Origin of the sequence: Cryobacterium gelidum, from assembly GCF_004403985.1 — a bacterium.
Classification (GTDB): domain Bacteria; phylum Actinomycetota; class Actinomycetes; order Actinomycetales; family Microbacteriaceae; genus Cryobacterium; species Cryobacterium gelidum.
Genome location: NZ_SOHL01000013.1, coordinates 57,672 through 172,117, shown reverse-complemented (window position 1 = coordinate 172,117; position 114,446 = coordinate 57,672). Strand labels below are relative to the sequence as shown.

Genomic DNA, 114,446 nt, shown 5'->3' with positions numbered 1-114,446 from the left:
TGAACATTCTCGCCGACACCGTCAAGGTCACCCTCGGCCCGCGCGGCCGCAACGTCGTTCTGGAGAAGAAGTGGGGCGCCCCCACGATCACCAATGACGGTGTGTCCATCGCCAAGGAGATCGAGCTCGACGACCCGTACGAGAAGATCGGTGCGGAACTCGTCAAAGAGGTCGCCAAGAAGACGGATGACGTAGCCGGCGACGGCACGACCACCGCAACCGTCCTCGCCCAGGCTCTGGTTCGCGAAGGCCTGCGCAACGTCGCAGCCGGCGCCGACCCGATCAGCCTCAAGCGCGGCATCGAGAAGGCCACGGCAGCTGTCATCGCCGAGCTCATCGCCAGCGCCAAGGAGATCGAAACCAAGGAAGAGATCGCCGCTACCGCGTCCATCTCCGCCGGAGACACCGAAATTGGCGCGATCATCGCCGAGGCCATCGACAAGGTCGGCAAGGAAGGTGTCGTCACCGTTGAGGAGTCGAACACCTTCGGAACCGAGCTCGAGCTCACCGAAGGTATGCGCTTCGACAAGGGCTTCTTGTCGGCGTACTTCGTCACGGACCCCGACCGTCAGGAAGCGGTCTTCGAAGACCCCTACATCCTGATCGTCAACTCCAAGGTCTCCAACATCAAGGACCTGCTCCCCATCGTGGACAAGGTCATCCAGACCGGCAAGCAGCTCCTCATCATTGCGGAAGACGTCGACGGTGAGGCCCTGGCCACGCTCGTCGTGAACAAGATCCGTGGCATCTTCAAGTCCGTCGCCGTCAAGGCCCCGGGCTTCGGAGACCGTCGCAAGGCTCAGCTGCAGGACATCGCCATCCTCACCGGTGGACAGGTCATCTCGGAAGAGGTCGGCCTCAAGCTCGAAAACGTCACGCTCGACCTGCTTGGTAACGCCCGCAAGGTCGTCATCACCAAGGATGAGACCACGATCGTTGAGGGTGCCGGCGACGTCGAAGCCATCGCGGGTCGCGTCTCGCAGATCCGTGCCGAAATCGAGAACACCGACAGCGACTACGACCGCGAGAAGCTCCAAGAGCGCCTCGCCAAGCTTGCTGGCGGCGTCGCTGTCATCAAGGCCGGAGCCGCTACGGAGGTTGAGCTCAAGGAGCGCAAGCACCGCATCGAAGACGCCGTGCGTAACGCCAAGGCTGCCGTCGAAGAGGGCATCGTCGCCGGTGGTGGCGTTGCGCTCATCCAGGCCGGCAAGACCGCATTCGAGAGCAAGGCAGTCCTTGACCTCGTCGGCGACGAGGCAACGGGCGCGAACATCGTGCGCGTCGCCATCGACGCTCCGCTCAAGCAGATCGCGCTCAACGCGGGCATGGAGCCCGGCGTTGTCGCCGACAAGGTGCGCAACCTGCCCGTCGGATGGGGCCTCAACGCCGCCACCGGCGAGTACGTCGACATGATCGCCGCCGGAATCAATGACCCGGTGAAGGTCACCCGCTCCGCGCTGCTCAACGCCGCGTCGATTGCCGGACTATTCCTCACCACCGAGGCCGTCGTTGCCGACAAGCCCGAGAAGAACTCGGCTCCGGCCGGCGACCCCTCGGGTGGCATGGACTTCTAAGTCCCGCCGCTAGCGACACCATAAAAGTGGGCGTCTCCCTTCGGGAGGCGCCCACTTTTATGCGTTTCCCACCGCTGATCGGTAAGCCGTGAGGCACTTCTCACGGCAAAGACGGCTCAGTGCTCCCGGCCTCGGTGTTCCCGGCCTCGTGCTCACGGCGCGGTAATTGACTCGCCCGCCCTAGCGCGCGAACAGGCGCGTGTTGGCCTGCTCGGTCTCCGCATACTGCTGTCCGGCCATGCTCAAGGCTTGGTTGAGCAAGGTCAGGCTCTCCTCCAGCTGCTGGTGCATGGCCCGCCACTCGGCGAACGCCCCCTGAAAAGCCGTGGAGGCTTGGCCGGTCCAGAAGCCTTCCAGACTCGTGAGCTGAGCATTGAGATCGCCGACATCTGCCTGGACCCGCGCAATGGTGCCGCGTGCAGTACTTGCAGTGCTTTGCACCGCATCGCTGTCGACCTGGAAGCTCGTCATGGTGTGCCCTTCTCCTACATAACAGTGTGGTTACTGACTGTGAGTGTAGAAGACGGGCGGGCGGCAGCCATTCGCCGAGCACGATCTGTGAGCGGATGCCGGCGTCCCCGGCCGGGGGAGGAAGCGCCGTGAAGCCGCTACGGGATGACGGGCGCGACGTGCTGCGGCGCGCTCGGACTGCCGGCCAGGGGGAGCGAGACGCGGAAAGTGGCTCCGCCGCCCGGGGTGTCGACGACGTCGACGGTACCGTTATGGCTCGCGACGATCGCGGCGACGATGGCCAGTCCCAGGCCGCTGCCCCCGGTTTCGCGAGCGCGGGAGGAGTCGGCACGCCAGAAGCGCTGAAAGATGTTCTCTCTGATTTGCGGCGGGATGCCCTCACCGTGGTCGATCACGGCGATGGACGCCCGCTGGGTGTGTGAGTCGACAGTGACTTCGAGTTCGATCGGGCTGTCCGGGGCAGTGAATCGCATCGCATTGCCCATCAGGTTGGTGATGACCTGGCGGATTTTGTTCTCTTCGGCCATGACGATGGGCGGCGGGTGCGACTCGCCCCGCAGCTCGGTCGTGCTGTTGACCTCGGGCAGTACCACGACGCCCCGACGCGGCCTGCGGGTGCGCAGCCGGGCCAGGGTGGCCCCGGCGAAGGCGATGGCCCCAGTCGGCGGGCCGGTTCCCGACGGCCTGGTGATCGTCCCCGTGGTGACGCTCTCCGACGCGTCGAATGCGGCAACCTCACCGGAGTCGCCGTCGAGGTTCACGTCATGATCGGGATCGCTATCCAGCGGATCCAGCACCGTAGACGGGGCCAGTACCGAGACCTGGCGGCCGGGCGAGCTCGCCATAGCGTCGAGCGCGGCGTCGCGGGCCAGCGGAACCAGGTCGACCGGGGTCAGGGCCAGCGGCTTGGTCTCGTCGAGACGGGCCAGTTCGAGCAGGTCTTCAACTAGCCCACCCATGCGAATGGCCTCCTTTTCGATGCGTTCCATGGCCTGAGCGACATCGTCGGGAGTCTGGAGAGCGCCCATGCGGTAGAGCTCGGCGTAGCCGCGCACCGAGACGAGGGGCGTGCGCAACTCGTGGCTCGCATCGCCCACGAAGCGACGCATCTGGTCGATGGTGCGTGCCCGATCTTTGAAGGCCCGGTCGATGCGGCTGAGCATGATGTTGAGGGAACGATTGAGGCGACCGACCTCGGTGTTCGGAGTAGCGCCGCCCAGGCGCTGGCTGAAGTCGCCGTCGGCGATCGCTGCGGCAGTCTGCTCCGCCTCGCGCAACGGTACGAAGGTTGTCGTGACGAGCACGCGGGTGAGCAAGGCTCCGATCAGCACGACCCCGGCGCCGAAACCCAGAAAAATCGTGAGGTACGTGGCCATGGTGTTCTCGGTCGGTCGCAACGACACCGCCATGACCAGGGTTCCGTAGGTGCCGGTCGGGCTGATCACCACGGGAACCATGATGGAGTGAAACTCGGTGTCGTGGGCGGCGTTCCACAGGGTCTGAATCTGCCCGTCGAGTTGCGTCACCCGGCTCAGATCGAGCGGCATGCCCACCACCGGCAGTTCCGCGTGGCCGCGTTCCTGCCAGGTGCGGGTAATCAGGTCACCATCCTGGTCGTACAACGCCACGAAGTAGTCCGAGGCGACGCCCTCGGTGTCTCCCTGCGAAAACACGGTCGACGAGTAACCGCTGAGCGCCGTCTGCGTGTCCACCTGCAGCTGCGTATCGACCTGGGTCACCACGTACTGCTTGAGCATTGCCATGGTGCCCATGCCGGAAACGAGCAGGCCGAGCGTAAGCATCAGTACCGTGACGCCGGTAATCTTTGAACGGAGGGAGATGCTGCTCCACCGCTTGGACAGGTTTTCATGCATGAGGGCTTTAGTCTACGAAAGCTCTCTGTGACTACGCCTTGGCGGCCTTGAGCATGTAGCCGAAGCCACGCTTGGTCTGGATGAGTGGTTCGCTCGAGTGCACATCGACCTTGCGGCGGAGGTAGGAGATGTAGCTCTCCACGATGCCGGCGTCGCCGTTGAAGTCGTACTCCCAGACGTGGTCGAGAATCTGTGCCTTTGACAGCACCCGGTTGGGATTGAGCATGAGGTAGCGCAGCAGTTTGAACTCGGTGGGGCTCAGTTCGATGGCCTCGGTGCCCACCAGAACCTCGTGGGTGTCCTGGTCCATGGTGAGTTCGCCGGCACGGATCACGGCGTCTTCGTCGGCGTGCATGGTGCGACGCAGGATGGCCTTGATCCGCGCGACGATCTCGTCGAGGCTGAACGGCTTGGTCACATAGTCGTCTCCGCCGACCGTAAGGCCGGTGATCTTGTCCTCTGTGTCGTCTTTTGCGGTGAGGAAAAGAATCGGTGCGGTGTAGCCGGCCGAACGCAGGCGCTTGGTCACCCCGAAGCCGTTCATGTCGGGCAACATGACGTCGAGGATGATGAGATCGGGTTCCTCCTCGAGTACGGCAGAGATAGCCTGTGCACCATTGCCTACGGCGCGCACGGCGAAGCCGGCGAAGCGGAGGCTGGTGGTGAGGAGGTCGCGGATATTGGGTTCGTCATCGACGATAAGGATGCGGGGGCCATCGGTCATTCCCCCAGTATCTGCGCGTTAGCTGGAGCTTTGCTGAGAGTAAACCCGCGTGCTCCGATCGGTGGCGCCCGATCCCGTGCGCGATCCGAATTAGCGCCATGATAGAAGGGAACAGTCGACGTGTTTCGATGGTGAGGACCGCTATGACCCGCACGAGAATCAGCTTCGGCCCGACACTGACGCTGCCCGAAATGGATGCCCCGCGCCGGCTGATCGGCGGCCGCACGTTCGACTTCGATCGCGAGGTGGCCGTGATGGCCATTATCAATCGCACCCCGGACTCGTTCTATGACCGGGGCGCAACGTTCGCGCTTGACGCATCCGTCGCGGCAGCTCATCAGGCCATTGCCGAGGGAGCCGACTGGATCGATATTGGCGGGGCTAAGTTCGCGCCCGGGCCGGTGGTGCCGATCGAGCAGGAGATTGATCGGGTGGTGCCGGTGGTCGAAGCGCTGCGCGGCTCGGGCGTCGTCATCTCGGTCGACACCTTCCACCCCGCTGTGGCGGCCGCGAGCCTCGCTGCCGGCGCGCACGTCATCAACGACACGACGGGGGTGCACGATCCGGCGATGGCCGACGTCGTCGCCGACAGCGACGCCACCCTCGTGATCACGCACAGCCTGGCCGCGCCGCGGATGCCCTACCCGGCTCCACACTACGACGACGTCGTTGCCGAGGTGATCGCCTTTCTGCTAGCCAGGGTCGACCGCGCTGTTGCGCGTGGGGTGCCCCGGGAGAGGATCCTCATCGACCCGGGTCACGACCTCAACAAAACCACCCGGCACTCGCTCGAACTGACCAGGCGGCTCGGCGAGATTACCGGGCTCGGCCTGCCGACCCTGGCCGCCGTCTCCAATAAGGACTTCATCGGGGAGAGCCTCGACCGGCCGCGCGGCGAACGCGTCGAGGGGTCCCTGGCCGCCGCGGTGGTGTGCATCCTGCAGGGCGCCCGCATCGTGCGCATGCACAACGTGCGGGCGGCCGTTGATGCCGTGCGCATGACCGAGGCCATCCTCGGGTTTCGTGAGCCCGCGTACGAGCGTCACAACCTCACCTGATGCACGCCGAACTGCCCCCACGGGCCCAACTGATCGAACGCTACCGGGTGTCCGATCGGTTGACGCCGCGGGTGCGCGTCAACTTCATCGCGAGCCTGGACGGTGCGGCGACGCACGAGGGGCTCAGCGGCGGCCTGAACAATGCCGACGACAAGATCGTCTTTGACACCCTGCGGTTGCTCACCGATGTGATTCTGGTCGGGGCCGGCACGGTGCGAGCCGAGGGCTACGGGGGGATTCGTTTGTCCGCGGAGGACGACGCCTGGCGGGTGGCACGGGGGCTCGCTGCTCAGCCCTCGCTGGCGATTGTGTCGGGGCGGCTGGATCTTGACCCTGGACATCCGGTTTTCACCAATGCGGCGACCCGGCCGATCGTGCTGACCCACGCTGCGGCGCCGGCCGACCGGCGGGCCGCGCTCGCCGAAGTGGCCGACCTGATCGACTGCGGCAAGGACGCCATCGACCCGCGCCTCATGGTGTCGGGGCTCGCCGCACGCGGCCTGCCCCAAATCCTCTGTGAGGGCGGGCCGCACCTGTTCGGCGACCTGATCGAGGCCGACTGTGTGCACGAACTCTGCCTGAGCCTGAGCCCGGTGCTCGAGGGCGGCTCCGCCGGGCGTATCAGTGTGGGAGCAACGGCGGCGACGCGCACCATGGAACTGCTGCACGTGCTGCGCGCCGGCGACATGCTGTTTTTGCGCTATGCCCGCCGTTAGGCCGCCCGACCTCGATCATCGAGTCAAACGGCCAGGGGGGCATTCAGGCTGTGCGTGTCGAGAATCGTGTAGCTGTAGCCCTGTTCGGCAAGAAAACGCTGGCGGTTCAGTGCGAAGTCCTGGTCGACGGTGTCGCGGGCGACGAGCGTGTAGAAGTTCGCTGACAGACCCGACTCCTTCGGGCGCAGCAGCCGGCCGAGACGTTGGGCCTCCTCCTGGCGTGAGCCGAACGAGCCAGACACCTGGATGGCCACGGTCGCCTCGGGCAGGTCGACCGAGAAGTTCGCGACCTTCGACACGACGAGCACCTTCACGTCACCCACGCGGAACGCCTGGTACAGCCGTTCGCGTTCGTCGATCGGCGTGGCGCCGGTGAGCTGCGGTGCGTTCAAGACCTCGGCGAGCTCGTCGATCTGGTCGAGGTACTGGCCGATCACGAGGATGCGTTCGCCCTCGTGCTTCTTGATCAGAGCCTGCACCACCCCGAGCTTGGCCGGTGCGGTCGCGGCGAGGCGGTAGCGCTCGTCGTCGGCCGCCGCGGCATAGCTGAGACGCTCCGACTGCGGCAGGTCGATGCGCACCTCGTAGCAGTTAGCCGGGGAGATGAAGCCCTGGGCTTCGATCTCCTTCCACGGGGCGTCGAACCGTTTCGGGCCGATCAGGCTAAACACGTCGCCCTCACGGCCGTCCTCGCGCACGAGGGTAGCGGTGAGACCGAGGCGGCGGCGGGCCTGCAGCTCAGCAGTGAGCTTGAACACGGGCGCGGGCAACAGGTGTACCTCGTCATAGATCACCAGTCCCCAGTCCATGGCGTCGAGCAATTCGAGGTGCGCATACTCGCCCTTGCGCTTCGCGGTGAGAATCTGGTACGTGGCAATCGTGACCGGCCTGACCTCTTTCACCTGGCCGGAGTACTCGCCGATCTCCTCCGGTGTCAGCGTGGTGCGCTTGAGCAGCTCGTCGCGCCATTGCCGCGCTGACACGGTGTTGGTCACCAGAATGAGCGTGTTGGTCTTCGCGGTGGCCATGGCGCCGGCACCGACGAGGGTCTTGCCGGCGCCGCAGGGCAGCACCACAACGCCGCTGCCGCCGTCGAAGAAGCTTGCGACGGCCTTGTTCTGATAGTCACGCAGCGCCCAGCCGTCTTCTTTCAGGGCGATCTCGTGGGGGGTGCCGGGGGTGTACCCGGCGAGGTCTTCGGCCGGCCAGCCAAGCTTGACGAGCTCCTGCTTGAGCTGACCACGCGCCCAGGGTTCAACCAGATACGATTCCGGTGACGGATGCCCGATCAACAGTGGCGCGATGCGCTTGGCTCCGGCGATTTCGGTGAGAACGGCCTGGTCGCTGCTGTGCAACACCAGAGTGCCCTCAGAGTCACGTTCGATGACGAGGCGGCCGTAGCGACCGACCGTCTCGGTGATGTCCACGCTGACAGTCTGCGGGATGGAGAATTTAGAATATTTCTCGAGCGTTGCGAGCATGTCGGACGCGTCGTGTCCGGCCGCACGGGCATTCCACAGGCCGAGCCGCGTGATGCGGTAGGTGTGGATATGCTCGGGAGCTCGTTCGAGTTCGGCGAAAACGGCGAGGTCGTGACGTGCATCCTCGGCAAGAGGGTGGGCGACTTCGAGCAACACCGTGCGGTCACTTTGGACGATCAGGGGGCCATCAGACATAGCAGTTAATCCTACGCCCGTTGGGAGGGACGACCTGCACCTGCCGCCTGCAACCGAACCGGTCAGGGAGTCGGGGTGATGCTGAGGATGCTCTTGAGCGGCAGGGTGCGCTCAATATCGGCGCGCCGGTCGCGGGCTCGAAAGCGTCCGTTGCTGACGCTGGCCGGTTCGAGGAGATAGTCCACGACCGCACCGCCGGGCATCGCGATGCTGACCAGGATGGTTTGCTTGGCTTTGATGGCGGTGTCGAGCTGGCGGGCGAGCCAGGCATCCGCTACCGAGACGCCGCTGTCCGCGGCGCGGCGTAGCTTCGTGACCAGGTTCAGGGCGGTGTCGACCGTTTGGGCGGGCATGACACGGGCGATCTGGTGTCGGCGCAGGTGCACGATCTCGCCGTGGTCGTCTTCGGCGGCGACCGGATACCGCGCGTCGCTGAGCGCCCAGAACACGGTGTCGCCGCTGAAGCGGCTGAGCAGGTGCTCGCCGTCGCCGGTGCGCACGAGCCCGATCGAGGCCAGGGTCTGGTCGACGGCGATGGTGCCGAGCAGCGCCGCATCAGCCGAGGAGACGTAGCTGAGAAAAACGGTGTTGTCGCCGATCGGGCCGGCTGGGGCGCTCGGCCGCCCCGTCAGACTACCCACCCGCACGCGGCCGTACCGTGACGCGGATTCATTGACGAGGTAGTCGACCGGCTGCGGAATGCCGGTGAGCGAGATTGAAGCGAGAAAAGCGAGCAGTGACGCGGCATTCTCGCCCGCGGCCAGGGCGCGATTGACGGATGCTGCGGTGATGCGATAACTCGATGCCAGCTCGCGACTCTCCACGTCGGCCATGCCGCGCAGGCGGGCGTCTAGCGAGGGTGCGAGCGGGCCGGGCGCGACGATTGACAGATCGTGCTGAAGGTACACGGCGCCGACTTCCGCCGGCAACGCGGTGGCCATGGTGGCGATAGCCGCCTCGGGGTCGCCGCGAAGCACGCTGGCCCCGGCGGTGCTGGTGGTGTCGTGGGCCATGACACCGAGCAGCTCGGCGTCGCGGGCAAACTCGATCAGCTGGGCCAGCATCCACTCGCCGCCGGCCGGGTAGAGCCAGGCGATGTACGCGGTGAGGCCTTCGCCCCAGAGCAAGCCGGCCTGCAGCGGCAGAATGTCGGCCACGATCGGCGGCAGCGCCGCCCGCCAGGCCGAGGCCAGGGCCGCCCAGCGGTCGGTCGTGCGCTCAAGTAGCCAGGCCTCACCGGCTTCGGTTTCCATCCAGTAGCCGTCGGAGCGGGCGAGCAGGTTGGCCCGTGCCGCCAGATCCACTATCGGAGCCACCAGGTCGAGCTCGACCGTCATGATAGCGGCCAGACGTTTGCTGTCGGGCAGGCCGAGTCCACCTCGGCTGAGCTGTCGGGCGGGCTCGCGGCTCAGTTCATTGACCAGCTCGGCGATCGACGACACGACCGCGAAGGCGCGTTCGGCGGCCAGCTGGTCGATGAAGGCGATCTCGGTGTCGGGTATGCCAGCCCGGGTGGCCGGTGGGAGTGTGGTGGCCAGATCTGCGGCACCGGGCAGACTCTGGGCTGGCCATGTCGCCAGGTGGGTGGCGACGGGGTCGTAGGGCAGGCAGCATCCGTTGTTGCCGTCGACAAGCAGGAGGGCGTGCAGGGTGTCGACCCGGCGCACCACATCGGTGAGCACGACCTCGGCCGAGCCCAGTTCGGACAGTCGACTGGTTAGTGCCGTCACGGAGGGCACGGAATTTTTGCTTGTGAGTTGACCGGCGACGGCCAGGACGGCGAGCGTGGAGCGGTCGAGGTGGCTGAGGGCCAGTTGGATATTGCTCGGATCGAGCAGCGCTTCGGCAAGGTCGAAAAAATCCTGGATGCCGTTCGCGCTCACGCCGCGCATCGTGATGACATGCCGCAGCTCGGCGTCGGACAGGGCCCGAAGTCGCGATGCGAGGCCGAGCATTACTCGCGGTCTCGTCGAGCTTCGCGACTGCGGCGAGCTCCCACGGAGACCATGAGAGCGATGATGAGCACGAACCCGGCGGGCAGGCCGTAGAGCGGCAGAATGAAGATCGGCGGCCAGATGCCGCGGCTGAACCCGTCGTTCTCACCCACGCCCAGTGCCGTCGCGATGATCACCGCGACGAACGCAAGAATCGACAGCCCCACCACGCTCGCCACCATGTAGGCGAGAACGCGTTCAAGCCGACTGACGGGCGGTGGAGATTGATTGGTCACACGCTAAGGATACGGGCACGCCGGCGCCGCAACCGAATATGCTTGGCTCACACCGCGCGCACTTTTGTGCGACCAAAACTCAGTGAGGTTCAGATGCCCACCGGCAAGGTCAAGTTCTACGACGAGGAGAAAGGCTTTGGCTTCATCACATCCGATGACGGCCAAGAGGTCTTCCTCCACGCTTCCGCCCTGCCCTCCGGCGTCACCGTCAAGGCCGGTGCGAAGCTCGAATTCGGTATCGCCGACGGCAAGCGCGGCGCCCAGGCGCTCTCGGTGCGCGTGATCGAGGCACCACCGAGCCTGAGTAAGTTCAACCGCAAGCCGGCCGACGATATGTCCATCATCGTCGAGGATCTGGTCAAGCTGCTCGACGGTATCGGCACCAACCTCAAGCGTGGGCGTTACCCCGAGAGCAGCCACAGCAAGAAGATCGCGGCGATGCTGCGCAAGGTTGCCGAGGAGCTGGATGCCTGAGGTACCGGCCACGCAGGCCACGGACGCGCAGACGACCGACACACAGCCCGGCACACCGACCGACGCCACCCTGCTTGCGGCCGTGGACCTGGCCAGGACGGCGCTGCTGGAGATCACGACCGACGACACCATCGGCGAGGTCATCGGGCACCTGGACGAGGGAGACCTCGTGGTGTCGCTGCTCTTTGACTGCCTGTTGACGGGGTACCCGGGCTGGCGCTGGACTGTCAGCCTTGCCCGGGTCGATGACTGCTCCGAGCCGTCGGTTCTCGAAACCGAACTCACGCCCGGCGACGATTCCCTCCTCGCACCCGAGTGGGTGCCGTGGTCGGACCGTCTCGTTGACGACGATATAGCAGCGGACGACGATGACGATGACGATGACGATGACGACGATGACGACGATGACGATGACGACGATGACGACGAGTCCGAATTGTCCGACGACGATGATGAACCGGACGAAGACTCCGCCGACCCTGAGGCGGCGGACGACGACGCGGATGACTCGCTCGACGCCCTGGACGGCATCGACTTCGACGAGGCGCTAGCGGCGGCGGAGCTGAACCCAGGTGAGGCCGCCGAGGCCGAGGCCGACGCCGATCAGAGTGCACCACAGCCCCCAACCCGCTCCCGGCGCGCTCGCCGCCCCTGACGCAGGCGGCGCCGTCCAGTGCGCGATGAGGGCGGCGCCGAGGGCGACCAGCCACAGCAGGGTGCCCACGAACAGTGCCTTACGGGCATCCGTTCTCGCGGGCAGCGGATCGGGCCGACGTTCGCTGTCTTTCAACCAGAGACGCATGATCCGTGCCTCGCTTTCGCTGCTAGTTGCCGAGGTTTTCGACGACGTGCTCGATTGATGCCACGAGCTTTTTGACGTCTTCGGGGTCGATCGCGGTGAAGGTCGCGACACGCAGCTGGTTGCGTCCGAGCTTGCGATACGGCTCGGTGTCGACGATGCCGTTGGCGCGCAGCGTCTTGCTGATGGCGGAGGCATCGATGGCGTCATCGAAGTCGATCGTGACGACGACCTGTGAGCGGTGCGCCGGGTCGGCCACAAACGGGGTCGCATAGTCGACGCTGGCCGCCCAGTCATACAGAACGGATGACGACGCCTGCGTTCGCGCGGACGCCCACGCCAGACCGCCGCTCTGGTTGATCCAGTCGATCTGGTTCTCCATCAGCAGCAGCGTGCTGAGGGCAGGCGTGTTCAGTGTCTGGTTCAGTCGCGAGTTGTCGACGGCGTTTTTGAGGCTGAGGAATTCCGGAATGTACCGGCCGCTCGCATTGATGCGTTCGACCCGCTCGAGGGCAGCGGGGGAGAACAATGCGATCCACAGGCCACCGTCGGAGGCGAGATTTTTCTGCGGGGCGAAATAGTAGACATCCGCTTGGCTCGCATCGAAGTCGATGCCGGCGGCCGCACTCGTGGCGTCGATGACGGTGAGGGCGCCCGTGTCGCCGGCGACCCGGGAAACCGGAGCCATGACGCCGGTCGAGGTCTCGTTCTGGGGCCACGCGTAGACGTCGATACCGTCGCGCACGACGAAGTCGCTGCGTGAACCGGTATCGGCCTTGATCACGTCGGGGGCCTCGAGCCAGGGGGCCGCCGCTGCCTTGGCGAACTTGCCGCCGAACTCGCCGAAGACCAGGTTCTGGGCGCGCTTCTCGATGAGGGAGAAAGCGGCGGCGTCCCAGAAGGCGGTCGAACCACCGTTGCCGAGCACAACTTCATAGCCGTCGGGAATGCGGAAAAGCTCGCCCAGCCCAGCGCGCACGCGAGCGACGAGGTCTTTCACCGGCGCCTGGCGGTGCGAGGTCCCGAGCACTCCGGTTCCGAATCCGAGCAGGTGGTCGAGTTGCTCGCGCCGGATTTTCGAGGGGCCGCAGCCGAATCGTCCGTCGAGGGGGAGCAGATCGGTGGGTATCAGTAGGTCGGCCATACGGCGATTCTAGTTGCCTCGCCCCGGGCGGGTAGGCTTGAGACGCTGTGCGGGCCATTGCCGAGGCCGCCGACGAAGTACCATTCAGTCACGTGATGAACGGTGCGCGCACGAGCCGAACGAAGGGTTGCGGATGAGCGATCTGATCGACACCACCGAAATGTATCTCCGCACCATCCTCGACCTCGAGGAAGAACAGATCGTTCCCCTGCGGGCACGTATCTCCGAACGACTCGGTCACTCCGGCCCGACAGTCTCGCAGACCGTCGCGCGCATGGAACGAGACGGCCTCGTCGTCGTGTCGGGCGATCGGCACCTGGAACTGACCCCGGTCGGCCGCAGCAAAGCCGTGCACGTGATGCGCAAGCATCGCCTGGCGGAACGCCTGCTGAGCGACGTGATTGGACTCGAATGGGAGTTCGTGCACGACGAAGCCTGTCGCTGGGAACACGTGATGAGCGAACAGGTTGAGCGCAAGATTTTGGAGATGCTCGGGCACCCGACCGAATCTCCCTACGGCAACCCGATTCCGGGCTTGGACGAACTGGGCGATTCTCCGGCGGTCGCGTTCATGGCGGGCGTGACCAACGTGCTGTTGGTGGTCACGAGGTCGACCGTGCCGGTGACCGCGGTCATTCGTCGTCTCGGGGAACCCGTGCAGTTCGACCCCGAGTTGTTGCTGCAGCTCAAGCAGAGCGGCGTGATGCCGGGTGCGACGGGGGTGTTCTCGGCCACCGGATCGTACGTTCTAGTACAGGTCGAGGGTTTTGGTGCCGGTTTGGAGCTGCCCAATGAGGTGGCGAGCCACATCTTCGTGGCCACGCCCACCGAGGACATCCCGGTCGCTCACTGACCAGAGGCCAGCAGTGCTGCTCAAAGGGATGGAATCAGTCGTCACGATCTTCCAACAGCTTCGTTACCAATCCGTTAGAAATGTGCCGTCTTAAGGTGACAAATGGGCATGGTTCTTGTAACCTCGGGGATGTCCCACAGACCAGAAACGGTCGAAGGACCCTGATCAAGACGCCTGCTTGCCCGTCTCTTGGTTTAGGCACACACCCGCGATTAGCGAAGTGGACGGGACAACAACCTAGTGTTGTCGAGGCGCCGGAGGCTAAAACTTTGGCTGCATTAGGACTGAGAACGGCGCGTCGCGGGCTGAAGGGCGCAGGCGATTCGCTGGAATCGTCGATTCCCTCCCACCGGCCGCGCCCCGCTCCAAAGAAGCGCCGTAGCGGCATCGCCAACATCGTCGTCATGACCCTCGCCACCGGACTGGTCGCTACCATGGCCCTCCCGGCCTATGCATTCGCCCCCGGTTCGAGAGATGCATCGTTCACGGCGAGCGAGTCCACGAAGTTGTCCAAGGCGCAGGCGCAAGGCGTTGAAGTTGATGCGCAGGCGGCAACCGTGAGCGTCGCCCGCGAAGGATTCACCGCTACCACCCCCGAAGAACTGGCCGCCGCTGCCGCGGTCGCGGCTGCAGCCGTCGCCGCGGAAACCCGCCGCGTTGAGGTTGCCGCGCAGATGACTTCCTATGCCGCGAGCTACTCCGGGCCGAGCGCTGCCGACTACCTGAAGAGCCCGGCGTACCCGAATTTTGATCTCGCCTCCGTGTTCAGCGTGGCTTCGCAGTATCAGGGCACACCGTATGTCTATGGCGGTGCCACTCCGGCGGGCTTCGACTGCTCTGGTTTCATCATGTACGTGTATGCGCAATTCGGCATCAGCCTCCCGCACTCCTCGGTGGGCCAGGGAGCGGCCGGAACCAGGATTGCGATCGAGGATGCCGTACCAGGGGACCTCGTGATCATGGACGGCCACGATGGCTTCTACGCTGGCAACGGCAACATTCTGCACGCGCCGTACACCGGCCAGTCCGTGCGGATTCAGCCGATCTGGACCAGCGACTACTACATCGTACGAATCGGCATCTGAATCATCGGGGCGGTGGCCACGAGGTAACAGCTCACGCATATGGCGCATACAGGTTCACCTGTTGCGCCATTTGTGGGTTAACCTAGTGCCCTGATGTAGTTGTAGGTCCTGAGGAGAGCCCATGCATGAGCGACGCACTATCCACACCATGGATGTGCGCGGTCGCGAGTGCTTTCGGCATAGTTGTCAGAGTGAGAAGAGCTGCCTGAGCAGACAGAAGGCGTTGTCATGATGACAGCGCCTTTTTTTGTGCTCTTTTGCGCCCGGTCACGCTCCTGTTCTTTACGCATCGGACGTAGTTCGAATGGCTGGAAGCCGTCCAGCCTCTTTCGAAAGGGAGCGCATGCGCACACTGGTACTCAACGCGGGCTATGAGCCCCTCGCCGTCGTCTCGTTCAAACGAGCGCTCATCCTGGTGATGAATCAGAAGGCGACGATCGTGCAGTCCGATCAGAATCACCCCGTTTATGCGGCCTCGGGCTCGTGGGATCGCCCGAGCGTCATCCTGCTCACGCGGTACGTGCGCATTCCCATGTCACGCCTCGTCCCGGTGAGCCGGCGGGGCGTGTTGCGCCGTGACGACCACCGCTGCTGCTACTGCGGCAAGTCGGCGGCCACGATTGACCACGTGCTGCCGCGCTCTCGCGGTGGCCGCGACACCTGGGACAACCTCGCCGCCTGCTGTTTGCGCTGCAACAACCTCAAGAGCGACCACACCCCGGCTGAAATGGGCTGGAAGTTGCGTTTTACCCCACGGATGCCGCAGGGTACGACCTGGATCGTACGCGGCGTCGAGCGGCCGGAACAGGAATGGGACGCCTACCTGGCGCCGGCCGCCTGACAGGTTCTGCAGCGCGAGCTTTCGCATCAGCGGCTTCGCGCAGGCTAAACTTGCCCGGCTAGCCTCTGTAGCTCAGTGGAAGAGCAATTCCGTCCTAAGGAAATGGCCGGGGGTTCGAATCCCTCCAGGGGCACCACGCTATGGGGCCCTACACCCCCGATAAACACTGGGATGTAGGGTTCTCGCCATTCTCAGGAATGGCTGTTTGCCCACATTTTGCCCACACTTCAAAAAAGTTCGATGCAATCCGAGGTCGGTGAAACGGCTCAAATCTGGCATTTCGACGCGCAACGGCGACACCACGCCAGAGGTTTTTTAAGGCCGCTCCTCGAGATCACGAATCGGGCAGGCGGCTGGTATAACGGCGACTCCCTGCGGGCATCGGAATGTACACCCCGTTCAACGTTCACCACGGTCGCGCACCCGCCATTCAGCACGCCCGTGGCCGCGTTCTGACAACCGCATCCACCGCCCACCCAACACTTCGTCGTGCAGGAGCCGCAGTCGCTCACGTTGCCCACGGCATCCTGGATTAACAAACCGGAGAAGGAAAGAACGAACTCAATGACCGCCTAAAACAGCTGACTCATAAAGGTTGACATCTTCCGCAAGCTCGCTGCCAGAACCCTCCGCGGAGTGTTGCCGAAAGTTTCGGCGACCACGTGGGCAGCGTCGTGCCTGGCTCGGACGACCTGCACGATGAGCCAGCCGTCCGACTTCAGGAAGAGGAGCGGAGCCGCCGTCAGCCTCTTCCTCCTGTTGCTCGCCGGCACACCCGGCTCACCTCACCGGTTGGCCGCTCGCGGCGCACCGATACCGGGATTGATCTGGAACGGCCCGGCGGCTGACGGCTGCACATCGAAATCGAAGATTGATGTGGGGATGTATACCGTCGAGCAGGAGTTCGGAATGTCGACCACGCCCGACAACCGGCCCTCAATGGGTGCGGCACCGAGCAGTAGGTAGACCTGTTCTGGCGAGTACCCGAACTTGGTGAGGTAGTCGATGGCGTGCAGGCAGGCCCGCTGGTAGGACAGGTGCGAGTCCAGATAGCGCTGTTCGCCGTCAAGCGTCACCGAGGTTCCGGAGAAGGCCAGCCACTGGCTGAACTGGGGTTCCACGTTGCCGGGCATGAAGATGGCGTTCTCGCTCACCCCGTAGGTCTCCATACCGCCCTTGATGATGTCCACGCGCAGCTCGATGAAACCGCCCATCTCGATGGCCCCGCAGAATGTGATCTCACCGTCGCCTTGGGAGAAGTGCAGGTCGCCGAGCGAGAGGTTGGCGCCGTCTATGAACACCGGGTAGAAGATCCGGCTGCCCTTTGACAGGTTCTTGATGTCCTGGTTGCCCCCGTTTTCGCGTGGTGGTGCGGTGCGGGCGGCCTCTCCGGCTACCCGTGCGAATTCCGAGGGAGCGAGGGACCCCAGAACGGCGTGCTCGGCCTCCGGCGGAAGCGCAAGGGGCGGCACGCGGTGCGGGTTGGTGGCGATCAGGTCACCTTCTCGCTTGTTCCAGGTGGCCAGCAGCTTCGCTGACGGTGCCGTACCCATCAGCCCGGGATGAATGAGTCCGGTGAACGACACATTTGGGATGTGTCGTGAGGTTGCGGTTTGGCCGGTGAAATCCCAAATGGCCTTGTACGCGTCGGGAAACTGGTCGGTGAGAAAACCGCCGCCGTTGTTCCGCGCGAAGATTCCGGTATATCCCCAGCCCTGCCCTGCGAGCGGTCCGGTGTCTTCCATGGGGATGGGTCCCACATCGAGAATATCTACCACAAGCAGGTCTCCCGGTTGGGCGCCTTCCACGGCGAACGGGCCGCTGAGCTTGTGCACGGTCAGCAGGGGTGCGTTGAGAATGTCGTCGGCCGAGTCATCGTTCACGATGGCACCGTCGAACCATTCGCGGCAATCCACCCGAAACGACGTGCCGGGCTTCACTGTGGCGACCGGCGGGATTTCGGGGTGCCAGCGGTTGTGCCCTACCTTCTCTTGGTCCTCAAATTTTTTCGAAGAATCTAGCGGAAACAGCAGCTCGGGCATCTTATTCTCCTTCTTCGGGTGCGTGCGAACGTGCGATTACGGTCGGGGAAGCTTTTTATGCAGCGGGTTGAACGTGTATTTCTGCGCGGGACCAGAACGCCGCCCGGGGGCGGAAGAGTTCACGACCGCGGGCTCGTGCGCGCTGCGCTTGGTGTCGTCTATTAGTCGAAATGCAGCCGAACTGGCCGTGGACAGCCGGGGCGCGCTCATGCGGCGCCGGGCGGTGCAGGCGCACGTCGGGCAGCTCACCAAGTCGGGTACAGAACGCATCTCAAAGACGAGGTCGAAGTCCGCGCAGTTGGGGCACCGGTACTCGTAGGTGGGCATGGTTCCCTTTCAGGTCACGATCAATGCGGTAGCAGATGCCGCAGGCGCCGCCGCGACTCTCGCCCGCCGTCCCATGACCATCGCCATCACGAAAGCGATCCCGCCCAGGGCTGCCATGCCGAGGGCCAGGGCAGCGTTCGACTCGTAGCGGCCCAGCAGCAGAAAAAAGGCCGGAATGGTGGCCGTGAGGTGGCTGATCAGAATCGCGAACCACCCAGTCGTGCGGGCCAAGGACTCTTTTCCCAGACCGAGCAGCAGGAAAAAGAAGAACCACAACACGGCCCAGATCCACCAGATCACGCCGAAAACCGCGTCGCCGAGCGTGAACTGAATGATGCCGATCACGAGCGCGCACGCCGACACGAACAAGGAGAACCAACCGAGGCCTTCTCCGCTCACGCCGGTCACCTGCAGAATGCCGACGTAAAGATACGTGAACCCAAAGAGATAGAGACCCGCAGCCCCGAGGATGATCGCCGGATCGTTGTTCGCTTGGATCAGAATGATCGTTGGCAGCACCACCTGCATTCCACCCACAAAGAAGTTGAGAATGGCGGCCGACTTGCCAGGGATCACGCCGATCAGCATAAGCCCGTTGATAAATAGGATGACCCCTACATACAGCAAACCAACATTGCTCATAATCGGCGGCCTCCAACTTCGGTGTCATTCACGGCAGCAAGGTCCGTGGCCCGAATGTAGCGGAACGGACAGGATGGTGTCAACGATCTTGGTGATGCACCCTGCGGTGGCTGCGCACTGAATGCAGGCGGCTAACCGTGTTCGTAGAGCGCCAAAGAAATCCTGACAGTAGGGACAAATCGGGATGACGTATCGCTTAAGGTCGCATTCGTTACCTTGGTGCGTGCACGGTAAGCGATACACGCTCTTCCGCGTGGATTAGGGGTCAGAAGCAGCTCGTTGGAAATGTCTTGCGAACGATCGTTAGCGAACGCTGTAGTCCACAAAACTTAGCGTCGGATATTCGACAAATTCACAAGCCATCCCTGATTGCCGCCGGCAGTACTGCGATGCTCGTCGTTGAGGCGGGGTGGCGGTCCGGTTCGCTGAACGTCGCCGGCCACGCGGCTGCGCTGGGTTGCCCGTTCGGCGCCGTCCCCGGGCCGGTCATTTCCCCGAGCAGTGACGGATGCTACCGCCTGATCAAAGAATTCAAAGCACGCATCATCACCGACGCGACTGACGCCGCCGCCGCACTGTAGCCGCGTGGGCCGGCCAGCCTTTGGGCTGGCCGGCGAAGGGTGTCCCCTCGCGCTCCCCACCAAGACACCCCCGCAACAGCCAAGCAACGACACGGAACGGCGGCGCGGCCGCCCTGCAGTTCTGCCAGGGCGGAGCCGCTGGGCGGTACTGTCTTGTGATGTCTTTTTGACCATTTACGATCCGCTCCCTAAGGGAGAGTTTCCCATGCTTGCCGAGGGCGAGACGCTTGTCGACGGCTACCGCCGCCGCGACAACGTAACCGACGCAACGCTGATCAGGTACTGCGGCTTCTATGGGGATCCTGCCATCAACAAGGAAGACATCTTTTACTTCGTTTATGGCCTACTGCACAGCTCCACATATCGGGAGACCTATCAGGCCGACCTCATAAAGATGCTGCCGCGCATCCCGAAGGTCACCGATTTCTGGGGGTTCAGCTCAGCTGGCCGCGCATTGGCCGAACTTCACCTCAATTACGAGACGATTGCACCTCATCCACTGGTCGAGACGCGCAAAAGCGAGGCCCCCGCGACCGCGATTCTCAGTTCGACTTCTACCGAGTGAATAAGATGGGTTTCCTCGGCCGCAAAGACCGATCTGGCGTCTTCTACAACTCTCAGATCACCCTCACCGGCATTCCTGAGACGGCCTACGACTACCAGGTGAACGGCAAATCTGCGATCGAGTGGATTCTTGACCGTTACCAGGTGACCACCCACAAAGAGTCTCAGATTACCAATGACCCCAACGACTACAGCCGTGAGGTCGACGACCCCAGTTATATCATCGACCTGCTCGCGCGCATCGTCACCGTGAGCCTCGAGACGGTGCGCATCGTCGCAGCTCTGCCGCCCCTTGACAGCCTCGAGGAGAATCCATGATGAATCAGAGAAGCTGAAGCGGTTGCTCTGATTTCACCTTCTGAATAAGGTTGTTAAGTTTCGCCTCCGGCTCAGGCAGCAATCCAGGCCGGTCGAAGTCAAGCAGAGTTGCGAAGGTCGACGACACGAGGGCAGGGTTGAAGTTCACGCACTCGGAGGACGGCAAGATCTATTACAACAGCCATGGAACCTTGCCCAATATCTGAGCCGACTACGCTGTCCTGACCTCGCGGTGGCCATGAGTCATTCGGTCATTCGGTCATTCGGTCATTCGGCATGCCCTGCTTACACCTTCAGTTCGCTCGTCGCCGGGGGCAGGTTGCGTCCGCATCAGCGACGGGACGGTCGTCTCGTCTCGCCCCACCCGTGATGCACGCGCATTGGTCCGGTCGTACGGCTTCTACGGAGCACATTTTCGTATTTGTCAGGCACGGCTGAGTTCGGTGATCGTTGTTGTATGGGGTGTGAGGGCCGGTTCTGGGCCGAAATGCGCGAGTACTGTCCGTGCTCCGCGGCAGCGTGACCATGCGCTCCACCAAAACGCTGTGTTTTTGGGTCCGACCCGTTCACGCGAGGGAGTTGAGGTCGACACTTACACGTATGACGAGCATGTCCCGGACTGCCTTGGTGAGCGGCGCTTTTGTTGAATTAGCTCATGCTTTTGTCGGCGATTATGACGTGCTCGATGCCTTTCCATGGGCACTGCGACGTCAACGATGTGCGGGAGAAGTACGCAGAATTGATCGATTCTGTCGGGAAGTACTGGTCGCCTTCAACCAGGATGGTTTCATCCGACTCTGCCAGCACGACATCATTCCAGACTGCTTGATACATGGCCTGCTCCCTGCATGTTGTGTGCGGGACTGACCCGCAACTGCGCCCAGTGTAGGCGGCATTCCCGGCTCGGTTCTCTTACCGGGTACACATACAGCGATTACCCGAGAACGTGAACATGACCCTAGCGTCGGAAATATTCGGGGAATTTTCAAGCCAACCTTATTTGATGCCGCTGCGCGCGAAACCCTGCACGAAGAAGCGCTGGAATACCAGGAATAGCACCACCATGGGCACCACGTTGATGAGGGCGAACGCCATTGTCGCACCAAAATCTGACCCGAACTGGCCCTGCAGGTAGAGCAGGCCGATCGGCAGAGTGAATAGCTCGTTCTGCTTGAGGGCAATGAGTGGCCAGGCGAAATCATTCCACGACTGCAACAGCGTCACAAAAAATAGTACGGCGATCAGCGGTTTTGAGAGCGGCAAAACTATACTTCCGAATACTCTCAGGTGGCTGGCCCCGTCGATGCGGGCTGCCTCGATCAGGTCGCGCGGGATGGACAGAAAGAACTGGCGTGCGAGGAACAGCCCGAAAGCACTCGCGGCCGTGGGCAGGATGACCGCCCAGTAGCTGCCGTAAAGCCCGAGGTTTGTTACGAGCCGAAACAGCGGCACCATAATCACCTGCACGGGGATCATCAGCGTCGTCAGGGCGATGAGGAAGACGACGTTTGAACCGCGGAACTTAAGCTGCGACAGGGCGTACCCGCCTAACAGGTTGACGAGTACCGTGAGAACTGCGACCGTGGCCGAGATTGCCAGGGAGTTACTAAACCATGTGGCGATTGGGAACCCGGCGAGGACACGCTCGAAGTTTCCAACTGTGAGGGCACGCGGCCAGAGACGCAGTGTGCCACCCAGCAGCTCGGAACGCGATGAGAACGCGACTACAAGCATCCAATACAGCGGGAACAGCACAACGATACTGATGAGGATAGCCCCGGCGACGCGGGCTACGAGCCCCCGTCGTGAGCCTCTTCGCGAGCGAGGCGCACCTCGTCTTGTCGTCTTCTGCCTGCGGGTTGCTGGCGCTGGCGAGAGGATGGATGTTGTCACGATGGTGTCCTTATTCGGCCAGGTCCCGGCCGCGGCTGGTGCGCCACCGGACCGCTGTGAAGACAAAGGTTATGAGAAGTAGCACGACACCGATTGCGGCTGCGTAGCCCTGGTCGCGAGTCACGAAACCCGTTTCATAGGCGTAGGTGACGAGCACGGATGTGGCATTCTGCGGGCCGCCGCCGGTCATTACGAACACGATGTCGAAGACTTGGAAGGAGTAGATGACGTTCAGGATGAGCAGGAAGAATGACGACGGGCCGAGCAGGGGCACGGTCACATTCCGGAATCGGGCCCAGGAGCCCGCCCCATCCAGTTCGGCCGCTTCGTAAAGTTCGGGGCCGATACCTTGAAGGCCCGCCAGGTAGATGAGCATGTTGAATCCCACCCGCCACCACAACGTAACGAGAACAACGGATACGAAAGCGGCGGATCCACCGGACTGCCAGTTGACACTCGGGAGCCCGATGAACCGGATCAGAGTGTTGAGGATGCCGTTGTTCTCGTTGAAGACGAGTACACCGATCAGTGCGGTGGCTACGCCCGAAATAGCCATCGGGACGATGAGAATGGAACGGAACACGCCGCGGGCGGGAAGGATCGAGTTGAACAGCACGGCTGCGCCGAGGCCAAGACCCATCGACAGGGGCGTCACGATGATTGTGAACAGCAGGGTGTTCGCCGTGGCTCTCCAGAAAAGCGGGTCGCTGATAAGGCGCTCGTAATTGGCAACACCCACGAATTCACCGACCCCGAACCCGTTGGTCTTCTGAAAGCTGATCACCACGGCCCACACGAGCGGGACGAGTACGAATAGGCCAAGCAGCAGCATGTTCGGCGTCAGAAACAGCCACCCCGCAAGCGCCTCGCGCACGGTTTTCGTATCGCGACGCCCAAGGCGTTTCGGGAGTTGAGGTGGTGGTGCGACGCGGTCCTGCTCGGCAACGACCCGTGTCACGAACCGCCCGTGGGTTGGGCGATCCCGTCTGCGATTGATTTCAGGGTGTCTGCGGTGCTTGTCGAACCAGCGAAGGCCGATTCCAGGTTGTCTTGGAGGACAGTGATGATTCTCGACATGTCGGGGGAGGCTACCTGGCTTGAGTCCTCGGCGCGCACCGTAGAAGCCTGGCCGAGGAAGATGGGGGCGAGTTCGGGGCGTACGTCAAAATCGATGCCCGACTCGCTCAGATCCTTGCGGGTCGGCAAGAGTGAGGCGGTCTCGCAGAAGTCGCGCATTTGCATATCGCCCGTGACGAAATCAAGGAAGGCTGCGGCGAGCTCCGGGTTGGCAGTGTCCGCGGTGGCAACGAGCGCATTCCCTCCGAAGTCGCCCCCGCCGCGCTCACCACGCGGGGCGAAGGTCGCGCCCCACTCAAAGTCCAGTGTGTTTGTGGCATCCGGAATAGCGAACGCACCAGACCACACCATCGCCGAAGTCTGCGAGTACCACGTATCGCTCGCGAAGGTGGCCGACTTGATGGTGTTATTCGGCGGCACGAAATTCTTCGTGAAGAAACTGGACGAGAACTCGAGGGCAGCCGCTCCCGCGTCCGAGTCGATCGCCGGGTCGGTGAGGTTCGTGGCCAGGAACCGACCGTCCGCCTGAAAAAGCAGGCTGAGCCAGCGGGTAACGCCATTACCCTGCCAGTTATAGGCCATAGGGAATACATCTGCGGGTTGGGCGGCACGCAGAGTCGCCGCGACCTCGGACAGCTCATCCCACGTCCAGGCACTCTCGAGCGAGGTAGGAACCGACGTAATCCCGGCCGATTCCAAGGCTGCTTTGTTGTACAGGATCGCTGAGGTATCGGTGTGGTGAGGCACCCCGAACGGCTTGTCGTTGCCCTGCACAGCCGCCCAAGCCGCGTCGGTGAATCGATCGGAAAAACCGGACTCTAGGTATGGGCTCAAGTCCAGAAGCTGGTCGCGACCGGCGTAGCTGCCAAACGTGTAATACGGAACACGAAAAATGTCCGGCGGATTCCCCGCCTGCAGCTGGGCATCGATGTTAGTGAACATCTGTCCGTAGGGGACCGAGTTCAACTCGACCTTCGCTCCCGCGTTAGCCTCCTCAAACGCCGCGATGACGCGAGCGAAACTTGCCAGCTCCGCGTCTGTACCCCAAGTAGTGAATGTCAACGTTTTTGACCCCGTAGACGAAGAAGTCGACTGCTGCGGCGCGAAACCACATCCTGATAACAACACAGGTAACGTCACAGCACCGGATCCGATCAGGAAATGGCGTCTACTGAAATTCATGCAGGAATCCTCCAACTGAGTCTGAGATGGACGAACTTTTACGATTACTGCCGCTGGAATCATTCAACAGCAAGTTCAACGATGATCATGGCCCGGCAGACGCAAGACGGCAAACTAACCGACGTATGCCGGGCCACAGCGGGCGGGCGATTTAGCGCACGTCTTCGTCCACTCTGAAGGTCGCCTTCTTCCACGGCGATTCCGACGGGGTCTACGGATCCTCGCCGACCTGCACCCGAACGGGGAGATCATCTCCCGCAAAACGGTTGCCAGGACCATGAAACGCCTGGGTTTGGCGGGGATCTGCTCGAAGAAATGGAAGACGACAACCATAATCGACCACGCTGATGCCTACCCAGTGGATGCGGTGAAACGGCAGTGGGACCTCGGGGCACAGAATCAGGTCTGGGTCGGCGACATTACGTATTTGAGGACGCGGGAGGGCTGGGTGTATTTGGCGACCGTCATCGACGCCCACAGCCGCCGCGTCATCGGCTGGGCTATCGCTGACCACATGAGCACCGACCTCATCCAGGACGCCCTCACGATGGCCATAGTGCTCTGCGGGGACCGCCCAGCAACGGTGATTTCTCACAGCGACCGCGGCACCCATTACGCCTCTGGCCAGATCACCGCGTTCGCCGCCGCGAATGGCATCACCCGGTCGATGGGATTGACCGTTATTTGTTGGGACTGTGAGACGATCAACCCATCAACCCATCAAGCCAGGTCGCGGCTTGACCCGTGTTGGGATTGGCAGCCGGCCTCATCGCCGGCGTGTCCTTGCGTTGATCTGTCGGTCGCGACCGGGTCTGGTGCCTGAAGTTTCACCTGGCCAAGCCATGTCCCGATAGGGGCCTTCCCGCGGGCGTTCGCTGCCTGCGTGCCCACACTTTGCCCACACTTGAAAAAACTTTGGGTGAATCTGGACGCCTCATTGTGATCCAGAAACGTTGAATTCACGCGGTTCTTGACCCGACCGACGACGCTGACTGGTCGATTATTGGAGTTCGAATCCCCCCAAATGCACACGCAGTCACGGCCCTACATCCCATGCAAACACCGCGATGTAGGGTTTTGCCCGTCAAATCGGCGCCCGCTGCAAGACCTCTGCTTCCGCAGAGGTCTTGCAGGTACCCCCCATCCGGGTTACGCTAACGGCCAGTTCGCCGATTCACGTAAATACCGGCCCCGTGCCCGCACACGATCTCGTTGTCGAGGCGTGCCTTTCCCGCAAGACGGCCCCACCCCACGCACTGTGCGATAGCGCGTGGAGCCATGTCACTTTCGTTTGGAGTACAACGTGTCACGATCCGATTCATCCGTAAAAAAACGACTTCGTCCGAGTAAATCCGGGCTGGCAGCCGTCGCCGTGGTGGCGCTGCTCCTCGGCGCAACCAGCGTATTCAACGCGGCATCATCACCGACGTCCGCTGCGGCTGCAAATCAAAATGGCTCCGAGATGAAAGCTGATGCCGTCACCAGCCTGCCGGTCTCCTTCGAGGTTGAAAATGTCAATCGTTCCAAGGTGGCCTGCGCCAGTGACGGGGCAACGTACACCGTCCGCGGCCACATCGTCGGCCCCACGAAGGAGCTCCGGCGTGAAAGGGTGAAGGGCGCGACGGTCTACTTACACGGTCTGAGTTTTGGGGAGTTCTTCTGGGACTTCGCCCAGGCACAAAATTACGACTTCGCAACCAATCAGGCCAAGGCCGGCCAGGTGTCGGTTGTCATAGACCGACTCGGATACGTCAGCAGCGACAAACCCGAGGGAAACAGCGTCTGTGTGGGATCCCAAGCCGACATCGCCCACCAGATCGTGCTCGACCTGCGCGCGGGATCCTATAAGGTGACGCCATCGGGGCAGGCTCCGGAGTTTTCACGAGTTGTCCTCGCCGGTCACTCCTACGGTGGTCAGATCGCCCAGGTCGCGGCGTACTCGTTCGGCGACATCGACGGATTGATCGTCATCGGCTATGCCGATCGTGTGCAGTCACAGGTCCTCAAAGACAATGCCGCGTATGCCGCAAAGGTATGCGCGAGCGGCGGTCTGCGTGTCGGCGGCGCCGGCCCAGCCGGATACGCTCCCTTCGGAGCACCGGAAGGAGCTGCGGCCGCCCTATTCAATAGCGCCGATCCAGCCGTGCAGAGTGCAGCATTGCAGTTGCTGACCATTGATCCGTGTGGAGACACAGCATCGTTCGCTCCGGCCGTGGCCGTCGACTTGGTGAATGTTCCATCGATCGAGGTTCCGGTCCTGATTATCGCCGGAGGAAGCGACGCCTTGTTCCCGGTGCCGGCTGGTCCTGATCAAGCGTCTCTTTTCACCGGCGCTGCGAGTGTCGACCAGGTCACCCTGCCCAACTTTGCGCACGCGGTCACTCTGGAGCACGCCTATGAGCCTTCGGCACTGAGGCCGCTCAACGACTGGCTGCAAAAACGATTCCACAAATAAGCACGCAAGCGAGGGGAGCCCGCCTCACGAATAGTGGCGCGGACTTCCCTCGTCTCGTGGTCGTAGCCAGCGTCGGATGCCTAACCGACGTGTCTGCCCGGCACCAAGGACAAGATAAGGAAACGCGATCAAGAACTTATTCATGAGCTCACCCGGACGCATCCAGCCTCGTTGTCGGCGAGAGGTTGAACGTCACCGGCGATACGGGCACCATATGACCCCCACAAATCGATCCACTGTCAATCCTAAGAAGAGAGCAAACACATGAGTCAAGAAGTGAATATCGCCGCACAACAGAAGTTCGGTGACGCCGTGAACAGCGGAAAGCTCGACCTGCTCGACGACCTCGTGGCCGAAGACGCAGTGGACAATGACCCTGCCCCCGGTCAAGGCGCAGGCCCCGCCGGATACAAAGCGTTCTTCGGCGAGATGATTGCCGCTTTTCCCGACCTGCACATAAAAGTCGAGCGTCTCGTCGCCAACGACACCGATGTCGCATTCGCCTACACCCTCACCGGCACCCACCAAGGCCCCCTGATGGGCCACGCCGCTAGCGGTAAAACGATGTCCGTCCGTGGCATGCAAATCAGCCGGTTTGAGAACGGGAAGCTTGTCGAGCGGTGGGGTAGCAGCGACCAACAGGGCATGCTCGAACAACTCGGCCTCGCGCCCTGACCAGCGACAACCGGCGTCACTAATGAAAAGGACTAGGGCGAAAATGCCCGTTTGACCAATACTGACGTTGCGAGACGGGCGTGACCCGTGACCGCACATCGGGCACGCCGGCAGTGCTGGGTTCAGGACGTGGTTGGAGGTGCTGTGACTGGAGGGTCTGAGCATCAAAAAACGACGTCCTGGTCCGTGCACGTGGTGTGACCGATGCGCATCATCCTCAACCACGAACGGGAAGTTAGCCGAAGAGGGCAGCCCGGTTGCTCGGCATACTCCCCTCGAAGCCCCGACGTCCTTCATTCGTCAGATAAACGGTGAACGACAGCTACTTCCAGATGCGGCTGAGGCGCGCGACTCGGGCAAGCAGTTCACCCGCGCGTTACCCGCGAGATCTACACTGGTATTTTCGCGGCATTGCGGTTCTGCCACGACCTGAACGAGGAGTCGTGTGATCGAGCGAATGCAGATCCCAGTGGGCGATAGCGTGCACGCCCAGGATGTGCTCTCAGCGGGTCACCTGGCCACGCCGACCCGCACTCTCGCCGATATTTTAGTCCACACCGCGGTGCAGCATCCGGATGCTCTGGCCCTGGAAGACGCGGAAGGCACGATCAGCTATCGCGGCCTGCTGCGGCGCGTGCAGACTCAGGCGAGCGCTCTGAGCCTGGCCGGAGTGCGTCGCGGCGACACCGTGGGTATTCGCATTCCCTCGGGCACCCGCGACCTGTATGTGTCGATTCTGGCCACGGTATTCGCGGGGGCCGCCTACGTTCCGGTCGACGCCGACGATCCAGAGGAACGGGCCCGGCTGGTCTTCGCCGAGGCACACGTGGTCGGCGTCATCGGCGAGGACAGTGTGTTCGCACCGCGTGAGGCCCTCGACCTGCAGGTGCTCCAGGGGCGACCCGTGCCGCCGTACGACGACCCGGCACTGGTCTTTCCGAGCGGCAACATCCCGACGCCCGACGACGACGCCTGGGTCATCTTCACCTCCGGATCGACCGGCGTGCCCAAGGGCGTTGCGGTCACCCACCGCTCGGCGGCCGCCTTCGTCGACGCCGAGGCCGGATTGTTTCTGCGCGCCGAACCGATTGCTCCGGGCGACCGGGTACTCGCCGGCCTCTCGGTGGCATTCGACGCGAGCTGCGAGGAGATGTGGCTGGCCTGGCGCAACGGCGCCTGTCTGGTGCCGGCCCCGCGCTCCCTCGTGCGCAGCGGTGCCGACCTCGGTCCGTGGCTGATCGCCCAGGGCATCACCGTCGTCTCAACCGTGCCGACCCTCGCCGCCCTGTGGCCGGAAGAATCGCTCGAAAGCGTGCGCCTGCTGATCTTTGGCGGCGAGGCCTGCCCGCCCGAGCTGGTCGCCCGCATCGCCACTCGCGGCCGCGAGGTCTGGAACACGTATGGGCCGACCGAAGCCACCGTCGTCGCGTGCGGCGCCCTCGTCGACGGCGTCGGCGAGATGCGCATCGGCCTGCCGCTCGACGGCTGGGACCTGGCCGTTGTCGACGCCCAGGGCCAACGGGTGGGCGAGGGCGACACCGGCGAGCTCATCATCGGCGGCGTCGGCCTGGCCCGCTACCTCGACGCTGCCAAGGACGCCGAGAAGTATGCGCCGCACCCGCAGCTGGGCTGGCACCGTGCCTACCGCAGCGGCGACCTCGTACGATTCGACCGGGCCGGGCTGGTCTTCGCCGGCCGCGCCGACGACCAGGTCAAACTCGGCGGTCGACGCATCGAGCTCGGTGAAGTGGATGCTGCCCTGGGCGCTCTCGTCGGAGTGGCCGGCGGCGCAGCCGTGGTGCAGACCACCCCGGCCGGCAACCATGTTCTGGTCGGATACGTCGCCCCCACCGACGTGAGCGCGCCCTTTGACCGAAAGGCCGCCATTGCCCGGCTGCGTGAGGAACTCCCCGCAGCACTCGTGCCCTTGCTCGCCGTCGTCGACGCGCTGCCTACCCGCACCTCGGGCAAGGTCGACCGGGCAGCGCTGCCCTGGCCGCTCCCCGCTTCGCTGCTGGCCGACGAGGCCGAGGTGCTGTCGCCGACGGCGGCGTGGCTGGCTGACGCGTGGGCATCCATTTTGGGAATGCCCGTGACCGGGCCCGATGATGATTTCTTCGCTCAGGGCGGTGGCTCGCTCTCGGCCGCCCAATTCGTGTCGGCCGTGCGCGCCCGCTACCCGGAAACCACCGTGGCCGATCTTTACGATCACCCGCGCATCGGGTCGCTCGCCGAGGAGCTCGATGCACGCACCCCCGCCACGCCGGCCGTGGCGCGGCAGGTGCTTCCGACACCGGCCCGCAGCCAGCTCGCCCAGACCCTGCTCGGCATTCCCCTGCACGTGCTGAGCGGTATCCGCTGGCTGGTCTACCTCGCCATCGCCAACAACCTGCTCAGCCTGGCCGGCGCGACCTTCGCCCCGACCCTGTCGTGGTGGTGGGTGGCGCTCGGATTTGTGCTGTTTGTGACCCCGCCCGGCAAGATGCTCATCGCTGTCGTCGCCGCCCGGCTGCTGCTGCACGACGTGATGCCGGGCAACTATCCGCGGGGCGGGTCGGTGCACCTGCGGTTGTGGCTGGCCGAGCAGATCGCGCTGCTCGTCGACGCTGCGAGCCTCGCCGGCGCTCCCTGGATCAGTTACTACGCTCGGGCTCTCGGCGCGGAGATCGGCCCCGACGTCGACCTGCACTCGCTGCCGCCGGTGACCGGTTTGCTCGCCGTCGGAGCCCGGGCCGCGATCGAACCGGAGGTCGACCTGGCCGGCCACTGGATCGACGGCGACATTTTGCGCATCGGCTACCTCCATGTCGGTGCCGACGCTCGCATCGGATCCCGCAGCACCCTGCTCGGCGGCGCCCACGTGAGCCACGGCGCGGAGATCGAACCCGGCGCCGCCGTCTCGTCGCGTGTGCCGGCGGGGGAGCGGTGGGCCGGTTCCCCGGCTCGACGGGTCGGCTCGGCCCGCCGCCCCTGGCCGGCCGAACGCCCGCCGCGCGCCAGCCGCTGGCTCGGCGCCTTCGCGGCCGGCTCGGTCGCGATGACCGCTATTCCCACGATCGCCATCGTTCTCGGCGCGATCATCATCGGCGGCGTCGTCGGCGACTCGGACAGCCTCGGCGCAGCCGTGCTTCGTGCCGCCCTGATCATGCCGGTCGCTGTCCTGGCCGGCGGCCTCGCCTACGCGCTGCTCGTGATCGGATTCGTACGCGCGCTCGGCGTCGGCCTGCGCGAGGGCTACTACCCGGTGCGCAGCCGGATCGGCTGGCAGGTGTGGATGACCGAACGCATCCTCGACGGCGCCCGTACCGTGCTGTTCCCGCTCTACGCGAGCCTGCTCACGCCGACCTGGCTGCGATTGCTCGGTGCCAAGGTGGGCGCCGAGGTCGAGGCGTCGACCGTGCTCCTGCTGCCCTCGCTCACGACCATTGCGCCCGCCGCGTTTCTCGCCGACGACACGATGGTCGCCTGCTACGAACTCGGCGGCGGTTGGATGCACATCGGCCCGGCCAAGGTAGGCCGCCGGGCCTTTCTCGGCAACAGCGGTATGGCCGGTCCCGGTCGCACCGTGCCGCGCAACGGGCTCGTCGCCGTGCTCTCCTCGACCCCGCGCAAGGCCAAGCGCGGGTCGAGCTGGCTCGGCAACCCGCCGGCCCGACTGCGCCGGAGACCAACGGATGCCGACGAGTCCCGCACATTCCAGCCGCCCGTTCGACTGAAAGTAGCCCGATCGCTGTGGGAACTGCTGCGCATCCTGGCCGGCTTCACCAGCGCCTGGATCGCCCTGCTCGTGCTCGCGCTGCTCGACCTGCTCTGGCTGCGCCTCGGCCTTGGCGCGGCGATCGGCCTGTCGGGCGTGGTCATGCTCGCCGCTGGAGCGGTGGCCGCCGCGGTCACGACGGTGGTCAAATGGACGCTGGTCGGGCGCATCGACGCGTCGGAGCATCCGCTGTGGTCGTCGTTTATCTGGCGCAACGAGGTCTCGGACAGTTTCGTGGAGATGGTCGCCCGCCCCTGGTTCGCCGAGAAAGCTTCGGGCACACCGGCGCTCGCCGTGTGGCTGCGCACCCTCGGCGCCTCCGTCGGGCGCGGTGTCTGGTGTGAGACCTACTGGCTGCCCGAAGCGGATCTGGTGCGGCTCGGCGCCGGCAGCACCGTCAGCCGTGGCAGCGTCGTGCAGACCCACCTGTTTCACGATCGCATCATGCAGCTCGGCGCGGTCGTACTGGCCGAAGGCGCGACGCTCGGGCCGAACAGCGTCATCCTGCCGGCGGCGTCCATCGACGCCGGAGCAAGCGTTGGCCCCGGGTCGCTGGTCATGCGCGGCGAACAGGTGCCGGCCGGTTCGCTCTGGTCGGGTAACCCGATCACGCCGTGGCACCAGCCGCCGTGGACGCGTTGAGCGTGGGTAGTTAGGCGATGGCCCAGACTGTGCAGACGACTTACGGCTCGGCCAGCGCCGGTGACCCCTACACTCCCACCGGCGGTAACGGCGGCTACACCGCCGAGCACTACGACTTGACCCTGGACTACCGCGTAATCACCAACCGGTTGAACGCGACGGCGATCATCACCGCGCAGGCCCTCATGCGGCTCGACCGGTTCAGCCTCGACTTCGCCGGGCTGAGTGTGGAGAAGGTCACGGTGAACGGCGCGCGGCCGACGAAAATCACCCACAGCGCCCGCAAGCTGGTGATCAGCCTCGCTGCGACCATTGAAGCGGGGGCCGTGTTCGAGGTGGTGGTGCGCTATCGCGGGGCGCCGCATCCGGTGCACAGCGCCTGGGGCGATGTCGGCTGGGAAGAGCTCGACGACGGCGTGCTCGTCTCCGGGCAGCCGTGCGGGGCCGCGACCTGGTTTCCCTGCAACGACCACCCGGGTGACAAGGCCAGTTATCGCATCACGATCGCCTGCGAATCCAGCTACACCGTGGTGTCGAACGGGGTGTTGTCGGCCCGGTCGAGCCGCTCCGGTCGCACCAAATGGACCTTCGACGTGCGCGAGCCGATGGCGACCTACCTCGCCACGGTGCTGATCGGCCGCTACCGCCGCCGCGACCTGGCCGCCGCCCCGGTTGCCCACAGCCTGTATTTTCCGGCCCGTCTGGCGACCCGTGTCGGTACCGACTTCGCCCGACTCACCGAGATGATCGCGTTCTTCGCCGACCGGTTTGGACCCTACCCGTTCGCCTCGTTTTCGGTGGTCGTGACCGACGACGAACTGGAGATTCCACTCGAGGCGCACGGCCTGGCCGTGTTCGGCAGCAACCACGTCGACGGCGAGCACGGCAGCGACCGGCTGATCGCTCACGAACTGGCGCACCAGTGGTACGGCAACAGCCTCACTGTGGCCCGCTGGCAGGACATCTGGCTGCAGGAGGGCTTCGCCTGCTACGCCGAATGGCTTTGGGAGGAGCAGCGCGGCGGTCGCACTGCCGACGCGCTCGCCGCGCTGCACCGCGGCAGGGTCGCGGCGCTGCCCCGCGACATCGTCGTCGGCGACCCCGGCGCGCATGACATGTTCGACGACCGTGTCTACAAACGCGGAGCGCTCGCCCTGCATGCCATTCGCAAATCTCTCGGCGACGAGGCCTTCTTCGCGGCCTTACGCGCCTACACCGCGGCCCGGCGGTTCGGGCAGGTTTCCACCGACGACTTCGTGGAATTCTTCTCCGAACACACCGGCAGCCGGGCGATCGGCGGGTTCGTCGATCGGTGGGTGCTGGAACGCGCGCTGCCGAGCCTCTAGCCGAGTGTCCTATCGCACCGCGACGTGCGGGGCGTGTGCGCTGAGAACAGCGAGCGTGCCGACCAGCCCGGCGCCCGCGCTGAAGTTTGCCAGGTGCACCCGGGTCAAATCGAGGATGGCGGTCGGCCAGTGCAGCAGAACGGATGCTCCACCGCTGCTCCACCCCACAGTCACCTCCCGAGGATTCACCGTCAGCCCCTCGCCCGACAGTTTGAGCAGCGCCTCCTTCGTCGTCCAGAGCTGCGCGCGCGCCCGGTCGCGTTCGGCGAACGGCACCGCCGCAAGCGCGGTGCGCTCGAGAATGTTGAAAGCGACATCATCGAACCCGGCGCGGCCGACCGCGCTGACGCTCTCGATGTCGACACCGATCGGCCCGGCCAGTGACACGGCCACGACCGCGGTATCGCCGGCTCGGCTCAGGCTCACGTGCACCCCGCGCGGCGCCAGGACGCGCGGCCGGCCATGCGCTCCGCCGCAGAGCTCGCAGCGCTGCTCGATGGTGACGGGCCCCCGCTTCGGGCAGATCCGGGCCACGGCGGCGGTGAGCCGTGCGCGGTCGGCCTGGGGGAGCGTCGCGCGCGGAGCGAGGAACAGGGAGACATCCGTGTGCGGCACCCCTCCACGTTACCGGGAGGTGTCGGTGAGTGACACACTAGGAGATCGAACAAGGAGAGCCGATGGCGCTGGTTGATAACGCGGTCTACGTGGATGGGCACCGAGTCTCCACCCCGCACTCCCTCGATGAGACCTTCGAAGTCATGAAGGAGAACGAGGGTTTCGCTTGGATCGGGCTGTACCGGCCAAGCGAGAAGGAGGTGCGGGCCGTCGCCACCGAATTCAGCCTGCACCATTTGGCCGTGGAAGATGCGCTCGCCGGTCACCAGCGGTCGAAAATCGAGCGGTACGGGGACATCCTGTTCGTGGTGTTGCGCCCGGCCCGATATATGGACGACGAGGAACGCGTCGAATTCGGCGAGCTGCACGTGTTTGTCGGTCCGGATTTCGTCGTGACCATCCGCCACGCTGAATCGCCTGACCTCGCGCAGGTGCGGGAGCGCATGGAGCAGACACCACATTTGCTCGCCCTCGGCCCGGAAGCCGTGCTCTACGCCATTCTTGACCAGGTCGTCGACGAATACGGGCCGGTTGTCGCCGGCCTTGAAAACGACATCGACGAAATTGAAGACCAGCTGTTCGATGGCGACCCGGAGGTATCCCGCCGCATCTATGCCCTGTCGCGCGAGGTGATCGAGTTTCAGCGGGCCACCCAACCACTCGTGACCATGTTCGAGGCCATGCAGCGTGGCTTCGATAAATACAACGTCGATCTGGAACTCCACCGGCACCTGCGTGACGTGCTCGACCACACCCTGCGAGTCGTGGAGCGTGGCGACGCGTTCCGGCAGCTGCTGCAGAACGCGCTGACCGTGCACAGCACCCTGGTCGCCCAACGCCAGAACGACGAGATGCGGCACCTGTCGGAGACCAGCCTGGCCCAGAGCGAAGAGGTCAAGAAGATCTCCAGCTGGGCGGCGATCCTGTTCGCGCCGACGCTGGTCGGCACGGTCTACGGCATGAACTTCGACCATATGCCCGAGCTCCACTGGGCCCTGGGCTATCCCTTTGCCCTCAGCCTGATGCTCGCGATGGGTGTCAGCTTGTACGCCGTGTTTAAACGTCGCGACTGGCTGTGAGCCTGCAGATTGGAGCAGAAACCCGCGAAACCCCGGCCGCCTCGGGGCAAACCGGTGGTTTGCCAATTAGGGTAGCCCTGTGTGGCACCTCGATAAAAAACAAGATGACGACGACGTGCTTTCCAAGTACCTTGGCGTGGTTCCCGGCGACCCGCAAAACGTGACCCGTCCACACAACCTCAGTCTGGGCGACCCGGCCTTCACCGCCGGCAATATCGCCGAACCGATCTGGCAGCGGTGGCGCGACGAACTTGCCGCCCTTGGCGGACGCTCGCCGCTACTGCACTTCACCGATGAAGCCCGCACCCGCATCGAACTTAGCGCCACGCATCCCGGCGGTCTGCCGCAGTTCATCATCGGCAAGACCACCCTGCTGTCCAATCTCATTCGCGACGAGCTGGCCTTGCGCAACGCCCGCCTGGCCGCGAACGAGATCACCCAGAAGGGCATCGAACTGCGCTCCATGCGCGGCATTGAATCGGTCAACCTGGCCATCGGCCTCGCCGAGTGGCGTTACCAGGACGTCGATTACAGCGCCCCGGTGCTGTTGCGCCCCCTGGCCATTCGTCGGTACGGGCGCGACTACGAGCTCAAGCTCAAGGGCCAGCCTATTCTCAACCCCGAACTCGCCCGCGCCCTGAAGGACCAGTTTCAGATCGTGCTCGACGCCGACGCCTTCGTGGCGCTCGCCGTGACCAACGGCGCGTTTAAACCGCAGCCCGTCATTGACCGGCTGCGCGGACTGACCTCGCACCTGCCCTGGTTCAACGTCGTACCCCGCCTCGTCGTCTCGTCGTTCGCCGACGTCGGCCGGGCGCTCGCCGCCGACGCCGGCTCGCTCGAGCATCCGCTGCTCGACGCCGTCGCCGGCAACATGACGGCCAGGGGCAATATCGCGGCCGCATACAACCCGGTGGTGCCGATCGGCCAGGACGCCCGCCCACCGGCCACCGACACGCTGCTCGGCGACGCCGACTCCGAGCAGGAGAACGTCGTCGCGCAGATCGCGGCCGGCAACTCCCTCGTCGTGAAGACCCTGCCCGGCACCGGCGGTACCCAGACCATTGTCAACGCGATCGGCTCGCTCGTGGCCCAGCACAAGCGGGTACTCGTGGTGAGCGCGCGCCGCTCGAGTCTCGACGGCATCCACGGCCGCCTCGTGCAGGTGGGCCTGCCCGGCATGGCCGTGACCCCGCGCACGCTGCGCCGCGACCTGATCCAGTCGATCACCCGCAATGAAAAAGCCACCCAGCCGCGTGTCGGCGACGTCGACGACGCCCTCGTACGCCTGCGCAAGGTGCTGCTCGACTACCGGTCCGCCCTCACTCGGCGAGACTCCGCACTGGGCGTCTCGGTGCTCGACGCACTCGGCGAGCTCGCCCGCCTCGCCCAGCTGCCCGAGCCGCCATCGACGACGGCCCGTCTCGACCGACACGCTCTCGAGCTGCTAGCACACTCCCGGTCGGCCGCCGCCAACACCCTGATCAAGGCCGCCGTTCTTGGCGAGTTTCGGTACGGCCCCGGCGACTCGCCCTGGTACGGCGCCTCGTTCACCTCCACAGCGGATGCCTCCAACTCGCACCAGCTCGCCAAACGCGTCAACGAGCGTGAACTTCCCCGGCTGCTCGAACGGGCCAACGGGCTCATCAGCCAAACCCGGCTGCGCCCATTCGAGACGGTCAATGAGCTCGGTGTCTACCTGCGGTTGTTGCTGGATATCCGCGAAACTCTCGACAAGTTTCAGCCCGGCGTCTACGACCGGTCGCTCACCGAGCTGATCGCGGCCACGTCGTCGCGCCGGGAATCGTCCGAGATGAGCTCGGCCAGCCGTCGCCGGTTGCGCAAGCTCGCCGAGGAATACCTGCGCCCCGGCGTGCGGGTCACCGACATGAACGAGAGCCTGCGCCGCATTCAGAGTCAGCGCACGCTCTGGCAGCGCTACGCGGCCGCCGGCGTGACCCCGGAGGTGCCGGTCGGCATCAACGACGTGCACGTCGCTTTTCAGCGGGTCTGGGAAGACCTTGGACTGCTCGACGTTCCGCTCGGCACCGTTGGCACGCCGCGCATCCTCGCGGGGCGTCAGATCAACGAGCTGGTCTCGATGATCTCCGGCCTCGCCGCCGAGAGCGAGGTGCTCGCCAACCTGCACGAGCGCACCGCGCTTCTGGCGACCCTGCGCGAGCACAACCTCGACCCGCTCATGACCGACCTCTCCCAACGCCACGTTTCGGAGGAGAACGTCGCCGCCGAGCTCGAACTGGCTTGGTGGCAGTCCGTGCTCGAGACCATGCTCGCGAGCGATCGGGCCCTGCTAGGCGCCAACACCCAGGTTCTGGATCGACTCGAGGCCGATTTCAAACTCGTCGACGAGGCGCACGCATCCGCGACCGGCCAGCTGCTGGCGTGGCTGCTCGCCGAGACCTGGAAGATCGGCGTCGTCGACTTTCCCGAGGAAGCCGACCAGCTGCGCCGCCTGCTGCGCGCCGACCGTGCCACCCCCGCCCGGCTCAACGACGTCGCCCCGCACCTCGGCCGCGTGCTCGCCCCGGTCTGGCTGGCCTCGCCCTACGAAGTAGCCGGCATCAGCGACCAAATCACCTTCGACACCGTGCTGATCGTCGACGCCGGCGCCACCACCCTCGCCGAAAACGTCGGCGCTATTCGACGTGGCCGCCAGATTGTGGCGTTCGGCGACCCGGTCACCCAGACCCCCTCATCGTTCGAGACCGGCATTGCCGGCTCGGGGGAAGCAGCCGCGCCCGAGGTGTCGGTCGACGCTCTCCACGCCGACTCCGCCCTCGCCCGCCTCGGCGAACTGCTGCCGACCCTCACCCTCACCCGCAGCTACCGGGCCGGCGGTGAAGACCTGGCGGAGCTCGTCAACCACCGCTTTTATGGCGGACGCATCGACTCGCTGCCCTGGGCCGGCAGTTTTCTCGGTCACGGCAGCCTCACCATCAACTACGTGGCAGGCGGGCGCGGCATGCCCGATGCCGACAGTGGCGCCATCGAAAGCGTTGACGCTGAGGTCGTGAAGGTCATCGACCTCGTGCTCGACCACGCGTCTAAGCGTCCGCGCGAATCGCTCATGGTGATCACCGCGAGCACCCGGCACGCCGTGCGCGTGCAGCAGGGTGTACTCGCCGCGTTCGCGAAGCGCACCGACCTGTCGGATTTCATCCTGAAAGACCGCAGCGAACCGTTCACCGTGCTCACCCTCGAGCAGGCGGTGGCGCAGAGCCGCGACCGGGTCATCTTCTCGATCGGATACGGCCGCACCCCGCACGGACGCCTGCTGTCGAACTTCGGTTCGCTTGGCGAGCCCGGCGGCGAACGCCTGCTGGCGATCGGTATGACGCGGGCCCGCCGCGCGCTCGACATTGTCTCATGCTTCCGCCCCGCCGACATCGACGAGGACCGCCAGCGTCACGGCATCCTTGCGCTGTCGCAGGTGCTGAGCGAGACCGAAGCCCGTCGGGACGAGGTGCAGGTTCCCGACGCGAGCGAGGCCATGCTCGTGGACCTCGCCGGCCGCCTCGAAAAGCTCGGCCTCATCGTGCGCCTCGGCCACCGCGGCAAGCTCGCCCTCGCCGCCTCCTACGGCACCCGCGCGATCGTGGTCGAAACGGATGCCGTCGTCAATCGTGCGAGCCTGCGCGAGTCGTTGCGCCTGCGCCCCGAAGTGCTGCGCCGTCTCGGCTGGCACTACCTGCGCGTGCACAGCTTCGAGCTGTTCAGTAACCCCGATGCCGTCGCGGCGCGCGTGGCCGCCATCGCCGGTGTTCCGCAACAGGATGCCGCTGCCCGGCTCGGTACGACCGATGACGCCATCGCCCCGAAGCGGCCCGGCGCGTGAGCAGCGACGGCACAGCTAACGGTACGCCGCGCCGCGGCACGGTGCACCTCGGCACCGAGCGTCAGCCGATCATCAAAGCCGCGGGGAGGGCTCGGCGCGCGCAGCTACTGCCCGCGCCAGACACCGACCCGAACCCGCACCCGCCGGTGCTGCGCGAAGAGGGGGGTGTCGCCTCGTCGGGCAGCCTGCCGAGCGCGAACGACGCGCGCTTACGGCAGGATCGTCCGCCGCACTGGTAGTGCGGTTTAGGCGGTATGCCGGGGTCCCTGGTCGGTGGCGCTGTTCTTGGCAAGCAGATCGCGGATCTCGGTGAGCAGATCGAGTTCGGTCGTGGGATCGGCCACAACGGCGGAGGGCACGCCGGTCGCCCGGCGACGGTCCTGAGCCTCTTTGAGCTTGTTCAGCGGCAGCACGATCACGAAGTAGACGACCGCGGCGATCAGCAGAAAATTGATGAGCGCGCCGATGACAGCACCGAACAGAATCTTGTCGCCACCGGGAAGCATCAGGGGGAGGGCCTTTGCGAGCGAGTCGGCCTGGAAGACCGCGGCGATCAGCGGGTTGAAGACGTTTGTGACGATCGACGTGACGAGCGCGGTGAACGCCGTGCCGATGACGACGGCGACGGCGAGGTCGATGACGTTGCCGCGCATGATGAATTCTTTGAAACCGTTGATCACGGGGTGCTCCAAACGGATGACTTGGGAGACCGTCTTTGTCAGCGCCATGCTGTTAGGACGCCTTCGCGGCTGGAACGGAGGAGGAGGACGACGCCGAGGTGTCCTTCTTGATCGGCGCGCTGTCGGCCTTCTTGTCGGACTTTGTCTCGGATTTGCCCTCAGCGGGCTTGCTCGTCGACGAATCGCTCGTGCTGGCAGACTTCTCGTTCGTCTTGCGGTCGAGGTTCGGGTTAGTACGCTTCGAATCCGACTTGGAATCATTGCTGTAGAAACCCGAACCGCTGAAGGTCACGCCGATCGAGGAGAAGACCTTGCGGAGCTTTCCCTGGCAGGTCGGGCACACCGTTAGCGAGTGGTCGGTGAAGGCCTGCTGGATATCGAAGGCGGTGTCGCACTCGGTGCAACGGTAAGAGTAGGTAGGCACTGCATCTCCAGCTGGTTGAACCGGCAGGCAAATGCCTGCCAGTACTAAGGTTAGGCGCGCTCGCACCCCCGCAGGTTCAGCACGAGCGCGACTAGCGATGAAAAATAATCAGAAAGCGATGATTCGGGTCGGCGTGACGAGGCCGTTGACCGGCTGATCGTGCACCTCGCGGGGTACCGCGTCGACAAATTCGCTGTCGAACACGACGGCATACACCGGTGGGCACTTCTCCATCGACCCCAGGGTCTTGTCGAAATAGCCGCGACCCCAGCCCATGCGCAGGCCAGACCCGTCCACAGCCGCCGCCGGAACGATGATGAGGTCGACGTCATTGATGGCGATCGGGCCGAGCAGAGTTCCGACCGCCTCAGGCATACCGGAAATGCCGTTGAATTCCTCGTCTCCCGTGCCGACGGTCCAGTCGAGCAGACCATCTTCGCGCGAAATCGGGAACAGAACACGGATGCCCTCTGCCATGGCCCAGGTAAGAAAAGGTCGGGTATCGGGCTCATTGCGGGCCGACAGATAGCAGGAGATTGACCGTGCCGATAGGTCGAGTACGAGGCTTTGAAGGTTCGTGGTGAAACCGGCCGTGGCTGCTTCGCGTTCATGGGAGGTCAGGTTCTGACGGCGTTCGCGCAGTTCCGCCCTCAGCGCACGCTTTCGATGACCTGTGTCGGAGTCCATATAAGGCATCCTACTTGCCGCTAACCTAGTGCCCATGGGTACCCCGATAACTAAAGCCGTCATTCCCGCAGCGGGACTCGGAACGCGCTTCCTCCCGGCCACCAAGGCCATGCCGAAGGAGATGTTGCCCGTCGTCGACAAGCCAGCTATTCAGTACGTCGTCGAGGAGGCAGTCGCGGCCGGCCTCAGTGACATATTGATGGTGACCGGTCGCAATAAGAACGCCCTGGAGAACCATTTCGACCGCATGACCGAGCTGGAAGCCATGCTCGAACGCAAGGGCGACCAGACCCGGCTCGCCAAGGTGCGCGAGTCCAACGAGCTCGCCGACATCCACTATGTGCGCCAAGGCGACCCGCGCGGCCTCGGCCACGCCGTGCTGCGCGCCCGCATGCACGTGGGCAACGAGCCCTTCGCGGTACTGCTCGGTGATGACATCATCGATGCCCGCGACCCGCTGCTGACCCGCATGCTCGCGGAGCAGGTCAAGCGCGGCGCCAGCATCGTTGCGCTGCTCGAGGTCGATCCTGCGCAGATCCATATGTACGGTGCGGCCGCGGTCGAGGCCACCGACGACCCCGACGTCGTGCGCATCACCGGCCTGGTCGAAAAGCCGAGCGCCGAGGACGCCCCGTCCAACCTGGCCATCATCGGCCGGTACGTGCTCTGCCCCGAAGTCTTCGATATCCTGGAACACACCAAGCCCGGCAAGGGTAACGAGATTCAGCTCACCGATGCCCTGCAGGAGATGGCCGTCAACCCGGAAAGCACCGGCGGCGTGTACGGCCTCATCTTTCGCGGGCGTCGCTACGACACCGGCGACCGGCTCGATTACATCAAGGCCATCGTGCAGCTCGCCGTTGAACGTGACGATCTCGGCGCCGACCTCAAGCCGTGGCTGCACGAATTCGTCGCCACGCTCGACTGACGCTCCGCCCAGCATCACCCAGCCAGACCGGGCTTCCCGGCCCACGACAGACAGGCGAACCGTGCCGATCGCAATTCCCAGCCTCTATGAGGGCTCCGTCACACTGCGTCCCATCCGTTTGCGCGATGCGCGCGCGCTCGAGGGCGAACTGCTGGCGAACCGATCGTGGCTGCGCAAGTGGGAGGCGACGAACCCGTACGCGCCGATGTCTTTCGACACGCGCGCGAGCATCCGCAGCCTGTTGACCCACTCGCGGTCGGGCAACGGCTTGCCCTTCATCGTGGAACACAACGGTGAATTGGCCGGCCAGCTGAACGTGTCGTCGATCACGTGGGGGTCGCTGTCGTCGGCGACGATCGGCTACTGGGTGAGTGAAAAGTTCGCCGGCCAGTCCGTCACCCCTACGGCCGTGGCGCTCGCAACCGACTACTGCTTCTACCAGCTCGGCCTCCACCGCATGGAAATCTGCATCCGCCCGGACAACCAGGCGAGCCTGCGTGTCGTCGAAAAGCTCGGCTTTCGGTATGAGGGACTGCGCCGCCGCTATATCCACATCAATGGAGACTGGCGCGACCATTTTTGCTTCGGCCTGGTCTCCGAAGAACTCAGCCAGGGTGTCATGCGCCGTTGGCACGATGGCCTGGTACCAGCGGATGCCGCGCGCGTCACCGCGGCAGACCTTGCCTCGGCCGCGCATCCGGTGCGTGTCATCACCTGATGAAGGTGATTTTCCCTGTTCGGGGGTGAATTCGGAGTAATAATCTCGGTGACACGCCATGGGGAATAACCGTGGGATCACCGTGTGCCTCCTAGCGTTGTCAACATGAGTAGTGAGGCATTGGGTGGCGGGGTCATGGTGGCGGTGGCCGCTGTGCTGTGGGTTGCCTATTTGATGCCCACCTGGTCGCGCCGCAAGCAGTACCAGGCGACGGAACGAAATGCGGTGCGATTGCAGCAGGCACTGCGCGTCCTGGCTGAAACCGCTGAAATTCCGCGGCAAGTGCGGCTCGAAGCGACCGCCCGCACCCTGGCCGAGCAGCAGCGTGTTCTGGCACGAGCCGAGTATTCAGAGCGTGCCGAAGCGCAGGCGGTGGCGGATGCTGGGCGCGCCGTGCGCCGCGCCGCCGCAGTGACCGCCGCGGCGACACCGCGCCTGGCGGGGTCGCCGGTGCAGAAGCTTCGGCGCCTCCGTCGGTTCCGCGGCCTGGTCGCTCTGATGCTGCTGGCCGGCTTCGTGCTGGCTGTGGCCGGCGTCGCTCCCGCTCTGGCGGGCTCTTTCACCGCGCTGGTCGGCGGCGTCGTCGTCACGGTGGCCGCGTTTGGCATTCTCGGCCGGCTGGCCACCGTCGCCCGCTCCGCCCGCATTGTGCGGGTGGAAGCCCCGGTCGATCTGCCCGTGCTGATCGGTCAGGCCTTTGAACCTGTGCAGTGGGAGGCGACTCCGGCCGCCGCAGCGACCTGGACGCCGCACCCGGTACCGCGAGCACTGCACCTCTCGCGCGGATCTATCGCGCAGTCGGCGATGGCATCCGTTGAAGCGGCCAACCAGCTGCGGAAGGCAGCCGCCCAGGCGGAGGTCGCCCGCCGCGGGGCCGCACTCGCCGAGGAAGCACATCGGGCGGTCACGCCGATCGCCCGGCCCGCTGCCGCGGCTGCGCCGAGCCGGTTTGCGTCGATGGGAATTGTCGGCGAGACCGGGCCGGGCCTGACCGACCTCGACGCCGTGCTGCGTCGCCGTCGCGCCGTCTAATTCGCCTCGCACTCGGGAAGCGGCGAAACTGTTGGTCAGCCCGTGATATTCTTGAAAGGCAGTTTGGGGCTATGGCGCAGTTGGTAGCGCGTCTCGTTCGCAATGAGAAGGTCAGGAGTTCGAATCTCCTTAGCTCCACCACAGCAGGCTGACTCCGGCCCTTCCGATCAGGAAGGGCCGGTTGGCCGTTAAGAGCCCCGACGATGTTCGTCGGGGCTTCTTCGTACCTCCGCAGTGCGTGTCTGCTCACCATGCGACGACATCATCGTGGAGCGTTCGATGGTGATCGGGGCACTACCAGCCCGACCGTTACTGTGACCGCACACAGTTCAATCAGCATTGACCTTGGGCGAATGCACCTGTTAGGTTTCTAACACAGGTGAGTCGGCTGTAACCGCTCACGGGTTTGCTCGGCTGAAGGCGCAGAGAACTTTGAATCGTCAAGGAGGACGACATGCGGGTTGTTTCACGAGGCACGACAATGAAGGCGGGAGCCGCGATACTCGCCGGACTCGTTCTCGCCACGACCATCTCAGCGCCAGCGACCGCGGCACCGGTCATTGCCAATCCGAGTTTCGAATCCAGCGCGAGCGCACTTACGGGCTGGACCGTGACCGGTACAACGTCGGCTGCGAGCATCGGCACGGACGCCCCGCAGAACGGTGCGCGCAGGGCGAACCTCTGGTCGGCCAGCGCCTACACGACCGAAATCGCCCAGACCGTCACGAACCTCGCCGCTGCCTGGTACACGCTGCGGGTCTGGGTGAAATCGGGTTCGGCGACGCCGGGCCAGGCGCTCGACGCGACCACGGTCGGGCTGCGAAATTGCGGGGGGAGCGCAAAATCCGTGACCGCACCGAGCACCGAGCAGGACAACGGCTGGGTGCAAGTTGCCGTTTCGGCGTATGTCAGTGGCGGTAGCTGCACCATCGCGCTCAAGACGTCCGCAACCGTGGGCGGGGCCTGGGCGCAGTTTGACAACGTCACGATGACCAATGAACGCATCGTGCGCACGATCCGCGGTGCCGATGTCTCAACGCTTCCCAAGAACCAGGCCTTCGGCGCACTCTATAAAGACGCAGCGGGAGCGACCATCGCACCGCTCACCCTCCTTGCATCGAGCGGCGTCAACTATGCCCGCATCAAGGTGTGGGTGAACCCCGCCGACGGCTACAACAACAAGGCGAAGGTTATCGCGCTTGCCCAGCAGGCGCAGGCGGCGGGAATGAAGATCCTCGTCGACTTCCACTACTCGGATACCTGGGCCGACCCGGGAGCGCAGAAGATCCCGGCGGCTTGGTCGAGCTACGACCTCAGCGCCCTCGCCTCCGCGGTGACAGCGCACACGGACGACGTGCTCACCGGGCTCAAGTCTGTTGGGGTTACCGCTGACATGGTGCAGATCGGTAACGAGATCAACCCGGGGATGCTCATCACCGGTGGTGCGGCATCCGGAGCGGTGTCGGACTGGACCAACCTCGGCACGCTACTCAAAGCCGGCTCGAATGCGGCCCGCGCCGTGTTTCCGAGCACGAAGATCATCCTGCACCTCACCAACCTCAATAACGGCGTGGCGACGCTACAGTCCTGGTACAACAGCGCGGTCGCACAGGGAGTCTCGTTCGACGTCATCGGGCTGTCGTTTTATGGTTACTGGCACGGCAGTCTTGCCTCCCTGCAGAGCGGAGCAAACACCCTGCTTGCTGCGTTCCCGGCCAAGACGCTCGCCGTCGTCGAGACGGCCTACGGCTTCACCCTGGCACAGGATGACGCGGAGCCCCAGATATTTGCGGCAGCCCAGGTGATCCCCGGTTACCCGGCGACCCCGGTCGGGCAGGCGTCGCATCTGCGTGCGGTGCAGAACATTGTCGCGGGACTGCCAGCGAACCGCGGCCTTGGCGTCTTCTACTGGGAGCCCACCTGGACTGCGGTGGCGGGCTCCGGTTGGGACCCGACCAACCCGGGCTCCGGGAACGGCTGGGAGAACCAGGCGATCTTCGATTACAGCGACAGGCTGCTGCCGGTCGGACGGGAGTTCGCGGCGGATCCCGGCCAGTAGGCCAGGCGAGGGCCGGCGACTCGGGTCGTGCGCCCTTGCCAGTGACCGGAGGTCGCGACGATTGAGTGGCGGTCAGGAGCTAACGGAAGGATAGCGCCGGGCCGTTTATCAGCAGGCGCAGCGACGAAACGAAGGCATCCGGGCTTTCCGTCTTGAGCGACGTACATCCGGTGCGACGTCGGAACCGCAGCGCGTTGACACCCATCGCTATCTCGGTGGACGCGCAACGCCATTGACACCCACAGCCATGAACGCAATGCTGAATCTCAACTTTATGAGGTCCCGTTTTCTTGTGACTGCGAATGGGTCGCCTGGAAAAAGACACACCGGTCTCTCACGGAGCAAGGAGTGCGTCATGAACAAGCCGCAGTCGATCTCCATTGGGCGGACGCGCCGGCGCACAGCGGCCATGATCGCCCTCGGCTTTGGCCTGACGCTACTGACGCTATTGACGAGCTGCACCGCCGACGATGCGACCGAGCAACAGGCCATCTCCGATAGCCCGATGGTGGCGTCGAATTTCGTCGATCCACGGGCGGGCGCGAACAAGTGGTTTCCTCTCATTCCCGGCACGCAATGGGTGCGAGAGGGCACTACCTTGATCGGCAACCGAACGGTGCCGCACAAGGTGGTCACCACGGTGACCGATGTGATCCGCCAGATCGATGGCGTGCCGACCGTCGCGGTGTACGACCTCTCGACCGGCGCCGGTCAGGTCGTACAGAAATCGCTGGACTACTTTGCCCAGGACAAGAATGGCGCTGTCTGGACACTGGGTGGAACCACTGAACAGTACGAAGCCGGACGCTTCGTTGCGATCGCTGAGGCCTGGCTGAGCGGGCTCGACGGGGCGAAAGCCGGCATCCTGATGCCCGATGACCCCCCCCAGCGCGACGGCAGCCTGGTCAATCGCCCAGCCCCCGGAGGAGGATGGCGACGCCGCCGAGTTTCTGAAAATAGAGCCGAAGGAGTGCGTCCCCTTCGACTGTTTCGTCGACGTGCTCGTCATTCGCGAGGGCAAGCGGTCCGCGCTCGATAACGAGTTCAAGTACTACGCCAATGGCGTCGGCCAAATCCGCAATGAACCCCGCGGCCAGAGCCGCCACGAAGACGTCGAACGGCTCATCAACGTCACGAGGCTTACCCCGGAAGGGCTGACCGAAGCAAGCGCCGAGGCACTCCGCATCGACCAACAAGCCGCCACCGAGTTACCCGAGCTTTTCGGTGATGTGAAAGCGACCCGTACCCCGTGATGTCGAGCGAGGACTCGGCTCTCGCAGCAGAGGACCGGCCGCTGCTGAGCCTGCACGCCGTGTCCAAAACCTACCGCACTGCCCGCGAGACAACGTCGGTCCTGAAGGCACTGGATCTCGAGCTGCCGCGTGGTGAGATCACCTGCCTGGTGGGCCCGTCCGGCTGCGGCAAGTCCACGCTCGTCTCGCTTATCGCCGGGTTGTTGGTTCCCGACTCCGGCCAGGTGATCTTCGATGGTCAGGATATCGGCGCCCTGCCCGACACCCGGCGCGCTCAGCTGCGGGCCACGCGAATCGGCATCGTGCTGCAGTCCGGAAACCTCGTGCCGTTCCTTACCGCTGGGGAAAACATTGCACTGGCGATTCGCCTCGCCGGGCGAACCGCCCGTGCTGCTCACATCCACGCGCTTCTCAAGCAGGTCGATCTTGAAGATCGGGCCGGCCACCTGCCGCGGCGGCTCTCCGGCGGCGAGGCGCAGCGCGTCGCCGTGGCACTTGCGCTGGCGAACGACCCCGAGCTGCTTCTGGCCGATGAGGCTGTTGGGCAGCTCGACGGAGCCACCGCCAGAGTGGTGATCAACACCCTCCATACGGCCTGCCGTGACCGTGGCCTCGCCGTCTTGTTGGTCACCCACAACCCCGAGATCGTCTCGCTGAGTTCGCGCGTTCTTCGACTGAGCGGCGGCCATCTGGAACGCGCGTCATGATCGGGTCGATCGAACCGCGCGAATACCCGGCAACTGCCAAGGGATGGGGCCTTCGCGTTGCCGTTACCGCCCTCAGCATGAGGTACACCACGGCGTCCGGACCGATTCGAGCCCTGGATGGCGTGACGATGACGGTCGAACCCGGCACGAGCGTGGCCATTGTCGGGCCGAGCGGATCTGGAAAATCGACCCGGCTCGGAATCCTCGGCGGTCTCGAGACGCCAACATCCGGCGAGGTTCGGGTGGGTCCCCACCTCCTCTCGGCGATGGCAGAGCCGGACCGTGCCGCCCTCCGTCGCCGACACTTCGGCTTCGTCTTCCAAGCCGGCAACTTACAGCCCTTCCTGACCGCCTCCGAGAATGTTGGTTTGCAGGCGGTGTTGGCCGGCCTCGCCGACGAGCCAGCCCAAACCCGGGCATTGCTTGAGTCGCTCGACGTGATCTCTCTCGAGCGACGCTTCCCCGACGAGCTCTCCGGCGGCCAACGTCAACGGGTCGCCGTCGCTCGGGCGATCGTGCACAATCCGGGTATCATCCTGGCCGACGAGCCGACCGGATCCCTCGACGGGGCGAGCGTAAACCGGGTGGTGGAACTGCTGCTGCAGCACCACGCGACACACGGCGCCACGCTGGTCGTGGTCACGCACGACCGGGCAGTGGCCGAACGGATGAGTACCGTGCTTGAAATGCGCGCCGGCCGGATGGCGGGACCGACATGAGCGGGCAGGTGACTCTCGGCGGGTTCGTTCAGCGGGATCTGTTTCGCAACCCGCGGCGTACGCTTACCTCCCTGGTGGGCGTCGTCGTCGGGGTAGGCCTGTTCTCGGCGGTGCTGTTCTTTATCGACGGGTCCGGTGCATCGATGACAAGGCGAGCTGTCGCGCCCCTGACGCTCGACATGCAGCGGGTGCTGACAACTCCCCTCGGCGGCGGCATCCGGCTGGAACAAACGATGGCCGACGACGCACTGGATGCGGGCGACACAACCCTCGTCACTCTGACCATCGCCAACGACGGTTTCGCGCCCGCCCACGAAGTCGTGGTTCGGGTGCCACCGAATGTCGCGCTCGAGTACGTCGCGGATTCGACCGATCAAAACGAAACACCCATCGTCGATGTGGCAGGAGGCAGCCCGCTGTTCCAAGGCGAAGCAGGCACCGGGCTGAACATCGGCACGGTCGAGCCCGCTGTTTCTGTTCGGATCACCTACCGTCTGCGGGCAACCGCATCCGTTGCGTCGACCGCGGATCTGCCCGTGCGGGCGACGATTTCGACCCGCGAGGCCGTTACCCCGGCCCTCGCGAACGCCCCGAGGGCCACCGCGCTGCAGACTCTCGCCGACACGGTAGCGGATGTTCCCGGAGTGGCGGCCGCCGACCCGCTGGTGCTCGTGGACATGGCTGCCGAAACTCTCACCGCCCGCGGGATCGCCGTTCCTGGCCCGGTCAAGCTTTTCGCCTTCGACACCCGGTATCTGTCCCACTATCCCTCGGTCAAGATTCGCTCCGGCAGCATGCGCCAAGGCGGGGCACTGATCAGTGCGGAGACGGCACGTGCCCTGAGCCTCAGCGTTGGCGGTACCGTCACGATCGAATTGCCCGGCGGGGCCGCACCGCTTTCGCTCGACGTGACCGGTATTACCGACCTGTCTGGTGCCCGGCCGCTCTTCGAGAGCAGAGAGGCCGGCACGCTCGAGAAATTCAGGTACGTGCCCTTCACCGTGGTCGTGGACCCCAGCGTCTACAGCGACCAGGTTGAGCCGGCCTTCGAAGCCGCAGCGGCCGAACGGGACAGCGCCCTCAACAGTCTCCCGCTCGAGGAGCTCGACGTGCTGATCGAGCGAAGCATCTTGAATTCCGATCCGGCAACCGCTTTCGCCCAGACCAGCGGGATCGCCGAGGCCGTGCAGGGCGTGGCCTCCGGTCAGGACTACCTGATCGACAACATCTCCAATACGCTGCACGTCGCCGCGGAAGATGCGGCGGTTGCCAAGCGCCTGTTCGTCTTTCTGGGACTGCCGGGCGGGATCCTGGCCGCCATCCTCACGGCCTACGCCGGAACCTTGCTCGCAGGTGCCCAACGCCGTGAGAACGCCCTCCTGCGTGTGCGGGGGGCCGCTCGCAAGCATCTGCTGTTCCTGCTCGCGCTGCGCACGGTCGCGATCGCGGGGGTGGGATCACTCCTCGGAACGGTTCTGGGCTTCGCGACGGTGCTGGCGCTGCTCGGGCGCTCCATCCTGTTCGAGGCGTCGCCCGCCGCCCTGCTTCAATCCACGCTGATCGGGGTCAGCGGCGGCATGCTGGTCACGGCGCTCGCCCTGTATGTTCCCGGCCGGAGCCTGATCACCCGAGAGATCAAACAGCAACTCAATATCAGTTCGCAGCGCACCACCCCGAGTTGGCACCGTCTCCCCGTTGACCTCATCGCGCTGGCCATCGCGGTCGCCCTGCAGCTGGTAGCCCTGCGGCTCGGAGCGTTTGATGCCCCGCCAGGCTCGGTGTATGCCGGCCAGGCCGTGACGCTGCCACTGCAGCTGCTCGTGGCGCCTATTATCGCCTGGCTGGCGGGCACACTGTTCATTGCGCACCTGCTGCAGGAGATCACCGCGCGCGCCGCATCCGGTCGCGGCGCCCAGCCTTTCACCCGGCTACGCTCCGGTGTGCTCTGGCGCAGCATCACCCGCCGGCTGACGGCGTTGACCGGTGGCGTCGTCACGGTGGGTCTGGTCGTCAGCCTCGGCACCATGCTCGCCTGCTTTGCCACGGTCTACGACACCGCCAAGGTTGCGGATGCTCGGTTCCAGGTGGGCTCGGACATTCGGTTGACACCGAATCCCACAAGTGACCGGCCGCACCCAACAGCCCTCAGTGCCGAGTTTGACGTTTCGGGCGTGGCCGGTGCGACCCCGGTCGTGTTCTCGTCCCAGAACTCCGTGCTCACCAGCGACTTCAACGAAGACGTCACCAGCCTCGCGGCTATCGACCCGGACACGTTCGGCACCGTCGCTGCCCTGCCGGATTCCGTGTTCGTCTCCGGCACGGCCGGCCGGATGCTGTCGGCGCTGCGGTCGACACCGGATGGGATCCTCGTCAACATCGCCCTGGCCGAGGGTTTGAAACTCAAGATCGGGGATCCGGTGGAGGTGCTGCTGGCCCGCGATACCGATCAGCAAACACGAACGCCGATGCGTGTCGTCGGATTGTTCACCAAGTTTCCCGGTGCGGCCCAGGGGACTGACATTGTTGCGAATCTGGATTTCTACCAACGCGAAACGGGCCTCACCGACGCCGACTATTACCTCGTCGCCAGCTCGGACCGCAGCGTCCCGGGCCTTGATCGCACGGTTCAGGGGCTCTCTGAAGTTCAGGCGCTCTCCGCCGGTCAAGAATTGCAGCAAAACTTCGAGGTGCTGACCTCAGAGACGGCTCTGGACCGGGACCAGTCGAGCCTCACCGCGCTCAACGTGCGGGGCCTGCTGCAACTCGACTCGTTCTTCACCTTCCTCATGGCAGCAACCGCCACGGCGATGTTTGTTTTTGGGATGCTGCTGCAACGCCGCCGAGAGTACGTCACCCTGCGCGCCCAAGGAATGTCCAGCAGTGACATCCGCGCTCTCGTGCTGGCCGAGGCCGGCATCTCCGCAACGCTCGGCACCGCGATCGGCGTGCTGGTCGGCATCGGCATGGCGTCTCAATTCGTGCAGGTTCTCAGACCGATCTTTACTCTCTCTCCCGCGCTGGCTGTGCCCAAGGCCGAGTTGGCGGTGCTCGCGGCGCTCGTGCTGTGCGCCACAGCACTCTCATCAGCCGCCGCGGCTTTCCAGATCGGGCGCCTCAAACCCACAGAACTCCTGCGGGACGAGTGAAGCTCTGACCGGACAATTGGATCGCGCCTTCGGCGCGTGGCCATCGCACGGGCGGCCGCGCACTCGGTCGGGCGAGCTGCTTCAGTCACGCGGTGCAGGCGTATCGATCACGGCGCGCGACGTGGTGCCATAGACATCCGGGCTCACCTCGAAAGCGCGGCGGTCGAGCGTGAGCGCTTCAGCGTTCACGGCGCCGAGCTGGGGCGCATCTAGCCGTCGGATCTTCACGAGGCGAAGCTCCTCCTGGTCGGCCCCGCCAACGGCGGTCACCTGGATATTGCCCAGCCCGGCCGAATAAAACTTATGCTGGTGTCCGCCATCTGGATCAAGCGGGTTCGTCTCCTCGATGACCAGTACGTTCTCGAAACAGTCCACCGGGGTGCAGGCCTGTTCACCGTGACGGAGGACCGTTCCACAGTCCAGAAAACCCACCGACGGCGCGTGGGCTTGCACGTGTGCGGGAGTATCTGCCTGCGGAGCGGCTGGCATGACGATGCCCGCCACTGCACCATCCACGCCGCTGATAAACGTGCTGGGCGCGCCCACAAACTCACCGTTCTCGTACTCCTCGGGGTATTCGCCGAGCAGCCAGACTGCCCCCTCGCCGGTCTGGGCGAAGAAGGCCAATTCGGATTCGGCCAACTGGGCGTCGGCATAGTCGCGATCCCACAGGACCCGGGTGGCGACGCCGTTGACGATTTTGCGGAGCCCCGTCACGGTGTGCACCACGACGCGATCCTGCACCCCGTCCGCCGAGGTGACGGTGCCCTCCAGCGTGTACTCCATGCCCGGTTCGAGCGGGATCCATTCATTGTCGATCCGGGGACTGTCCTGAAAATCGGCGGGCACAAAATTCAGGGCCGAGCCCGGACCGCACCGTTCCTCGGCTGATGCCACGGGCGCTGACCCGGCTGATGTCGTGAAAGTCACCACTGCCAGGGCAGACGCCGCGAGCAGGACGACGGATGCGCCCACCATGAGGGCTGTTCGGAATCGGAGCATGTCGGTTGACCTTTCACTGCTCGGGTGCTGCTGTGAATGCTCCGCTGAGTAGGTGCCTAGCCGGCATCGGCGGGAACAGGCTCCCGGATCTCTAACGGCTGCGCGGGCTGTGCTGGCTTCGGTTTGGCGAATCGCAGGTACAGGGACGGCACCACGAACAGGTTGAGCAGGGTCGACGTGACCAGTCCGCCCAGGATGACGACCGCCATTGGATGTTCGATCTCGTGTCCGGGGATATTGCCCAGGGCGACCAGCGGCACCAGGGCAAGCCCCGTGGCCAGCGTGGTCATGAGAATGGGCGAGAGGCGCTCCCCTGCCCCGCGTAACACCAAGTCGGCACTGAACTGCATATTTTCCTGCTTCTCCAGATGTTGACAGTGATTGATCAGCAGGATGCTGTTGCGTGCGGCGATTCCCATTACCGTGAGGAACCCGACGATTGAGCCGAGCGACAATACGCCGCCGCCGAGGAAGGCCGCGAACACTCCGCCGACCAGGGCGATCGGCAACGTCAGCATGATCAGTGTCGCCAGTCGCCAGCTGCCAAACGCCGCCTGGAGCAGAAGGAAGATCGCCGCCAAGGCCAGAACGGCCAGCGTCAGGAGAAGCTGTGTGGCTTGCTCTCGTTCTTGGTACTCACCGAGAATCTCGGCGTGGAACCCGGTCGGCAGATCAAGGTCCGCCAAACCGGCCTCCAGGCTGGCGACCACCGTGGCCAAGGTGCCATCCTCCACATTGGCCTCGATGTCGATGCGCCGGGAGCCATCCTCGCGTTGGATCACATTCGGCGTCGCTATCAGCAAGACGTCCGCGACATCGGCCAGGCGGATCTGCGTCCCGCTGGGCGTATCAATGGGCAGGTTACGGATGCTGGTCACGTCGGAGCGGATTTCGACCGGGCTCCACACCTGCACGTCGTAGGCCTTGCCGCCCCGGTAGACGTCACCGACTTCCTCGCCGGCCACCAGCGTTGCCGCCGCGCGCCGCACGTCGCCCGGCTTCAGGCCATACTGCTGGGCCTTGTCCAGATCCACCCTGACGCTGAGCTGTGGAATGTCCACCTGCAAGGCCACATGCTCGTCGACTGCCCCAGGGATTGCTGTGAAGATTTCGAAGATGTCATCCGCAGTCTCGCGGAGCAGGCCCAGGTCATCGCCGTAGAGCCGCACCACCACGGCGTTACTCGAACCGGTCAGCACCTCCCTGATCCGCTCCTTCAGGTAGGTCTGCACGTCGCGGTGAATGCCGGGATACCCTTCAACCACTTCCAGAACGGCGGCATGGGTCTGGTCGTAGTCTGCAGCTGGGTCGATACTGATCCAATTCTCGCCGAAGTGCACGCCAACGACCTCGTCGGCCGCGAACGCCTGCCCGATGTGCGAGCCGCAGTTATTGACACCGTCAATCGTGAGCAGTTCCTGGCAGGCCCGCTGGCTGATCCGATATTCCTCGCTGACCGAGGTGCCCGGCTGGGTGACCCAGTGCATCAGGAAGTCCCGCTCCTTGAAGTCCGGGAGCAGCGACTGGCCGAGGAACGGTGCGACCACGGCACCGGCCGTCGCCAATGCTCCAAAGGCGATATACCCGCCCAACGGTCGGTGGACAATTGGCCTGAGCACCCTGTGGTACCCGCGTTTGAGAATCCGCACCAGTGGCGGTTCCTGCGCTTTCAACGGGACCTCGCGCATGAAGATCAGTGCCAGCGCCGGCGTGACGGTCAGCGCCACCACCATGGAGGCCAGCACGGCCAGGGTGTAAGCGATGGCCAGAGGTCGAAAGAATGCCCCGGTGAGTCCCTCGAGAAAAAAGATCGGCACGGCTGCGACCACGATGATCACCGTGGCGTAGACGATGGGCCCGCGAACTTCGAGCGAGGCCTCGAGCACCACCGACGCGGTGGACCTCGTTCCGCCTTCGATGCGGTGTTGGCGCAAGCGGCGAATGATGTTCTCGATGTCGATGATGGCGTCGTCCACGACCACACCCACGGCGATGACCAGCCCCGCCAGCACCATGGTGTTGACCGAACTTCCGGTGAGATACAGAACCACTGCCGCTGACACGAGGGAGAGTGGAATGGCAATCAGGCTGATCAGCGCCGTGCGCCATTGGAACAGGAAGGCACCGAGCACCGTCATCACCAGGAGGCAGCCCAACAGCAGCGACAGGGTCAGGTTGTCCAGGGATTCCTCGATGAAGGTCGCCGGTCGGAAGATCGAGGTATCGATCTCGATGCCGCTCAGTCCCGGTTTCATCTTCTCGAGTGCCGCTTCGACGCCCTCGGTCACCTCGAGGGTGTTGCCCCAGGGCAGCTTTTCCACGATCAACATAAGCCCTTCACCGTTGTTGATGACGGCGTCGCCGATCAGCGACTGGTGGTCTTCGACGACCCGTGCCACGTCGCCGAGTTTGAGCGTGTCTCCGTTCCGTTCCTCGATCGTGACATTGGCGAGATCTTCAGCCGTGGCAATGGGAAGGACATGCTGGATTCCCAATTGCTGGTTCGGGGTGCCAATGTAGCCCCCGGTGCCGATCAGGGCACCGGGGGAATATTGCAGCAACCCGGCATCCAAAGCGTTCGCGGTGACATCCATCACCTGATTCAGGGACACCCCCTGGGCCAGCATCTTGTCGGGTTCGGCCTGTACCTGGAGCATTTGCAGTCGCTCGCCCCAGATCGCCACATTGGCCACACCGGGTACGCGTAGCAAGTGCGCTCGGATTGTCCAGTAGCTGATCATGGACATTTCCATCAGCGAGCGCTCATCGCTGGTCAGCCCGATCTTCATCACGCGGCTGGTCGAGGATAACGGCTGCAGCATCAGGGGTGGTGCCGCCCAGGTAGGCAGCGTCGGGGTCACCGTCGCTATTCGCTCCGAGACGAGTTGGCGAGCCTCCAACAGGTCGGCACCCGGCTCAAAGATCAGCACGATGGAGGAGAGCTGTTCGACCGACTTGGAGCGGAGATCCTCCAGGCCCTCGACCCCGTTGAGGGCCTCCTCCAACGGCACGGTGACCAGTTGTTCGACCTCCTCGGCAGTCAGGCCGATGCAAATGGTCTGGATTTCAACCTTGGGTGGGGCAAACTCCGGGAAGACGTCGACGGATGCCGTGCTCAGCTGTACCCCCCCGAACAACATGATCCCGACGGCCACCGCAACAATCACCGCCCGGAACTTGAGACTGAACCCGACGATCCGACGCATGTCAGTGCGCCGCGTCGAATTCGGCGCCGTAGAGTTCGGCAGCGCCTACCGTGACGACAGCTGTGCCGACGGCCGGACCCGCACTGAGCCGCGCAACCTGCCCGTCGATGCGGTCCACGACGACCATTGCGCGGATGAAGACCAGCGGTTCGGGGCTGGTGTACACCCAGGTGTCACCGTTCGCGGTGTAGATCAGGGCCCCATAGGGGATGTCCAGCCCGCTAATGCCCGCCGCGACCGGTGCCGTCGCGAGGTCGAGTCGTTCGACGGCCTTCTCCGTGAGGGTCAGTCGGTTCAGGTCGGTACCCGCGATCTCTTCCTTCGTGGCTGCTGCGATGCCGCTGGTCGCGTCGGCGTCAGGGGTGGCGCATCCAGTCAGGCCCGTCAGGATGACCGCGGTCAATGCTGCGGCCGACAGTGTGCCACGTTTCAACGAACTCAAGGTCTTCACAGCGCTTCCTGCCTTTCGTGCAGTCCTGGTCCATCGCTACTTACGAGTGAACTTTCCCAGTCGGTCTGGCTCGTTGGGCCGAATCGAACGAAGAGAATGGGCAAAATAACCAGCGTCAGCAGGACCGCGCCAAGCAGCCCACCCCAGATGATCACGGCCAGCGGCAAGAGGATCTCGGTTCCGACGACACCGCCCAACAGCACCATGGGAATCAGTGCCAGGGTGATGACCAGGGCGGCTACGACGGTCGGAGCCAGCCGATCGGTGGCGGCCCGCCGCATCAGAGTGGCTGAGCTCAGCGATGGGTCGGAGACTTGCAGGGTCTGGTATCGGCCGAGGAGCAGGATGACGTCCCGCGTCGCGATCGCCAGCACGACCGCGAAGGCCACCAGTAAGTAGAGCGAGTTGATGCCGCCGGTCAAAACGGCCGCTACCAGCCCGCTCAGCATGGGCACGGGAAGGAGAATGAAGGTAAAAGCGGCCAGCCGCCAGCCGCCCAGCACCGTTTGCAGGAGGATGAGAATTGCAATTCCCGCCGCGGCGAACAACCACCAGACGAGCTGCCCGGCTGCCTGCTGCTCCTCATACTGCGGTGGGATTACGGCGTGGTACTCCATCGGGAACTCCAGCTGCGCGATGGCGGCCTGGATGTCGGTCGTGACAGCAGCCAAGCTTCGTCCCTGGATACCGGCCACCACATCGATGCTGCGCGAGGTATCGTCGTGGTTGATGACCGTCTGGTTCGGCCTGACCGTGACCGTGGCGACCTCGCCCAGCTGGACATGACCGCCACTCGGAGTGTTGATGACCAGTTCTCGAACGCTCGTGAGGCTGTTGCGGGAGGCCTCATCGCCTTTCACCACAACCTGGAAAACCTTTTGCTGTTCGAACAGGTAGCCGACTTCGATTCCCTGCAGAATGGTGGCGGCTGCTCGTCGGACGTCACCCGGCTTGATGCCGAATTCTTCGGCGGCTGCCAGATCCACCTCGATCTCCGCGATGGGTTGATCCACTGATACGTCCACCCGCGGCTTGACTATGCCCTCGGTGTCGGCCAAAATTTGCCGGATCTCCTCGGCCTTCTCCCGCATGATGGTGAGGTCGATGCCGTAAACGCGCACCGCGAAGGCCGCATCCCCGGCCGAGCGCACCGTTTTGATTTGCCGTTCCGGATAGGTGAGCACCTCATTGGACAACCCCGGGTATCCGTCCACGATCTCCTGCACGGCCTGCCGTATGGCGCCGAAGTCTGCTCCGGTGCTCATCGTGACCCAAAGCTCGGAAGCGCTCACGTTGGATGCCGTGTCCGAGGTGATGGCCCGACCCACGTGGCCACCCACAGACTCGACGCCGGCCACCTGCCGTAGCTCGGCGCCGGCGTTCTCCATGATGCGGTCCATTTCGGTGCCCGCGGTGCCCGCCGCAGCCTCCCACTGCACCAGAATGGTGCGGTCAGGGACCTCGGCCAGAATCGGCTTGTCCCCGGCCAGGAGTGGGAGGGCCGCCACCGACGCGATCGCGATCACCGCGACGATCCCCGCCGCAACCCACCGCCGACCTGAAGTCATATTGTCGATTGCGTTCTGATAGCTGGCCCGCAGTCGATCCACAAAAATCGGCTCCGGCGGCGTGGCACGATTGCCGCGCAGAACGAAACTAGCCAGCGCCGGGGTGACGGTCAGTGCCACGATCATGGCAACGAGCAGGGCCAGCAGATACGCCCAGACCAGCGGCTGAATCAGCCGCCCGTCCAAGCCGCCGACAAAAAGAGCCGGGGCTACTGCGAGGGCCGAGACCATGGCGGCGAATATGGCCGGGGTGCGTGAGCGTTTCATTGCCCGGATCAGCAGGCCATCTTGCGCCATGGCATCCGGAGCGGCTGGCGTCTTCTGGTCAGCTCGCATCGAGGAGCCTCGGATACCGCCCGCCCGCTCGCTCAGCCGCAGAGCGTGCAGGTCCCCGATCACATCACCCACCACAATGGCTAAGGCCAGCACCAGCCCGGAAAAGACCATTGTGTTGAAGACCGCGCCCTGCACGAAGAGCAACGCTGCGGCGGCCGTCGCGGATACCCCGATCGCGACGGCACCGATCAGTGCATAACGCCACGAACGGAAAGCGAGCCAGATCGTGGCGATGACCAGGAGCAGACTCACGAACAGTGCCAGGGCGAGGTTCTCCAAGGCGCTCTCCAGGAAGGACGCCGGGCGAAAGACGGTGGAGTTGACCGTTATCCCGGCCATGCCCTGCGTCAGGTCGTCGAGGGCATCCTCGACGTCCGCCGTGACTTCGCTGACACTGGTGTCTGGGAATTTCTCGATGACCAGCAGCAGACCCGGCTCAGCGCCGGTGATGGCGTCGCCGATCAGGGGTTGATGATCTTCCGAGAGACTGGCCACATCTCCGAGCAATAGCTGCCCCTGGCCGACCGAACCGGAACCCTCGACGGCGACCTTGCCGAGGTCTTCGGGGTTCTGGATCGGCAGGACGTGTTGGATGCCGATCCTCTGGTTGGCAGATTCCAGAAATCCGCCGGTGCCTGGTGTGGATGCTTCCAGGAAGCTCAGCGGCGACACCCAGACGGCATTGCCGGTCGTTTCGACGATCTGATTCAGGGTCACGCCTCGCGCCTGCAGCTCGTTGGGGTCGACCTGCACCTGAAGCTGCTGTTCCCGCTGGCCCCAGATGGAAACGTTCGCGACGCCCGGTATGCCCATCAATTTGGGCTTGACGTTCCAACGTGCCAGGACGGACATGTCGAGCAGTGACACCTCCTTGGAGGTGAACTGGATCATCATGACCCGGCTGGTCGAGGACAATGGCTGCATCAGTACCGGCGGAGTGGACACGTTCGGCAAGGCAAACGCCTGGGTGAGCCGTTCAGCGACCAGCTGCCGTGCACGGAGCACGTTGGTGCCGCGTTCAAAGATCAGATCGATGGAGGAGAGACCCGGTACGGATACCGAACGAATTTCATCCAGCCAGGCGACACCGTTGAGCAGATCGGCCTCCATTGGAGACGTGATCAGCTGCTCGACTTCGACCGCGGACAGCCCGAGGGCCTCGGTCTGGACCTGCACGTGAGGGGGGGCGAATTCGGGGAGGTTGTCCACCGCCAGTTCCGGCAGATTGACGATCCCGAAGCCCACAGTCCCGGCCGCGATGGCCAGCACGAGAAGGCGGAACTTCAAGCTCCAAAGAACCAACCAACCAGTCATAGCGTCGACCCCGTTCAGAAATAGGTGTCGTCGGTGCCGCGCCAAACCACGGCCACCTCACATGTGTGCCGTTCATCACGTTCCGGAACAAACGCGGAGACTCACTGCGCCTCATTCAGCCATCGCAACGGGGAATCTCGTGCCGGAAGCGAATCGGTGCCACCGAATGTTGGGATCATACTGGCACAACTCTGAGACGGGGGCGTGCTCCCGCGTGATCTTATGAAGATTTTTTTGCTGATGCTAGTGCGAGTTGTTCCTGGGGCAGCTGACGCGGCAGGGTCTCGGCGCAGAATCCGGGATTATGGGCACAGCGGCGGATCGGGCGTGGTTAGGCGATCGGCGGGCGCTGCAGGGTCTGGCTGATGCGGCTGGCCTCCTCTAGCAGCAGTTGGCCGAGGACCCTCTGACGCTCGGGTTTGAATCGCGGCTCGATGCCGGTCAGTGAAAGCGCCCAGCCGGGGCGGCCGCTGCGGTCGAAGATGGCGGCGCCCATGCCCCAGCTGCCCTCCAGGATGAGTCCGGGGTTCACGGCATAGCCGGTGACCCGGGTGCGCTCGAGATTGGCGCGGATGCTGGCGGGGGAGTGCTGACCGCCCCAGCGAGCCGCGAACGCCTCGGTATCGACGAGAAGGGCATCCACTTCGGGTTCGGGCAGGTAGGCCAGAATGGCCAGTCCAGCGGATGCGACGCCCAACGGAAAACGTACCCCCTCGTGCAGCACGAAGGAACGGATCGGGAAGCTGCCCTCTTCGCGGAGGAGGCACACGGTTTCGGCGCCGCGCCGGATGGACAGGAACGCGCTCTCGCCGGTCTCTTCGGCCAGGCGGACGAGGCTCGGCCGGGCGAGTTCTTCGATCGGGTAGCGGGCGGCGGTGACGGTTCCCATGACGAAGATCTCGGGGCCATAGTGCCAGGTATGGCGAACGGCATCGTGGTCGAGCAGGCCCTCGGCGGCGAGCGACGTGAGCAGGCGGTGCACGGTGGGCCGGGTCAGGCCGGAGTCCCGCACGATCTCGGTCAGGGGGGTGCCGGAGGGATTGCGACCGACCAGGCGCAGCAGCAGGGCGATGCGGCCGACGACCTGTGCCCCGTGCACCGGCTGTGCCGGGAGCAGCGGCTGTCCGTCGCGTGCCCTCTGCGTCTCGTGTGTAGGTGGCTGAGTGACCATGTCGATACCTCTGTCCATAATGTGGATAATTTGCAGCCTACTGTTCACGGGGTGGAGTGGCAACAGGATAACGATTGACAGGGTCTGTCGGCGCTGAATACCATGACGTAACGAGGTAGTGTCCACGAGGTGGACGGCACGTTCGACACCACTCAATGAGGAGACAGTATGTCCAAGGTTCAGGCCAGCGCGAGCGAGGCGTTGCACGACGTTCTGCGCGATGGGATGGTGCTCGCGGTCGGTGGATTCGGGCTGAGCGGTATTCCGGCCGATCTCATCGACGCGGTGCGGGCCTCCGGTGTCAAGGATCTCACCGTCGTGTCGAACAATATGGGTATCGACGGCAAGGGCCTCGGCGTGCTGCTCGAAGCGGGCCAGGTGCGCCGGGTGATCGCCTCCTATGTCGGTGAGAACAAGCTGTTCGCCGAGCAGTTTCTGGCCGGCGTGCTCGAGGTCGAATTCAGCCCCCAGGGCACCCTGGCCGAGCGGCTGCGGGCCGGTGGCGCGGGCATTCCGGCGTTCTATACCAAGACCGGCGTCGGCACGTTGATCGCCGAGGGTAAGCCGCTCGCCGACTTCGACGGTGAAACCTTTCTGCAGGAGCGCGGAATCGTCGCGGACGTCGCCCTGGTCAGGGCCTGGCGCGCCGACACCCTCGGCAACCTCGAGTATCGATTCACGGCCCGCAACTTCAACCCGGTGGTCGCCACCGCCGGCCTCGTGACGATTGCTGAGGCCGAGGTGATCGTGGAGCCCGGCGGTATCGATCCGAACCACGTGATCACCCCCGGTGTCTATGTGCAGCGCTTGATTCAGGCCTCGGCGCGGGTCAAAGACATTGAACAGCGCACGGTGCGCAGCCGGCCCGTGCTGGCCAGCTTGTAGTCGAGGAGAAGAACCATGGCTTGGACCAGAGATGAAATGGCCGCGATCGCGGCGCAAGAACTCAGTGATGGCGATTACGTGAACCTCGGCATCGGCATTCCCACGCTCGTCGCCAACAACCTGCCGGAGGGTGTCCACGTGACCCTGCAGAGCGAGAATGGGCTGCTCGGCATGGGACCGTTCCCGTTCGAGGGCGAGGAAGATGCCGACCTCATCAACGCCGGCAAGCAGACCGTCACGGTGCTCCCTGGGGCGTCGATCTTCGATTCGGCGACCTCGTTCGGCATGATCCGCGGCGGTCACGTGAAGGTCGCCATCCTTGGCGCCATGCAGGTGTCCGGGCGGGGCGATCTCGCCAACTGGACCATTCCCGGCAAAATGGTCAAGGGTATGGGCGGCGCTATGGACCTCGTCGCCGGCACCCCGCGCGTTGTCGTGCTCACCGAGCACGTCGCCAAAGACGGCACGCCGAAGATCGTCACCGAATGCACCCTGCCGCTGACCGGCGTGCGGGTCGTCGATCGCATCATCAGCGACATCGCCGTCTTCGACGTGACTCCGGCCGGCCTCATGCTTCGCCAGCGGGCCCCCGGTGTGAGCCTGCAAGACGTGGAGGACACCACAGAGGCAGCGTTCACGGTCGCGGAAACTGCTCCGCCCCGATAGTGCGAGGAGCTCGCTCCGACCCGATGCAGCGGATGCCGTGGCGCAGCCCACGCGAGCCGGCCCGTGCTGTGGGCGGCAGCATCCGCTCTGGTGCGCGTTCGGGCCTCTCGTTGGCACCCGCCATACTGAGTGCATGACGGACCCGATCGGTGTGCGTGCGCGGCGGAGCCCGACGCTGTCGGTGCGCGTGCGCATTCTGGCCGCAATCCTGCTCGTGACCGCGGCCGGCCTGGCGATCGCGGGAACGACCGCGTACGTGGTGCAGAGTGAACGCACCCTGGGCGAGATTGACGCGGTGCTCATCGACACCGTCGACGACGTGCGTATCGTCGCGGCCGACTCCGCAGCTCGCGACCTGCGCGGCACCTTGCGGGCGGTTATCGCCGGGGTTCGCCCGGCGACCAATGAGAGCACCCTTGCCGTCATCGATGGGGTCGCGGCGCTCGAACCCCGTGCCGTCGACTTTCGACTCGCCGACGACGCGCTCGTTCAGCGCAGCGAGACCGAAACGGGCTCGGGCGAGGTCGTTCTCGGCACCGTCACGGCGTCGGGCCGCCTGCTGCGCTATGTCTTCGTACCGGTCTCCGTCGACGGCGACCCGGCGCGGGGCACGTTCATTGCCGCTTTCGATCTCAACGCCGAACTGAAGCCGGTTTCCGATGCCTCCCGCACCTATCTGATCGTGGGCCTGGTGACCCTGATCGTCGTCGGGCTGGTCGGCTGGGTCGTGGCGGGTCGCCTGCTGCGACCGATTCGCGGCCTGCGTGAGGCTGCCGCGCGTATCACCGCGTCGGATGTGAGCGAACGCATCCCGGTGGTCGGTCATGACGACGTGTCGGCTCTGACCTCCACCGTGAACGATATGCTCGACCGCCTGCAGGGCGCGCTCACCGGGCAGCGCCAGCTGCTCGATGATGTCGGACACGAGCTGAAGACGCCGATCACCATCGTGCGAGGGCACCTCGAGTTGATGAACCCCGACAATGCGTCAGACGTCGTGGCCACCCGCGATCTCGCGATCGACGAACTCGACCGCATGGGCGGCCTCGTGCGTGACATCTCGGCCCTCGCCCAGGTCGAACGCTCCGCACTTGCAAACGTCCACCCCACCGATATCACTGCGCTCGTGGAGCGGGTGCGCCTCAAAGCGGCGGCACTGTCGGCACACAGCTGGGTCGTGACGGCGACGGCCGATGTTGTCGTGCTAGTAGACGCCGACAAACTGACCCAGGCGCTGCTGCAGCTGGCCGCCAACGCGGTCACGCACGGAGCGCCGACCGGAGTGATCGAGCTCGGCAGCGCCCTCACACTGGATGCCGCCGGTCGGCCCCACCTGCACCTCTGGGTGAGCGATCACGGGCCCGGCATCAGCGACGAGCTGCTGCCACGTGTCTTCGACCGGTTTCAGCGAGGAACTCCCGGACGCGGGCCGGCCGGCTCCGGCCTCGGCCTGGCCATCGTGGCGGCCATCGCGCAGGCCCACGGCGGCACGGCCCTGGTCGCCCCGACCCCTGGCGGCGGCTCTACGTTCACCATCGACCTCCCCACCGACCAGGCGCCTGCGTCACCCGACCTGAAGGACATCCGCTCGTGAGTCGCATTCTGATCGCCGAAGACGAAGACCGCATCGCCAGTTTCGTCGAGAAGGGACTCGTCGCCGCCGGGTTCGCCACCGTCGTGGTGCGCACCGGAACGGATGCCCTCGACTACGCCATCACCGGCGGCTTCGACCTGCTCATTCTGGACATCGGGTTGCCCGGACTCGACGGCTACGAGGTGCTACGGCAGCTGCGGGCCGACGGTTCCAAGCTGCCGGTGATCGTGCTGACCGCCCGCGACTCGGCTGAAGACACCCTGGCGAGCCTCGAGGGCGGCGCCAACGACTACATGTCGAAACCGTTTCGGTTCGACGAGCTGCTGGCGCGGGCGCGACTACGCATGGCGGAAGCCCCGCGGGCGACGAGTTCCGTGCTCAGCGTCGACGGGCTGCAACTCGACCTGCGTACCCGGCGGGCAACACTGGGGAACCGACAGGTCGACCTCTCTGCCCGAGAATTCGCGCTCGCCGAAGAATTTCTGCGTCACCCCGACCAGGTATTGAGCCGGGAACAGCTGCTCAGCCGGGTCTGGGGTTACTCCTGGGACCCCGGGTCGAACATCGTCGACGTCTATGTGGGGTACCTGCGCGCGAAGTTCGGTGCGGAACGCATTGAGACGGTACGCAGAATGGGCTACCGACTCACCTGAGTCGACAGCCCATTCATCGGCTGAGCGGGTTACTCGTGATCGCTGCCGTGGCCCGAGTCGTCGGCGCCGTCATCGCTGCCGGAATCATCGCTGCCGGAATCATCGCTGCCGGAGTCATCGCTGCTTTCATCGTGTCCTGAGTCGTCGACCGTGACCGGGACCGTGACCGCGTTGCCGGAGCCGGAGTTGCCGTCGACTCGGCCGTCACTGTCGTCGGGGGCTTCGTTCACGTCGTCGGCGCCATGACCGGAGCCGATGCGTCCGTCGCTGTCGTCCGGGGCGTCGTCCACATCGTTACTGATCGAGTCATCGACGTGATCGTCGATGCGTCCGTCGCTGTCGTCGGGGGCGTCGGGGGCATCGTCGATGCCGTTGCCCGAGCCGATACGTGCGTCGCTGTCGTCGGGGGCGTCGGCTCCATCGTCGATGCCGTTGCCCGAGCCGATACGTGCGTCGCTGTCGTCGGGGGCGTCGGCTCCATCGTCGATGCCGTTGCCCGAGCCGACGCGTCCGTCACTGTCGTCGGGGGCACCGGGGGCATTGGGCGTATCGGTAGAGGCGGGGCTGCTGCTCGACGTGCTGGTCGGAGCCACGACGTTGGGGACGGTGTTCGCCTGGGCGGCGATCACGCCGACCGACATCAACCCGGCGAGGCCCAGGGTTGCGAGGGTGAGGGTGCGCTTCTTCGTCATCTGAAACATGGGGTGGCCTTTCGTCTGCGCCGAGTAAGCGGCGGATGGATTTCGTGGTGTCGATCTCCACAACCTCAATCAACCGCACGCCGATAAGACCGGCACGAGAAGTAAATGAGAGCGCTCTCACGCAGAGGAATTAGCCGCTGCTGCTGCCCGACCCGCTGCCAGAACCGGAGCTTTCGCCGGAATCGTCCGTGCCGATATCGTCATCGTGACCGGGGTTGTCACCGCCATGATCGTCGACGACGACGGGATCCTGAGGGGGAACAACTTCGGGGGTCGCGCTGGGGCTGGTCGGGTCGGTGCCCGTCGGGTCAGCGCTCGGCGTCGGTGCCGGTGTCGCCGCCCCAGTGGACGTCCCGGTCGGCTGCACCGCCACGGCTGGAGCGCCAGTGGACGTCCCGGTCGGCTGCACCGCCACGGCTGGAGCGCCAGCGGACGTCCTGGGCGGCTGCACCGCCACGGCCGGAGCGCTAGTGGGTGTCCCGGTCGGCTGCACCGCCACGGCCGGAACGCCAATGGATGTCCCTGGCTGTTCGGCAATGGCGAGCGAATCGGCCAGCGCCGCCGAGAGGGTGACGAGCAGAACTACCGCGACTCCGACGCCGACGACCCCGAGCAGCGGTCGTCCCCAGTTGCTGCGCACGTTCATGATGCCTCCCGGTCCGTCCTATCAGTGTGGGCCCCGCGGGTGAGCGCGGAGCAAGATCTAAGTGAGAATTCTCTTAGATTTGGGAGGCCGCGCCTGCGCCGTGACAGACGTCGCGTCTCAACACGTGTGGGATTGTTCGACAATTTGGCAGGCTCTGGACAGCGCCTCAGCGGCAGCGTTCACGGTCGGGAAAACTGCTCCGGTCTAGTCGTCGGATCAATCGGGGAAAGCCCCGTCCAAGTCTCGGGCGGGGCTTTCACTGATTCAGGATTCCGTCGGCGGGGTATCCGCGTCGGCCGTCCGTTTGGCCTCCGGCACGGCGGTTGCGTCGTCGAGCTCGCGCGACCCGTCGGGGTTCAGGCGGATTATGCGCGGCCGGGCCGCGCGCATCCGTTCGTCAGTCCAGTCAGCGGCATCGGAATCGAGGCGCTGCCGGGCAACCGGGTGTGCGTCGCTCGGGTCACGCGGATGCGGCGACATAGGTGTTCTTGATGACCGACCCCCAGTAGGGTCCGAACATGGTGTTCGCGATGTTGTTGTAACCGAAACTGTTGACCGAGTTCTGCAGGCCGTTGGAACCGCTGCCGATCATCCACGGGCCGCCCGACGATCCGCCGGTCATGTTGCAGGGGATGCCCTGCGACTGGCTCTGGCCGTAGGGGTCAGGGGTGGCGGTGCCGTAGCAGGACTGCAGGGTCTCACCATTGAACGGTGCGGCTGCCGGATAGCCGTAGGCGGTGTACGTGAGGCCGCGGCTCTGGTTGAACGTGACGCCCGACGCGCCGACGCTGTCGCTCAGTGACGTGCCGGTGGGTGAGGACACGATGGCGAAGCCGGTGTCATAGCTGATGTCACCACTGTTGCTCCACTGGGTGGGAGCGTACAGTTCGGTGGCATTCCACTGGCCGAAGGGTGCCGCGCCGTTCTCATAGGCCGGCACGAAGATGAGCCGTGACGCGAAAGCGCCCGGGCCTTCGTTGACGCAGTGTCCGGCGGTGACGACCGTGTTCTTGTTGGCCGCGGAAATAGCGTTGCCTGAACAGACGTAGTCAGTGCCACCGAGGGTGAAGAAGATCTTACCGATGTGGGAGATGGGGGAGACGCGGGTGGCCGCAGTCGACCTGTCGGGGCTGGGCGCCTGTGGGGACACGAGAGACGTGGTTCCGGCCTTGACCGCGCCGACTACTCCGGCTGCCACATTGTCTTGCACCAGGACCTCGCCGGGGATGGCGGACTGCATGCGCTCGGACGTCCAATAGTCACCGCCCTGTTGGGTCTGAGGAACGACCCAGCGTTCGACATCCGAGGACGCAGAAGTAACTCGCGACTCCGGCGCGATGGCGGCGGAGGCTGCGCCGGCGGACAGGAAACCGCCGGTCCCGATTAAGGTGCCAATCAGAAGCGCCGAGAGGGCGCCAGATCTAACTTTGCTTCGCATCATTGCTTCACTCCAGTTATCGATCGCATCCAGCGGACTGTATTGCCGCAAGTACTAATACAATATGCGGCAGTGCACTCGTTGTCTACCCCTTATGGGCGGCACCCATAATGGGGCAAAGTTCCGAGCGTTTCTGGCGGGATTCGTTTCCCTAGGCACGTAATTTCGGCTCGATTGTTGAACAACTTGTCGAAATGCGGCAGTCTAGGGTGAACGACAGGCGGGAACCATGCCAACCATCGATTTGAACAGCGACGTCGGAGAGTCCTTCGGCAACTGGACCTGCGGCGACGACGCCGCCATCATCACCTCGGTGACCAGCGTCAACGTCGCCGGCGGGTTTCACGCCGGCGACCCCACGACCATCCGCGCCACCTGCGCCGCTGCGGCCGCTGCGGGCGTGACGGTGGGCGCGCACCCCGGTTATCGGGACCTGGCCGGCTTCGGACGCCGGTTCATCGAGATGGATCCGGCCGAACTCAGCAACGATGTGATCTACCAGATCGGCGCCGTGCAAGCCCTCGCCCGCGCAGCCGGAACCGCAGTGCGCTACGTGAAGCCGCACGGCGCCCTCTACAACACCATCGCTCACCACCCGGTGCAGGCGCAGGCCGTGGTCGATGCCGTACTCGCCGTCGACTATCGCCTGCCGCTGATGGTGCTGCCGAACAGTGACATCGAACGCCTCGCCCAGGCCGCCGGGCTGCGTACCGTGGCCGAAGCTTTCGCCGACCGCGCCTACAACCCCGACGGCAGCCTCGTGCCGCGGTCATTGCCGGGCGCAGTGTTGCACTCGGTCGAGGAGGTGACCGCGCAGGTTGTTCGCCTCGCCGTCGACGGCACCGTGGTCGCGATCGACGGATCGGTCATCGCGGTGCCGGCGGCGAGCATCTGCCTGCACGGCGACACCCCCGATGCGGTGCGGCTCGCCGCTGCGGTGCGCGCGGCCCTGCACACCGCCGGCGTCTCCGTGGCGAGTTTCGTCTAGCCGATGACCACCCCCATCACGTCTATTCGTCCCGTCGGCGACCGGGCCGTGCTCGTGCAGCTCGGCGGGCTCAACGAGGTGCTCGGCCTGTATGAGGCGCTCCGCGAGCATCCGCTGCCCGGTCAGGTAGACCTGGTCGCCGCCGCCGAAACCATACTCGTGACGGCCGACTCCGCCGCAGCCGCCCGCGGCTTCGCTGCCCGGCTGCACGCCCTCGATCCAGGTGATGCCGACGCCACCGGCGCTGACACCCTGGTCGAGATCGACGTGATCTACGACGGAGACGACCTCGACGAGGTTGGTGACCTCACCGGCCTCGGGCGCGACGGCGTCATCGCTGCACATACCGGGCAGCCGTGGACCGCAGCGTTCGGTGGCTTCGCCCCCGGCTTCGCATACCTCGTCGGCGACGGCCGCCTCACAGTTGCGCGGCGCAACAGCCCGCGCCGGGCCGTTCCGGCCGGCTCGGTGGCGCTCGCCGACAGCTATTCGGCCGTGTACCCGCGGGTCACGCCCGGCGGCTGGCAACTGATCGGTCGCACCGAGGCCACCCTGTGGAGCCTCGACCGCGACCAGCCCGCCCTCGTGCAACCCGGCAATCGGGTGCAGTTTCGTGCCGTGCGCGAGTTCGTCCGGGCCGCGCCGCCGGTCGACGCAGCGGATGCTGACACCGTCGCGACCGCAGCGGCAGCCGCGGACCTCCTCGTCGTGCAGCCCGGGCTGCAGACCACCGTGCAGGACCTCGGCCGCACCGGCCTCGCCCACCTCGGGGTGGCCGGCGCCGGCGCCCTCGACCGTGGTTCCCTGCGCCGCGCCAACCGGCTGGTCGGTAACCCAGCCTCGGCCGCCGTCCTCGAAAACGCCCTCGGCGGCCTCGTGCTGAAGGCACGCACCGAGCAGGTGCTCGCGGTGACCGGGGCATCCGTTGTCATCACGATCGGCAGAACGGATGCCGCCACCCGCGTCGTACCCACCGATGCGCCGTTCGCCCTGCACGCCGGCGAACAGCTGAGCCTCGATGCCCCGCTGTGGGGCGTGCGCAGCTATGTCGCCGTGCGCGGAGGCTTGGACGTGCCGCTCGTGCTCGGCAGCCGCTCCACCGACTCGATGTCGGGACTCGGTCCGGCTCCTCTCGTCGTCGGAACCGCGCTGCGGGTGCTGCCAGCCTCGCCGTCGAGCGTTGTGGGGGCGGCTGAAATCCCCGCGGCGGCGCCCGACGACGTGACGGTCTTGCGCTACCTGCCCGGTCCGCGCGCCGACTGGTTCAGCGCCGACACGCTCGCCGACTTCGACCACACCGACTGGCGCGTCAGTGCCCAGTCGAACCGCATTGGCCTGCGCCTCGACGGGCCAGCCCTGGTCCGCTCACGAAACGGCGAACTGCCGAGCGAGGGCACCGTCTCCGGGGCCATTCAGATGCCCGCCTCGGGCCTTCCGGTGTTGTTTCTCGCCGACCACCCGGTCACCGGCGGCTATCCGGTGCTCGGCGTGGTGCTGCACGCCGACCTTGACCGGGCCGCGCAGCTCGGCACGGGGGCACGCATCCGCTTTGCCGCTGTGAACGCTGTGCCGCTTGAGCACGCTGTGCCGCGTGAGCACGCTGTGCCGCGTGAGCACGCTGTGCCGCGTGAGTACGCTGTGCCGCGTGAGTACGCTGTGCCGCGTGAGTACGCTGTGCCGCGTGAAAATACTCTGACCCGTGATACCGGGCGTGTAAGCGCCTCCGACACCCCGAACGAGAGCTGACCCGTGCAGAAAGTACTCATTGCCAACCGCGGCGAAATTGCCGTGCGCATCATTCGTGGCTGTTCCGACGCCGGGCTCGACTCGGTCGCCGTCTACGCCGACGTCGATGCCGACGCGCTGCACGTGGGCCTGGCCACCGAGGCCTACGCGCTGGACGGTAACAGTCCCGCCGACACCTACCTCAATGTGCCGAAATTGTTGGCTATCGCCCGCCGGGCCGGCGCCGACGCTGTGCACCCCGGCTACGGGTTTCTCTCCGAGAACGCCGACTTCGCCCAAGCCGTGCACGACGCCGGCCTGATCTGGATCGGGCCGAGCCCGGAGAGCATTCGGGTGCTCGGTAACAAGGTGTCAGCGCGCGAGATTGCCGTGCGCGTGGGCGCACCGCTGGTGGCCGGCTCGAACGGCACCGTCGAGACCGCCGCCGAGGTGCGCTCGTTCGCCGCTGAGCACGGACTGCCCGTCGCGATCAAGGCGGCGTTCGGCGGAGGCGGCCGCGGCATGAAGGTGGTCTGGGAACTCGACGCGATCGAGGAATCGTTCGACTCGGCGGTGCGGGAGAGCATAGCCGCCTTCGGTCGCGGCGAGTGCTACGTGGAACGGTTTCTGAACAAGCCCCGGCACGTCGAGGCGCAGATCCTGGCCGACGGACACGGCGCCGTGATCGTCGTCGGCACCCGTGACTGCTCGCTCCAGCGCCGCAACCAGAAGCTCGTCGAGGAGGCACCCGCCCCGTTTCTCACCGACGAACAGCGCGAGCTCATCTACACCTCGGCGAAAGCCATCTGCCGGGAGGCCGGCTATGCCGGCGCCGGCACCGTGGAATACCTGCTCGCCGACGACGGCAGCATCTCCTTTCTCGAGGTCAACACACGCCTGCAGGTGGAGCATCCCATTACCGAGGAGACCTCGGGAGTCGACCTCGTGCTCGCCCAGCTCGCCATTGCCGCCGGTGGGCCGCTGCCGGTGTCGGAAGACCCGGTGTCGCGCGGCCACTCCTTCGAATTCCGTATCAATGCGGAAGACCCGGGCCGCGGCTTCCTGCCGTCGCCCGGCATCGTGACGACGTTCACCGTGCCGACGGGACCGGGGATTCGGGTGGATGCGGGCATCCGCTCCGGCGATGAGGTTGCCCCGCAATTTGATTCCCTGCTCGCCAAGCTCATCGTCACCGGCGCCGACCGGCCACAGGCGTTGCGGCGCGCCCGCCGGGCGCTCGCCGAGTTTGAGATCGGGGGCCTGCCGACGGTGCTGTCGTTCCATCGCGCGATCGTGGACCTGCCCGCGTTCACCGGGCCCGACCGACTCGGCGTGCACACCGGCTGGATCGAAACCGAGTTCGCTGAGCAGCTTGCCGCTGACCCCGCGTTCACCCCGGTCGTTCCTTTGCAAGGTCGGCGAACCATCACGATCGAACTGGACGGGCGACGAATGGCGCTGGGCCTGCCAGAGAACCTCCTGGCCGGCCTCGCTCAGGGCGGCGGTTCTGCCCCGGTCACCCCGGCTCCCGCCGACGAGCCGGATCCGACCGCGCTGCGCTCCACCATGGGCGGCACCGTCGTGAAATGGCTGGTCGAAATCGGTGCCACGGTGGCTGAAGGCGAGGCGTTGCTGGTGCTCGAGGCCATGAAAATGGAGTCGACCGTCGTCGCGCACCGCTCCGGGACTGTGGGCGGTTTGCTCGTGACTCCCGGCGACACCGTGACCGTGCACTCGGTCGTCGCCAATATCGAGGACTGACCGGCACCGGGAATCGACCCCGCCGGAATGGATACGCTGGGGCTATGACCCTGTACGAGATCCTTCCCGACCTGCGTCGCCAGAGCGTCGACGTGCGCCACGCCGAAACCGGCCTGTGGGCCGCATCGATGTTGCGCGAGCGTATTTCGGCCGGTCAGCTCGCGCCCGGCGCGAAACTGTCGGAGGAACCGCTCTGCGAGGTGCTCGGCGTCTCACGCAACACCCTGCGCGAGGCCTTCGCGACGTTGGCCGGTGAGCACGTTGTGACGCGCATCCCCAACCGCGGAGTCTTCGTGACCCGGCCGACCGCCGATGACATTCGCGAGATCTACCGGGTACGGCGCTTTCTCGAACCGGCAGCGCTCACCTGGTCGACCAGCGCGAAAACGGATGCCCTCCACGCCGCCATCGCTCGCGGCCGCGACGCCCGCAGCGCCGGTTCTGTGCCGGGCATGGCCAGCGCCAACCAGGACTTTCACGCGGGCGTCGTGGCCCTCACCGGAAGCAACCGCCTCGACCTGCAGATGACGCAGGTGCTCGCGGAGATGCGTCTGGTGTTCCACTCCATGGTCGCCAATCCGCTCTTCCACTCGCCCTACATCGACGACAACGACGGTATTCTCGAACGATTCGAGGCCGGGGAGCGATCTGCGGCGGCCGAGCTCATGGTCGACTACCTGCGCCGTGCCGAAGAGCAGTTGCTCGAGGCCCACGCCCGCTCGTAGTGGCCGGGGCGCAGCATCCGTCAACGCTGCGGATAGTTGCTACGTCCACAGCTGCGCGAGACCGCCGAGCGAGCGGTAGCCGAGATACAGGGTCAGCAGCCAGGCGACGACGCCGATTACGAGCAGCCATTTGGGGTACACATAGCCGCCGAGCAAGTCGCGGCGACGCCAGGCCACCCAGAGAATCACCGCGAAGCCGACCGGCAGGATCAGCCCGTTCACGGCACCGGCCATGATCAGCAGGGTGGCGGGCGCCTGGCCGAGCAGGGTGAAGACGGTGGCCGACACCGCGATGAACACGCAGGTCGCGATGCTGCGTTTGCGCGGCGAGGTCTTGGCTGTCGTGACAAACGAGATGGAGGTGTACGCGGCGCCGATCACCGAGGTGATCGAGGCCGCCCAGAGGATCACGCCGAACAACTTGAGACCGATGGTGCCGGCCGCGGACCGGAACGCTTCGGCCGCGAGGTTGTCGCTCGTGAGGGCGACGCCGCCGGCGACGACGCCGAGGACCGCGAGAAACAGCAGTACCCGAATGATGCCGGTGATGATGATGCCGAGAATGGAACTCTTGGTGATCTCGCCCACGTTTTCACGCCCGGAGACGCCCGCGTCGATCATGCGGTGCGCCCCGGCGTAGGTGATGTATCCGCCGATGGTGCCGCCGATAAGGGTCGTGATGATCAGAAAGTCGATGTTGTCGGGAATGACGGCGTTCGTGAGCGCTTCGCCGAGGGGCGGCTGCGACACGACCGCCACATAGCCGATGAGCAGGATCATGACGGCGCCGAGCACGACCACGATCTTGTCGAGGGCCACCCCGGCGCGCTTGCTCAGGAAGATGCCGATGGCCACGGCGGCGGAGATGAGACCGCCGATCTTCGGGTCGATGCCGAACAGAACGTTGATGCCGAGGCCGGTGCCGGCGATGTTGCCGACGTTGAAGACCAGCCCGCCGATGCCGATGAGCGCGGCCAGAAACCAGCCAGCGCCCGGCAGAACGGTGTTGGCGAGTTCCTGCGCGCGCTTGCCGCTTACCCCGATCACGCGCCACACGTTCAGCTGCACGGCGATGTCCACGAGGATGGACACGAGAATGGCGAAGGCGAAGGCTGCGCCAAGCTGCACGGTGAAGGTGGTCGTCTGCACGATGAAACCGGGGCCGACCGCGCTGGTCGCCATGAGGAACATGGCTCCGAGCAGTGCGCTGCGGTGTTTGTTCTTGAGCTTCTTGGGCTTGCCCATGCTGCGTGAAATGATCGTGGCCATGGTGCTGCTCACTTCTCTGGGATACGAGTCAGCGCCGGCGGTCACTGAATGTCAGAAAGCTTATGATTGTTCAACAATCCTCGCAACTGTTCCGGGCACATTGGCTCAACGCGTCGCTGCCGCGACATGCGGCGCCGGGGCGGGCCGATCGTGATCCAGTCCGCAGGAATGCGGCGATGTTTGGGCCACACGTATTGGATCGGTTCGACGCTACGGGCGCAGTTCACCGCCGCGCCCGAGGGTGAGTATCTGACCCGCCATGGCGGCTCCATTGGGCCCGGCGAGGTAGCTTATGGCCGCGGCGAGAGCGGATGCGAGTGCGGGCTGATCCAGTGACCGGGCTGGGAGGGCGATCTCGTTGACGATGATCCCATCGGGGCCGAGGTCGCGGGCCAGTGTCTTCATCAAGGCGACCAGGCCTCCCTGCACGGCGGCGCGGGCGGTGGAATCCTCTAGCTGCGCGGCGCCCCAGCCGTTACCGATAAGCAGTATTCGGCTGTCACCGGCGCGTCGCAAGGCCGGAACGGCCGCCCGGATCAGCGCGAACGGAACGAACATCGACCTCTGCACACCGGCAAACCAGTCGGCCGGGTCGGTGTCAACGAATCGAGCGGATGCCGGCGGCGCAGCATCGCAGACCAGCACACTGAGCGCCCCCAGTTCGGCTTCAACCCGCTGCACCGACGCAACAGCCTCACCGGGATCGACCGCCAAGACGGCGCCGTCGACCGGCTCGCCCAGTACTGCGACCCGCACACCGTCGGCGGTGAGCCGCGCGACGACGACCCTCCGTTGCGCCGGATCCTGGAGTGCGACCAGGGCGATCCTCACTGGATTACTCGTGCTTGTCATCAGATTGTCGCGCCTGCATTCGGTGAGATGATCTGGCCGACGAGTGCTGGCCAGACCTCCAGTAAAAACAAGACGGCGGCGGCGATCTCCTCGGGACGAACGAGGCGACCGACCGGCAACGTGCCGAGAAAGCTCTCTGCGCGCCAGGGAGAGTCGGCGGCGAGCATGGGCGTATCGGCCGCACCGGGCGCCACAGAATTCACGGTCACCCCGCTGCCTTGGAGTTCGACACCGAGACTGCGGCTAAAGCCGACGATCGCCCCTTTCGTCGCAGCGTAATGAGCGTCGCCCTGGCTGCCACCCACGCCAAGATCCGATGAAATGGTGACGATCGTGCCGGCATTCTGTGCGAGCATGATTGGCACGACGGCGGCGCAGGCGTTGACGGTGCCGCCGATGTTGACGGCGAGCATGCGGTTCCAACGTTCGTCAGTGATCGACTCGACCGGTAGCTCTTCGTAGATGCCCGCGACGGTCACGAGGGCATCGATCGGGCCGAGTTCGGCTGTCGCTCGCTGCACGGCGGAGGCCACAGCTGCAGCGTCCGTCACATCGGCTTGCAGGCTCAGGTCGGTGTTCGACGGTCGCAGGTCGAGGCCGGCGACGGTCCAGCCGTCACGATGCAAGGCCTGACAGACGGATGCCCCGAGCCCGCTGGCCGCGCCGGTCACGATGGCTACCCCGCCCACCTAGGACGCGCCTTCGAGGGGCCGCGCTGACAAATGTTCGTGAACACACAACCAGGTGCCCTCCCGGCGCTCCATGATGATCGATTCACGCTCGAGTACTGTGCGCTCGGTATCGCCCTCGCGGAGCGTCGTTTCGACATCATGGCTGAAAACCGCGGTACCGCCGAAGATCTGTATCCGTCGATTGCTGGAGGAGCAGCCCAGGACCTGGAAGCCGAAGTTTCTTTCCCAGTCGGCCCAGAGCGATTCGTAGGCTGCCCGGCTGTCGAGGCGGTGTAGTGCAGTAGGGAAGAGGAAAGTCGCATCAGACGCAAAGCCGGAAAAATACGCCTCACGCCGGTGTCGAGAGAAATCATCGATGATGGCGTCAATGGCGGCCAGCGCGTCGATCTCGTCCTTGCTCACGCGCGGCTCACGCGCGCGCCCGTGCGACCGCGACCCTGGCAGCGGTCGATGCGTGGTCGGTCACGATGGGTTCGGGGTCGCCGGGCTTGCTGGGTACGATACGTGAGCCGTCGGCGCCGAACACGAAGCGGGGTTCAGGAAAGAGCCATAACGCTCCGAGATAGAGCGCTGCTGCAGCGACTACCGCAATGAGCAGGCTGAGGTCGATACCGCCACCGACGTTGATGAACGGGCCGACGATTACCGGCGGATAGTTGGCAAAGAGAAGCCCGATCGTAGCAGCGCCGATCCAGGCGACCATTCCGCGCCAGTTGACCCCGGAGTGAAACCAATACACGCCGCCGGTCTCGCCCTTATTGAAAACCTGCAGGTTTCGGGCATCGAAGTGGCCGCGGCGAACGAAATAGCCGATCGCCATGATGACGATCCACGGCGTGGTTGTCACGATGATGGCACCGACGAAAGCGTTGACGGCTCCGAGCAGGTCGAAGAACAGCCTCCCGGTGAGAATGAAGAGGAACGCGACAACGCCGATGGCGATGGTTGCCTGCACCCGACTGAATCGGGGAAACACCGACGAGAAGTCGAGGCCGGTGCCGTAGAGCGAGGTGCTGCCGGTCGACAGGCCGCCGATGAAAGCGACGACCATGAGCAGCACCGCGTACCAGATCGGACTGGCCTGGATCAAGGCAAACACGTAGTCGCCTTGACCGGCAACGATCGTGGCCGTTGCAACGCCGAACAGGAACGGAATCAGTGTCAGTAACTGCCCGAAAAATGTGGCGATAAACAGCTTGCGCGGCGGGGTGCTTTTCGGAATGTACCGCGCCCAGTCCCCGAGGAAAGCTCCGAACGAAATGGGGTTGCTCATGACGATGAGCGCGGAGGCGACGAATGTCGGCCAGAATCCGCCGAGCGCGAAAGCCGAGGGACCGGGGTTGTAGCCGGCATCGAACGTTCCGGAGAAGGCGACAATGGCCAACAGAATGAGCGTCGTGTTCGCGATGACGGCGGTCTTGTTGACCAGGAGCATGAACTGAAATCCGTACACGACCACGATGATTACGATGATGCCGATCACTCCGTACACGATCGTGCGCAGGCCGATCGAGTCGTTCACGCCGGCCAGCCGGGTGAGAGCACCCACAAGGGCGTCCCCGCTGACCCAGACCGAGATCGAGTAGAACGCGATTGCTGTCAGCAGCGACAGGAACGATCCGACCACTCGGCCGCGCACGCCGAAGAAAGCCCCGGATGAGACAGCATTGTTGGTGCCGGTTTTCGGCCCGAAAAGTCCCATGGGCATGAGGAAGAGAGCGCCAACCAGCACCCCGGCGACGGTGGCCAGCACGGCGTGCCAGAACGAGAGGCCGAGAACGATCGGAAAGGTGCCGAGCAGAACCGTGGCGAAGGTGTTGGCCCCGCCAAACTGGATGCGCAGCAGGTCGACCCAGGTCGAAGTGCGGTCGGCGTCGGGGATGGTGTCGATCCCATACTGTTCGACCTCGGTGACCTTCGGACGGGAGTTCAGGCCGACTGCTCCCGTGCCGGGGGCAACGTCATTGTTGTCGATCATGTGGACTGCCTTCGGAATGACTCATGGATGGGGATAGAAACAAGCTGGAGTCGACACTAGCGGTGCACTTGACTAATGTGCAATAGTTCTTGACCATGAGGATAAACAAGGTGGTCGATTTGTCGCTCGTCGTGAACGCCGCCACCCAGACGTATCCCGGAGACCCTGCGCCGCGTTTTGAGGTGCACAGCACGATTGAACGCGACGGATTCAACCTGCTGAGCGTGAGTATGGGATCGCAGACCGGAACCCACGTCGACGCCCCCTACCACTTCGATGAATCCGCCCCGAAACTCGACGAACTGCCGCTGGATCGGTTCGCCGGTCGCGGTGTGATCGTGGACGCGCGCAACCTCGGCCCGCGCGGCCGGATCACCTGGGAGCATGTGGCCCCGGTGCTGGAGCAGCTCGAACCGGGCGTCATCGTGCTGCTGCACACCGGCTGGAGCGCGCATTACGGCACCGACGTCTACTTCGAGAACCCGTTCCTCGATGCGGAAGCCTGCCGCCGCATGATTGCGCTCGGGGTGCGCACCTTTGGCATTGATGCCATCAACATTGACGAGACACCCGATGATGAGCACCCGGGGGAGGGTTTCCCGGTGCACCACCTCATCGCCGCGCAGGCCGGTGTGATAGCGGAGAATCTGACTAATCTGGCGGCCATCGACTTCGCCGACCCGCTTATCTCACTTCTGCCGATAGCCTTTGAGGCAGCCGACGGGGCGCCGGTGCGAGCCGTCGCCCTGCAGCTCGAGGCGTAGGGTCAAGGATGGCGCGACAAGTTCCGATCGGATCCAGCCTCCGCGCGGCCCGATTGAACCGAGGCCTCACCCTCGACGCAGTAGCGACCGCGGCAGGAATCAGCCAGGGGTTTGTCAGCAAGCTGGAGCGTGACCAGGTCTCGCCATCCGTGGCCACGCTCGTGTCGATCTGTGACGCCGTGGGTTTACGAGTCGGCGATCTATTCGAGCCGCCAGCCGCACAGATCGTGCGCGCGGGTGCGGGCTCTCCGATCAACTTCGGCGGTCGCGGTGCGGCCGAATACCTAGTGACGCCGGGCACGCAAAACCAGCTCCAGGTCATCCAGTCGGCGATCGAGCCGGCCGGATCGGCTGGGGCTGACCTGTACTCGCTGGATTGCGACGTGGAGTTCGTCTTCGTGGTGAGTGGCTCGCTGACCTTGACCATTGGCACCGAGGAGTTCTCCCTCGACAACGGCGACGCGATGACCTTTCGCGGTCGGGACCCACACACCTGGCGCAACGCCTCGCTCACCACGGAGTGCGTGGCACTCTGGGTGATGACTCCCGCCCCGTAGCGATCCGTCGCACGTAGTCGCTGCCCCGAGCATTCGCACGCCCCTCGGTTCGCCCAAACGCCACAAGCCCACCTGTCGCTCGCTCATTGAGAAGGATCATCATGTCGCCCACTACCCCCGCCGCACCAATTGGTCCCTCTGACGCGAGCCAGTCGCCGCGCTTCGCCGGCATCGCCACCTTCGCCCGTCTGCCCCGTCTGGACGAGGTCGACCATGCCGACATCGTCGTGGTCGGTGTTCCCTTCGACAGCGGCGTGAGCTACCGCCCGGGCGCCCGTTTCGGCCCGGCCCACGTGCGCGAGGCGAGTCGTCTGCTGCGTCCCTACAACCCGGTACAGGACGTGGAGCCGTTCAATGCGCAGCAGGTCGTCGACGCCGGTGACATCGTGGCGAACCCGTTCAGCATCGATGAAGCGGTAACCCAGATCGAGGCCGCGGCGCGGCATCTGGGGCAGAACGGCACGCGGCTGGTAACGATCGGCGGCGATCACACCATCGCGCTTCCGCTACTGCGGGCGGTCGCCGCCAAGCACGGCCCGGTTGCCGTGCTGCACTTCGACGCGCACCTCGACACCTGGGACACCTACTTCGGGGCGCCGGTCACCCATGGGACCCCGTTTCGACGCGCCTCCGAGGAAGGCCTGATCGACCTCGAGTCGAGCCTGCACATCGGCATCCGTGGCCCGCTCTACAGCAGACAAGACCTGAAAGATGATGCTCGGCTCGGGTTTGCGATTATCGCCGGGCACGAGGTGGAGACCGAAGGTGTGGCCGCGGTGATCGCACGCATGCTCGCCCGCATCGGCGACCGTCCGGTGTACGTGTCGGTCGATATAGACGTGCTCGACCCGGCGCACGCCCCCGGAACAGGCACGCCCGAGGCCGGCGGCCTGACCAGCCGTGAACTGCTCGCGATCATTCGTGCCTTGAGCGGGGTGAACCTCGTTGGAGCGGATGTCGTCGAGGTGTCGCCCGCGTATGATCACGCGCAGATTACCGCAATCGCTGCCTCCCACGTTGCCTACGAGCTCATTTCTGCAATGACGCCGCGCGTGGAGGCCGCCTCAGACCGTACCTAGGTGTCCGCCAGGCGGATGCCGGGACGCGCATTCTCCGCTGCGACGGAGGCAGGGCGCAAGAAGCGCCGGGCGGCGGGCCGATCGTCGTCACGACGGTCGCACGCAGACGCGTCGACCGTTCCCGCTAAGGCGCGACGGACTTGGCGGCGCTGTACCCGCCGCACGTGCCGACAACCGGCCCGCGATGGGGCGTTGTTCTCGCCCTCTGGGACGACTGTGCCGGGAACCTGTGGGAGGGTTGCACGGTCGGCATTCGCGTTGCCCGGTCAACTCCGCGCTCTCCGCGGCCGCGCGACTGGCGCCGGGCTCGATGCAGCCGCTCAGGACCCGACGACACCACCGTTCGGCCCAGCCAAAGGACTCCGCACCATGGACAAGACCTACCCATCCGCCGCGGCTGCCGTCGCCGACATTCCCGATGGCGCCTCGCTCGCCGTCGGTGGATTCGGCCTGGTCGGCGTGCCGATCGTGCTCATTCGTGCGCTGCTCGCACTCGGCAGCACCAACCTGCAGGTCGCCTCGAACAACTGCGGCGTCGACGGCTGGGGGCTCGGTGAGCTGCTGCGCGAAGGCCGCATAGCGCGGGTGATCGCCTCGTACATCGGCGAGAACAAAGACTTTGCCCGCCGTTACCTCGGCGGCGAACTCGAGGTCGAGCTCACCCCGCAGGGCACCCTCGCGGAGCGGCTGCGGGCCGGCGGCACCGGAATTCCGGCGTTCTTCACCGCGAGCGGGGTGGGCACCATGGTCGCCGACGGCGGTCTGCCCTGGCGCTACGGCCAAGGCGGAGAGGTGACCGTGTCGTCTCCACCGAAGGAGACCCGCCGTTTCTCCTCGCTCGGCGGCGAGAAGGAATACGTGCTCGAAGAGGCTATCGTCACCGATTACGCCCTCGTGCGCGCCGCCAAGGGCGACCGGCACGGCAACCTCGTGTTTGAAAAATCCGCCCGCAACTTCAACCCGGTGGCCGGCATGGCCGGCCGCATCACCATCGCCGAGGTAAACGAACTGGTCGAACCCGGCGAGATCGACCCCGACCAGGTGCACCTCGCCGGCATCTACGTGAACCGCGTCGTACAGCTCGGCGCGGTGGACGCCGCCGAGCTGCCGATCGAGAAAACGACGACGCGGCGACGGCCGACGGCATCCGCTCGTGCCCGCACTGAAGGAAACGGAGCGAACTGATGGCCCTCACGCGCGATGAAATGGCGGCGCGCGCCGCGCAGGAACTCGCCCCCGATTCCTACATCAATTTGGGAATCGGTCTGCCGACGCTCATTCCGAATTTTCTCCCCGACGGTGTGCACGTCGTGCTGCACTCCGAGAACGGCGTGCTCGGCGTCGGACCGTACCCCTGGGAGGGTGAGGCCGACCCCAAGCTCATCAACGCCGGCAAAGAAACCGTCACCGTCAACCCGGGCGCCGCATACTTCGATTCGGCGCAGAGCTTCGGCATGATCCGTGGCGGCCTGATCGACGTCGCCGTACTCGGCGCCATGCAGGTCAGTATCGTCGGCGACATCGCCAACTGGGCCGTGCCCGGCAAGATGATCAAGGGCATGGGCGGCGCAATGGACCTCGTGCACGGCGCCTCCACCGTCATCGTCGTGATGGAACACAGGACCAAGAGCGGTGAGTTCAAGATTAAAAAGATCTGCGACCTGCCACTGACCGGCAAGGCCGTCGTCACCCGTATCATCACCGATCTTGCCGTGATCGATGTCACGCCGGGCGGTCTCGTGCTTCGCGAAGTCGCGCCGGGCGTCACCGTCGACGCGGTGCAGGCCGCCACCGAGGCGACATTGCTCGTTCCTTCGCCGCCGACCACTATCACGACGCTGATCGGGGCAACCGAATGACCACGCTACGCCAGGTCGTCATCTGCGAACCACTCCGCACCCCGATCGGCCGGTTCGGCGGCGCGTTCAAAACCGTCGCGCCGGCCGACCTCGCCGCGGCGGTGATCGCTGCACTGATCGAACGCACCGGACTCGATGGCGCCCTCGTCGACGACGTCATTTTCGGTCAGGCGTACCCCTCAGCCGAGGCCGCGCCGGTAGCCCGCGTCGCCGCACTGAACGCTGGCCTGCCCGTCACGGTCGGCGGTCTGCAGGTCGACCGGCGCTGCGGCAGTGGTCTGCAGGCTGTTCTCGACGCCGCCATGCAGGTGCAGACCGGCGTGAGCGACCTGCTCATCGCCGGCGGCGTCGATGTGATGAGCCAGGCTCCGCTGTACACCGTCGATTCCCGTTGGGGCTTGGCCGGAACCGCCGGCGTGCTGCTACGCGACGCCCTCGGCCGCGGCCGCGAAACGGCCGGCGGCCGCAACTTTCCAGTGCCCGGCGGCATGCTTGAAACCGCCGAGAACCTGCGCCGCGACTATTCCCTCGACCGGGTCGAGCAAGACGAGCTCGCCGCCCGATCACAGCGCCGCGCCCTCGCCGCCGTCGCCGACGGCCGCTTCCTCGACGAGATCGTGCCGGTCACCGTGCCGGGACGCAAGGGCCCCGTGGTCGTCTCCGCCGACGAGACCCCCCGCGAAACGACGCTCGATGCCCTCGCCGGCCTGAAGCCGATCATGGGCAGATCGGATGCCGCAGCCACCGTCACCGCCGGAAACGCCAGTGGGCAAAACGACGCCGCCGCCGCGTGCATCGTGACTACCCCGGAGCGGGCCGCCGCGCTCGGCCTGGTGCCGCTGGTGCGCCTCGCGGCATGGGCCCGCGCCGGCGTCGAACCCTCGCGCATGGGCCTCGGCCCGGTGCCCGCCACGAAACTCGCGCTCGAACGCGCCGGGCTCACCCTCGCCGACATGGACCTGATCGAACTCAACGAGGCGTTCGCCGCGCAGGTGCTCGCCGTCTCCCGGGAGTGGAATTTCACCCCGGAGGACTGGGCCCGCACCAATGTGAACGGCTCGGGCATCTCGCTCGGCCACCCGGTTGGCGCGACGGGCGCTCGCATCCTCGCCACCGCGAGCCGCCACCTGCAGCGCACCGACGGCCGGTATCTGCTCGAAACCATGTGTATCGGCGGCGGGCAGGGTCTCGCAGCGGTCTTCGAGCGCGCATAACAGCATCCGTCGCGAGGGCGGCGCCAGCCTCTCCCCATCCCGAGAGTTTGCACTACCGACCCGAGACTCTCGGCCCGAAAATCGCGAAGAATAACCTGAATCTCACGGCTCGGCGAAGAACGGGTACCCAGACGCACGGCTCGACGAGCGGATGGCCGAGGACGAACGCTATTGAAACGCGGAGATGCCGGTGATGGCCCGGCCGACCACGAGGGTGTTGACCTCGTAGCTGCCCTCATAGGTATAGAGCGCTTCGGCGTCGGCGAAGACGCGGGCCATTCCGTAGTCTGTGGAGATGCCGTTGCCGCCGAGCACCGAGCGGCCGAGCGCCACGGACTCCCGCATGCGGGCGCTGCAGGAGGCTTTCGCCATCGCGGCGTGCTCAGGCCGCAGCGTGCCGGCCTGCTGCAACTGGGCGATGCGCACCATCAGGCCCAGCGAGGTGGTCGCGTTCTCCAGGATGCGCACGAGTTTCTCCTGCACCAGTTGAAACGACGCGATCGGCTTGCCGAACTGCCGGCGTTCGAGCGCGTAGCGCAACGCGTAGTCGTAAGCGGCGAACTGCAGCCCAACGCTCTGCCAACCGACCCAGACCCTCGAATTCGTGAGCAGACGGTTCGTGTCGCGAAAGCTCGTGGCGCCGGGCAGGCGATCGCGCTCGGCGACCACGACGTTGTCGAGGGTGATCGTGGCGTTCTGCACGATGCGCAAGGCGATCTTGTTCTCGATCGCCTCGGCGGTGAACCCGGCCAGGGCCGCACTGACGATGAAGCCCTTAATCTGGTTGTCGGCCGTGTCGCGCGCCCAGATGAGTAAGTTGGCGGCGAAGGTTCCGCTGCCGATCCACCGTTTGACGCCGTTCAGGGTCCACGAGGAGCCGGTGCGGGTGGCCGTCGTCTCCATGTTGCGCGAGACATCGGAGCCGTGGTTTGGCTCGGTGAGCGCGAACGCGCCGATTTTGCGCAGGGAGAGGGCATCGGCCAGGTAGCGTTCACGCTGATCGTCGGTGCCGAGCTGCGCAATGGCCGCCGCGAACAAGCCGCTGTGCACGCCGACGAAGGTGGAGATGGAGGCATCGACTCGGGAAAGTTCGAGGGTCATGAATCCGTGCAGCAGGTAGTTATTGCCGCGCGCGCACAGGTCAACGAGGTTGAGGGCGGCGAGAGCGGGGATGACCTCGAACGGAAACGTGGCGTTGTTCCAGTGTTCGGCGATGATGGGGCGCACGTCGCGCTCGAACACCGTGCGAGCGTTGGTGAGTAACTGCTGCTCCTCGGGAGTGAGGAGGTCCTGGTAGGAGAGGAAGTCGGCCGTGGGCCCGGTGAAGAATTCGGGGCTCGGTGCGTCCATATCGGTGCTGCCGGTTTGCGTGCTGTCAACGACAATGCTCATGGCTGGTCCTCTCTGACCTGGTACCCCTAAATTCTGCGCCAATGCGTGGAATTGCGCAATCTCTTGCAATAAAACCATGCATAGTGCGGGTCGTGGGGTAAGGGTTGCCTCCCAGATTGCTCTCAATGCACAAATGGGTTCGCGCTATCTGCCGAGGCAACGTCAGGCCTCAACTCGGCGAAGGCGGGTCGGAGAGTGAGCGCAGGCGGGTGCGGGGCTAACGCGTGGCGGACGTGTTCATGGTGAGCACGTCTGTTCCGTCCAGGTCATGCAGGGAGAGGGCTACGGTCACGACGCCGAGCGTGCCGAGCGATTCAACGTGGGTGCCGCCGCACGGGATACGTACGCTCGCTCCCGGCAGTTCGCAGACCCAGTAACGGCGATCGGTGAGCCGATCGCCGTCGCGCTCGATCCGCACCGCGGCATCCCCTGTTGTCCATTCGAAGAGGGTTGCGTTGACGGTCGCGGTGATTGACTCGATCGCCTGGGCGAAGCCCTCGACGGAGAAGCCCTTCTTACGCAGCGACTTGCCGAGACGGTAGGTGTCGACGGAGGCGTTCTGGCCGATCAGCGACTCGTGGATGGCGAGAGCGTCGAAGTCGGGGTGGCCGAGGGCGTCGGGCCGTATCTCTTTCTTCCAGCGATCGGCAAGGGCGCCGTTGAGGGCGAGCGCGGCCAGGTGGCAGCTGGTGTGCCCGGCGCTCGTGGCATCGCGCAGGCTTTCGTCGACCTCGACGGTGACCGTGTCGCCGGAGGAGAGTCCTGCCGCATCGACCACGTGCACCACGACGAAGGCCCAGCCGGGCGTTCCCTTGGCCACCGGAATGTCGTCGCCGATGTACAGCGCCGACCCGTCGGTGGCTCCCACGATGCAATCCTCGACCGGCCAGAACGCGGCGCCGTGGTGCAGCAGGGCCAGATCGGGGCCCTGGTCGGGCCAGCCCGCATCGACCGGATGCATGCAGGTCGCGTCGAGCAGCACGGCGAAGCGTCCGTCGCGCAGCGGCTCGGAGTGCACCACGATCGCCTGGGTGTCGACGGCGCCGCTCGGGTAGAGCACGCGGGTGTCGTCGGTGGGCAGGGTCATGGCTGGTCCTTTCAAACGGATGTTCTGTGGCGAGAAAAAAGGTGCCGCCACGATCGTGGCGGCACCTCACGTGATTGCTGCTCCAGCGCCTGGTACTGAATCAGTACCGAGAAGATGCAGAACCTAGCTCTTGCGGGCCCGAGAAGCGGTCTCTTCAGACTTGGCCTTCTTATCGGCCCTCTTTTCCTTGAGGGACTTGTCGGCAACCTTCTTGGTTGCATCCTTTTTCGGTGATTTGTCAGCCATTATGTACTCCTTCGCGCCGAGCCGTGGGGCCCCGTCACCTTGAGAATACGCGGGTTTAGCGCAAACGGCATCTCCGTCCCCGACCGGGGAGCTGAACTGCAGAACAAGGCACGAGTCGCCCTGTGCATGACTGCCGGTGTGTCGTATGCTGTCGCTGCACTGAACCCCTACCTCGTCGAAAGGTCACCGTCATGAGCCACAGCGCCACCTACCGGGCCGTACTGTTTGGTCCGAACCCGATTGCCGCCGGAACCGAGGTAGAGCTGGAATATACCGACGGTGCCTACCAAGACGTGATCGTACTCGAGGCGGTCGAAGACACCGAGACCATCAGCCGCACCTACAAGCGCGGTCGCGAGACCGAAGAGCCCATCCCGTACCGCTTCGTCGAAGAAGACGTGGCCGAAATCGACGGCGAGGCCGACGTTCCCAACTGACCGGTCGCATTGACCTCGGTACGTCGCGGCGGCGTCCGTTCGCCACCGTACCGAGGTCCGTATCGGGGTCCGTACCGAGGGCCCTGGCCAGGGCTGTTAGATGCGCTTGGTGGAATCCCGGCCGAGCCGCACCGGCAGAGCCATGAGCGGGCCGACGAAGCGCCGCTGCAGCCGGCGGGCCGGTCCCCACACGATCTGAACGACGTACTGTGACAGCAGGGCACCGGCCGCCAGGGCCATCGCGATACCCGCCGCCGTGAGCAGGGAGAGCAACCCGTTGATGTCGCCCTCCGAGAGCATGAGCAGCCCACGGAACAGGGTGAGTCCCGGCACCAGCGGCACGAGAGCCGTGACCATGATGACCAGCGGCGGGGTGCGCACGATGCGGGCGGTGACTGCGGCCAACAGCCCGACGCCGAGGGCGCTCGCCGCCGAGGCCCACACCAGTCCGAATCCGCCGGCCAAGGCCGCGACGAACAGAAATTCGGCGAGGGCACCGAGCACGCAGACCACCCAGACCGCGCGCCACGGCACCTGCACGGCGAGCGCAAAGCCGATCACGATCACAATCGCTGCCACGAGCAGCACCGGCAGAACGCCCAGCGTCACAATCGGGTTCGAATCGATCTCAAGCAGCAGCCCGAACCGGGCCAGGAAGAGCGCGGAGCCGGACACCCCGGTGACCAGACCGGCAGTGATGAGCAGGGCCTCCACCATTCGGGCGGTGCCGGTGAGGTAAAACCCCGAGAGTGTGTCATGCACGGCGCCGAACGTGGTCACGCCGGCCAGGAGCATGATGATGGTCGCGACGACCACGAGCGAAGGGTTCGCGGTGGGGTCGATCAGCCCGACGATCGCGGCGACGATCGGGCCGATCGCGCCCCCGACGACGGTCTGATAGAAGAGCGGAACCTGGCGGTGGTCCAGCACCGAGGTGATCCAGTCGATGATCCAGGTGGCGATGAACGCGGCGATGATCACGGTGGGTCCGGCGCCGATGAGCACGGCGGCGCCCGTTCCGACCAGGCTCCAGCCGATGCGGCGCCACTGCTTGGGCACCTGCGGCTTCGAGCTCACAATCGTCGCCAGAATTTTCCGGGCTTCGGCGACCTCGATCGGCTTCTCGATGATGTCGGCGATGAGCTCCGACGTCGCGGTGAGCTTGGAATAGTCGAGAGTGCGGTACTTCACGTTGCGGCTGCGGATGATCGACTCGTGTGTGAACGCATCTTCCTGCGTCAGCGTGATGGTCGTGTGCGTGATATTCGCGTCGGTGCCCTTGAGCCCATACGCGCGGGTCAGCGCGATCATGGCGGCGGTCGCGTCTTCGGCGCCGGCGCCGGCGGTGAAGATCACCTCGGCGAGGCGCATGGTGAGGTCGAGCACCGCCCGGGTGTAGCCGGCGTGGTCGAGGGAGATGGCGGTGGTTTTGCTAAAACTCATGAGGTGCGCACATCGAGGGGTCCCAAAACGGATGCTGCGGCGGTTGCGTGCGCGGAGTCCGCGTCGGAGGGGTGGAAGAAGCCCGCGAGCACGTCGCGGTAGAGCCGCGCCAGTTCGGAGCTTGCGGTGTAGGCGGAGCCGCCGACGACCTGCACGGCGGTGTCGACGACAAACTTGGCGTTCTGGATGGCCCGATACTTGAGCCCGGACAGCTGGGCGAACCAGGCGGGCCCGACTTCCCAGGTCTGCTCGTCGACCGCGCGCGCGAGGGCGTCGATCTGCGGGTAGATGCCGTCCATCGCGATGACGAGGTCGCCCACGCGCCAGCGTGCCACCGGATCCTGCGCGTGCGTGCGCCCGTCGTTCTTGCGTGACGTGCGCTGATGCGCCGCCAGGGCCGCGAGTTCGAGCGCGCGCTGGCCGATTCCGGTATAGACGGCACTGAGCAGAATTTCAAAGTTGGCGAAGATGCCGGCCACCAGCGGGTCGCCGTTCGGGCCAACCGGCAGCCGCCGCACGACCCGGTCGGGGCCCGCCAGCGCACCGTCGAGCAGGGTGCTCTGGCTCTGGCTGGCGCGCATGCCGAGGGTGTCCCAGTCATCTTTCGAGCGGATGCCGGCATCCGCTCGGTCGAGAAAAGCCCAGACGATCAAGGGTGCGGTCGGGTCCGAGCAGTCCAGACCGAGGGTGCCGAGCCTGGTCCAGACGGGGGAGAGGGAGGTGAAAACCTTGGTGCCGGTGAACCGGTAGCCGCCGCCGGGCTGGGGTCGGGCATCCGTGGTCGAACCGAACAGAACGAGGTCGTTGCCGGGTTCGCTCACGCCGAAGCCGAAGATTTCGCCGCGGCCGGCCTCCTCGAGCAGAAAATCGAGCGAGTGGTCGCCCTGAGCGTGCAGGCTCGCGGCGACGCCGGTCCAGATGAGGTGCATGTTCACGGCGAGGGCGGTGGCCGGGGCGTGCGCGGCGAGCCGCGTCTGCGCGCGCGCGGTCTGCTGCAGGGTGCGGCCGAGCCCGCCGAATTCTGCGGGCACGAGGGAGCGCAGGTAACCGGCCGCGACGAGCTCGTCGAGGTCGTCGGTGAAGAAAGTGTTGGCCTGGTCGTACCCGGCGGCCCGCGAGCGGATGCCCGCCAGCAGCTCCGCCGACAGGAGAAGGTCGGTCTGTGCCGGTGTTCTCACCGCCGCCTTTTCGTCGCCTCTGGGTACAAGAACGGACGCCGCCGGAAGCGTTTCGGGCAGGGCTGGGGCAGGGGAAAACTCGGTCACATGGACAAGCCTATGCAGCCTTGCGCCGGCGCGCGAACACCCGAACGATCAGAGACACAATTGCTCCCAAAATCGCCAGCACGACTAGCCAGGGCAGCGCCACGCCGAGGGCAACCAGCAAGCCGCCGAGCGCGGTCACGAGCGCGGTCCAGCCGGTGACGATTCCACTCCAGAAGTTATCGGGGCCGCCCGGCGCGACGGTGCCCTCCGCGACCAGCTCCAGCTGCACGGTCGAGTAGTCGATCTGGTCGGCAAGGAGGTCGCGCTGGGACTGCAGACTTTCACGCTCACCCTGCCGACTCGACAGCGCACTTTCGATGCTGATCAGGTCGGTCGTGCTCGTGGCCGAGGCCATCAACGCGAGCAGTCGGTCGACCGAGGTTGTCAGCGCGGTGATCCGGGCGTCGAGGTCCTGGCTTTGCTGGGTGACGTCCTGCGCGGTGAGCGTGACGAAGTTGAGCCGGCCGAGCGTCTTCAACTCGGCGAGGGTGCGGTCGAGTTCGTCAGAGGGAATGCGCAGGGACAGATTCGCGCTCGCCGGTTGAATCCCGGTGGCCGGGTTCTCGCTGCGACTGTCCACCCGTCCGCCGGCCTGTTCGGTGATCGTGACGGCCGACTCGCTCGCTGCGACCGGGTCGGTGGCCGTGATCGAGAGGGATCCGGTGGTGACGACGTCGCGGTTGGCGGTGTTCACGTCGCTGGTGGTGCCGGTGACGCGGCTGCCCTCGGCAACGCGGTCGCCCTCGGCCGGAACGACGCCGCCGGAGCTGCTCCCCGACGAATCGGTGCTTACCGAGTTGCTGGAACCCGTGCACCCGGCCAACAGCACAGCCGTCAGCAGAACCGCGGTCACACCCCAAGTTCGTCTCATGATTCACCGTACCGGCGCGCATGCGGCCACTGTCTGGAGGCAGTCTGGGAGTCGGATCACAATTGAGACTCGATGGTTGACCGCACAGTGCGGGTCGACGGTTCACCCCGCCGATTCGGTGCAGCAGACGATAATTACGTATGACTTGGTGGATGGAGCGGATGCGCAAGGCGCGTCGGTCGCGCCGGCCGCTGTTGCATATCGCAACGGATTCCGGCACCGGCCCGGTCGTGATTCTGGTGCACGGTATCGCGTCGTCGTCGGTCACCTTTTACGCGGTCATCCCGCTGCTGACTCCGAACCACCGGGTGATCGCGGTCGACATTCTCGGGTTCGGGCAGTCGCCGGCACCGGACGGATGCGAATACCGGCTGGAGGATCACGTCCGGGCCTTGGCCGCGACCATCCGCTCTCTGAAATTGCGCGAGCCGTTTGTGCTCGTCGGCCACTCACTCGGCAGCCTGATCAGCACGCGCTACGCGGCGATGGAGCGACAGGGCCTTGTCGCGACATTCTGGCGGCGTCTGGCCGGGCGCGGCACGGTGTCGCGCATGGTCTTGGTCGGTCCGCCGGTCTACGTCTCACCGGGCGACATCGGCGATCCGCGGGTCAAGGCGCGGGTCAGCGCATACCTGCGCGCCTGCGACTTTCTGCGCACGAACAAGGAATTCACGCTCGCCAACGCCGCGATCCTGTCGCGCCTGCTGCCCAAGGGTATCTTCGAGCTGACCGAGAAGACCTGGACGCCGTTCATCAGGTCGATGGAGCACTGCATTGAATCGCAGACCGTGGTGAGCGACATTGCAAGCCTCACGGTGCCGGTCGACGTGATCTACGGAGCGCTTGACGCGTTCATCGCGCAGGGCAGCATGACCATTATTGAGCGGATGCGCCACGTCACCATGCACCGCGTCGAGGCCAACGACCACATCATTCGCAAACGGCTGGCCCGCGTGCTCGTGAAGGTCATCGACAGCTGATCTGCCCGGTCGGGTACGTCATGTTCGTGAGTTCCTCCGAGATCGACCAGAGGCGGCGGGCAGCTGCTTCATCGAGCGATCGCGGCGGCAACTTGGCGGGAGCGGGGGCGCCGGTGAGTTCGCCGAATCCGCCGGGTCCGTAATAGCCGCCGCCGGCCGCCGCCGGGCTTGTGGCCGCGTAGAGGGCCGGCAGGATGCCCTGGTCGATCTGTTGCCAGATCCAGCCGATACGGTGCGAGGCCGCGTTAGCGGCGAGAAAAACCCGGGCCGACGCGCCTTTGTGTGTGGGGCCGGTGATCTGCAGGTTGGTGACGGTCGCGCCCGGGTGTGCGGCGATGCTGCGCACGCCCCAAGTACCGGCGATGCTGCGCCGGTTGAGTTCCCGAGCGAACATGAGCGTGGCGAGTTTGGAGAGTCCGTAGGCGCGGTGCGCCCGGTAGCGCAGGCCTTGCAGGTCGTCGAAGTCGAGGCGCCCGGTGCGGGCGATCAGGCTCGAGAGGCTCACGACCCGGCTCGTTCCGGCTGCGCGCAGCAGCGGTAGGAGGTGGGCGGTGAGCGCGAAATGGCCGAGGTGGTTGGTGCCGAATTGCAGCTCAAACCCGTCTTCGGTTTCGTCGCGAACCGGCGGCATCATGAGTCCGGCGTTGTTGAGCAGAATGTCGATCGGGCGCGCCTCGCGCACGAGTTCGTCGCTGAAATCGGTGACGCTGGAGAGTGAGGCCAGATCGAGATGACGGATGGTGAGGGTCGCCTCCGGGGTCTGCCTGCGAATGCGCGCCACGGCCTCGGCGCCCTTCTCCTTGTTGCGCACGGCGAGAATGACCTCGGCGCCCGCCCGCGCGAGGCGCCCGGTGAGACCGAATCCGAGGCCGCTGTTGGCCCCGGTGACGACGGCGACCTTGCCGTGCAGGTCGGGAATCTGAATGTCGGGGAGCGGTCTGTTGATTCTGGCTCGGGTGGTCTTCGGCATGGGGCTCCCGGTTTGTCGTGGTGATCTATCCAACCCGGTCGGCTTGGGGAAGTCACGCGGCGCCCCGCGGTCCGGGGCGGATTCACGGTTGTGGTGTGGCGCCCTCGCCAGCGGGTCGATCACACGGGCGGCCGTGTCCGGGCGGTGCAGAGCCAGACGTTTGCCGGGTTTCTCACGGTCCGTTCAGAGCTGCTCCGATATGCTGGGCGGGCGGTTGTAGTTCACACCCGCTACCGGCATCGAGGAGCTTGTTCGTATGACTTTGATCGAGGAATTCCTTATGCCTGGCGGCGGCACGAGCATAAACACCCTGCCCAAGGTGTCGCTGCACGACCATCTGGACGGCGGGCTGCGCCCGCAGTCCATCATCGAACTAGCCGATGCCATCGGGTTCGGGCTGCCCACAACGGATGCCGACGCGCTCGGTGAATGGTTTTCCGACCAGTCCAATGCCGGCTCGCTCGTGGAATACCTCAAGACCTTTGACGTCACCACCGCTGTTATGCAAACCCGCGAGGGTCTCAGCCGGGTCGCCCGCGAATTCGTCGAGGACCTCGCCGACGACGGCGTCATCTACGGCGAGATCCGTTGGGCTCCCGAGCAGCATCTGGCCCGCGGCCTCACCCTCAACGAGGTCGTCGAGGCCGTGCAGGACGGAATCGAAGCGGGCATCGAGAACGTCGAGCAGTCGGGCCGCAGCATCCGCATCGGCCAGCTCATCACCGCCATGCGCCATGCGAACCGCGGCCTCGAAATCGCCGAACTCGCCGTGCGTTACCGTTTCGACGGTGTCGTCGGCTTCGACATCGCCGGCGCTGAGGCCGGCTTCCCTGCCGGCAATCACAGCGCCGCCTTCGACCTGCTGGCGCGCGAATTCATGCCGGTCACCGTGCATGCCGGCGAGGCGGACGGCCTCGACAGTATCCGCGGCGCCCTGTTCGACGGCCGCGCGCTGCGCCTCGGCCACGGTGTACGTCTGGCTGAAGACGTCACCATCGAACGCCAGGACGACGACAACACCTTCGTCACCCTGGGCCCGGTGGCCCAGTGGGTGCGTGACCGCGAGATCACGCTCGAACTGAGCCCCTCCTCGAACCTGCAGACCGGAGCGGTCGCCGCCTGGGGCGAGGAACTCTTCGACCACCCGTTCGACCTGCTCTACCAGCTCGGCTTCAAGGTCACCGTCAACACCGACAATCGTCTGATGAGCGATACGACCCTCACCCAGGAACTCGCCCTGCTCTCCGACGCCTTCGGCTACGACCTCGGCGACCTCGAGACCTTCCAGCTCAACGCGGCCCACGCTGCGTTCCTGCCGCTGGAAGACCGCGAAGAACTCGTCGAGGCCATCGAAGCGGGCTTTGGCGAGGCCTGATCTCACCAGCACGACCCCACTTATCCGAAAGTGACCATGCCACTCCCGCACCTCCCGCTTGACGCCATCACAATCGGCGCGCACGTCGACGACTGGCCGGCCGCCATTTGGGCAGCCGGTGACGCCCTCGTGCGTTCCGGTGTTACGACCTCCGCGTACACCGAACGCATGATCGCGGTGATTCGCGAATTTGGCGCTTACATCGTCATCGCGCCCGGACTGGCGCTGGCCCATGCCCGCCCCGGAGCGGATGTCCTCTCCGACGGCCTCTGCGTGGTCACCCTCGTCGAGCCGGTCGCCTTCGGGCACCCACACAACGACCCGGTTAGCGTGATCGTCGGCCTGGCCGTGGCCGGCGCAGACGACCACCTGCAGTTCGTCGCCGAACTCGCCAACGTGTTCAACGACCCCGCGGTGATTCCAGCCCTGGTCGGCGCGACCACCGCCGAGTTCGTGCAGAGCGTGTTCGGACAGACCGCCTGATGAAGATCGTCGTGATGTGCGGCGTCGGCCTGGGTACCTCGGCCATCCTCAAGGTCAACGCCGAGCGCGCCCTGGAACGCCTCGACATCCAGGCGAGCGTGCAGGCCACGGATGTCGCCGGCGTGCGTGCCGCCGCGGCCGACGCCCAGGTCATTCTGACGTCGTCGGAGCTCGTCGACGCGATCGGCAAGACCAATGCCGACGTCATCGTCATCAACAACTACTTCGACCTCGACGAACTCGTCGCCAAACTTGAGATCTCGCTCGGATCCTAACCGCGTCGCCGGGCCGTGGGCCCGCCCGTGCGGAAGCGCGCTCCAGAGTCGCGCCAACTCACCGATGCGCGCAGGGGACGGCCAACCCCTACGCGATCAGGGCGCGCATGCCACGGTCGAGTTCGTCGAGGGCGGCCTGCGCGGCGGAACGACGCTCCACCAGGGTACCGACCGTGCAGCGGGTGTCGATGTATACCTTGAGCTTGGGTTCGGTTCCGCTCGGGCGCACCATCACACGTGATCCGTCGGTCAGGCGGATGCGCAAGACGTCACTCGGGGGCAGGTCACCAAACCCCCACCGAAAGTCATCGATCTCGTCAACCCGAATGCGGCCCACGTGCGTCGGCGGGGACTCCCGCAGCCGAGTCATGACCAGCGCAATGGTCGACAGTTCACTCACCCGCACAGAGATCTGCCCCGACGCGAAGTGTCCGAACTTCTCACTGAACAGGTCCAGATAGCCGGCGAGGGTCTTCCCCTCCGACTTGAGGTCGCTCACGAGCGAGAGCAGCACGACGGCGGCCGAGATGCCGTCCTTGTCGCGCACGGTGTCCGGGTTGACCAGGTAGCCGAGGGCCTCTTCGAAGCCGTAGATGAGGTCCGGCACCCGCGACACCCATTTGAACCCGGTGAGGGTTTCTACGAAACGCAGGCCGTAGGCATCCGCTACCGCGCGTAGCGCCGGCGACGACACGATCGAGCAGGCGAGCGTGCCGGTGTTCTCCGCGAGGCCGCCGTCGGTGTCGCCGTCGGGCGATGCGGCCAGCGCGGCGGCGCGCCAGCCGAGGATGGCGCCGACCTCGTTGCCGCTGAGGCGGCGGTATCCGCTCGCGCTGGACAGGTCGGGGATGGCGACGGCGAGGCGGTCGGCATCCGGATCATTGGCGATGATGAGCTCGGCGCTCACCTCGCGCGCGGTCTCGTAGGCGAGATCCATCGCGCCGGGTTCTTCCGGGTTCGGAAATGCCACGGTGGGGAAGGCGGCGTCCGGGGCGATCTGCGCGTCGACGAGGGTCGGCAGGTCGAATCCGGCCTTTTCAAGCACCCGGCGGGTGGTGTCCCAGCCGACGCCGTGCATGGCGGTGTACACCGCGTTCACCTGCGCGCGCGGTGTGTGGGCGAGGCCCGCGGTCTGAATGATGTAGGCCTGCACGACGTCTTCGTCGGCTGTTTCGTAACTGCCACGCGGCAGGTGCGGCACGTGCTCGTCGGCAGCCACACGCAGAATCTCGTCCGAGATGGCCTTATCGTCGGGGGAGACGATCTGGGCGCCGTTATTCGCGCCGCCCAGATAGACCTTGTAGCCGTTGTCGTTGGCCGGGTTGTGCGAGGCCGTCACCATCACGCCGCAGCTCGCGTCGAGGTGTCGCACCGCGAAGGCGAGTACCGGCGTGGGAAGCAGACGCGGCAGGAGGATGGCGCGCACCCCGGCGCCGGCCATGAGCGACGCCGTGTCCGTCGCAAAGATCTGCGAGTTCTTGCGTCCGTCGTAGCCGATGACCACCGACGGCGTCACGCCCGGCGCGGCATGACGCCGCAGGTAGGTGGCCAGACCGGCCGCAGTCTGCGAGACCAGCACGCGGTTCATCCGGTTCGGTCCGGCAGCGATTTCGCCGCGCAGCCCGGCTGTGCCGAAGGCGAGCCGGGTGTCGAACCGGGAGTGCAGGTTGGAGAGGGCCACGGTGTCGCCGTCGTCGACGGCGTTGATGAGTGCGCGCAGCTGCGCCTGCGTCTCCGGGTCGGGATCCTGATTCAGCCAGGCCCGCGCGGCCTGCAGCAGCGCCGCGGTACGGTCGGTCGCAGTGTCCGAGGTCTTCGGGGTCTCCTGCGCGACCGGCGCGGTAGCAAGGTCGACGACGTCATCATCCGCAACACCATCCGCGTTGCCGTCGGGCGTGATCGTTTGAATGGCCATCGTCGCTTCGTCGAGGTCGTCGTCGTTGTTCTGCACGATGTTCTCCCTGGCAACCGTCGGCTCGGAGCCGGCGTCGTCGCTGTCCGGCACGATCGGCAGGGCGCGGGTGGGAGTGCGGATCTCGTCGGCCGCATCGGTATCGGCGACGTCGTGGGCGATATTCGGGGTGGCCGGCGAGGCGTCATCCGCTGGTGGGCCGGAATGGCGACCACCGGTGCGTTTTTCGGGCCGCTCGCCGCTCTCGTCGCGATGGGCTAAGCCGCTCGCGTCGTGACGGTCGCTGCCGGTCACAGGGCGGCCACGATCCGCGCGAGGAGCGCGCTGATCACCGGTTCGGCCAGCGTGCCGGCCTCGATGACCTCGCCGTGACTGAGCGGTGTGGTCTGGATGCCGGCGGCGAGGTTGGTGATGAGCGAGAGGCCCAGAACCTCCATGCCGGCCTGCCGGGCGGCGATGGCCTCGAGCGCGGTCGACATGCCCACGATGTGGCCGCCGATGGCCTTGGCCATCTGCACCTCGGCCGGCGTCTCATAGTGCGGCCCGCGAAACTGGCAGTACACACCCTCGTCGAGGGTCGGGTCGATTCCACGCGCGAGATCGCGCAGCCGCTTGGAGTACAAGTCGGTCAGGTCGACGAAGGTCGCGCCCTCGAGCGGGGAATCAAAGGTCAGGTTGATGTGGTCGCTGATCAGCACCGGGGTGCCCGGCTTCCAGGACTCACGGATTCCGCCGGCCCCGTTGGTCAGGATCATCGTCGTCGCTCCGGCCGCCGCCGCCGTGCGCACACTGTGCACGACGCGACGCACGCCGTGGCCCTCGTAGTAATGCGTGCGGGCGCCGATCACGAGCGCGCGCTTACCGCTGGGCAGCAAAATCGAGCGCAGCGTACCCGCGTGGCCGGCCAGTGCGGGAGCGCTGAACCCGGTGATGTCCGCGGCGGACACGGTGTGCGTCGTCTCGCCGATCAGGTCGGCGGCTTTGGCCCAGCCGCTGCCGAGTGTGAGAGCAATGTCGTGCCGGGGTACTCCCGTGATGCCGGCGATCTCCGCGGCGGCCGACCGTGCAGCCTCAAACGGATCTGTTTCGGGCAGGTCTAACGGGTTGATCTCGTTCGTGAACATTTCACTACTCTAGAACCCCCGCCAACGGCACGGAGATTCTGTGCGAATTCTGCTCATCGGCGCGCCGAGCGGCCGCCCTGATGGCCATTCGGCTCGATTTCGTCTTGTTCGAAGGACAGACTGGTCTGCCCGGCCGCTTTCGCGGTTTGGCGGGGGCTGCGTGGGTTGAGAGAATGGAGTACATGGCCTATGAGTTCGAACGCAAGCAGCGCATTGTAGTTTTAGGCGGTGGGCCCGGCGGATACGAAGCGGCCATCGCCGGAGCACAACAGGGTGCCGATGTCACTCTCATCGAGAGCGTCGGTGTCGGCGGTTCCGCGGTGATAACGGATGTCGTCCCCTCCAAATCCCTCATCGCGACGGCCGAGGCCGCGAACTCGATCGGAGAAGCCACCGATCTGGGTGTGCAGTTCTTCGTGCGCGGCGACACCGGAAAACCGCTGCGCCCGGAAGTGGCCATCAACCTGGCCGCCGTGAACAAACGCCTGCTTGCCCTCGCCCGCCAGCAGTCCGAAGATATGAAGGCGACGCTCATTCGGGCCGGCGTGCGCTACGTGCAGGGCCACGGACGTCTCGACGGCACCTCCGGCATCATCGTCGCCACCTCGGGTGACGCGACGGCCACCGACTTCGACCGCATCGACGCCGACACCCTCGTTGTCTCGGTGGGAGCCAGCCCGCGCGTGCTGGCCTCTGCGATGCCCGACGGTGAACGCATTCTCACCTGGACCCAGCTCTACAACCTCAAGGCTATTCCGGAACACCTCATCGTGGTCGGCTCCGGTGTCACCGGTGCCGAGTTCGCCTCGGCCTACCGCGCCCTGGGCGCGGAGGTCACCCTCATCTCCAGCCGCGACCAGGTTCTGCCCGGTGAAGACGCCGACGCCGCCAACGTGATCGAGAACGTCTTCAAGCGCAACGGCATGACCGTGCTCTCCAAGTCGCGGGCCTCCTCGGTCGAACGCACCACAACCGGCGTCGTCGCCGTCCTCGAAGACGGTCGCACGGTCGAGGGCAGCCACTGCCTCATCGCCGTCGGCTCCATTCCGAACACCGCCAACATCGGCCTTGAACAGGCCGGTGTCCAGGTCACCGACTCCGGGCATATCCAGGTCAACCGGGTTGCCCGCACCTCGATTCCAAACATTTATGCGGCCGGGGACTGCACGACCGAGATCCCGCTGGCATCGGTGGCGTCGATGATGGGCCGCACCGCGGTGTTCCACGCGATGGGCGACACCGTCAATCCGATCGAGATCCGTAACGTGGCCGCGAACATCTTCACCCAGCCCGAAATCGCGACCGTCGGCTATACCCAGAAGCAGATCGAAGACGGACTCGCCCAGGGTGAGATCTACAAGCTTCCGCTCTCGTCGAACCCGCGGGCCAAGATGATGGGGATCAAGGACGGCTTCGTCAAGCTGTTCGCCCGCACCGGCAGTGGCACGGTTATCGGCGGCGTCATCGTGGCCCCGAAAGCCAGCGAGCTCATTTTTCCGCTCGCGCTCGCGGTGGAGCATCGGCTCACCGTCGACGAGGTCGCGCGCACGTTCCCGGTCTACCCCTCGCTCACCGGATCGATTACCGATGCGGCCCGGGCGATGCACGTCGTGCTGTAGAAGAAGTTGTCGGGGTGGGCCGCGCGAGCGGGTCATCCGCTGCTCGCTCAGGCAGTGCGGAAAACCCGCCCCGACGGCAGGTCACCTACCGGGTGTCGTGGGCCTAGACGGCGTCGGAGACCGTCAGTAGCACCGAGCCGGAGGAGACCGTTTCGCCGACGACGGCACTGACGTTGCCGACGGTGCCGTCACGGTGGGCGACGAGCGGCTGCTCCATCTTCATGGCCTCGAGAACGAGCAGCAGGTCGCCCTTGATGACCGTGTCGCCCGCGGCAACGAGCAGCTTCACAATGGTCGCCTGCATCGGCGCCTTGATGGCGTCTCCGGTGGCGGTGTCGACGGCCGTCAGGCCGCCGCGGCGCCGGGGCGCTGGACCGACCGAACGGGCGCTCGCGCCGCCGGGCAGCAGCCGGGTGGGCAGGGTCACCTCGATGCGGCGTCCCTCCACCTCAACGACGATGCTGTGCCGTTTCTGCGGCCCCGTGGTGTCTTCCATGCTGCCGGTCCACGGTTCGATGTCGTTGTCGAACTCGGTTTCGATCCAACGGGTGAAGACGGTGAACGGCTTACCGTCGGTCGGCGCGAACGCGGGATCCCGCACGACCTTCCGGTGAAAGGGCAGCACGGTTGGCAAGCCGGCCACCTCGAACTCGTCGAGTGCTCGACGTGAGCGCTCGAGGGCCTCTTCACGGGTCGCGCCGGTGACGATGAGCTTGGCGATAAGCGAGTCGAACGATCCGCTGATCACATCGCCGGACTGCACGCCGGTGTCGACGCGCACGCCGGGGCCCCCCGAGGGTTTGAACACGTGCACCGGGCCGGGTGCTGGCAGGAAGCCGCGGCCGGCATCCTCGCCGTTGATGCGAAATTCAAAGGAGTGAGCGGATGCGACCGGGTCGCCATAGGTCAGCTCGCCACCCTCGGCGAGGCGGAACTGTTCGCGTACCAGGTCGATGCCGGTGACCTCTTCGGAGACGGTGTGCTCAACCTGCAGGCGGGTGTTGACCTCGAGGAACGACACCGTCCCGTCCTGGCCGATGAGAAACTCGCAGGTGCCGGCCCCGAGATAGCCGACCTCCTTCAAAATGGCCTTGGACGCCCGGTACATTTCCGTGGTCTGGGCTTCGGTCAGGAACGGCGCGGGCGCCTCCTCGACGAGCTTCTGGTGCCGGCGCTGCAGCGAGCAGTCGCGCGTCGACACGACGACGACGTTGCCGTACATGTCGGCAAGGCACTGGGTCTCAACGTGGCGGGGGGAATCGAGGTACTTCTCGACGAAGCATTCGCCGCGGCCGAAGGCGGTGATGGCCTCGCGGGTGGCGGAGTCGAACATCTCGGCAACCTCGTCGCGGGTACGGGCAACCTTGAGGCCACGTCCGCCGCCACCGAAGGCGGCCTTGATCGCCACGGGCAGGCCGTGCACATCGACGAAGGCGAGCACCTCGGCCGCGTCAATGCAGGGGTTGAGGGTGCCGGGCGCCATCGGAGCGTTGACCTTTTCGGCGATATGCCGGGCGGAGACCTTATCGCCGAGTTGCTCGATCGCCTCGGGTGACGGCCCGATCCAGGTGAGTCCGGCGCCGATCACGGCGCGGGCGAAGTCCGCATTCTCGGCGAGAAAGCCATAGCCGGGGTGCACGGCATCCGCACCGCACCGCCGGGCAATCGAGAGAATCTTGTCGATGACGAGGTAGGTTTCTGCGCCGCTGGTGCCGTCGAGTCCGTACGCCTCGTCAGCGAGACGGGCGTGCAGGGAATCGCGGTCCTGGTCGGCGTAGACGGCAACAGAGAGAATTCCACTGTCCTTCGCGGCACGGATGACCCGAACGGCGATCTCGCCTCGGTTGGCGATGAGGACCTTCGTTATGAGTGACACAGTCACTTAGCCTATTGCCCACCGTCCTCTCCCTTTTGGTTCTGTCCCACAAAAGGCCCGGCAGAATATTGCGGATGCCTACAATTACAGCGCTCCCGGGCGATTCCACAGGGTGGGCCACTCGTGTCCCAGCCCGCGCACCAGGCGCCGCAGCGTTGGCAGCGACAAACCAACGACGGTCGACGGATCGCCGACAATGCTCGTGATAAAGGGAGCGCCCAGGCTGTCGATCGTGAACGCACCCGCCACGTACAGGGGTTCACCGGTGGCGACATAGGCGTCGAGCTCAGCGTCGTCGAGATCGTCGGCAAAGGTCACCTCGGCCTCAGCGACCGCGCCGATCGCCCGGCCGGGTACGCCCTCCTCGACCTCGATCAGCCAGTGGCCGGAATAGAGTGTGCCGGTGCGCCCGCGCTGGCGCTCCCACCGCTCCCGCGCAGTCTGGGCCGTGTGCGGTTTGCCGTAAATGACGCCATCGAGCACGAACACCGAGTCGCCGCCCAGCAGCAGCCCGTCCAGCGGCTCCGTCAGTAGAGCGGATGCCGCCGCCGCCTCCGCCTTCGCGCGCGCCAGCAACTCCACGAGAACGCGCGGCTCCAACGCATCGCCGCGCGACGCTTCGGTCTCGGCAACGACCCGCGCCTCGTCGACGGCGGGGTCGATCAGCACCGGTTCGATGCCGGCCGCCCGCAGCAGGGCGAGTCGGGCGGGAGACGTGGAGGCCAAGTAGAGGCGCATGCTTTCCTTCGTAAACGGGAGCGGAGCATCCATTCAAGCAGGCCAGAACGGGCAGTCGCGAAGCGGTGTGGGATCATCAAGAGATGAGCAACACGAGTTCCCAGCCCCAGGCCCCCGACCCGACCCCGTCTGCGAGCGTCGGTGACGAGCTCGAGCTGGACATCACCAACGTCGCGCACGGCGGAATCTTCGTCGCCCGCCACGAAGGTCGCGTGATTTTCGTCAGTGATACCCTGCCCGGCGAACGGGTGCGAGCCCGCCTCACCGAGGCCAATCACAAAAGCTTCTGGCGCGCGGAAACTGTCGCCGTCATCGACGCCGCCGGCGAACGGCAGCCGCACATCTGGGGCGCGGCATCCGTTGATCGCGCACCGGAAGACCGCGCCGGCGGCGCCGAGTTCGGCCACATCGAACTCAGTTTTCAGCGCGAACTCAAGCGCCAGGTTCTCGCCGACGCGCTGCAGCGCATGGCCGGTCTGGACACATCCGTTGTGGTTGAGCCGGTCGCGGTCAGCCCGAAAGCCAGCCCCGGCGATGCGATGGACGGCACCGGATGGCGCACCAGGGTGAGCCTGCATGTGGCAGCCGACGGAACCATCGGCCCGTACGCCGCGCGCAGTCATCGGGTGATTCCCGTCGATGACCTGCCGCTCGCCGAGCACGAGCTCGAACTGCGCGCCCCGCTCGACACGCTCTTTCACAACGCGGCGAAAGTCGACCTGGTCGCGCCGAGCAAGGGCGACGTGCAGGTGCTCGTCTCGGCCAAAGATGCCAACGGCAAGCCCAAGAAGGTGCCGCACGGTCTCATTCACGAGATCGTCGCCGACCGCGAGTTCGAACTGGACCGGTCGGGCTTCTGGCAGGTGCACTCGATGGCCGCCGACACCCTATACCACGCGGTGCAGAACATCATCGATCCCGCCATGTTCGACCCGCGCGCCTCCAACCTCGACCTCTACGGCGGTGTCGGCCTGCTCGCCGCGGCCGTCGGCGACAAGTTCGGCCAGTCGACCCGCATCACCTCGGTAGAAAGCGACCCCGAGGCGGTGGCTTTCGCTGCCCGCAACCTCAAGGAATGGGCCGGCGCCACGGCCGAGGCCGACCGCGTCGACCGCTTTCTGCAGCGCCTGCTGCGAGAAGCGGATGCCGCGGAGCGTGCCCGGCTCACCGCTGCCACCGTCGTACTCGACCCGCCGCGCTCCGGAGCGGGCAAGGTCGTCGTTGACCAGCTGGTCGCCCTCGCTCCGCAACAAATCGTCTACGTGGCCTGCGACCCGGTCGCCCTGGCCCGCGACGTCGCGCTGTTCCAGAAACAGGGATACCAGCTGCGCACACTGCGCGCCTTTGACCTGTTTCCAAATACTCATCACGTCGAAGCCGTCGCTTTGCTGAGTAAATAGCTATCGTTGAGGTCAGACAAGCCGAAGGACAGCCCCGAGTGAGCCACGCAGCAACTGATCCCATCCCCTCCGCACCCGAGAATCCCGTTCGCGTGGGAATCGTCGACGATCACGAGTCAGTACGACTGGGGTTACAGGCCGCCTGCGAGAACGCCGGTTACGAGGTGCTCTTCGCGGCGGCAACCGCGCAGGCTCTCGTGGACGGCCTCGCCGGCCGCCAGTGCGACGTGATCGTGCTCGACCTGTCGCTCGGTGACGGGTCGCGCGTCACCGACAACGTGCATCTCGCAGCGACCACCGGCTCGGCTGTGCTCGTGCACAGCATTGCCGACCGCGTCGCCTCGGTGCGCGAAGCGCTCGCCGCCGGAGCGGCCGGAGTGATTCCCAAGTCCTCGCCGACCACCACGGTCATGGCTGCCGTCGCGTCCGTCGCCCGCGGTGACGTGCTCAACAACCTCGAGTGGGCCACCGCCATCGACGCCGACCGGGACTTCGCCAAGGCGCAGCTCGGCCGCCGCGAGCGCGACGTGTTGCACCTGTACGCCTCGGGACTGCCGCTCAAGATGGTCGCCATGCAGCTCGGCATCGCGCACTCGACCGCCCGCGAATACCTCGACCGCATTCGGGTGAAATATGTGGAGGTCGGGCGCCCCGCGCCGACCAAGGTCGATCTGCTGCGTCGCGCCGTCGAAGACGGAATCCTGCCGGGGCTCGACGCAACGGAAGGTGACCGCGGTGTCTAAACGGGCCGTCCGCCTGGGCGACCGCAGCAGCCGAGGCGCCCTGGTCGTTACCGCCACCGGGCCGTCTGCGCTCATCGGGACGGATGGTCCTCGGGGCGAGAACAGCCTCTTCGGCCGCGGCCGGCAGCCGCGCAACCCGATCAGCCACGCCCAGATCGAGACAGTGCTGTCCCGATCGGTTGCTGGAGTCGCGGTGATCTTCGCTGTGCAGACCCTGCCGGTCATGCTCGAACAGCTGCCGAGCCGCAAAACGGAAGCGGCCATCGTCGGTGCGGGCCTGCTCGCCCTGTCTCTTCTCGTGTTCGTGGTCAGCACGGTCATCCGGCGCGGCGTTCGCAGTTCCGCGGCCGCGGTGAGCGGCATCTACCTCGTCGCGCTCCTCCTCTGGCCGGTGCTCATGATCGATCCCACCATGGTGTTCGCGAGCAAGCCGTGGCTCTGGTACCTCTGCACCGTCGCCACCTCGTGCGCGGCCATCGCACTGCCCCTCGTCTGGGCGGCCGCCTACACCGTGGTTACCCCGGTCGCCTTCGGACTTATCCGGGTGCTGCCGTCCGGTGGCGAGGCCGAAAATCTGCTCGCCGTGCTCGACACCTGCTATGCCATGTTGCTCGGCGGCGTCGTGCTCATCATCATCTACGTGCTGCGCGAGGCTACGGCCAAGGTCGACACCGCCCAGTCCAACGCCCTCTCCAAGTATTCCGTGGCGGTGCGCCATCACGCCACCGAAGTGGAGCGGGTCGAGGTTGACTCCATCGTGCACGACAGCGTGCTCGCGACGCTGCTCTCCGCTGCGGGGGTGCGCAATGCCAGGGGCGCGCAGCTGGCCGCGGCGATGGCTCACAGCGCGATCACCCGCTTGCAGCAAGCCAGCGGAGAACGCAGCATCGACGATGCCTCAACCGCGCTCAGCACGCTCGCCGCACGCCTGCGCACCGCTGCGGCCGCGACCGGATCGTTCACCGTGACCGAGCTGTGCGTGGAGGGCCTCACCATTCCGGAGTACGCCGCCGAGGCGCTCTACTCGGCCAGCGTGCAGGCCATGGTCAACAGCGTGCAGCACGCCGGCCCGGCAAAATCGCGTCGGCTCACGGTGGGAGGCAATGACCAGAGCGGATGCACCATTGAAATCAGCGATACCGGCCGAGGTTTCGAGCTCGCCAGCGTCGCCAGCGCCCGTCTCGGCCTGCGCGTCTCGATCCACGATCGGGTTGCCACCGCCGGCGGCATAGCCGTACTGTGCACGAGCCCCGGCCACGGCACGGTCATCACCCTCACCTGGCCGCGACGCAAGGGGCCCGGTGACGCGGACGAGGCGGCCCAGGTCGAGAACACGCTGTCCGGGCGCGATATGGGCGGTCGATGATGGCCGGCGTCGTGGTTGTTTCCCGTGCCCTTGCCCTCATCGTGGCGGCCTTCTTTTCCGGCTATCACGTGGTGCTCGGCCTATATTCGATCAACCAACCGGCCTCCTCGATGCCGATCCTGGTCGCCATGGGGCTGTACGTCGTGGCGACGGCCGCGAGCCTCTGGCCAGACAGCCCCATGCGCATGTCGCTGCCGCTGGCCCTGTTCAACGTGGCCGTCTGCATTGCGATTCCGCTCATCGTGGGCAGCCAGCTCGACGCGTCCGCCGGCTACCTCGGCTACGCCACCTGGTACGTCGCTGCCGTCGGCACACTGATGACCATCACGGCCACCCGCAAGCGCACGCAGCTGGCGCTGATCGGCGTGGGCGCGCTCGTGGTGCACAGCGTGCTCTGGGCTGGCGTCGGCGCGCTGGCACAGATGGGCGTCATCGGCAGCGTGGTCTGGGTGGTGGCCGCCGTGCTGCTGTCGCGTGCGCTCGTGAAGGCGAGCCGGGATGCCCGCCAGTATGCCCGGGCCGAACGTGAGGCTAGCGGATGGCACGCCGCCCAGGAGGCGCACCTCTACGAGCGCCAGGTGCGACTGACCCAGACCATGCGCCTCGCCATGCCCATGCTTCGACGCATCGTCGAGAGCAACGGGCAGCTCAGCGAGGCGGAACGTCAGGAATGCCGACTGCTCGAAGCGGCCATCCGTGATGAAATTCGGGGGCGGCGTCTACTCAACCCGGCGGTGCGCGAGCAGGTCATGACTGCCCGACGGCGAGGCGCGAGCGTGACCCTGCTCGACGAAGGCGGGATCGACGACCTGGATGGTTCCGAGTTGGAGGTCGTGCTCAACACCCTCGCGACCGCCATCGGCCGCACCAGCGCAGACAAGATCATCGCGCGTACGTCGGCCGACAGCGGGAATATTGCGGTCACGGTGGTGGGCCTGAGTAGCCCGGACCCGGCGGTGAGTGCTCTCGGACCTGACTCCTCCGGCGAAGAAGAAGTCGACCTGTGGATTGAAATCCCCCGGCAGGTAGCGCCCGCCGTTTCGGCCTGACGGGTACAAATGCGTTAGGGGACCAGCCGAAGCCGATCCCCTAACGAGCCTTCGAGAAAGGACGACAACCCGAATGTCATCCGTTCTCGCCCCCAACACATTCGCCCGCTTACCCTAGTCAGCGAATGATTGGTGGTGGGACTCCAGGAGCCCCACCGAGCACTCCCTAGTTTGGACCACTGCTCCCACCGGCAAAAGTAGGCATTTAGGAGGACAGACCGACAGGTGGTTGCGCCCCTAGCCGGTAAAGCCGCGCCAGCGGCCGACGCCGGGGTGCAGCGGCCGGCGGATGGATCGTTGGTTCTGCTGCCACGCACTCTGGTGGTGTTCGGGCGCGGCCCGGCGCTCGTCGGTCTCCTCCCGCAACAAACCACGGATGACGGCGGTCACCGCCGATACTTCGGTGTCACTCACGCGGGTGGTCACGAAACTCAGCTCCGACGGATCAAACTCTGAGGGCTTGGGCATCGCGGTGTCAGTAGACATCGTGGTGTTAGACGTCCTCACAGCGGTATGTTCCCGTGCTTCTTGGCCGGCAGGGTCGCCCGTTTGGTACGCAGCGCCCGCAGCGCCTTGATGACGGACACGCGCGTCGCGGCCGGCTCGATGATGCCGTCGAGCTCTCCGCGTTCCGCGGCGAGGAACGGGCTGGCCACGTTGTAGGTGTATTCGTTGGCGAGGCGCGTGCGTACGGCGGCGACGTCTTCGCCGGCCTGTTCGGCCGCCTTGATCTCGGCGCGGTAGAGAATGTTCACGGCGCCCTGGCCGCCCATGACGGCGATCTCCGCGGTCGGCCAGGCCAGGTTGATGTCGGCGCCGAGCTGCTTGGACCCCATTACGATGTACGCGCCGCCGTAGGCCTTGCGCAGAATGACGGTGACGAGCGGCACGGTGGCCTCGGCGTAGGCGTAGAGCAGCTTGGCGCCACGACGGATGATGCCGGTCCACTCCTGGTCGGTGCCGGGCAGAAACCCGGGCACGTCGACGAGGGTGAGAATGGGGATGGAGAACGCGTCGCAGAACCGGACGAAGCGCGAGGCTTTCTCGCCGGCCTCAATGTTGAGCGTGCCAGCCATAGCGTTGGGCTGGTTGGCGACGATCCCGATGGAGCGACCCTCGACCCGGGCGAACCCGACGACGATGTTCGGCGCGTACAGCGGCTGCGTCTCGAGAAAGTCGCCATGGTCGACGATGTGCTCGATGACCGTTTTCACATCGTAGGGCTGGTTGGGCGAATCGGGGATGAGCGTGTTCAGGCCACGATCGGCATCCGTTGTTTCCAGCTCGACCTCGCTGTCGAACACGGGCAGCTCGGCCAGGTTGTTGTCGGGCAGGTAGCTCAGCAGGGCGCGGGCGAAGTCGAGCGCGTCGGGTTCATCGCTCGCGAGATAATGCGACACACCCGAGACCTTGTTGTGGGTGAGGGCGCCGCCGAGCTCTTCCATGCCGACGTCCTCGCCGGTGACGGTCTTGATGACGTCCGGGCCGGTGACGAACATCTGGCTGGTCTTGTCGACCATGATCACGAAGTCGGTCAGCGCGGGGGAGTAGACCGCGCCGCCGGCGGCCGGGCCGCAGATGATCGAGATCTGCGGAATGACGCCGGACGCGGCCGTATTGCGTCGGAAGATCTCGCCGTACTTGCCGAGGGCCACGACGCCCTCCTGAATGCGCGCTCCGCCCGAGTCGAGAATGCCGATGATCGGCACTCCCGTTTTGAGGGCGAGATCCATCACCTTGATGATCTTCTCGCCGGCGACCTCACCGAGCGAGCCGCCGAAAATGGTGAAGTCCTGGGAGTACACGGCAACCTGGCGGCCGTGAATGGTACCGGTCCCGGTGACGACCGCGTCACCATATGGCCGTTTCTTCTCCATCCCGAAAGCCACGGTGCGGTGCCGCACAAACTCGTCGAGCTCCACGAAGGAACCCTGGTCGAGCAGCAGGTCGACGCGCTCGCGGGCGGTCATCTTGCCCTTGGCGTGCTGCTTCTCGATAGCGGTGGCTCCGCTGGCGGTCACGGCTTCGTGATAGCGCAGCTTGAGGTCAGCGAGTTTTCCCGCCGTCGTATACAGGTCCGGTGCCGCGGCGGGCGTCTTGTCAATCACCATTTCACTCTACCGGCACCCCTGGGCCGCTCCCCGTTGACGATAATCCACAACTTTGCCGCGCAACACTGGTCGTTTCCCCTCCGGCCGGCCCTCCCAGCGGCGCAACTCGTGCAATCTGGCCGGAACCAGGTGCTCTACGGCCATATTCTAAAGAATTGCAGGAGTCCTGCCAACGAGAGGGTAGCCACAATGGAGTTTTCGCTCAGCCGCACCGAGGTGAGCCGGTTCGAGTACCGTTCCGAGGCCGCCTCCACCAATGACGTGCTCAGGGAACACGCCACAGCAGATGCCGCCGCCTGGCCCGACCTGTCGGTGGTCGTCACCGACAACCAGACTCAGGGGCGTGGCCGGCTCGGCCGCGTCTGGCTGGCCCCGACCGGCAAAGCCCTGGCCATCTCCGTGCTCATCCGCCCGCGCACCACAACCGGGGAAACGCTGCCACAGCACAGCCTCGGCTGGTTTCCCCTCCTGGCCGGCGCCGCCATGACCCGGGCTGTGCGCGGCGTGGTCGAGGCCGGCATGCAGCCGGTCGCCGGAGTCAAAGAGGCCGAGGATCCCCGCCACGAAGTCACCCTCAAGTGGCCCAACGACGTGCTCATCGACGGCTACAAGGTGTGCGGCATTCTCTGTGAGCTGCTGCCCGACGCCTCCGGCATCATCATCGGTGCTGGCCTCAACCTCTCGCTCGACGAGCATGACCTGCCCACCCTCACCTCCACCTCGCTGCTGCTGGTCACCCGCAGCAAGCCCGACCCCGACGCGGTGCTCGCCGCCTACCTGCGGGAGCTCGTCACGCTGTACCGGGTCTTTCTCGCCGCCCACGGCGACGCGCTCCGAAGCGGCCTGCATACGGACGTCTCCGCGCTGTGCGGCACCCTCGGCAGCGTCGTGCGGGTGGAGCTGCCCGGCGATGGCGACCTGATCGGCACCGCCACGGCCATCGACTCCGGGGGCCGGCTGACGGTCATCAACCAGACCGATGGCGAAGAACGGTCTGTCGCCGCTGGCGATGTCACCCACCTGAGGTATTAATAGAAGTAATGAAAGAGAAGAAGAAAGCGCCGGACGAGCCAGACGATACCGAATCCTCCGGCTACGCCCGCGAGAGCCGGCCCGAGACAGTCGTCGCCCGCCTACGTCCGCACGTCCGGATCCTACTCTGGCCCACCGTGGTCCTGTTCGCCCTGGCCGGCGCTACCGGTTACTTCTTCGGCAACATGCCCGAGCCCTGGCAGAACGCGGCCGTGCTCGCCGGATCCATCGTGCTCGCCGTGTTCGGCTGGCTGCTGCCGCTCGCCGCCTGGCTCACCAAGCGCTATACCATCACCACCCGCCGCATCATCTTTCGCCACGGATTCTTCGTGCGCACCCGCCAGGAACTGCTGCACAGCCGCGGCTACGACGTGAGCGTGCGGCAGAATTGGGTGCAAGCCGGGTTTCACTCCGGCACCGTGCTGATCAATTCGGGGCTGGAGCATCCACTCGTCCTGAAGGACGTTCCCAACGTCGACCTCGTGCAGAGCGTGCTGCACGACCTCATGGAAAAAGCGAGCACCGTCATGGGTTCACGCCGGCAGGAGCACTCGGCGATCTCCGAGGAGTCAGCGTTCTGGGGTCGCCGCTAGACCGGCTGGCAGGGTCATGGAGCCGGTGCGCGTCGCAACAACGGATGCCCCCGCTCCGGCAGGCGCATCGGCCCGTCCCGGCGCAAACACCCAGTAGCGGTACAGCGTGAAACGAAACACCGCTCCGAGGAAGAGGCCCACGACGTTGCCCGAGATGTTGTCGGCGAGAACGCTCGTGTAACCGAGTACGTAGTGGCTGAACCACAGGCAGGCGATGCCGATGCCCATGCCGACCAGGCTCACAGCAAGAAATTCTGCGCCTTCGCGCATGGTGCGGTTCTGACGGTTCCCTCTGAAGGTCCAGTAGCGGTTACCAAGCCAGTTCACCAGAATAGCCAGCACGGTCGAGATGACCTTGGCGTAGATCGGGCCGGCATGCACGTCGGCCGAGTCCAGCACGGTGGTGCGCAGCAGGTTGAAGACGGTGAAGTCCACCACGAAGCCCAGTGCACCGACGGCGCCGAACTTGAGGCCCTGACTCACAAAGCTGAGCAGGCGCTGCTTCAGGGTGATCGACATGCGTCCGTCCGACGTTCGGTAAAGTAGAAAAGCACTGAAGTCTCGCAGTCTACGGCGTGCTGAAATCTCCGGGCTGAGTATCCACTTGCGTTTACCTGAACGCTCGCATAGAAATTGGTGAACAGATGGCTTTAACCGTCGGTGTAATTGGCGCGGGCCAGCTGGCCCGCATGATGATTCCCGCGGCCGTGAACCTCGGCATCGAGTTGAAGGTTCTCGCCGAAGCCGACGGTATGTCCGCCGAGCTCGCCGCCGTCAGCGTGGGCGACTACCGCGACCTGCCCACCGTTCTCGCCTTCGCGAAGACCGTCGACGTGCTCACCTTCGATCACGAACACGTGCCGCAGGAGATCCTGCGCGAGCTCGTGCGCGAAGGCATCATCGTGCACCCCGGCCCCGACGCCCTGCTCTACGCCCAGGACAAGCTGCTGATGCGCGAAAAACTCGCCGAACTGGGCCTGCCGATACCAGACTGGGCCCGCATCACCGACGCCGCCGGTCTGGCAGATTTTCTGCAGGCCCACGGCGGCCGCGCCGTTGTCAAGACCGCCAGGGGCGGCTACGACGGCAAGGGCGTGCGGGTGGTCAGCCACGAGCACGACGTCGATGACTGGTTTCTGGCGCTCGCCGAAGACGGCAACGATGGCGCACTGCTGGTCGAGGAGCTCGTGCACTTCAGCCGGGAGCTGGCTCAGGTCGTCGCGCGCCGTCCGAACGGTGAGATCGCGGTCTGGCCGGTCGTGGAGACCGTGCAGAAAGACGGTGTCTGCGCCGAGGTCATCGCGCCGGCCCCGCAGTCCGCCGGCCGACTTGCCGACGTCGCCACCGACATCGCCGTGGCCGTGGCCGTGGGTATCGGTGTCACCGGCGTGCTCGCCGTCGAGCTGTTCCAGACAACGGATGAGCGCCTCCTCATCAACGAGCTGGCGATGCGACCGCACAACAGCGGTCACTGGTCGATTGACGGGTCCACGACGAGCCAGTTCGAGCAGCACCTGCGGGCGGTGCTGGACCTGCCGCTCGGGGCGACCGGCGCCCGAGACCCGTGGACGGTCATGGTGAACATCTTCGGCGGGCCCGCGTCCGGCTCGCTCGGTGACCGTTATGCGGGTGCGTTCGCGCAGCATCCGCTTGTGAAGGTACACAATTACGGCAAGGCCAGCAGGCCCGGTCGCAAGGTGGGCCACGTCACCGTTGGCGGCGACGATCTCGACGAAGTTGCCTACCAAGCGCGTGCCACAGCGCAGTTATTTCAGGACACTGCACCAATAAATGAGTAATAGGATCATCTGCGTGCTAGAGAACACCGAAAGTATCAGCGTGCCCCAGACGTCGACCGCGCCGCTCGTGGGTCTGGTCATGGGCAGCGACTCCGACTTCGCTGTGATGAGCGCCGCCGCACAGACTCTCCGGGACTTCGGGGTGGCGCACGAGGTGCAGGTTGTCTCGGCGCACCGCACTCCCGAGAAGATGCTCGACTATGGGCGCAGCGCCCAGTCCCGCGGTCTTAAGGTGATCATCGCCGGAGCCGGGGGAGCCGCACACCTGCCCGGCATGCTCGCCGCCATGACCACGCTGCCCGTGGTCGGGGTGCCCGTGCCACTCGGCCTGCTCGACGGCCTCGACTCGCTATTGTCAATCGTGCAGATGCCGGCCGGGGTGCCGGTCGCGACCGTCTCGATCGGTGGAGCGAAGAACGCCGCGCTGATCGCGATCAAGATCCTCGCCACGAGCGATGACACGCTGCGCCAGAGGCTCGAAGACTATTCCGTGCAGCTCGCCGACCTGGTCGAGCAGAAGAACCGGGACCTCCAAACGCGATTATGACCAGTGTGACAAACCCGGGCAGTGTGACAGAGCCGATCCGGCACCCCAATTCCGGCTCCGCACGCGTGATGACGACGCGTGCATGGTGGCTTGTCGTACTCAATTTCGTTCTTCCCGGTTCTGCCCAGGTGCTGGCCGGTAACCGCCGGCTCGGCCGGTTCGGTCTCGGCGCCACTCTCACCCTCGTGACGATCGGGATCATCGCCGGAGCCGTCTACCTGCTCTGGCCCGCGGTCGTACTCACCGTGTTCACGAGCACCATCGGCCTGTGGGCCGCCGCCGCGGTGCTCGCGTTCTACGCGGTCACCTGGCTCTTGCTCACGCTCAACACCCTGAGCCTGATCAGGTTGGGTCGAGCCGCGCCGGGCGCCCGCCCAATCATCGCCGCGTTCTCGACGGTGCTCATGCTCCTCGTGACCGGTACCGCCGGCTACGGCGCCTTCGTCGCCACCTCCGCGAGCGGATTCCTCTCCTCCGTCTTTGTCGCCGGTCCGAGCCAACCGCCCGTTGACGGACGCTACAACATCCTGTTGCTCGGCGGTGACGCCGGTGCCGACCGTGCTGGTCTCCGTCCCGACAGCCTGTCGGTGATCAGCATCGACGCCACGACCGGCCAGGCCACAACCATCAGCCTGCCGCGCAACCTCGAGCACGTGCCGTTCTCGACCGGGTCCTCACTCGGCGCTCTCTACCCGAAGGGCTATGGTTCCATCGACGGATGCGACGTGTCGGCCTGCATGCTCAACTCCATTTTCACCGAGGCGGAGGTGAAACGCCCGGAGTACTATCCGAACGCCGTGTCCGAGGGTAGTTCCCCGGGTATCGAAGCCACCCGCGAGGCGGCGCAGGGCATCACCGGCTTGACCATCCAGTACTACGTGCTCATCGACATGCTCGGATTCTCCGACCTCATCGACGCCCTCGGCGGCGTCGACATCACGGTCACTGAGCGCCTACCGATTGGTGGCGACGAGCAGCTCAAAGAGGTCGAGGGCTGGATCGAGCCGGGGGCTCAGCACATGGACGGAACCACGGCCACCTGGTATGCGCGCTCGCGGCATACCACGAGTGATTACGACCGGATGGGGCGCCAGGCACAATTGCAGGAGGCCGTTCTCAACCAGTTCAGTCCCGCAAACGTGCTGACGAAATTCCAGGGAATCGCCGCGTCCAGTTCTCAGGTCATCAAGACCGACATTCCGCAGGGCATGCTCGGATACTTCACCAACCTTGGTGCGAAAACCAAGCAACTCCCGATCAGTCGCGTGGCATTGACCCCGCCGACCGTCGACCCTGAAGACCCTGACTACGCCCACATCCACGACCTGATCGCCACCGCTCTCGCCCCGGCGCCCACCACCACGCCCTGAAGCGTCACAGCCGACCGCAGACTGGTCGAGCCCGCTGCGTTCGCCCTCAACCACCGCAGGCTGACTGAAAACACCCAGCCACCGACTGCTACAAATCGGCGTGCAGTTGCCAGACCTGCTCGGCGGAGTCGCGCCAGCTGTAGGCCCTGGAACGATCCAGGCCGTGCAGGCGCATCCGTGCAGTAAGTGCCTGGTCGCCGAGAACGGTCGAAATCGCGGCCGTGAGCCGTTCCGGATAGCCGGCTGCATCCTCAAGCGCGACGACGTATCCGGCATCTCCCGCCACCTCAACGAGTGCGGGAGCGTCGGAGTGCACGACCGGCGTGCCGAAGCTCAGCGCCTCGAGCAGGGGCAGGCCGAATCCCTCGGCCTGACTGGGATACACGAACACTGTCGCGCGGGAGAGCATCAGGGCAAGGTCGCTGTCGCTCACGAAGCCGAGTGCACGTACGCGTCCCTCCGGTAGGCCGGCTTCGTCGGCGACCGCGGCCACGTCGAGGTCGCCCCAGCCCTGTGGGCCAACGATCAACAGCGGCAGGTCCGGTGCACCGGGCAGGCCGAGGCCGGTAATGAGCGGTGTCAGCCCCTTGCGCGGTTCCAGCGTGCCGACGGTGAGGATGAATTCGCTCGGAAGCCCGAGTTCGGCCGCCCGGGCATCCGCATCGAGTGGAAGCTCCAGGGTGCTGCTGACCGCGCCGCCGATCACGCGCACCCGGTCGCCAAAGTCAATGATGTTCGTCAGCGCCTCGGCTACGGCGTGAGTGGGCACGACGATGACATCCGCATGTTTTCTGGCCCGTTTCGTCATGGCCTTGTGCCAGGTGACCCCGCGTGGGGTGAGAGTTTCCGGATGCGTCCAGGGCACGACATCATGAATAGTGACTGCGACCTGGGTGCGATCGCGCACCCGATCATGCTTGCGCAGGGGAGCCAACAGGCTCGGGGCGTGAACCATGCCGCCACCCGTTGACGCGGTCAGGCCCAGCTGCCACGCGGCGGCCAGCTCGCGTCTCGGGAGAGTGGTCTTGTGCAGGCTGGCCAACCCCGGGAGTCGTGCCAGAATCGAATCGTATTTGTCGGGTGAAGACGCCGACACGATCCCCTCCACATCACAATCGGCCGGGGCCGTCAATATGAGCTGGCGGGTGAGTTCCTCGGTGTAGCGGCCGATCCCGCCCGGAACGGCCGCGATCATCTGATCCACTATCACGCGCAGGGTTGTCATCGTTTGTCCGCTCCCGGGTGCAGGTTTCGTTGGACCGAGCGCAGCGGCCGGGTGAGACGCCAGGACAGGGTCTGCCGCGTGCGGACGAGTTCGGCAGCGACCCGGGCCAGCTCGGCCGCCTCGTCGCGGAGCTCAGCCGTCGCAGTGTCGGCACGGAGCACCGCGTCGCGGAGCTCAGCGGTTACAGTGTCGGCACGGAGCGCCTCGTCGCGCACTGCGCTGTGCAGGCGCTCCGTCTCCTCCTCGGCGCGTACGCCGGCCACGGTCGTGTAGCGGTCAAAGACGCAGGCCGGATAGTCGAGCAGTGGCTGGAGCTGGGCGCTGTGTTCAGCGGCCACATAAAACCGGGACAGCCCGTCAAACAGGCAGAAGATGTAACCGGCCGCTACCAGGGCAGGTTCCCAGTCTCCGTGCGTGCGCTCCGTGCTGCGCGGTGCGGTGGCCTCGACGACCAGCACCCAGGGGCGGAACCGGGTGAAGTCGATGGAGCCGAGCACCGCCCTTTCGGCGCCCTCGGTGTCGATCAACAGGAAGTGGATGTCGCCGTCGCCGAGCCCCGAAGCCTCGATCACGTCGTCGAGGCGTCGAGTTTCGACGACCACATCGGTGATCGCGAACCCGGTTTGGGAGTGTGTGGCACCGATGGAGTCGACGATCGTCGACAGCCCGGTACCGTCGATCACATGGAGCGTGATCGAGGCGTCGGGGCTGTCGGTCACGACGGCCTCCACCACCTGATCCCGGGGACGTTCCGCTCGGAACTTGGCCGCGAACGCAGAATTCGGCTCTACGGCGATGCCAGTCCAGCCACGGTCATAGAAGCTGCGGGTGACGGAATCGTCGGAGGGATCATTGGCGCCCACGTCGATATAGACGCCGTGTTCGATGTGGCCCAGCGCGCGCCACAACACCACGTCTTCGCCATTCTGGGCGTGGGACAGGAACGTGTCGGGCTCATTCATCAGGACACCGCGCCGGCCGAGTGGGCGCCCGAGAGGGCGGCACGCCAGTCGCGCATCGGAACGAGGCCGGCACTCGCCCACGATTCATGCCCGAGCACGGAGTACGCGGGCCGAGGGGCCGGGAGAACGAAGGCCGAGC

The 114,446-nt window shown here is 65.4% G+C and carries 105 protein-coding genes and 2 tRNA genes (2 of these 107 cut by a window edge); 58 read left to right on the top strand and 49 right to left on the bottom strand.

Translation table 11 applies throughout. From position 1 onward, the window contains the following. Positions 1-1,574: the 3' portion of a chaperonin GroEL gene (groL, locus tag E3T50_RS07110; protein WP_092112469.1), read on the top strand. 55 nt of this gene lie to the left of the window's left edge; only the last 1,574 of its 1,629 coding nucleotides appear in the window; its start codon lies beyond the left edge, outside the window; the stop codon is at positions 1,572-1,574. Positions 1,575-1,754: 180 nt separating this feature from the next. On the opposite strand, the gene E3T50_RS07105 is transcribed toward groL, so the two are convergent. The 3 genes from E3T50_RS07105 to E3T50_RS07095 form a co-directional block, all read right to left on the bottom strand. Continuing rightward, positions 1,755-2,045, bottom strand: coding sequence for a WXG100 family type VII secretion target (locus E3T50_RS07105; RefSeq protein ID WP_134461357.1), 291 nt, complete (start codon positions 2,043-2,045; stop codon positions 1,755-1,757). A gap of 137 nt (positions 2,046-2,182) precedes the next feature. Further along, on the bottom strand, positions 2,183-3,919 hold the full coding sequence (locus tag E3T50_RS07100) for a sensor histidine kinase (protein WP_134551209.1): 1,737 nt from the start codon (positions 3,917-3,919) through the stop codon (positions 2,183-2,185). Positions 3,920-3,950: 31 nt separating this feature from the next. Further along, positions 3,951-4,643, bottom strand: a complete 693-nt coding sequence (locus tag E3T50_RS07095; RefSeq protein ID WP_092112483.1) for a response regulator transcription factor — start codon at positions 4,641-4,643, stop codon at positions 3,951-3,953. A 143-nt stretch (positions 4,644-4,786) separates the two neighbouring features. Here E3T50_RS07095 and folP point away from each other — a divergent pair, with 143 nt between their 5' ends. Next, the gene (gene folP, locus E3T50_RS07090; protein WP_174844740.1) at positions 4,787-5,701 is read left to right on the top strand and encodes a dihydropteroate synthase; all 915 of its coding nucleotides are present in this window, start codon (positions 4,787-4,789) and stop codon (positions 5,699-5,701) included. Further along, complete coding sequence (locus E3T50_RS07085; protein ID WP_134551207.1) at positions 5,701-6,417, top strand: pyrimidine reductase family protein; 717 nt, start codon at positions 5,701-5,703, stop codon at positions 6,415-6,417. Before folP ends, E3T50_RS07085 begins: the two co-directional genes overlap by 1 nt. Positions 6,418-6,440: 23 nt before the next feature. Here the strand turns inward: E3T50_RS07085 and E3T50_RS07080 are convergent, their stop codons facing one another. From E3T50_RS07080 to E3T50_RS07070, 3 genes are all read right to left on the bottom strand, one after another. Further along, positions 6,441-8,093: a DNA repair helicase XPB gene (locus tag E3T50_RS07080; protein ID WP_134461345.1), complete on the bottom strand. Its 1,653-nt coding sequence runs from the start codon at positions 8,091-8,093 to the stop codon at positions 6,441-6,443. Positions 8,094-8,155: 62 nt separating this feature from the next. Then, entirely contained in the window at positions 8,156-10,048 is a 1,893-nt protein-coding gene (locus tag E3T50_RS07075; RefSeq protein ID WP_134551206.1) for a helicase-associated domain-containing protein, read from the bottom strand. Beyond that, positions 10,048-10,323: a hypothetical protein gene (locus E3T50_RS07070; RefSeq protein ID WP_241978361.1), complete on the bottom strand. Its 276-nt coding sequence runs from the start codon at positions 10,321-10,323 to the stop codon at positions 10,048-10,050. The genes E3T50_RS07075 and E3T50_RS07070 overlap by 1 nt, the downstream gene beginning before the upstream one ends. Positions 10,324-10,416: 93 nt before the next feature. Between E3T50_RS07070 and E3T50_RS07065 the strand changes: the two genes are divergently transcribed. Both E3T50_RS07065 and E3T50_RS07060 read left to right on the top strand, forming a co-directional pair. Beyond that, positions 10,417-10,797 (top strand): cold-shock protein, encoded by a 381-nt coding sequence (locus E3T50_RS07065; RefSeq protein ID WP_134461339.1) that lies wholly within the window; start codon positions 10,417-10,419, stop codon positions 10,795-10,797. After that, positions 10,790-11,452: a DUF3027 domain-containing protein gene (locus E3T50_RS07060; RefSeq protein WP_134551205.1), complete on the top strand. Its 663-nt coding sequence runs from the start codon at positions 10,790-10,792 to the stop codon at positions 11,450-11,452. Before E3T50_RS07065 ends, E3T50_RS07060 begins: the two co-directional genes overlap by 8 nt. A 169-nt stretch (positions 11,453-11,621) precedes the next feature. Here E3T50_RS07060 and serC read toward each other — a convergent pair whose 3' ends face one another. After that, positions 11,622-12,740 carry a phosphoserine transaminase gene (gene serC, locus E3T50_RS07050; RefSeq protein ID WP_134461330.1) on the bottom strand — a complete coding sequence of 373 codons (1,119 nt, stop codon included), beginning with the start codon at positions 12,738-12,740 and terminating at the stop codon, positions 11,622-11,624. Between the two features lie 133 nt (positions 12,741-12,873). On the opposite strand from serC, the gene E3T50_RS07045 reads away from it, so the two are divergent. From E3T50_RS07045 to E3T50_RS07030, 4 genes are all read left to right on the top strand, one after another. Continuing rightward, positions 12,874-13,593, top strand: a complete 720-nt coding sequence (locus tag E3T50_RS07045) for an iron-dependent transcriptional repressor DtxR (protein WP_134551204.1) — start codon at positions 12,874-12,876, stop codon at positions 13,591-13,593. Between the two features lie 269 nt (positions 13,594-13,862). Next, positions 13,863-14,678: a C40 family peptidase gene (locus E3T50_RS07040; protein WP_166784226.1), complete on the top strand. Its 816-nt coding sequence runs from the start codon at positions 13,863-13,865 to the stop codon at positions 14,676-14,678. A gap of 343 nt (positions 14,679-15,021) precedes the next feature. Further along, entirely contained in the window at positions 15,022-15,519 is a 498-nt protein-coding gene (locus tag E3T50_RS07035; protein ID WP_134461321.1) for an HNH endonuclease, read from the top strand. Between the two features lie 61 nt (positions 15,520-15,580). Continuing rightward, positions 15,581-15,655 (top strand) — tRNA-Arg (locus E3T50_RS07030). A gap of 649 nt (positions 15,656-16,304) precedes the next feature. Here the strand turns inward: E3T50_RS07030 and fmdA are convergent. Genes fmdA through E3T50_RS07015 form a run of 3 tightly spaced genes read right to left on the bottom strand, consistent with a single transcriptional unit; the run spans position 16,305 to position 18,530 of the window. Then, positions 16,305-17,561 (bottom strand): formamidase, encoded by a 1,257-nt coding sequence (gene fmdA / locus E3T50_RS07025; protein ID WP_134461318.1) that lies wholly within the window; start codon positions 17,559-17,561, stop codon positions 16,305-16,307. A 36-nt stretch (positions 17,562-17,597) separates the two neighbouring features. Further along, complete coding sequence (locus E3T50_RS07020; RefSeq protein ID WP_134551202.1) at positions 17,598-17,888, bottom strand: FmdB family zinc ribbon protein; 291 nt, start codon at positions 17,886-17,888, stop codon at positions 17,598-17,600. A gap of 9 nt (positions 17,889-17,897) precedes the next feature. Next, on the bottom strand, positions 17,898-18,530 hold the full coding sequence (locus E3T50_RS07015; RefSeq protein ID WP_134551201.1) for an AmiS/UreI family transporter: 633 nt from the start codon (positions 18,528-18,530) through the stop codon (positions 17,898-17,900). 290 nt (positions 18,531-18,820) lie between these two features. Between E3T50_RS07015 and E3T50_RS07010 the strand changes: the two genes are divergently transcribed. The 3 genes from E3T50_RS07010 (at position 18,821) to E3T50_RS16580 (ending at position 19,993) form a co-directional block, all read left to right on the top strand. Then, positions 18,821-19,111 carry a DNA-processing protein DprA gene (locus E3T50_RS07010; RefSeq protein WP_420898722.1) on the top strand — a complete coding sequence of 97 codons (291 nt, stop codon included), beginning with the start codon at positions 18,821-18,823 and terminating at the stop codon, positions 19,109-19,111. 205 nt (positions 19,112-19,316) lie between these two features. Then, entirely contained in the window at positions 19,317-19,676 is a 360-nt protein-coding gene (locus E3T50_RS16585; RefSeq protein ID WP_241990809.1) for a type ISP restriction/modification enzyme, read from the top strand. A gap of 5 nt (positions 19,677-19,681) precedes the next feature. Continuing rightward, entirely contained in the window at positions 19,682-19,993 is a 312-nt protein-coding gene (locus E3T50_RS16580) for a type ISP restriction/modification enzyme (RefSeq protein WP_338145348.1), read from the top strand. A 648-nt stretch (positions 19,994-20,641) separates the two neighbouring features. Here E3T50_RS16580 and E3T50_RS06995 read toward each other — a convergent pair. From E3T50_RS06995 to E3T50_RS06980, 4 genes are all read right to left on the bottom strand, one after another. After that, on the bottom strand, positions 20,642-20,827 hold the full coding sequence (locus E3T50_RS06995; protein ID WP_134551197.1) for a DUF427 domain-containing protein: 186 nt from the start codon (positions 20,825-20,827) through the stop codon (positions 20,642-20,644). A 162-nt stretch (positions 20,828-20,989) separates the two neighbouring features. Then, on the bottom strand, positions 20,990-21,886 hold the full coding sequence (locus tag E3T50_RS06990) for a carbohydrate ABC transporter permease (RefSeq protein WP_241990808.1): 897 nt from the start codon (positions 21,884-21,886) through the stop codon (positions 20,990-20,992). Between the two features lie 10 nt (positions 21,887-21,896). Further along, entirely contained in the window at positions 21,897-22,844 is a 948-nt protein-coding gene (locus E3T50_RS06985) for a carbohydrate ABC transporter permease (protein ID WP_241990807.1), read from the bottom strand. Then, on the bottom strand, positions 22,841-24,160 hold the full coding sequence (locus E3T50_RS06980; RefSeq protein WP_241990806.1) for an ABC transporter substrate-binding protein: 1,320 nt from the start codon (positions 24,158-24,160) through the stop codon (positions 22,841-22,843). The genes E3T50_RS06985 and E3T50_RS06980 overlap by 4 nt, the downstream gene beginning before the upstream one ends. Positions 24,161-24,362: 202 nt before the next feature. Between E3T50_RS06980 and E3T50_RS06975 the strand changes: the two genes are divergently transcribed. The 5 genes from E3T50_RS06975 (at position 24,363) to E3T50_RS06955 (ending at position 33,020) form a co-directional block, all read left to right on the top strand. Next, positions 24,363-24,968, top strand: coding sequence for a DDE-type integrase/transposase/recombinase (locus tag E3T50_RS06975; RefSeq protein ID WP_338145347.1), 606 nt, complete (start codon positions 24,363-24,365; stop codon positions 24,966-24,968). A 480-nt stretch (positions 24,969-25,448) separates the two neighbouring features. Then, positions 25,449-26,600, top strand: a complete 1,152-nt coding sequence (locus tag E3T50_RS06970) for an alpha/beta fold hydrolase (protein WP_134551195.1) — start codon at positions 25,449-25,451, stop codon at positions 26,598-26,600. 264 nt (positions 26,601-26,864) lie between these two features. Then, the gene (locus E3T50_RS06965) at positions 26,865-27,275 is read left to right on the top strand and encodes an ester cyclase (protein WP_134461294.1); all 411 of its coding nucleotides are present in this window, start codon (positions 26,865-26,867) and stop codon (positions 27,273-27,275) included. 457 nt (positions 27,276-27,732) lie between these two features. Further along, positions 27,733-31,674: a Pls/PosA family non-ribosomal peptide synthetase gene (locus tag E3T50_RS06960; RefSeq protein WP_134551194.1), complete on the top strand. Its 3,942-nt coding sequence runs from the start codon at positions 27,733-27,735 to the stop codon at positions 31,672-31,674. A 17-nt stretch (positions 31,675-31,691) separates the two neighbouring features. Next, positions 31,692-33,020 (top strand): M1 family metallopeptidase, encoded by a 1,329-nt coding sequence (locus E3T50_RS06955; RefSeq protein WP_134551193.1) that lies wholly within the window; start codon positions 31,692-31,694, stop codon positions 33,018-33,020. Between the two features lie 9 nt (positions 33,021-33,029). Here the strand turns inward: E3T50_RS06955 and E3T50_RS06950 are convergent, their stop codons facing one another. Next, complete coding sequence (locus E3T50_RS06950) at positions 33,030-33,635, bottom strand: 4'-phosphopantetheinyl transferase family protein (RefSeq protein ID WP_134551192.1); 606 nt, start codon at positions 33,633-33,635, stop codon at positions 33,030-33,032. A 62-nt stretch (positions 33,636-33,697) separates the two neighbouring features. Here E3T50_RS06950 and E3T50_RS06945 point away from each other — a divergent pair, with 62 nt between their 5' ends. Together E3T50_RS06945 and E3T50_RS06940 are read left to right on the top strand one after the other, a co-directional pair. Then, entirely contained in the window at positions 33,698-34,714 is a 1,017-nt protein-coding gene (locus tag E3T50_RS06945) for a magnesium and cobalt transport protein CorA (RefSeq protein ID WP_134551191.1), read from the top strand. Between the two features lie 79 nt (positions 34,715-34,793). Then, positions 34,794-38,570: an AAA family ATPase gene (locus tag E3T50_RS06940; RefSeq protein WP_241990805.1), complete on the top strand. Its 3,777-nt coding sequence runs from the start codon at positions 34,794-34,796 to the stop codon at positions 38,568-38,570. Between the two features lie 245 nt (positions 38,571-38,815). Here the strand turns inward: E3T50_RS06940 and mscL are convergent, their stop codons facing one another. The 3 genes from mscL to E3T50_RS06925 all read right to left on the bottom strand — a co-directional run bounded on the left by mscL (position 38,816) and on the right by E3T50_RS06925 (position 40,361). After that, positions 38,816-39,298, bottom strand: a complete 483-nt coding sequence (gene mscL, locus E3T50_RS06935) for a large conductance mechanosensitive channel protein MscL (RefSeq protein ID WP_338145346.1) — start codon at positions 39,296-39,298, stop codon at positions 38,816-38,818. Between the two features lie 4 nt (positions 39,299-39,302). Then, positions 39,303-39,674 (bottom strand): FmdB family zinc ribbon protein, encoded by a 372-nt coding sequence (locus E3T50_RS06930; RefSeq protein ID WP_134551190.1) that lies wholly within the window; start codon positions 39,672-39,674, stop codon positions 39,303-39,305. 108 nt (positions 39,675-39,782) lie between these two features. Further along, the gene (locus E3T50_RS06925; RefSeq protein WP_134551189.1) at positions 39,783-40,361 is read right to left on the bottom strand and encodes a 5-formyltetrahydrofolate cyclo-ligase; all 579 of its coding nucleotides are present in this window, start codon (positions 40,359-40,361) and stop codon (positions 39,783-39,785) included. A gap of 34 nt (positions 40,362-40,395) precedes the next feature. Between E3T50_RS06925 and galU the strand changes: the two genes are divergently transcribed. From galU to E3T50_RS06875, 10 genes are all read left to right on the top strand, one after another. Further along, entirely contained in the window at positions 40,396-41,289 is an 894-nt protein-coding gene (gene galU / locus E3T50_RS06920; protein WP_134461273.1) for a UTP--glucose-1-phosphate uridylyltransferase GalU, read from the top strand. 61 nt (positions 41,290-41,350) lie between these two features. Continuing rightward, entirely contained in the window at positions 41,351-42,007 is a 657-nt protein-coding gene (locus E3T50_RS06915) for a GNAT family N-acetyltransferase (protein ID WP_134551188.1), read from the top strand. Between the two features lie 105 nt (positions 42,008-42,112). Continuing rightward, complete coding sequence (locus E3T50_RS06910) at positions 42,113-43,039, top strand: hypothetical protein (RefSeq protein ID WP_134551187.1); 927 nt, start codon at positions 42,113-42,115, stop codon at positions 43,037-43,039. Positions 43,040-43,104: 65 nt separating this feature from the next. Continuing rightward, a tRNA-Ala gene (locus E3T50_RS06905) sits at positions 43,105-43,180 on the top strand. Between the two features lie 313 nt (positions 43,181-43,493). Then, a complete protein-coding gene (locus tag E3T50_RS06900) occupies positions 43,494-45,098 on the top strand; it encodes a glycosyl hydrolase 53 family protein (protein WP_198417961.1) in 1,605 nt (534 codons plus the stop codon). 409 nt (positions 45,099-45,507) lie between these two features. After that, positions 45,508-46,137 carry a hypothetical protein gene (locus E3T50_RS06895; RefSeq protein ID WP_134551186.1) on the top strand — a complete coding sequence of 210 codons (630 nt, stop codon included), beginning with the start codon at positions 45,508-45,510 and terminating at the stop codon, positions 46,135-46,137. Further along, positions 46,097-46,351, top strand: a complete 255-nt coding sequence (locus E3T50_RS06890) for a hypothetical protein (RefSeq protein ID WP_134551185.1) — start codon at positions 46,097-46,099, stop codon at positions 46,349-46,351. The genes E3T50_RS06895 and E3T50_RS06890 overlap by 41 nt, the downstream gene beginning before the upstream one ends. Continuing rightward, the gene (locus E3T50_RS06885) at positions 46,351-47,058 is read left to right on the top strand and encodes an ABC transporter ATP-binding protein (protein WP_241990825.1); all 708 of its coding nucleotides are present in this window, start codon (positions 46,351-46,353) and stop codon (positions 47,056-47,058) included. Before E3T50_RS06890 ends, E3T50_RS06885 begins: the two co-directional genes overlap by 1 nt. Beyond that, positions 47,055-47,777 carry an ABC transporter ATP-binding protein gene (locus E3T50_RS06880; protein WP_198417960.1) on the top strand — a complete coding sequence of 241 codons (723 nt, stop codon included), beginning with the start codon at positions 47,055-47,057 and terminating at the stop codon, positions 47,775-47,777. Before E3T50_RS06885 ends, E3T50_RS06880 begins: the two co-directional genes overlap by 4 nt. Continuing rightward, on the top strand, positions 47,774-50,923 hold the full coding sequence (locus tag E3T50_RS06875; protein WP_134551183.1) for an FtsX-like permease family protein: 3,150 nt from the start codon (positions 47,774-47,776) through the stop codon (positions 50,921-50,923). Before E3T50_RS06880 ends, E3T50_RS06875 begins: the two co-directional genes overlap by 4 nt. An 81-nt stretch (positions 50,924-51,004) precedes the next feature. On the opposite strand, the gene E3T50_RS06870 is transcribed toward E3T50_RS06875, so the two are convergent. The 5 genes from E3T50_RS06870 to E3T50_RS06850 form a co-directional block, all read right to left on the bottom strand. After that, positions 51,005-51,772 carry a hypothetical protein gene (locus E3T50_RS06870; protein ID WP_241990804.1) on the bottom strand — a complete coding sequence of 256 codons (768 nt, stop codon included), beginning with the start codon at positions 51,770-51,772 and terminating at the stop codon, positions 51,005-51,007. A gap of 209 nt (positions 51,773-51,981) precedes the next feature. Beyond that, a complete protein-coding gene (locus tag E3T50_RS06865) occupies positions 51,982-55,131 on the bottom strand; it encodes an efflux RND transporter permease subunit (protein ID WP_134551182.1) in 3,150 nt (1,049 codons plus the stop codon). A 1-nt stretch (position 55,132) separates the two neighbouring features. Continuing rightward, entirely contained in the window at positions 55,133-55,582 is a 450-nt protein-coding gene (locus tag E3T50_RS06860; RefSeq protein WP_134551181.1) for a hypothetical protein, read from the bottom strand. After that, complete coding sequence (locus tag E3T50_RS06855; RefSeq protein WP_241990803.1) at positions 55,579-58,773, bottom strand: efflux RND transporter permease subunit; 3,195 nt, start codon at positions 58,771-58,773, stop codon at positions 55,579-55,581. Before E3T50_RS06855 ends, E3T50_RS06860 begins: the two co-directional genes overlap by 4 nt. Before the next feature lie 358 nt (positions 58,774-59,131). Continuing rightward, positions 59,132-59,989 carry an IclR family transcriptional regulator gene (locus E3T50_RS06850; protein WP_420898721.1) on the bottom strand — a complete coding sequence of 286 codons (858 nt, stop codon included), beginning with the start codon at positions 59,987-59,989 and terminating at the stop codon, positions 59,132-59,134. A 150-nt stretch (positions 59,990-60,139) separates the two neighbouring features. On the opposite strand from E3T50_RS06850, the gene E3T50_RS06845 reads away from it, so the two are divergent. The 4 genes from E3T50_RS06845 to E3T50_RS06830 all read left to right on the top strand — a co-directional run bounded on the left by E3T50_RS06845 (position 60,140) and on the right by E3T50_RS06830 (position 63,769). Further along, a complete protein-coding gene (locus E3T50_RS06845; protein ID WP_134461252.1) occupies positions 60,140-60,856 on the top strand; it encodes a CoA transferase subunit A in 717 nt (238 codons plus the stop codon). Positions 60,857-60,871: 15 nt separating this feature from the next. After that, positions 60,872-61,522, top strand: coding sequence for a CoA transferase subunit B (locus E3T50_RS06840; RefSeq protein ID WP_134551179.1), 651 nt, complete (start codon positions 60,872-60,874; stop codon positions 61,520-61,522). A 133-nt stretch (positions 61,523-61,655) separates the two neighbouring features. After that, a complete protein-coding gene (locus E3T50_RS06835; protein WP_134551178.1) occupies positions 61,656-63,116 on the top strand; it encodes a sensor histidine kinase in 1,461 nt (486 codons plus the stop codon). Continuing rightward, positions 63,113-63,769, top strand: a complete 657-nt coding sequence (locus E3T50_RS06830; RefSeq protein WP_134551177.1) for a response regulator transcription factor — start codon at positions 63,113-63,115, stop codon at positions 63,767-63,769. Before E3T50_RS06835 ends, E3T50_RS06830 begins: the two co-directional genes overlap by 4 nt. A gap of 29 nt (positions 63,770-63,798) precedes the next feature. Here E3T50_RS06830 and E3T50_RS06825 read toward each other — a convergent pair whose 3' ends face one another. The 4 genes from E3T50_RS06825 to E3T50_RS06810 form a co-directional block, all read right to left on the bottom strand. Then, the gene (locus E3T50_RS06825; protein ID WP_134551176.1) at positions 63,799-64,470 is read right to left on the bottom strand and encodes a hypothetical protein; all 672 of its coding nucleotides are present in this window, start codon (positions 64,468-64,470) and stop codon (positions 63,799-63,801) included. A gap of 130 nt (positions 64,471-64,600) precedes the next feature. Beyond that, the gene (locus E3T50_RS06820) at positions 64,601-65,116 is read right to left on the bottom strand and encodes a hypothetical protein (RefSeq protein WP_134551175.1); all 516 of its coding nucleotides are present in this window, start codon (positions 65,114-65,116) and stop codon (positions 64,601-64,603) included. 264 nt (positions 65,117-65,380) lie between these two features. After that, a complete protein-coding gene (locus E3T50_RS06815; protein ID WP_134551174.1) occupies positions 65,381-65,596 on the bottom strand; it encodes a hypothetical protein in 216 nt (71 codons plus the stop codon). Beyond that, on the bottom strand, positions 65,577-66,557 hold the full coding sequence (locus E3T50_RS06810; RefSeq protein WP_134551173.1) for a trypsin-like serine peptidase: 981 nt from the start codon (positions 66,555-66,557) through the stop codon (positions 65,577-65,579). The genes E3T50_RS06815 and E3T50_RS06810 overlap by 20 nt, the downstream gene beginning before the upstream one ends. Before the next feature lie 226 nt (positions 66,558-66,783). On the opposite strand from E3T50_RS06810, the gene E3T50_RS06805 reads away from it, so the two are divergent. The 4 genes from E3T50_RS06805 to E3T50_RS06790 are packed head-to-tail and all read left to right on the top strand — an operon-like array spanning position 66,784 to position 71,753. Next, positions 66,784-67,542 carry a LamB/YcsF family protein gene (locus E3T50_RS06805; RefSeq protein ID WP_134551172.1) on the top strand — a complete coding sequence of 253 codons (759 nt, stop codon included), beginning with the start codon at positions 66,784-66,786 and terminating at the stop codon, positions 67,540-67,542. Positions 67,543-67,545: 3 nt separating this feature from the next. Beyond that, the gene (locus E3T50_RS06800; protein ID WP_134551171.1) at positions 67,546-69,288 is read left to right on the top strand and encodes a 5-oxoprolinase subunit B/C family protein; all 1,743 of its coding nucleotides are present in this window, start codon (positions 67,546-67,548) and stop codon (positions 69,286-69,288) included. 3 nt (positions 69,289-69,291) lie between these two features. Continuing rightward, the gene (locus E3T50_RS06795; RefSeq protein ID WP_134551170.1) at positions 69,292-71,028 is read left to right on the top strand and encodes an acetyl/propionyl/methylcrotonyl-CoA carboxylase subunit alpha; all 1,737 of its coding nucleotides are present in this window, start codon (positions 69,292-69,294) and stop codon (positions 71,026-71,028) included. Positions 71,029-71,072: 44 nt separating this feature from the next. Continuing rightward, the gene (locus E3T50_RS06790; protein WP_134551169.1) at positions 71,073-71,753 is read left to right on the top strand and encodes a GntR family transcriptional regulator; all 681 of its coding nucleotides are present in this window, start codon (positions 71,073-71,075) and stop codon (positions 71,751-71,753) included. A 39-nt stretch (positions 71,754-71,792) separates the two neighbouring features. Here E3T50_RS06790 and E3T50_RS06785 read toward each other — a convergent pair whose 3' ends face one another. From E3T50_RS06785 to E3T50_RS06765, 5 genes are all read right to left on the bottom strand, one after another. Beyond that, positions 71,793-72,998 (bottom strand): NRAMP family divalent metal transporter, encoded by a 1,206-nt coding sequence (locus tag E3T50_RS06785; protein WP_241990824.1) that lies wholly within the window; start codon positions 72,996-72,998, stop codon positions 71,793-71,795. A gap of 234 nt (positions 72,999-73,232) precedes the next feature. Further along, complete coding sequence (locus tag E3T50_RS06780) at positions 73,233-73,874, bottom strand: SDR family oxidoreductase (protein WP_134551168.1); 642 nt, start codon at positions 73,872-73,874, stop codon at positions 73,233-73,235. Beyond that, a complete protein-coding gene (locus E3T50_RS06775; protein ID WP_134551167.1) occupies positions 73,874-74,563 on the bottom strand; it encodes an SDR family NAD(P)-dependent oxidoreductase in 690 nt (229 codons plus the stop codon). Before E3T50_RS06775 ends, E3T50_RS06780 begins: the two co-directional genes overlap by 1 nt. Further along, on the bottom strand, positions 74,564-74,968 hold the full coding sequence (locus tag E3T50_RS06770) for a YybH family protein (RefSeq protein ID WP_134551166.1): 405 nt from the start codon (positions 74,966-74,968) through the stop codon (positions 74,564-74,566). Positions 74,969-74,975: 7 nt separating this feature from the next. After that, positions 74,976-76,544 carry a purine-cytosine permease family protein gene (locus tag E3T50_RS06765; protein WP_134551165.1) on the bottom strand — a complete coding sequence of 523 codons (1,569 nt, stop codon included), beginning with the start codon at positions 76,542-76,544 and terminating at the stop codon, positions 74,976-74,978. 95 nt (positions 76,545-76,639) lie between these two features. On the opposite strand from E3T50_RS06765, the gene E3T50_RS06760 reads away from it, so the two are divergent. From E3T50_RS06760 to E3T50_RS06735, 6 genes are all read left to right on the top strand, one after another. Then, on the top strand, positions 76,640-77,308 hold the full coding sequence (locus E3T50_RS06760) for a cyclase family protein (protein ID WP_134551164.1): 669 nt from the start codon (positions 76,640-76,642) through the stop codon (positions 77,306-77,308). Positions 77,309-77,316: 8 nt separating this feature from the next. Then, positions 77,317-77,865, top strand: coding sequence for a helix-turn-helix domain-containing protein (locus tag E3T50_RS06755; RefSeq protein WP_134551163.1), 549 nt, complete (start codon positions 77,317-77,319; stop codon positions 77,863-77,865). Between the two features lie 101 nt (positions 77,866-77,966). Next, positions 77,967-78,944, top strand: coding sequence for an agmatinase (gene speB, locus E3T50_RS06750; RefSeq protein ID WP_134551162.1), 978 nt, complete (start codon positions 77,967-77,969; stop codon positions 78,942-78,944). A gap of 369 nt (positions 78,945-79,313) precedes the next feature. Further along, complete coding sequence (locus tag E3T50_RS06745) at positions 79,314-80,129, top strand: CoA transferase subunit A (protein WP_134551161.1); 816 nt, start codon at positions 79,314-79,316, stop codon at positions 80,127-80,129. Next, positions 80,129-80,803 carry a 3-oxoacid CoA-transferase subunit B gene (locus E3T50_RS06740; RefSeq protein WP_134551160.1) on the top strand — a complete coding sequence of 225 codons (675 nt, stop codon included), beginning with the start codon at positions 80,129-80,131 and terminating at the stop codon, positions 80,801-80,803. The genes E3T50_RS06745 and E3T50_RS06740 overlap by 1 nt, the downstream gene beginning before the upstream one ends. Beyond that, positions 80,800-82,017, top strand: coding sequence for an acetyl-CoA C-acetyltransferase (locus E3T50_RS06735; RefSeq protein WP_134551159.1), 1,218 nt, complete (start codon positions 80,800-80,802; stop codon positions 82,015-82,017). Before E3T50_RS06740 ends, E3T50_RS06735 begins: the two co-directional genes overlap by 4 nt. A 168-nt stretch (positions 82,018-82,185) precedes the next feature. Here the strand turns inward: E3T50_RS06735 and E3T50_RS06730 are convergent, their stop codons facing one another. The 3 genes from E3T50_RS06730 to E3T50_RS16745 all read right to left on the bottom strand — a co-directional run bounded on the left by E3T50_RS06730 (position 82,186) and on the right by E3T50_RS16745 (position 84,742). Further along, entirely contained in the window at positions 82,186-83,409 is a 1,224-nt protein-coding gene (locus E3T50_RS06730) for an acyl-CoA dehydrogenase family protein (RefSeq protein ID WP_338145345.1), read from the bottom strand. 217 nt (positions 83,410-83,626) lie between these two features. Next, positions 83,627-84,496 carry a metal-dependent hydrolase gene (locus tag E3T50_RS06725; RefSeq protein ID WP_134551158.1) on the bottom strand — a complete coding sequence of 290 codons (870 nt, stop codon included), beginning with the start codon at positions 84,494-84,496 and terminating at the stop codon, positions 83,627-83,629. Between the two features lie 123 nt (positions 84,497-84,619). After that, the gene (locus E3T50_RS16745) at positions 84,620-84,742 is read right to left on the bottom strand and encodes a hypothetical protein (protein ID WP_255408738.1); all 123 of its coding nucleotides are present in this window, start codon (positions 84,740-84,742) and stop codon (positions 84,620-84,622) included. A gap of 191 nt (positions 84,743-84,933) precedes the next feature. On the opposite strand from E3T50_RS16745, the gene E3T50_RS06720 reads away from it, so the two are divergent. Continuing rightward, positions 84,934-85,179 (top strand): hypothetical protein, encoded by a 246-nt coding sequence (locus E3T50_RS06720; RefSeq protein ID WP_134551157.1) that lies wholly within the window; start codon positions 84,934-84,936, stop codon positions 85,177-85,179. Between the two features lie 96 nt (positions 85,180-85,275). On the opposite strand, the gene E3T50_RS06715 is transcribed toward E3T50_RS06720, so the two are convergent. From E3T50_RS06715 to E3T50_RS06705, 3 genes are all read right to left on the bottom strand, one after another. After that, entirely contained in the window at positions 85,276-86,622 is a 1,347-nt protein-coding gene (locus E3T50_RS06715) for a threonine/serine exporter family protein (protein ID WP_134462364.1), read from the bottom strand. Further along, the gene (locus tag E3T50_RS06710; protein ID WP_134551398.1) at positions 86,619-87,800 is read right to left on the bottom strand and encodes an acyl-CoA dehydrogenase family protein; all 1,182 of its coding nucleotides are present in this window, start codon (positions 87,798-87,800) and stop codon (positions 86,619-86,621) included. Before E3T50_RS06710 ends, E3T50_RS06715 begins: the two co-directional genes overlap by 4 nt. A gap of 97 nt (positions 87,801-87,897) precedes the next feature. Then, on the bottom strand, positions 87,898-88,758 hold the full coding sequence (locus tag E3T50_RS06705; protein ID WP_134551156.1) for a DUF4349 domain-containing protein: 861 nt from the start codon (positions 88,756-88,758) through the stop codon (positions 87,898-87,900). Between the two features lie 140 nt (positions 88,759-88,898). Here E3T50_RS06705 and E3T50_RS06700 point away from each other — a divergent pair, with 140 nt between their 5' ends. After that, positions 88,899-89,738: an alpha/beta fold hydrolase gene (locus E3T50_RS06700; RefSeq protein ID WP_134551155.1), complete on the top strand. Its 840-nt coding sequence runs from the start codon at positions 88,899-88,901 to the stop codon at positions 89,736-89,738. On the opposite strand, the gene E3T50_RS06695 is transcribed toward E3T50_RS06700, so the two are convergent. After that, entirely contained in the window at positions 89,725-90,708 is a 984-nt protein-coding gene (locus E3T50_RS06695; RefSeq protein WP_134551154.1) for an SDR family oxidoreductase, read from the bottom strand. The two genes, E3T50_RS06700 and E3T50_RS06695, sit on opposite strands and share 14 nt — an antisense overlap. A gap of 256 nt (positions 90,709-90,964) precedes the next feature. Between E3T50_RS06695 and E3T50_RS06690 the strand changes: the two genes are divergently transcribed. From E3T50_RS06690 to E3T50_RS06680, 3 genes are read left to right on the top strand one after another with little or no spacing between them, the layout of a single operon-like run. Next, positions 90,965-92,083, top strand: coding sequence for an adenosine deaminase (locus E3T50_RS06690; protein ID WP_134462376.1), 1,119 nt, complete (start codon positions 90,965-90,967; stop codon positions 92,081-92,083). A 36-nt stretch (positions 92,084-92,119) separates the two neighbouring features. Beyond that, on the top strand, positions 92,120-92,566 hold the full coding sequence (locus E3T50_RS06685) for a PTS sugar transporter subunit IIA (protein ID WP_134551397.1): 447 nt from the start codon (positions 92,120-92,122) through the stop codon (positions 92,564-92,566). Continuing rightward, positions 92,566-92,841, top strand: a complete 276-nt coding sequence (locus E3T50_RS06680) for a PTS sugar transporter subunit IIB (RefSeq protein WP_134462382.1) — start codon at positions 92,566-92,568, stop codon at positions 92,839-92,841. Before E3T50_RS06685 ends, E3T50_RS06680 begins: the two co-directional genes overlap by 1 nt. A gap of 88 nt (positions 92,842-92,929) precedes the next feature. On the opposite strand, the gene E3T50_RS06675 is transcribed toward E3T50_RS06680, so the two are convergent. Then, the gene (locus E3T50_RS06675; protein WP_241990802.1) at positions 92,930-95,047 is read right to left on the bottom strand and encodes a phospho-sugar mutase; all 2,118 of its coding nucleotides are present in this window, start codon (positions 95,045-95,047) and stop codon (positions 92,930-92,932) included. After that, positions 95,044-95,877: a purine-nucleoside phosphorylase gene (locus E3T50_RS06670; RefSeq protein ID WP_134551153.1), complete on the bottom strand. Its 834-nt coding sequence runs from the start codon at positions 95,875-95,877 to the stop codon at positions 95,044-95,046. Before E3T50_RS06670 ends, E3T50_RS06675 begins: the two co-directional genes overlap by 4 nt. Before the next feature lie 182 nt (positions 95,878-96,059). Here E3T50_RS06670 and E3T50_RS06665 point away from each other — a divergent pair, with 182 nt between their 5' ends. Beyond that, positions 96,060-97,496 (top strand): NAD(P)H-quinone dehydrogenase, encoded by a 1,437-nt coding sequence (locus E3T50_RS06665; protein ID WP_134462388.1) that lies wholly within the window; start codon positions 96,060-96,062, stop codon positions 97,494-97,496. Positions 97,497-97,599: 103 nt separating this feature from the next. On the opposite strand, the gene E3T50_RS06660 is transcribed toward E3T50_RS06665, so the two are convergent. Both E3T50_RS06660 and E3T50_RS06655 read right to left on the bottom strand, forming a co-directional pair. Next, positions 97,600-99,372 (bottom strand): acetyl/propionyl/methylcrotonyl-CoA carboxylase subunit alpha, encoded by a 1,773-nt coding sequence (locus E3T50_RS06660; RefSeq protein WP_134551152.1) that lies wholly within the window; start codon positions 99,370-99,372, stop codon positions 97,600-97,602. A gap of 84 nt (positions 99,373-99,456) precedes the next feature. Further along, a complete protein-coding gene (locus E3T50_RS06655; protein ID WP_134551151.1) occupies positions 99,457-100,110 on the bottom strand; it encodes a Maf family protein in 654 nt (217 codons plus the stop codon). An 83-nt stretch (positions 100,111-100,193) separates the two neighbouring features. Between E3T50_RS06655 and E3T50_RS06650 the strand changes: the two genes are divergently transcribed. Genes E3T50_RS06650 through E3T50_RS06635 form a run of 4 tightly spaced genes read left to right on the top strand, consistent with a single transcriptional unit; the run spans position 100,194 to position 104,668 of the window. Next, positions 100,194-101,510, top strand: a complete 1,317-nt coding sequence (locus E3T50_RS06650) for a class I SAM-dependent RNA methyltransferase (RefSeq protein WP_134551150.1) — start codon at positions 100,194-100,196, stop codon at positions 101,508-101,510. A 38-nt stretch (positions 101,511-101,548) separates the two neighbouring features. Beyond that, on the top strand, positions 101,549-102,253 hold the full coding sequence (locus tag E3T50_RS06645) for a response regulator transcription factor (protein WP_134551149.1): 705 nt from the start codon (positions 101,549-101,551) through the stop codon (positions 102,251-102,253). Beyond that, positions 102,246-103,619, top strand: a complete 1,374-nt coding sequence (locus E3T50_RS06640; RefSeq protein ID WP_134551148.1) for a sensor histidine kinase — start codon at positions 102,246-102,248, stop codon at positions 103,617-103,619. The genes E3T50_RS06645 and E3T50_RS06640 overlap by 8 nt, the downstream gene beginning before the upstream one ends. After that, the gene (locus tag E3T50_RS06635) at positions 103,616-104,668 is read left to right on the top strand and encodes a hypothetical protein (protein WP_241990801.1); all 1,053 of its coding nucleotides are present in this window, start codon (positions 103,616-103,618) and stop codon (positions 104,666-104,668) included. Before E3T50_RS06640 ends, E3T50_RS06635 begins: the two co-directional genes overlap by 4 nt. Positions 104,669-104,905: 237 nt before the next feature. Here E3T50_RS06635 and E3T50_RS06630 read toward each other — a convergent pair whose 3' ends face one another. Together E3T50_RS06630 and E3T50_RS06625 are read right to left on the bottom strand one after the other, a co-directional pair. Further along, positions 104,906-105,154 (bottom strand): acyl-CoA carboxylase subunit epsilon, encoded by a 249-nt coding sequence (locus E3T50_RS06630; protein ID WP_134551147.1) that lies wholly within the window; start codon positions 105,152-105,154, stop codon positions 104,906-104,908. A gap of 17 nt (positions 105,155-105,171) precedes the next feature. Then, positions 105,172-106,779, bottom strand: a complete 1,608-nt coding sequence (locus E3T50_RS06625; RefSeq protein WP_134551146.1) for an acyl-CoA carboxylase subunit beta — start codon at positions 106,777-106,779, stop codon at positions 105,172-105,174. Positions 106,780-106,968: 189 nt separating this feature from the next. On the opposite strand from E3T50_RS06625, the gene E3T50_RS06620 reads away from it, so the two are divergent. Beyond that, positions 106,969-107,811, top strand: coding sequence for a biotin--[acetyl-CoA-carboxylase] ligase (locus E3T50_RS06620; protein ID WP_134551145.1), 843 nt, complete (start codon positions 106,969-106,971; stop codon positions 107,809-107,811). 8 nt (positions 107,812-107,819) lie between these two features. Beyond that, entirely contained in the window at positions 107,820-108,404 is a 585-nt protein-coding gene (locus tag E3T50_RS06615; protein ID WP_134551144.1) for a PH domain-containing protein, read from the top strand. On the opposite strand, the gene E3T50_RS06610 is transcribed toward E3T50_RS06615, so the two are convergent. Then, positions 108,381-108,923 (bottom strand): GtrA family protein, encoded by a 543-nt coding sequence (locus E3T50_RS06610; RefSeq protein ID WP_134551143.1) that lies wholly within the window; start codon positions 108,921-108,923, stop codon positions 108,381-108,383. The two genes, E3T50_RS06615 and E3T50_RS06610, sit on opposite strands and share 24 nt — an antisense overlap. A 125-nt stretch (positions 108,924-109,048) precedes the next feature. On the opposite strand from E3T50_RS06610, the gene E3T50_RS06605 reads away from it, so the two are divergent. From E3T50_RS06605 to E3T50_RS06595, 3 genes are all read left to right on the top strand, one after another. After that, positions 109,049-110,203 carry a 5-(carboxyamino)imidazole ribonucleotide synthase gene (locus E3T50_RS06605; protein ID WP_134551142.1) on the top strand — a complete coding sequence of 385 codons (1,155 nt, stop codon included), beginning with the start codon at positions 109,049-109,051 and terminating at the stop codon, positions 110,201-110,203. 79 nt (positions 110,204-110,282) lie between these two features. Beyond that, complete coding sequence (gene purE, locus E3T50_RS06600) at positions 110,283-110,750, top strand: 5-(carboxyamino)imidazole ribonucleotide mutase (RefSeq protein WP_241990823.1); 468 nt, start codon at positions 110,283-110,285, stop codon at positions 110,748-110,750. Positions 110,751-110,818: 68 nt separating this feature from the next. Further along, a complete protein-coding gene (locus E3T50_RS06595; RefSeq protein ID WP_134551140.1) occupies positions 110,819-112,120 on the top strand; it encodes an LCP family protein in 1,302 nt (433 codons plus the stop codon). Positions 112,121-112,208: 88 nt separating this feature from the next. Here E3T50_RS06595 and E3T50_RS06590 read toward each other — a convergent pair whose 3' ends face one another. The 3 genes in view from E3T50_RS06590 to rfbD are tightly spaced (each overlapping or abutting the next) and all read right to left on the bottom strand, a layout consistent with a single transcriptional unit that may run on beyond the window. After that, positions 112,209-113,345, bottom strand: a complete 1,137-nt coding sequence (locus E3T50_RS06590; RefSeq protein WP_134551139.1) for a glycosyltransferase family 4 protein — start codon at positions 113,343-113,345, stop codon at positions 112,209-112,211. Beyond that, positions 113,342-114,307 carry an FkbM family methyltransferase gene (locus E3T50_RS06585; protein WP_134551138.1) on the bottom strand — a complete coding sequence of 322 codons (966 nt, stop codon included), beginning with the start codon at positions 114,305-114,307 and terminating at the stop codon, positions 113,342-113,344. Before E3T50_RS06585 ends, E3T50_RS06590 begins: the two co-directional genes overlap by 4 nt. Next, positions 114,307-114,446: the final stretch of a dTDP-4-dehydrorhamnose reductase gene (rfbD, locus tag E3T50_RS06580; RefSeq protein ID WP_134551137.1), read on the bottom strand. 709 nt of this gene lie beyond the right edge of the window; only the last 140 of its 849 coding nucleotides appear in the window; the start codon falls outside the window, past its right edge; it ends in the stop codon at positions 114,307-114,309. Before rfbD ends, E3T50_RS06585 begins: the two co-directional genes overlap by 1 nt.

Excerpts from the sequence above, each read along its gene's own strand:
- E3T50_RS07105 (WP_134461357.1), bottom strand. The coding sequence starts at position 2,045 with ATGACGAGCTTCCAGGTCGACAGCGATGCGGTGCAAAGCACTGCAAGT.
- E3T50_RS07100 (WP_134551209.1), bottom strand. The coding sequence starts at position 3,919 with ATGCATGAAAACCTGTCCAAGCGGTGGAGCAGCATCTCCCTCCGTTCA.
- E3T50_RS07095 (WP_092112483.1), bottom strand. The coding sequence starts at position 4,643 with ATGACCGATGGCCCCCGCATCCTTATCGTCGATGACGAACCCAATATC.
- folP (WP_174844740.1), top strand. The coding sequence starts at position 4,787 with ATGACCCGCACGAGAATCAGCTTCGGCCCGACACTGACGCTGCCCGAA.
- E3T50_RS07085 (WP_134551207.1), top strand. The coding sequence starts at position 5,701 with ATGCACGCCGAACTGCCCCCACGGGCCCAACTGATCGAACGCTACCGG.
- E3T50_RS07080 (WP_134461345.1), bottom strand. The coding sequence starts at position 8,093 with ATGTCTGATGGCCCCCTGATCGTCCAAAGTGACCGCACGGTGTTGCTC.
- E3T50_RS07075 (WP_134551206.1), bottom strand. The coding sequence starts at position 10,048 with ATGCTCGGCCTCGCATCGCGACTTCGGGCCCTGTCCGACGCCGAGCTG.
- E3T50_RS07065 (WP_134461339.1), top strand. The coding sequence starts at position 10,417 with ATGCCCACCGGCAAGGTCAAGTTCTACGACGAGGAGAAAGGCTTTGGC.
- E3T50_RS07060 (WP_134551205.1), top strand. The coding sequence starts at position 10,790 with ATGCCTGAGGTACCGGCCACGCAGGCCACGGACGCGCAGACGACCGAC.
- serC (WP_134461330.1), bottom strand. The coding sequence starts at position 12,740 with ATGGCCGACCTACTGATACCCACCGATCTGCTCCCCCTCGACGGACGA.
- E3T50_RS07045 (WP_134551204.1), top strand. The coding sequence starts at position 12,874 with ATGAGCGATCTGATCGACACCACCGAAATGTATCTCCGCACCATCCTC.
- E3T50_RS07035 (WP_134461321.1), top strand. The coding sequence starts at position 15,022 with ATGCGCACACTGGTACTCAACGCGGGCTATGAGCCCCTCGCCGTCGTC.
- fmdA (WP_134461318.1), bottom strand. The coding sequence starts at position 17,561 with ATGCCCGAGCTGCTGTTTCCGCTAGATTCTTCGAAAAAATTTGAGGAC.
- E3T50_RS07020 (WP_134551202.1), bottom strand. The coding sequence starts at position 17,888 with ATGCCCACCTACGAGTACCGGTGCCCCAACTGCGCGGACTTCGACCTC.
- E3T50_RS07015 (WP_134551201.1), bottom strand. The coding sequence starts at position 18,530 with ATGAGCAATGTTGGTTTGCTGTATGTAGGGGTCATCCTATTTATCAAC.
- E3T50_RS16585 (WP_241990809.1), top strand. The coding sequence starts at position 19,317 with ATGCTTGCCGAGGGCGAGACGCTTGTCGACGGCTACCGCCGCCGCGAC.
- E3T50_RS16580 (WP_338145348.1), top strand. The coding sequence starts at position 19,682 with ATGGGTTTCCTCGGCCGCAAAGACCGATCTGGCGTCTTCTACAACTCT.
- E3T50_RS06995 (WP_134551197.1), bottom strand. The coding sequence starts at position 20,827 with ATGTATCAAGCAGTCTGGAATGATGTCGTGCTGGCAGAGTCGGATGAA.
- E3T50_RS06965 (WP_134461294.1), top strand. The coding sequence starts at position 26,865 with ATGAGTCAAGAAGTGAATATCGCCGCACAACAGAAGTTCGGTGACGCC.
- E3T50_RS06960 (WP_134551194.1), top strand. The coding sequence starts at position 27,733 with ATGCAGATCCCAGTGGGCGATAGCGTGCACGCCCAGGATGTGCTCTCA.
- E3T50_RS06955 (WP_134551193.1), top strand. The coding sequence starts at position 31,692 with ATGGCCCAGACTGTGCAGACGACTTACGGCTCGGCCAGCGCCGGTGAC.
- E3T50_RS06945 (WP_134551191.1), top strand. The coding sequence starts at position 33,698 with ATGGCGCTGGTTGATAACGCGGTCTACGTGGATGGGCACCGAGTCTCC.
- mscL (WP_338145346.1), bottom strand. The coding sequence starts at position 39,298 with ATGGCGCTGACAAAGACGGTCTCCCAAGTCATCCGTTTGGAGCACCCC.
- E3T50_RS06925 (WP_134551189.1), bottom strand. The coding sequence starts at position 40,361 with ATGGACTCCGACACAGGTCATCGAAAGCGTGCGCTGAGGGCGGAACTG.
- galU (WP_134461273.1), top strand. The coding sequence starts at position 40,396 with ATGGGTACCCCGATAACTAAAGCCGTCATTCCCGCAGCGGGACTCGGA.
- E3T50_RS06910 (WP_134551187.1), top strand. The coding sequence starts at position 42,113 with ATGAGTAGTGAGGCATTGGGTGGCGGGGTCATGGTGGCGGTGGCCGCT.
- E3T50_RS06900 (WP_198417961.1), top strand. The coding sequence starts at position 43,494 with ATGCGGGTTGTTTCACGAGGCACGACAATGAAGGCGGGAGCCGCGATA.
- E3T50_RS06895 (WP_134551186.1), top strand. The coding sequence starts at position 45,508 with ATGATCGCCCTCGGCTTTGGCCTGACGCTACTGACGCTATTGACGAGC.
- E3T50_RS06885 (WP_241990825.1), top strand. The coding sequence starts at position 46,351 with ATGTCGAGCGAGGACTCGGCTCTCGCAGCAGAGGACCGGCCGCTGCTG.
- E3T50_RS06880 (WP_198417960.1), top strand. The coding sequence starts at position 47,055 with ATGATCGGGTCGATCGAACCGCGCGAATACCCGGCAACTGCCAAGGGA.
- E3T50_RS06875 (WP_134551183.1), top strand. The coding sequence starts at position 47,774 with ATGAGCGGGCAGGTGACTCTCGGCGGGTTCGTTCAGCGGGATCTGTTT.
- E3T50_RS06865 (WP_134551182.1), bottom strand. The coding sequence starts at position 55,131 with ATGCGTCGGATCGTCGGGTTCAGTCTCAAGTTCCGGGCGGTGATTGTT.
- E3T50_RS06850 (WP_420898721.1), bottom strand. The coding sequence starts at position 59,989 with ATGGACAGAGGTATCGACATGGTCACTCAGCCACCTACACACGAGACG.
- E3T50_RS06845 (WP_134461252.1), top strand. The coding sequence starts at position 60,140 with ATGTCCAAGGTTCAGGCCAGCGCGAGCGAGGCGTTGCACGACGTTCTG.
- E3T50_RS06840 (WP_134551179.1), top strand. The coding sequence starts at position 60,872 with ATGGCTTGGACCAGAGATGAAATGGCCGCGATCGCGGCGCAAGAACTC.
- E3T50_RS06835 (WP_134551178.1), top strand. The coding sequence starts at position 61,656 with ATGACGGACCCGATCGGTGTGCGTGCGCGGCGGAGCCCGACGCTGTCG.
- E3T50_RS06825 (WP_134551176.1), bottom strand. The coding sequence starts at position 64,470 with ATGTTTCAGATGACGAAGAAGCGCACCCTCACCCTCGCAACCCTGGGC.
- E3T50_RS06820 (WP_134551175.1), bottom strand. The coding sequence starts at position 65,116 with ATGAACGTGCGCAGCAACTGGGGACGACCGCTGCTCGGGGTCGTCGGC.
- E3T50_RS06815 (WP_134551174.1), bottom strand. The coding sequence starts at position 65,596 with ATGTCGCCGCATCCGCGTGACCCGAGCGACGCACACCCGGTTGCCCGG.
- E3T50_RS06810 (WP_134551173.1), bottom strand. The coding sequence starts at position 66,557 with ATGATGCGAAGCAAAGTTAGATCTGGCGCCCTCTCGGCGCTTCTGATT.
- E3T50_RS06805 (WP_134551172.1), top strand. The coding sequence starts at position 66,784 with ATGCCAACCATCGATTTGAACAGCGACGTCGGAGAGTCCTTCGGCAAC.
- E3T50_RS06800 (WP_134551171.1), top strand. The coding sequence starts at position 67,546 with ATGACCACCCCCATCACGTCTATTCGTCCCGTCGGCGACCGGGCCGTG.
- E3T50_RS06790 (WP_134551169.1), top strand. The coding sequence starts at position 71,073 with ATGACCCTGTACGAGATCCTTCCCGACCTGCGTCGCCAGAGCGTCGAC.
- E3T50_RS06785 (WP_241990824.1), bottom strand. The coding sequence starts at position 72,998 with ATGGGCAAGCCCAAGAAGCTCAAGAACAAACACCGCAGCGCACTGCTC.
- E3T50_RS06780 (WP_134551168.1), bottom strand. The coding sequence starts at position 73,874 with ATGACAAGCACGAGTAATCCAGTGAGGATCGCCCTGGTCGCACTCCAG.
- E3T50_RS06765 (WP_134551165.1), bottom strand. The coding sequence starts at position 76,544 with ATGATCGACAACAATGACGTTGCCCCCGGCACGGGAGCAGTCGGCCTG.
- E3T50_RS06760 (WP_134551164.1), top strand. The coding sequence starts at position 76,640 with ATGAGGATAAACAAGGTGGTCGATTTGTCGCTCGTCGTGAACGCCGCC.
- E3T50_RS06755 (WP_134551163.1), top strand. The coding sequence starts at position 77,317 with ATGGCGCGACAAGTTCCGATCGGATCCAGCCTCCGCGCGGCCCGATTG.
- speB (WP_134551162.1), top strand. The coding sequence starts at position 77,967 with ATGTCGCCCACTACCCCCGCCGCACCAATTGGTCCCTCTGACGCGAGC.
- E3T50_RS06745 (WP_134551161.1), top strand. The coding sequence starts at position 79,314 with ATGGACAAGACCTACCCATCCGCCGCGGCTGCCGTCGCCGACATTCCC.
- E3T50_RS06740 (WP_134551160.1), top strand. The coding sequence starts at position 80,129 with ATGGCCCTCACGCGCGATGAAATGGCGGCGCGCGCCGCGCAGGAACTC.
- E3T50_RS06735 (WP_134551159.1), top strand. The coding sequence starts at position 80,800 with ATGACCACGCTACGCCAGGTCGTCATCTGCGAACCACTCCGCACCCCG.
- E3T50_RS06730 (WP_338145345.1), bottom strand. The coding sequence starts at position 83,409 with ATGAGCATTGTCGTTGACAGCACGCAAACCGGCAGCACCGATATGGAC.
- E3T50_RS06725 (WP_134551158.1), bottom strand. The coding sequence starts at position 84,496 with ATGACCCTGCCCACCGACGACACCCGCGTGCTCTACCCGAGCGGCGCC.
- E3T50_RS16745 (WP_255408738.1), bottom strand. The coding sequence starts at position 84,742 with ATGGCTGACAAATCACCGAAAAAGGATGCAACCAAGAAGGTTGCCGAC.
- E3T50_RS06720 (WP_134551157.1), top strand. The coding sequence starts at position 84,934 with ATGAGCCACAGCGCCACCTACCGGGCCGTACTGTTTGGTCCGAACCCG.
- E3T50_RS06715 (WP_134462364.1), bottom strand. The coding sequence starts at position 86,622 with ATGAGTTTTAGCAAAACCACCGCCATCTCCCTCGACCACGCCGGCTAC.
- E3T50_RS06705 (WP_134551156.1), bottom strand. The coding sequence starts at position 88,758 with ATGAGACGAACTTGGGGTGTGACCGCGGTTCTGCTGACGGCTGTGCTG.
- E3T50_RS06700 (WP_134551155.1), top strand. The coding sequence starts at position 88,899 with ATGACTTGGTGGATGGAGCGGATGCGCAAGGCGCGTCGGTCGCGCCGG.
- E3T50_RS06695 (WP_134551154.1), bottom strand. The coding sequence starts at position 90,708 with ATGCCGAAGACCACCCGAGCCAGAATCAACAGACCGCTCCCCGACATT.
- E3T50_RS06690 (WP_134462376.1), top strand. The coding sequence starts at position 90,965 with ATGACTTTGATCGAGGAATTCCTTATGCCTGGCGGCGGCACGAGCATA.
- E3T50_RS06685 (WP_134551397.1), top strand. The coding sequence starts at position 92,120 with ATGCCACTCCCGCACCTCCCGCTTGACGCCATCACAATCGGCGCGCAC.
- E3T50_RS06680 (WP_134462382.1), top strand. The coding sequence starts at position 92,566 with ATGAAGATCGTCGTGATGTGCGGCGTCGGCCTGGGTACCTCGGCCATC.
- E3T50_RS06670 (WP_134551153.1), bottom strand. The coding sequence starts at position 95,877 with ATGTTCACGAACGAGATCAACCCGTTAGACCTGCCCGAAACAGATCCG.
- E3T50_RS06665 (WP_134462388.1), top strand. The coding sequence starts at position 96,060 with ATGGCCTATGAGTTCGAACGCAAGCAGCGCATTGTAGTTTTAGGCGGT.
- E3T50_RS06655 (WP_134551151.1), bottom strand. The coding sequence starts at position 100,110 with ATGCGCCTCTACTTGGCCTCCACGTCTCCCGCCCGACTCGCCCTGCTG.
- E3T50_RS06650 (WP_134551150.1), top strand. The coding sequence starts at position 100,194 with ATGAGCAACACGAGTTCCCAGCCCCAGGCCCCCGACCCGACCCCGTCT.
- E3T50_RS06635 (WP_241990801.1), top strand. The coding sequence starts at position 103,616 with ATGATGGCCGGCGTCGTGGTTGTTTCCCGTGCCCTTGCCCTCATCGTG.
- E3T50_RS06630 (WP_134551147.1), bottom strand. The coding sequence starts at position 105,154 with ATGTCTACTGACACCGCGATGCCCAAGCCCTCAGAGTTTGATCCGTCG.
- E3T50_RS06625 (WP_134551146.1), bottom strand. The coding sequence starts at position 106,779 with ATGGTGATTGACAAGACGCCCGCCGCGGCACCGGACCTGTATACGACG.
- E3T50_RS06620 (WP_134551145.1), top strand. The coding sequence starts at position 106,969 with ATGGAGTTTTCGCTCAGCCGCACCGAGGTGAGCCGGTTCGAGTACCGT.
- E3T50_RS06615 (WP_134551144.1), top strand. The coding sequence starts at position 107,820 with ATGAAAGAGAAGAAGAAAGCGCCGGACGAGCCAGACGATACCGAATCC.
- E3T50_RS06610 (WP_134551143.1), bottom strand. The coding sequence starts at position 108,923 with ATGTCGATCACCCTGAAGCAGCGCCTGCTCAGCTTTGTGAGTCAGGGC.
- E3T50_RS06605 (WP_134551142.1), top strand. The coding sequence starts at position 109,049 with ATGGCTTTAACCGTCGGTGTAATTGGCGCGGGCCAGCTGGCCCGCATG.
- purE (WP_241990823.1), top strand. The coding sequence starts at position 110,283 with ATGGGCAGCGACTCCGACTTCGCTGTGATGAGCGCCGCCGCACAGACT.
- E3T50_RS06595 (WP_134551140.1), top strand. The coding sequence starts at position 110,819 with ATGACGACGCGTGCATGGTGGCTTGTCGTACTCAATTTCGTTCTTCCC.
- E3T50_RS06590 (WP_134551139.1), bottom strand. The coding sequence starts at position 113,345 with ATGACAACCCTGCGCGTGATAGTGGATCAGATGATCGCGGCCGTTCCG.
- E3T50_RS06585 (WP_134551138.1), bottom strand. The coding sequence starts at position 114,307 with ATGAATGAGCCCGACACGTTCCTGTCCCACGCCCAGAATGGCGAAGAC.